The 115,343-nt window shown below is 30.2% G+C and carries 109 protein-coding genes, 8 tRNA genes and 2 pseudogenes (2 of these 119 running past the window's edge); 12 read left to right on the forward strand and 107 right to left on the reverse strand.

The window, feature by feature from the left end; translation table 11 throughout:
• Together AXF11_RS04475 and AXF11_RS04480 are read right to left on the reverse strand one after the other, a co-directional pair.
• Positions 1 to 12: the 5' portion of a type B 50S ribosomal protein L31 gene (locus AXF11_RS04475; protein ID WP_068155324.1), read on the reverse strand. It extends 231 nt beyond the left edge of the window; 12 of the gene's 243 nt are visible here — the first part of the coding sequence; its start codon is at positions 10 to 12; its stop codon lies beyond the left edge, outside the window.
• A 355-nt stretch (positions 13 to 367) separates the two neighbouring features.
• Complete coding sequence (locus AXF11_RS04480; RefSeq protein WP_068155326.1) at positions 368 to 805, reverse strand: Dps family protein; 438 nt, start codon at positions 803 to 805, stop codon at positions 368 to 370.
• Positions 806 to 992: 187 nt separating this feature from the next.
• Between AXF11_RS04480 and AXF11_RS04485 the strand changes: the two genes are divergently transcribed.
• From AXF11_RS04485 to AXF11_RS04495, 3 genes are all read left to right on the forward strand, one after another.
• A complete protein-coding gene (locus tag AXF11_RS04485; protein WP_068155328.1) occupies positions 993 to 1,817 on the forward strand; it encodes an undecaprenyl-diphosphate phosphatase in 825 nt (274 codons plus the stop codon).
• 3 nt (positions 1,818 to 1,820) lie between these two features.
• The gene (locus AXF11_RS04490) at positions 1,821 to 3,329 is read left to right on the forward strand and encodes a coproporphyrinogen III oxidase (RefSeq protein ID WP_068155330.1); all 1,509 of its coding nucleotides are present in this window, start codon (positions 1,821 to 1,823) and stop codon (positions 3,327 to 3,329) included.
• Between the two features lie 142 nt (positions 3,330 to 3,471).
• Positions 3,472 to 4,683: an IS256 family transposase gene (locus AXF11_RS04495; RefSeq protein WP_068153993.1), complete on the forward strand. Its 1,212-nt coding sequence runs from the start codon at positions 3,472 to 3,474 to the stop codon at positions 4,681 to 4,683.
• A gap of 356 nt (positions 4,684 to 5,039) precedes the next feature.
• Here AXF11_RS04495 and AXF11_RS04500 read toward each other — a convergent pair whose 3' ends face one another.
• Positions 5,040 to 5,450 carry a hypothetical protein gene (locus AXF11_RS04500; protein WP_068155332.1) on the reverse strand — a complete coding sequence of 137 codons (411 nt, stop codon included), beginning with the start codon at positions 5,448 to 5,450 and terminating at the stop codon, positions 5,040 to 5,042.
• A 5-nt stretch (positions 5,451 to 5,455) separates the two neighbouring features.
• On the reverse strand, positions 5,456 to 6,340 hold the full coding sequence (locus tag AXF11_RS04505) for a hypothetical protein (RefSeq protein ID WP_197416849.1): 885 nt from the start codon (positions 6,338 to 6,340) through the stop codon (positions 5,456 to 5,458).
• 159 nt (positions 6,341 to 6,499) lie between these two features.
• On the opposite strand from AXF11_RS04505, the gene relB reads away from it, so the two are divergent.
• Both relB and AXF11_RS04515 read left to right on the forward strand, forming a co-directional pair.
• Entirely contained in the window at positions 6,500 to 6,715 is a 216-nt protein-coding gene (gene relB / locus AXF11_RS04510; protein ID WP_006806162.1) for a type II toxin-antitoxin system RelB family antitoxin, read from the forward strand.
• On the forward strand, positions 6,700 to 6,972 hold the full coding sequence (locus AXF11_RS04515) for a type II toxin-antitoxin system RelE family toxin (RefSeq protein WP_068155336.1): 273 nt from the start codon (positions 6,700 to 6,702) through the stop codon (positions 6,970 to 6,972). Before relB ends, AXF11_RS04515 begins: the two co-directional genes overlap by 16 nt.
• 132 nt (positions 6,973 to 7,104) lie before the next feature.
• Here AXF11_RS04515 and AXF11_RS04520 read toward each other — a convergent pair whose 3' ends face one another.
• The 14 genes from AXF11_RS04520 to AXF11_RS10835 form a co-directional block, all read right to left on the reverse strand.
• Positions 7,105 to 8,031 (reverse strand): replication initiation protein, encoded by a 927-nt coding sequence (locus tag AXF11_RS04520; protein ID WP_068155338.1) that lies wholly within the window; start codon positions 8,029 to 8,031, stop codon positions 7,105 to 7,107.
• Positions 8,032 to 8,592: 561 nt separating this feature from the next.
• Complete coding sequence (locus tag AXF11_RS04525; protein ID WP_068155340.1) at positions 8,593 to 9,294, reverse strand: hypothetical protein; 702 nt, start codon at positions 9,292 to 9,294, stop codon at positions 8,593 to 8,595.
• 302 nt (positions 9,295 to 9,596) lie between these two features.
• On the reverse strand, positions 9,597 to 10,490 hold the full coding sequence (locus tag AXF11_RS04530) for a hypothetical protein (RefSeq protein WP_068155341.1): 894 nt from the start codon (positions 10,488 to 10,490) through the stop codon (positions 9,597 to 9,599).
• Between the two features lie 14 nt (positions 10,491 to 10,504).
• Positions 10,505 to 14,575 carry a hemagglutinin repeat-containing protein gene (locus AXF11_RS04535; RefSeq protein ID WP_068155343.1) on the reverse strand — a complete coding sequence of 1,357 codons (4,071 nt, stop codon included), beginning with the start codon at positions 14,573 to 14,575 and terminating at the stop codon, positions 10,505 to 10,507.
• A gap of 36 nt (positions 14,576 to 14,611) precedes the next feature.
• Positions 14,612 to 15,232, reverse strand: a complete 621-nt coding sequence (locus tag AXF11_RS04540) for a hypothetical protein (RefSeq protein ID WP_068155345.1) — start codon at positions 15,230 to 15,232, stop codon at positions 14,612 to 14,614.
• Between the two features lie 206 nt (positions 15,233 to 15,438).
• Positions 15,439 to 16,029, reverse strand: a complete 591-nt coding sequence (locus tag AXF11_RS04545) for a hypothetical protein (RefSeq protein WP_156440382.1) — start codon at positions 16,027 to 16,029, stop codon at positions 15,439 to 15,441.
• 1 nt (position 16,030) lies between these two features.
• Positions 16,031 to 16,297, reverse strand: coding sequence for a hypothetical protein (locus AXF11_RS04550; protein WP_068155349.1), 267 nt, complete (start codon positions 16,295 to 16,297; stop codon positions 16,031 to 16,033).
• Positions 16,298 to 16,335: 38 nt separating this feature from the next.
• A complete protein-coding gene (locus tag AXF11_RS04555) occupies positions 16,336 to 16,839 on the reverse strand; it encodes a hypothetical protein (protein WP_068155351.1) in 504 nt (167 codons plus the stop codon).
• Positions 16,840 to 16,895: 56 nt separating this feature from the next.
• Positions 16,896 to 17,171, reverse strand: coding sequence for a hypothetical protein (locus AXF11_RS04560; protein WP_156440383.1), 276 nt, complete (start codon positions 17,169 to 17,171; stop codon positions 16,896 to 16,898).
• Positions 17,172 to 17,236: 65 nt separating this feature from the next.
• Positions 17,237 to 18,820: a hemagglutinin repeat-containing protein gene (locus AXF11_RS04565; protein WP_068155355.1), complete on the reverse strand. Its 1,584-nt coding sequence runs from the start codon at positions 18,818 to 18,820 to the stop codon at positions 17,237 to 17,239.
• Between the two features lie 5 nt (positions 18,821 to 18,825).
• The gene (locus tag AXF11_RS04570; protein ID WP_068155357.1) at positions 18,826 to 19,344 is read right to left on the reverse strand and encodes a POTRA domain-containing protein; all 519 of its coding nucleotides are present in this window, start codon (positions 19,342 to 19,344) and stop codon (positions 18,826 to 18,828) included.
• Positions 19,345 to 19,757: 413 nt separating this feature from the next.
• Entirely contained in the window at positions 19,758 to 20,300 is a 543-nt protein-coding gene (locus AXF11_RS04575) for an OmpA family protein (protein ID WP_068155359.1), read from the reverse strand.
• 176 nt (positions 20,301 to 20,476) lie between these two features.
• Positions 20,477 to 22,189, reverse strand: a complete 1,713-nt coding sequence (locus AXF11_RS04580) for a proline--tRNA ligase (RefSeq protein ID WP_068155360.1) — start codon at positions 22,187 to 22,189, stop codon at positions 20,477 to 20,479.
• A gap of 92 nt (positions 22,190 to 22,281) precedes the next feature.
• Positions 22,282 to 22,872, reverse strand: coding sequence for a lysozyme inhibitor LprI family protein (locus AXF11_RS10835; protein WP_231724769.1), 591 nt, complete (start codon positions 22,870 to 22,872; stop codon positions 22,282 to 22,284).
• A gap of 159 nt (positions 22,873 to 23,031) precedes the next feature.
• On the opposite strand from AXF11_RS10835, the gene AXF11_RS04590 reads away from it, so the two are divergent.
• On the forward strand, positions 23,032 to 23,523 hold the full coding sequence (locus AXF11_RS04590) for a DUF441 domain-containing protein (protein WP_068155363.1): 492 nt from the start codon (positions 23,032 to 23,034) through the stop codon (positions 23,521 to 23,523).
• Between the two features lie 65 nt (positions 23,524 to 23,588).
• Here AXF11_RS04590 and AXF11_RS04595 read toward each other — a convergent pair whose 3' ends face one another.
• The 30 genes from AXF11_RS04595 to AXF11_RS04740 form a co-directional block, all read right to left on the reverse strand.
• On the reverse strand, positions 23,589 to 23,897 hold the full coding sequence (locus AXF11_RS04595) for a hypothetical protein (protein ID WP_068155366.1): 309 nt from the start codon (positions 23,895 to 23,897) through the stop codon (positions 23,589 to 23,591).
• Between the two features lie 15 nt (positions 23,898 to 23,912).
• Positions 23,913 to 24,125, reverse strand: a complete 213-nt coding sequence (locus AXF11_RS04600; protein WP_068155367.1) for a hypothetical protein — start codon at positions 24,123 to 24,125, stop codon at positions 23,913 to 23,915.
• Positions 24,126 to 24,149: 24 nt separating this feature from the next.
• Positions 24,150 to 25,148, reverse strand: coding sequence for a DHH family phosphoesterase (locus AXF11_RS04605; RefSeq protein ID WP_068155369.1), 999 nt, complete (start codon positions 25,146 to 25,148; stop codon positions 24,150 to 24,152).
• A gap of 15 nt (positions 25,149 to 25,163) precedes the next feature.
• A complete protein-coding gene (locus AXF11_RS04610) occupies positions 25,164 to 25,907 on the reverse strand; it encodes an SPOR domain-containing protein (RefSeq protein WP_068155371.1) in 744 nt (247 codons plus the stop codon).
• Between the two features lie 124 nt (positions 25,908 to 26,031).
• A complete protein-coding gene (locus AXF11_RS04615; RefSeq protein ID WP_068155373.1) occupies positions 26,032 to 26,697 on the reverse strand; it encodes a 5'-methylthioadenosine/adenosylhomocysteine nucleosidase in 666 nt (221 codons plus the stop codon).
• Positions 26,698 to 26,717: 20 nt separating this feature from the next.
• Positions 26,718 to 27,644 (reverse strand): D-alanine--D-alanine ligase, encoded by a 927-nt coding sequence (locus AXF11_RS04620; RefSeq protein WP_068155374.1) that lies wholly within the window; start codon positions 27,642 to 27,644, stop codon positions 26,718 to 26,720.
• 135 nt (positions 27,645 to 27,779) lie between these two features.
• Positions 27,780 to 28,718: an Hsp33 family molecular chaperone HslO gene (locus AXF11_RS04625; RefSeq protein WP_068158243.1), complete on the reverse strand. Its 939-nt coding sequence runs from the start codon at positions 28,716 to 28,718 to the stop codon at positions 27,780 to 27,782.
• A gap of 193 nt (positions 28,719 to 28,911) precedes the next feature.
• Complete coding sequence (gene lysS, locus AXF11_RS04630) at positions 28,912 to 30,405, reverse strand: lysine--tRNA ligase (protein ID WP_068155377.1); 1,494 nt, start codon at positions 30,403 to 30,405, stop codon at positions 28,912 to 28,914.
• A 39-nt stretch (positions 30,406 to 30,444) separates the two neighbouring features.
• Positions 30,445 to 30,816, reverse strand: coding sequence for a DUF1934 family protein (locus AXF11_RS04635; protein WP_068155379.1), 372 nt, complete (start codon positions 30,814 to 30,816; stop codon positions 30,445 to 30,447).
• Positions 30,817 to 30,837: 21 nt separating this feature from the next.
• On the reverse strand, positions 30,838 to 31,263 hold the full coding sequence (locus AXF11_RS04640; protein WP_068155381.1) for a hypothetical protein: 426 nt from the start codon (positions 31,261 to 31,263) through the stop codon (positions 30,838 to 30,840).
• Between the two features lie 11 nt (positions 31,264 to 31,274).
• Complete coding sequence (locus AXF11_RS04645) at positions 31,275 to 31,745, reverse strand: 23S rRNA (pseudouridine(1915)-N(3))-methyltransferase RlmH (RefSeq protein ID WP_068155383.1); 471 nt, start codon at positions 31,743 to 31,745, stop codon at positions 31,275 to 31,277.
• A gap of 23 nt (positions 31,746 to 31,768) precedes the next feature.
• Entirely contained in the window at positions 31,769 to 33,808 is a 2,040-nt protein-coding gene (mutL, locus tag AXF11_RS04650) for a DNA mismatch repair endonuclease MutL (protein WP_068155385.1), read from the reverse strand.
• Positions 33,809 to 33,886: 78 nt separating this feature from the next.
• Positions 33,887 to 34,864 (reverse strand): diphosphomevalonate decarboxylase, encoded by a 978-nt coding sequence (gene mvaD / locus AXF11_RS04655; RefSeq protein ID WP_068155387.1) that lies wholly within the window; start codon positions 34,862 to 34,864, stop codon positions 33,887 to 33,889.
• A 50-nt stretch (positions 34,865 to 34,914) separates the two neighbouring features.
• The gene (gene mvk / locus AXF11_RS04660; protein WP_197416850.1) at positions 34,915 to 35,799 is read right to left on the reverse strand and encodes a mevalonate kinase; all 885 of its coding nucleotides are present in this window, start codon (positions 35,797 to 35,799) and stop codon (positions 34,915 to 34,917) included.
• A gap of 165 nt (positions 35,800 to 35,964) precedes the next feature.
• Positions 35,965 to 36,462 carry a hypothetical protein gene (locus AXF11_RS04665; protein ID WP_231724770.1) on the reverse strand — a complete coding sequence of 166 codons (498 nt, stop codon included), beginning with the start codon at positions 36,460 to 36,462 and terminating at the stop codon, positions 35,965 to 35,967.
• A 28-nt stretch (positions 36,463 to 36,490) separates the two neighbouring features.
• Entirely contained in the window at positions 36,491 to 38,608 is a 2,118-nt protein-coding gene (locus AXF11_RS04670; protein ID WP_068155394.1) for a penicillin-binding transpeptidase domain-containing protein, read from the reverse strand.
• 26 nt (positions 38,609 to 38,634) lie between these two features.
• Positions 38,635 to 40,068: an Asp-tRNA(Asn)/Glu-tRNA(Gln) amidotransferase subunit GatB gene (gene gatB / locus AXF11_RS04675; RefSeq protein WP_068155395.1), complete on the reverse strand. Its 1,434-nt coding sequence runs from the start codon at positions 40,066 to 40,068 to the stop codon at positions 38,635 to 38,637.
• Between the two features lie 64 nt (positions 40,069 to 40,132).
• Entirely contained in the window at positions 40,133 to 41,596 is a 1,464-nt protein-coding gene (gene gatA, locus AXF11_RS04680) for an Asp-tRNA(Asn)/Glu-tRNA(Gln) amidotransferase subunit GatA (RefSeq protein ID WP_068155397.1), read from the reverse strand.
• A 61-nt stretch (positions 41,597 to 41,657) separates the two neighbouring features.
• The gene (gatC, locus tag AXF11_RS04685; protein ID WP_068155399.1) at positions 41,658 to 41,957 is read right to left on the reverse strand and encodes an Asp-tRNA(Asn)/Glu-tRNA(Gln) amidotransferase subunit GatC; all 300 of its coding nucleotides are present in this window, start codon (positions 41,955 to 41,957) and stop codon (positions 41,658 to 41,660) included.
• A gap of 16 nt (positions 41,958 to 41,973) precedes the next feature.
• Positions 41,974 to 42,537 (reverse strand): zeta toxin family protein, encoded by a 564-nt coding sequence (locus tag AXF11_RS04690; protein WP_068155401.1) that lies wholly within the window; start codon positions 42,535 to 42,537, stop codon positions 41,974 to 41,976.
• Between the two features lie 2 nt (positions 42,538 to 42,539).
• Positions 42,540 to 42,740: a hypothetical protein gene (locus AXF11_RS04695; protein WP_068155403.1), complete on the reverse strand. Its 201-nt coding sequence runs from the start codon at positions 42,738 to 42,740 to the stop codon at positions 42,540 to 42,542.
• Entirely contained in the window at positions 42,737 to 43,357 is a 621-nt protein-coding gene (locus tag AXF11_RS04700) for an ACP phosphodiesterase (RefSeq protein ID WP_068155405.1), read from the reverse strand. The genes AXF11_RS04695 and AXF11_RS04700 overlap by 4 nt, the downstream gene beginning before the upstream one ends.
• Before the next feature lie 36 nt (positions 43,358 to 43,393).
• On the reverse strand, positions 43,394 to 44,026 hold the full coding sequence (locus AXF11_RS04705; RefSeq protein WP_068155408.1) for an HAD-IB family phosphatase: 633 nt from the start codon (positions 44,024 to 44,026) through the stop codon (positions 43,394 to 43,396).
• 9 nt (positions 44,027 to 44,035) lie between these two features.
• Positions 44,036 to 44,722 carry a pseudouridine synthase gene (locus tag AXF11_RS04710; protein ID WP_068155410.1) on the reverse strand — a complete coding sequence of 229 codons (687 nt, stop codon included), beginning with the start codon at positions 44,720 to 44,722 and terminating at the stop codon, positions 44,036 to 44,038.
• 84 nt (positions 44,723 to 44,806) lie between these two features.
• The gene (scpB, locus tag AXF11_RS04715; protein ID WP_231724771.1) at positions 44,807 to 45,451 is read right to left on the reverse strand and encodes an SMC-Scp complex subunit ScpB; all 645 of its coding nucleotides are present in this window, start codon (positions 45,449 to 45,451) and stop codon (positions 44,807 to 44,809) included.
• 92 nt (positions 45,452 to 45,543) lie between these two features.
• Positions 45,544 to 46,590: a rod shape-determining protein gene (locus AXF11_RS04720; RefSeq protein WP_068155412.1), complete on the reverse strand. Its 1,047-nt coding sequence runs from the start codon at positions 46,588 to 46,590 to the stop codon at positions 45,544 to 45,546.
• A gap of 245 nt (positions 46,591 to 46,835) precedes the next feature.
• Positions 46,836 to 49,322, reverse strand: a complete 2,487-nt coding sequence (locus AXF11_RS04725) for an FtsK/SpoIIIE family DNA translocase (protein WP_068155414.1) — start codon at positions 49,320 to 49,322, stop codon at positions 46,836 to 46,838.
• A gap of 536 nt (positions 49,323 to 49,858) precedes the next feature.
• Positions 49,859 to 50,236 carry a DUF1304 domain-containing protein gene (locus AXF11_RS04730; protein ID WP_068155416.1) on the reverse strand — a complete coding sequence of 126 codons (378 nt, stop codon included), beginning with the start codon at positions 50,234 to 50,236 and terminating at the stop codon, positions 49,859 to 49,861.
• Positions 50,237 to 50,300: 64 nt separating this feature from the next.
• On the reverse strand, positions 50,301 to 51,074 hold the full coding sequence (gene map / locus AXF11_RS04735; RefSeq protein ID WP_068155418.1) for a type I methionyl aminopeptidase: 774 nt from the start codon (positions 51,072 to 51,074) through the stop codon (positions 50,301 to 50,303).
• 43 nt (positions 51,075 to 51,117) lie between these two features.
• Complete coding sequence (locus AXF11_RS04740) at positions 51,118 to 51,750, reverse strand: adenylate kinase (protein WP_068155420.1); 633 nt, start codon at positions 51,748 to 51,750, stop codon at positions 51,118 to 51,120.
• 166 nt (positions 51,751 to 51,916) lie between these two features.
• Between AXF11_RS04740 and AXF11_RS04745 the strand changes: the two genes are divergently transcribed.
• The 4 genes from AXF11_RS04745 (at position 51,917) to fucO (ending at position 56,122) form a co-directional block, all read left to right on the forward strand.
• Complete coding sequence (locus AXF11_RS04745) at positions 51,917 to 52,885, forward strand: type I phosphomannose isomerase catalytic subunit (protein WP_068155422.1); 969 nt, start codon at positions 51,917 to 51,919, stop codon at positions 52,883 to 52,885.
• 53 nt (positions 52,886 to 52,938) lie between these two features.
• Complete coding sequence (locus tag AXF11_RS04750; protein WP_068155424.1) at positions 52,939 to 54,144, forward strand: MalY/PatB family protein; 1,206 nt, start codon at positions 52,939 to 52,941, stop codon at positions 54,142 to 54,144.
• 192 nt (positions 54,145 to 54,336) lie between these two features.
• Positions 54,337 to 54,846, forward strand: a complete 510-nt coding sequence (msrA, locus tag AXF11_RS04755) for a peptide-methionine (S)-S-oxide reductase MsrA (protein ID WP_068155427.1) — start codon at positions 54,337 to 54,339, stop codon at positions 54,844 to 54,846.
• 127 nt (positions 54,847 to 54,973) lie between these two features.
• Positions 54,974 to 56,122, forward strand: a complete 1,149-nt coding sequence (gene fucO / locus AXF11_RS04760) for a lactaldehyde reductase (protein WP_068155429.1) — start codon at positions 54,974 to 54,976, stop codon at positions 56,120 to 56,122.
• Between the two features lie 88 nt (positions 56,123 to 56,210).
• Here fucO and AXF11_RS04765 read toward each other — a convergent pair whose 3' ends face one another.
• The gene (locus AXF11_RS04765) at positions 56,211 to 56,789 is read right to left on the reverse strand and encodes a biotin transporter BioY (RefSeq protein ID WP_068155431.1); all 579 of its coding nucleotides are present in this window, start codon (positions 56,787 to 56,789) and stop codon (positions 56,211 to 56,213) included.
• A gap of 69 nt (positions 56,790 to 56,858) precedes the next feature.
• Complete coding sequence (locus AXF11_RS04770; RefSeq protein WP_068158249.1) at positions 56,859 to 59,828, reverse strand: autotransporter domain-containing protein; 2,970 nt, start codon at positions 59,826 to 59,828, stop codon at positions 56,859 to 56,861.
• A 474-nt stretch (positions 59,829 to 60,302) separates the two neighbouring features.
• Between AXF11_RS04770 and mnmA the strand changes: the two genes are divergently transcribed.
• Positions 60,303 to 61,403: a tRNA 2-thiouridine(34) synthase MnmA gene (gene mnmA, locus AXF11_RS04775; protein ID WP_068155433.1), complete on the forward strand. Its 1,101-nt coding sequence runs from the start codon at positions 60,303 to 60,305 to the stop codon at positions 61,401 to 61,403.
• Positions 61,404 to 61,552: 149 nt separating this feature from the next.
• Here the strand turns inward: mnmA and AXF11_RS04780 are convergent, their stop codons facing one another.
• The 5 genes from AXF11_RS04780 to AXF11_RS04800 form a co-directional block, all read right to left on the reverse strand.
• On the reverse strand, positions 61,553 to 62,323 hold the full coding sequence (locus tag AXF11_RS04780; RefSeq protein ID WP_068155435.1) for a type III pantothenate kinase: 771 nt from the start codon (positions 62,321 to 62,323) through the stop codon (positions 61,553 to 61,555).
• Positions 62,324 to 62,353: 30 nt separating this feature from the next.
• Positions 62,354 to 63,961 carry an OPT/YSL family transporter gene (locus tag AXF11_RS04785; RefSeq protein WP_068155437.1) on the reverse strand — a complete coding sequence of 536 codons (1,608 nt, stop codon included), beginning with the start codon at positions 63,959 to 63,961 and terminating at the stop codon, positions 62,354 to 62,356.
• Positions 63,962 to 64,003: 42 nt separating this feature from the next.
• A complete protein-coding gene (locus AXF11_RS04790; RefSeq protein WP_068155439.1) occupies positions 64,004 to 64,813 on the reverse strand; it encodes a Cof-type HAD-IIB family hydrolase in 810 nt (269 codons plus the stop codon).
• A 129-nt stretch (positions 64,814 to 64,942) separates the two neighbouring features.
• On the reverse strand, positions 64,943 to 65,305 hold the full coding sequence (locus AXF11_RS04795) for a response regulator (RefSeq protein ID WP_068155442.1): 363 nt from the start codon (positions 65,303 to 65,305) through the stop codon (positions 64,943 to 64,945).
• 53 nt (positions 65,306 to 65,358) lie between these two features.
• A complete protein-coding gene (locus tag AXF11_RS04800; protein WP_068155443.1) occupies positions 65,359 to 66,165 on the reverse strand; it encodes a Cof-type HAD-IIB family hydrolase in 807 nt (268 codons plus the stop codon).
• Positions 66,166 to 66,892: 727 nt separating this feature from the next.
• Here AXF11_RS04800 and spoVG point away from each other — a divergent pair.
• The gene (gene spoVG, locus AXF11_RS04805) at positions 66,893 to 67,174 is read left to right on the forward strand and encodes a septation regulator SpoVG (RefSeq protein WP_068155445.1); all 282 of its coding nucleotides are present in this window, start codon (positions 66,893 to 66,895) and stop codon (positions 67,172 to 67,174) included.
• A 255-nt stretch (positions 67,175 to 67,429) separates the two neighbouring features.
• Here the strand turns inward: spoVG and AXF11_RS04810 are convergent, their stop codons facing one another.
• The 52 genes and pseudogenes from AXF11_RS04810 to AXF11_RS05065 all read right to left on the reverse strand — a co-directional run.
• Positions 67,430 to 68,116 (reverse strand): YwaF family protein, encoded by a 687-nt coding sequence (locus AXF11_RS04810; protein ID WP_068158252.1) that lies wholly within the window; start codon positions 68,114 to 68,116, stop codon positions 67,430 to 67,432.
• A gap of 44 nt (positions 68,117 to 68,160) precedes the next feature.
• On the reverse strand, positions 68,161 to 69,369 hold the full coding sequence (locus AXF11_RS04815) for an MFS transporter (RefSeq protein WP_068155447.1): 1,209 nt from the start codon (positions 69,367 to 69,369) through the stop codon (positions 68,161 to 68,163).
• 107 nt (positions 69,370 to 69,476) lie between these two features.
• Positions 69,477 to 69,553: transfer RNA gene (locus AXF11_RS04820), tRNA-Arg, on the reverse strand.
• 23 nt (positions 69,554 to 69,576) lie between these two features.
• Positions 69,577 to 69,671: transfer RNA gene (locus AXF11_RS04825), tRNA-Ser, on the reverse strand.
• A gap of 13 nt (positions 69,672 to 69,684) precedes the next feature.
• A tRNA-Ser gene (locus AXF11_RS04830) sits at positions 69,685 to 69,771 on the reverse strand.
• A gap of 336 nt (positions 69,772 to 70,107) precedes the next feature.
• The gene (locus AXF11_RS04835) at positions 70,108 to 70,467 is read right to left on the reverse strand and encodes a YbaB/EbfC family nucleoid-associated protein (protein WP_068155449.1); all 360 of its coding nucleotides are present in this window, start codon (positions 70,465 to 70,467) and stop codon (positions 70,108 to 70,110) included.
• A gap of 63 nt (positions 70,468 to 70,530) precedes the next feature.
• A tRNA-Tyr gene (locus AXF11_RS04840) sits at positions 70,531 to 70,615 on the reverse strand.
• Positions 70,616 to 70,635: 20 nt separating this feature from the next.
• Positions 70,636 to 70,711, reverse strand: a tRNA-Thr gene (locus AXF11_RS04845).
• Between the two features lie 6 nt (positions 70,712 to 70,717).
• Positions 70,718 to 70,794, reverse strand: a tRNA-Asp gene (locus AXF11_RS04850).
• A 6-nt stretch (positions 70,795 to 70,800) separates the two neighbouring features.
• Positions 70,801 to 70,876 (reverse strand) — tRNA-Val (locus AXF11_RS04855).
• Positions 70,877 to 70,887: 11 nt separating this feature from the next.
• Positions 70,888 to 70,962, reverse strand: a tRNA-Glu gene (locus AXF11_RS04860).
• Between the two features lie 198 nt (positions 70,963 to 71,160).
• The gene (rpmB, locus tag AXF11_RS04865) at positions 71,161 to 71,424 is read right to left on the reverse strand and encodes a 50S ribosomal protein L28 (protein ID WP_068155451.1); all 264 of its coding nucleotides are present in this window, start codon (positions 71,422 to 71,424) and stop codon (positions 71,161 to 71,163) included.
• Between the two features lie 172 nt (positions 71,425 to 71,596).
• Positions 71,597 to 71,986 (reverse strand): nucleoside triphosphate pyrophosphohydrolase family protein, encoded by a 390-nt coding sequence (locus tag AXF11_RS04870; RefSeq protein WP_068155453.1) that lies wholly within the window; start codon positions 71,984 to 71,986, stop codon positions 71,597 to 71,599.
• A gap of 17 nt (positions 71,987 to 72,003) precedes the next feature.
• Positions 72,004 to 72,573, reverse strand: a complete 570-nt coding sequence (locus AXF11_RS04875; protein WP_231724772.1) for a hypothetical protein — start codon at positions 72,571 to 72,573, stop codon at positions 72,004 to 72,006.
• A 107-nt stretch (positions 72,574 to 72,680) separates the two neighbouring features.
• Positions 72,681 to 73,439, reverse strand: a complete 759-nt coding sequence (locus AXF11_RS04880; protein WP_231724773.1) for a Bax inhibitor-1/YccA family protein — start codon at positions 73,437 to 73,439, stop codon at positions 72,681 to 72,683.
• A gap of 71 nt (positions 73,440 to 73,510) precedes the next feature.
• Positions 73,511 to 75,421, reverse strand: coding sequence for a threonine--tRNA ligase (thrS, locus tag AXF11_RS04885; RefSeq protein ID WP_068155459.1), 1,911 nt, complete (start codon positions 75,419 to 75,421; stop codon positions 73,511 to 73,513).
• An 81-nt stretch (positions 75,422 to 75,502) separates the two neighbouring features.
• Positions 75,503 to 75,964, reverse strand: coding sequence for a divergent PAP2 family protein (locus tag AXF11_RS04890; RefSeq protein ID WP_068155460.1), 462 nt, complete (start codon positions 75,962 to 75,964; stop codon positions 75,503 to 75,505).
• 14 nt (positions 75,965 to 75,978) lie between these two features.
• Positions 75,979 to 76,317 (reverse strand): ribosome assembly RNA-binding protein YhbY, encoded by a 339-nt coding sequence (gene yhbY, locus AXF11_RS04895; protein WP_068155462.1) that lies wholly within the window; start codon positions 76,315 to 76,317, stop codon positions 75,979 to 75,981.
• A gap of 34 nt (positions 76,318 to 76,351) precedes the next feature.
• Positions 76,352 to 78,238, reverse strand: coding sequence for a ribonuclease J (locus AXF11_RS04900; protein WP_068155464.1), 1,887 nt, complete (start codon positions 78,236 to 78,238; stop codon positions 76,352 to 76,354).
• Positions 78,239 to 78,281: 43 nt separating this feature from the next.
• Positions 78,282 to 80,237: a penicillin-binding protein 2 gene (gene mrdA / locus AXF11_RS04905; RefSeq protein WP_068155466.1), complete on the reverse strand. Its 1,956-nt coding sequence runs from the start codon at positions 80,235 to 80,237 to the stop codon at positions 78,282 to 78,284.
• A 53-nt stretch (positions 80,238 to 80,290) separates the two neighbouring features.
• Positions 80,291 to 80,644 (reverse strand): ribosome silencing factor, encoded by a 354-nt coding sequence (gene rsfS / locus AXF11_RS04910; RefSeq protein ID WP_068155468.1) that lies wholly within the window; start codon positions 80,642 to 80,644, stop codon positions 80,291 to 80,293.
• 40 nt (positions 80,645 to 80,684) lie between these two features.
• Complete coding sequence (locus AXF11_RS04915) at positions 80,685 to 81,395, reverse strand: RsmE family RNA methyltransferase (RefSeq protein WP_068155471.1); 711 nt, start codon at positions 81,393 to 81,395, stop codon at positions 80,685 to 80,687.
• Between the two features lie 18 nt (positions 81,396 to 81,413).
• Complete coding sequence (gene ruvB, locus AXF11_RS04920) at positions 81,414 to 82,418, reverse strand: Holliday junction branch migration DNA helicase RuvB (protein ID WP_068155473.1); 1,005 nt, start codon at positions 82,416 to 82,418, stop codon at positions 81,414 to 81,416.
• Between the two features lie 21 nt (positions 82,419 to 82,439).
• A complete protein-coding gene (locus AXF11_RS04925) occupies positions 82,440 to 83,063 on the reverse strand; it encodes a DUF445 domain-containing protein (protein WP_068155475.1) in 624 nt (207 codons plus the stop codon).
• Between the two features lie 173 nt (positions 83,064 to 83,236).
• A complete protein-coding gene (locus tag AXF11_RS04930) occupies positions 83,237 to 83,659 on the reverse strand; it encodes a flavodoxin domain-containing protein (RefSeq protein WP_068155477.1) in 423 nt (140 codons plus the stop codon).
• 10 nt (positions 83,660 to 83,669) lie between these two features.
• A complete protein-coding gene (locus AXF11_RS04935; RefSeq protein WP_068155479.1) occupies positions 83,670 to 84,872 on the reverse strand; it encodes an acetate/propionate family kinase in 1,203 nt (400 codons plus the stop codon).
• Between the two features lie 33 nt (positions 84,873 to 84,905).
• Positions 84,906 to 85,913 (reverse strand): phosphate acetyltransferase, encoded by a 1,008-nt coding sequence (gene pta / locus AXF11_RS04940; RefSeq protein ID WP_068155481.1) that lies wholly within the window; start codon positions 85,911 to 85,913, stop codon positions 84,906 to 84,908.
• 53 nt (positions 85,914 to 85,966) lie between these two features.
• Positions 85,967 to 86,815: a signal recognition particle-docking protein FtsY gene (ftsY, locus tag AXF11_RS04945; protein WP_068155483.1), complete on the reverse strand. Its 849-nt coding sequence runs from the start codon at positions 86,813 to 86,815 to the stop codon at positions 85,967 to 85,969.
• Between the two features lie 128 nt (positions 86,816 to 86,943).
• Positions 86,944 to 87,144, reverse strand: a complete 201-nt coding sequence (locus AXF11_RS10840; protein WP_068155485.1) for a hypothetical protein — start codon at positions 87,142 to 87,144, stop codon at positions 86,944 to 86,946.
• Positions 87,144 to 87,929, reverse strand: coding sequence for a tRNA (adenosine(37)-N6)-threonylcarbamoyltransferase complex dimerization subunit type 1 TsaB (gene tsaB / locus AXF11_RS04955; RefSeq protein ID WP_068155487.1), 786 nt, complete (start codon positions 87,927 to 87,929; stop codon positions 87,144 to 87,146). The genes AXF11_RS10840 and tsaB overlap by 1 nt, the downstream gene beginning before the upstream one ends.
• Before the next feature lie 82 nt (positions 87,930 to 88,011).
• The gene (gene tsaE / locus AXF11_RS04960) at positions 88,012 to 88,467 is read right to left on the reverse strand and encodes a tRNA (adenosine(37)-N6)-threonylcarbamoyltransferase complex ATPase subunit type 1 TsaE (protein ID WP_068155489.1); all 456 of its coding nucleotides are present in this window, start codon (positions 88,465 to 88,467) and stop codon (positions 88,012 to 88,014) included.
• 9 nt (positions 88,468 to 88,476) lie between these two features.
• Positions 88,477 to 88,929, reverse strand: coding sequence for a D-glycero-beta-D-manno-heptose 1-phosphate adenylyltransferase (rfaE2, locus tag AXF11_RS04965; RefSeq protein WP_068158255.1), 453 nt, complete (start codon positions 88,927 to 88,929; stop codon positions 88,477 to 88,479).
• 231 nt (positions 88,930 to 89,160) lie between these two features.
• Positions 89,161 to 90,288, reverse strand: a complete 1,128-nt coding sequence (locus AXF11_RS04970; protein WP_068155491.1) for an OmpA family protein — start codon at positions 90,286 to 90,288, stop codon at positions 89,161 to 89,163.
• Between the two features lie 395 nt (positions 90,289 to 90,683).
• The gene (gene glyS / locus AXF11_RS04975) at positions 90,684 to 92,714 is read right to left on the reverse strand and encodes a glycine--tRNA ligase subunit beta (protein WP_068158258.1); all 2,031 of its coding nucleotides are present in this window, start codon (positions 92,712 to 92,714) and stop codon (positions 90,684 to 90,686) included.
• A gap of 5 nt (positions 92,715 to 92,719) precedes the next feature.
• Complete coding sequence (glyQ, locus tag AXF11_RS04980; protein WP_068155494.1) at positions 92,720 to 93,601, reverse strand: glycine--tRNA ligase subunit alpha; 882 nt, start codon at positions 93,599 to 93,601, stop codon at positions 92,720 to 92,722.
• Positions 93,602 to 94,336: a hypothetical protein gene (locus AXF11_RS04985; protein ID WP_068155496.1), complete on the reverse strand. Its 735-nt coding sequence runs from the start codon at positions 94,334 to 94,336 to the stop codon at positions 93,602 to 93,604.
• 1 nt (position 94,337) lies between these two features.
• Entirely contained in the window at positions 94,338 to 94,805 is a 468-nt protein-coding gene (gene lspA, locus AXF11_RS04990) for a signal peptidase II (protein ID WP_068155498.1), read from the reverse strand.
• A 3-nt stretch (positions 94,806 to 94,808) separates the two neighbouring features.
• Positions 94,809 to 97,610 (reverse strand): isoleucine--tRNA ligase, encoded by a 2,802-nt coding sequence (ileS, locus tag AXF11_RS04995; RefSeq protein ID WP_068155500.1) that lies wholly within the window; start codon positions 97,608 to 97,610, stop codon positions 94,809 to 94,811.
• Between the two features lie 208 nt (positions 97,611 to 97,818).
• On the reverse strand, positions 97,819 to 99,378 hold the full coding sequence (locus AXF11_RS05000) for an L-lactate permease (protein ID WP_068155503.1): 1,560 nt from the start codon (positions 99,376 to 99,378) through the stop codon (positions 97,819 to 97,821).
• Positions 99,379 to 99,763: 385 nt separating this feature from the next.
• The gene (locus AXF11_RS05005; protein WP_197416851.1) at positions 99,764 to 101,959 is read right to left on the reverse strand and encodes a Tex family protein; all 2,196 of its coding nucleotides are present in this window, start codon (positions 101,957 to 101,959) and stop codon (positions 99,764 to 99,766) included.
• A 9-nt stretch (positions 101,960 to 101,968) separates the two neighbouring features.
• Positions 101,969 to 102,253, reverse strand: a complete 285-nt coding sequence (locus AXF11_RS05010; protein ID WP_197416852.1) for an SsrA-binding protein — start codon at positions 102,251 to 102,253, stop codon at positions 101,969 to 101,971.
• 80 nt (positions 102,254 to 102,333) lie between these two features.
• Positions 102,334 to 103,581 (reverse strand): RNA-guided endonuclease InsQ/TnpB family protein, encoded by a 1,248-nt coding sequence (locus AXF11_RS05015; protein ID WP_068155507.1) that lies wholly within the window; start codon positions 103,579 to 103,581, stop codon positions 102,334 to 102,336.
• A gap of 582 nt (positions 103,582 to 104,163) precedes the next feature.
• Positions 104,164 to 104,325: pseudogene (locus tag AXF11_RS05020) on the reverse strand (SsrA-binding protein); the annotation flags it as partial.
• Positions 104,326 to 104,337: 12 nt separating this feature from the next.
• Positions 104,338 to 104,883 (reverse strand): hypothetical protein, encoded by a 546-nt coding sequence (locus AXF11_RS05025; RefSeq protein ID WP_068155509.1) that lies wholly within the window; start codon positions 104,881 to 104,883, stop codon positions 104,338 to 104,340.
• A gap of 147 nt (positions 104,884 to 105,030) precedes the next feature.
• Positions 105,031 to 107,328 (reverse strand): ribonuclease R, encoded by a 2,298-nt coding sequence (gene rnr, locus AXF11_RS05030; protein WP_068155511.1) that lies wholly within the window; start codon positions 107,326 to 107,328, stop codon positions 105,031 to 105,033.
• 87 nt (positions 107,329 to 107,415) lie between these two features.
• Positions 107,416 to 107,946 carry a GerMN domain-containing protein gene (locus AXF11_RS05035; protein WP_068155513.1) on the reverse strand — a complete coding sequence of 177 codons (531 nt, stop codon included), beginning with the start codon at positions 107,944 to 107,946 and terminating at the stop codon, positions 107,416 to 107,418.
• Positions 107,947 to 107,974: 28 nt separating this feature from the next.
• Complete coding sequence (locus AXF11_RS05040) at positions 107,975 to 109,141, reverse strand: N-acetylmuramoyl-L-alanine amidase (protein ID WP_068155515.1); 1,167 nt, start codon at positions 109,139 to 109,141, stop codon at positions 107,975 to 107,977.
• A 33-nt stretch (positions 109,142 to 109,174) separates the two neighbouring features.
• A complete protein-coding gene (gene yajC / locus AXF11_RS05045; RefSeq protein WP_068155517.1) occupies positions 109,175 to 109,438 on the reverse strand; it encodes a preprotein translocase subunit YajC in 264 nt (87 codons plus the stop codon).
• Positions 109,439 to 109,583: 145 nt separating this feature from the next.
• Positions 109,584 to 113,275, reverse strand: a pseudogene (locus AXF11_RS11075) (LptA/OstA family protein).
• 75 nt (positions 113,276 to 113,350) lie between these two features.
• Positions 113,351 to 113,839, reverse strand: coding sequence for a MarR family winged helix-turn-helix transcriptional regulator (locus tag AXF11_RS05055; RefSeq protein WP_231724777.1), 489 nt, complete (start codon positions 113,837 to 113,839; stop codon positions 113,351 to 113,353).
• Positions 113,840 to 113,853: 14 nt separating this feature from the next.
• On the reverse strand, positions 113,854 to 115,284 hold the full coding sequence (gene cysS / locus AXF11_RS05060; RefSeq protein ID WP_068155521.1) for a cysteine--tRNA ligase: 1,431 nt from the start codon (positions 115,282 to 115,284) through the stop codon (positions 113,854 to 113,856).
• Between the two features lie 14 nt (positions 115,285 to 115,298).
• Positions 115,299 to 115,343 carry the 3' portion of an AI-2E family transporter gene (locus tag AXF11_RS05065; protein ID WP_068155522.1) on the reverse strand. Its footprint extends 1,068 nt past the window's final position, so only the last 45 of its 1,113 coding nucleotides appear in the window; its start codon lies off the right edge, out of view — the gene reads right to left on this strand; the stop codon is at positions 115,299 to 115,301.

Raw genomic sequence — 115,343 nt, forward strand, 5'->3', positions numbered from 1 at the left:
TTTTTTTGCCATTATTTATTTTTCTCCTTTCTATGTATAACTATGATTATTTATTTTTATCATTCACATTATAATAACATATTTCTCTATGTTTTTCAAGATTTGGAAATTGATTTTTTTATTAAAGTCATGATTTTTTTATATTCCAAATAAAAAACAGAGTGAAAATTTTAAGAACGGATTTTTAATTTTAATTTATTTTCAATTACAAAATATTATTTTACTTACCATCTAAATATTTTACTCTACCAATAACAAAATAAAATTTAATATTTTTGAAAAAAAGAGAAAATCGATAAAAGATTTTCTCTAAAAAAATATATTAATAGATATTTTATAATTTTGTAAAATTTATTTTGTTAAAAAACTATTTCAAATAAGCATTCAACATCCATAAATCTTTTTCGTATGTACTGATATATTCATCAACTAATGCAGATGTACCGTAATCATTTTCTTCATCAGCGACTACTTTTACTTCTTTTACTAATTTTAACATTGCTTCAAATTCTTTTATTACATCAGCAATTGCATCAGAAATAGAAATTTCTTTATTTTCAGCTTCTTTGATAGTAGAAACTGCTAAGTAGTCTTTTAATGTTCCTAAAGGACGACCACCGATTGCTAAAATTCTTTCAGCAACATCATCAATTTGTGTATTTAATCCATCATAATATTCTTCTAATTTTGCGTGAACAGAAAAGAATCCTGAACCAACTATATTCCAATGATAATTTTGAACTTTTCTGTATAACACATTTAAATTTGCTAAATAAAGATTTAATTTTTCAACTGTTTTTGACATTTTTATCACTCCTCAAAAATTTATATCATATATATTTTTGTACTTATTACAAATTTATTTTACCACTTTTCAAGAAATTTGTCAACCCTTTTTTTCCTAATTTTTAGATTTATTTTTAAAGTTGTAAAACTACCAAAAAAATGTTACAATTTTACATAATAAAAAATTTTTTTAGAAAGGAAATGATATGATTTTTAGCATTATAAAAGTCTTTATATTAAGTCTTGTTGAAGGACTTACTGAATTCGTACCTGTTAGCAGTACTGGGCATATGATAATTGTCGATCAGTTTTTGAAACTATCTAATAATAAAGTATTTGTTGACGCTTTTGAAATAATAATTCAGCTGGGAGCGATTCTATCAGTTGTTGTTTACTATTGGAAAAAAATATTTCCATTTGCGAAAGGTCACGCAAAACAAGAAAGTATGGATATTATTACAATGTGGATAAAAATTGTAATTGCTGTTATTCCTGCCACAATTTTGGGATTGAAATTTAACAAGGTTATTAAAGAAAAATTTTTTAATCCAGTAACTGTTTCAATAATGCTTGTTTTTTATGGAATTTTACTTATTTGGATTGAAACAAGAAAGAAAAAAGAAGAAAAAATAAAATCAATTAAAGAAATGACAATTCCAGTTGCACTTGGAGTTGGGCTTTTTCAATGCCTTGCGATGATTCCGGGAACTTCTCGTTCTGCTGCGACAATAATTGGTGGGGTTTTATTAGGACTAAATAGAGTTTTAGCTACAGAATTTTCATTCTTTTTAGCAATACCGACAATGTTTGGAGCAACTTTGTTAGAAATAGTTAAGATTGGACATGTTCTTACAATGGAAGAATGGTTTTTAATTGGACTTGGATTTGTATTATCGTTTATTTTTGCTTATGCCGTTATAAAGGTATTTATGGACTATATCAAAAAGCATGATTTTAAAGTATTTGGCTATTACCGAATTATTTTAGGAATTATTATTTTAGTTTTATTTTTCACAGGAGTGATAAAATAAAAAATGATTATTTCAAATATTAAAGTAAATAAAAATAAACTGGAAGAATTTGTGAGAGTTCTTTTACCCGAAGAATATGATATTTTAAAAAAAAATTCCAAAAAAAATATTTATTTTGAAATTTTTGAAAATCTAGAAAAAATTGATGTTATAGCTATTTTGACAGAAGAAAAGAATTATAAGAATGACAAAAATTCTGAAATAAAAATTGAAATTTGTGAAAATTTCAAAATTAAAAATATTAAAGAAAAAAATATATTAAAAAAGATTACTTTTTCTTATGAAAAAATTTGTGACAAATATTTTGACCAAGCGGAAGTTATGCTAAAAACTGCTCTTTTTAAAATTTTTGAAAAAGAAGAAAATTTTAAATGGGGCACATTAATCGGTGTCAGACCTACAAAAATTGTTGGAAGATTTTTAAAAATGGGACTTTCTTATGAAAAAATTTTAGAAATTTTGAGAGATATTTATTTAGTCAGCGATGAAAAAAGAAAGTTACTAATAAATATTGTAAAAAAACAGCAGAAATATTTCGACAAAGATACAATCGGAATTTATATTGGAATTGCCTTTTGTCCGACAAAATGCACTTACTGTTCATTTCCAGCGTATCTTCTAAAAGGAAAATATGCCGCTAGATACGACGAATATGTTAAAGATATTTACAGAGAAACTAAAGAGATTGGAAAACTTACACAAGAATTGAATTTAAAAATAAACACAATTTACATTGGTGGTGGCACTCCTTCAATTTTATCAGCCGATGAAATAAAAAAATTGCTTGATACAATAAAAGAAAACTACGATCTGAGCTATTTGAAAGAATTTACTTTTGAAGCTGGAAGAATTGACACCTTGAACCAAAAAAAACTTCAAGTTATAAAACAAGGTGGTGTGAATAAAATTAGCATTAATCCACAATCGTTTAATGAAAAGACGCTAAAACTCGTAAACAGATACCATGATAGAAAACAATTTGACAAAGTCTATAAATTAGCTAAAGAAATGGGACTTTCAATTAATATGGACTTGATTTTAGGACTTCCGAAAGAAACAACTCAAGATATTTTATATACCTTGAACGAAGTCGCAAAATACGACGTGGAAAATTTGACAATTCATAATTTAGCGATAAAAAATGCGAGTAAACTTAACAAAGAAAATTATGAACACCGCAACATTCTGGATTACGAAGCTATTTTTGAAAAAATTGATAAAATTACTAAAAATAAGGAACTTACGCCTTACTATATGTATCGTCAGAAAAATAGCTTCCAGTGGGGTGAAAATTTAGGATATTCCTTAAAAAATTATGAATCCATTTACAACATTGAAATGATTGAAGAAAATAAAACGATTATTGGAATTGGAGCTGGAGCGATTACAAAATTAATTTGGACAAATACAAATACTAAAAGAGATAACATAAAAAGGCTTGTCAATCCAAAAGATCCTCTTGTATGGATGAATGAGCTAAAAACACGGCTTAAAATAAAAAAGAAAAAATAAGAGAAATTTTTTTAATTGATTATAAATAAGAGAAATAATAAATTTTTTATGTGAATCATAGAAATGGGTGTGTAAAAATTTTTGTGTAAACCTCTAAATAATATATGGTAAAATAACTGTATAATATTTGGAGGTTTTTGTTATGACTAAAAAGAAAATTGACAACGAAATTTTTAAAACACTGATTGAGGATTACAATATTAAAGATACTAATGATATTAAGGATATGCTTAAGGATTTGCTTTCGGGTACTATCCAAACCATGCTTGAAGCTGAAATTGAGCATGAACTGGGGTATGCTAAACATTCTATGAAAGATAAGACTACTTCTAATGCTAGAAATGGACATTCCAAGAAAACTGTTAGAAGTGAGTATGGCAATCTTGATTTAGATATTCCTAGAGATAGAAATGCTGAGTTTGAGCCTCAAATCATCCCTAAATATCAAAGAGAAATTACTGGCATTGAAGGACAGATTCTTTCTCTTTATGCTAAAGGAATGAGCAATAGAGATATCGAGGACCATCTCAATAATCTTTATGGAATTGATGTTTCGCCATCTATGATCAGTAAAATTACAGATAAAATTATACCTGAAATTAGGGAATGGCAGTCTAGACAGCTTGAGGATGTATACCCAATAGTTTTTATGGATGCTATCCATTACAGCGTAAGAAAAGATGGAGTTGTTGTTAAAAAGGCGGTATATTTAGCTATAGGAATAGATAAGGAAGGGCGAAAGGAGGTCTTAGGATTTTGGATAGGAGAAAATGAATCAAGCAAGTACTGGCTAAATGTTTTAAATGAATTAAAAAACAGAGGAGTTCAGGATATACTAATTATGTCTGTTGATAATTTAAAAGGGTTCAGCGAAGCAATATCTTCGGTGTTCCCTAAGACAGAAATTCAAAAATGTGTGGTTCATCAAATTAGAAACAGCATAAGATACATATCTTACAAAGATGTAAGGGAATTTACATCAGACTTAAAAGAAATGTACAATGCACCAACACTGGAACAGGCAGAGTTTAAACTGGATGAACTAGAAGAAAAATGGGGTAAAAAGTATATGGCAGTAATTAATTCCTGGAGAAGTAACTGGAATGAGTTGACAACATACTTTAAATATGATACAAAGATAAGAAAGCTGATATATACGACAAACCCGATAGAAAGCTTAAACAGACAATTAAGAAAGTATACGAAGACAAAATCACTTTATCCGACAGATGAAGCATTGATGAAGTCAGTATATTTAAGTTTAAAGGAAGCAACAAGGAAATGGACTGGAAGAATACCGGGCTGGGGAGAAATATATTCTCAGTTAAGTATTTATTTTGAAGGAAGGATTTAAAAACAGGATGATAAAAATACCATCCTGTACCATATATTATATTTTGAGTTTACACAAAATTCTGGACACTCTCTTTTTGGAAAGATAAATAAAAAAAGGGAGTGTCCATTTATAATTTTAGGAATTTATATAAAAAATTTGTGCTCCCGAAGAATTTAAAAACAGGATGATAAAAATACCATCCTGTACCATAATTATATTTTGAGTTTACATAAAATTTTGGACTATCCCTTTTTTTATACTAAACCCCATTTGAATAACGAATATATTATAAATCTTTTTAGCAGATTAAACCTAATATTTATTTTCAAATAATTAAAACAAATATTCACTTTTTAAATGGGAAATAGTATTACTTATATTTTTTCAAACTTATTTTCATCTTCATAATATCTGCTTGCACTTTTTCTTTTATCATTTTCAACATCAAGAAGATAATAAATTCTTTTATCTTTATCATGCCAATAAATTTTTCTAACAGTTGCTTTTTTATCAGGATATTTAATTAATTTAACTTTATCACCTATATCAAATTTTGGTTTACTTGTCAGTTCATATCCTTCTCTTTTTATTCTCATTTTTTCATTGGTTGTTAATAATTCTACTAGTATGTATTCTTCATTCTCATCATCTCTTACACACTTTAATATTGTAGAAGTTGGATCTCCGTATGCTTTTTTTGTACTCTCAAAATCATAATATTTTAATCTTGATTCCATATAAGAACCCTTTAAAACACCATAAGTTCCTAAATAATTTTGTTTCATTTATTTCACTCCTTTTCATAGGGAACAAATCCCTCAAATTTTCTATCATAATATTTATCTGGGACTTTATTTAAAAATAATTTTTCAACTTTACCTAATGAACTTGAATCAGGTCTAAAATGTCCACTGGCATTATCCACTTTGATTATTTTCTCACCTTGAATAGTTACAATTCCAGCACCTTGTACTTTAGGTTCAAAACCTCCTATTAGAGTTGGGTGAGGCAATCCTTTTCCTGCTTCAACACCAGAAACCTGTCCAATTGCGCGATTTCCAATTATAATATTATTATTGGCATCTACAACATACATGTATAATCCGTTTAACGAACCTTTTTTCCCACCTGTTCCTAAATAATTTGTATTATTTATATAATTTGTTATATTCTGTGCTGTTGGATTCTTCACATATCCAGTTTCATTTGGTCTAAAAGTATATCTTCCCTTATCTAATTCATGCATTTCAGGAACAACACTGTATAATTTAGATGAACTAGAAGATATGAGTTCTTTCCTTTTATTTCCAGTTTCAATATAAGGAGTCTTATACTTAGTATTAAAATTCCACTCATTACCTCTACCTAATGTATAATTACCCTCAGAATTTTTTACTGCTGTTCTTGGAATTTCTGGTTTAAATTTCCAATTTGATTTTTCAGAATTTAATGTGTAACTTTTTTCCCCTGTAGATCTATGTGAATTATTTAAACTGCTATGAGTCCTATTATTAATATTTCCTATAGATTCAGATCCTTCTTCAAGAACTGTCGCTCCTTTTCTTGTAGCTCTACTCTCTGTGGTTGTTGTTCGTGTAACAGGATTCTTGGGTTTAAAAGTGTTAATAACTGCTCCTGCACCCTTAGATGCACCTTTTCTTATTCCAGAAGCCAAATATGATCCTCCAAGATAACCTGCCATTGTTCCTAAAATTTTAGCTCCGGATTCTTTTTTGATAATGACAAATGAATTTGAGGTAAAAAATTATTGACAAAAATTTAAAAAGTAGTATAATGGTATTACCAAAAAAATAAAATATAAGGAGTGAGTATTATGGCTTCTATAAGTTTAAAAGTGTCTGATATGGAAAAAAAATTTTTGCAAAGTATGGCACAATTTGAAGGTGTTACATTGTCAGAGTTAATAAAATCAAAAGTGTTTGACTCATTGGAAGATGAATATGATGCCAAAATAGCAGATTTAAGATTATCAGAATATGAAAGCTATTTGAAAAATGGAGGAGAAGTTTTAAAATGGGAAGAACTGTAAAATATAAAATAATCCCAACTCCACATTTCGTAAAAGATTTTAGCAAACTAGATGAATTTGTAAAAAAGAGAATAAAAATTTATTTAGAAAATATTGCAAAAGATCCACGCAGTAAAGGAAAAATATTGAAAGCAAATAGAAAAGGACAATGGAGATACAGAATAGGAAATTACAGAGTTATTGTAAATATTCAAGATGAAAATTTAGTAGTGTTAGCATTAGAAGTAGGGCATAGAAAAAATATTTATAATAGTTGATACTGAGGCTGTTTTATAAAGTTAGTTTTATAAAATAGCCTTTTTTGTTATTGATTTATAATATTAAAAAGTACCAAAGTAATAAAAAATTGTAATCTAAATAAATGCAAGTATTTAACATTTTTGAACTTTTTATATCACATATTTTCTAAACCAGTTCTCAAAATGTTCCATACTGTTAAAAGCAAACTCCTGCTCATAAAAGTCATCAACATTCTGAATTTTAACCACTACCATTCCATTCTTTTGTTCATTTATTGACTTTATTGTCAAAGTGTTAAACATTCCAGTTACTCCGTCCATCATTCTGACTTTTCTGTGAATGAAAAAGTCGGCAGGTGTTTTAATTTCTTTTTTCTCTTCCTTAATTTCTCTGGACTGTGGTTCTTCTTTCAGAAATGTAAAAATGAAGCCTGACACGGCAGGACGTCCTCTTCCTTTTGTGTTATACGTTTTCTGAATTTTTAATCCATACTTTTCTTTAAGCTCCTTTTGTATTGGCTTTAAGACTTTTACATCAATATCACACATTCGATAATTTACAGGAATGTCCATTAACCTTTTGAACTCATCTAAATTAACGCTCCAAAAGCCTGTACTTCTAAACTGCTTCATTCTTCTGTAAAACTCTTTGGTGTAACTTGACTTTAATCTGACAAACTCTTCCAGTTCAAATCTTGTCCAATTGCCAGGTTCAAACTCATTTAGTAAAAATTTAAACCTTTCACTTACTGCAATTGTCAAATTTTGTGTTTTTGTATTTATTACAAATTCCTGAAAAAGAGCAAACTGAATTATAAGCTCTTCTGATTGAAAAGTGTAATTTAATGCAAGCAGCTTTTTATTAACATTCATTATTGTTTTTGAAAATTCTTTTATTGTCATATTTTTTTCAAGCCTTATAAGTTTTTTTAACTCATTAAATGAAAAATTTAAAATTTTAGTTCCATTATCCCTTACTTTATGAAGAATTGTCATTAATAAATTTAATTCTTCAGCTGTAAATTTTCTAAGTTCCTGATTATTAAAATCATTTTTATATTTTACAATTTCATTCATTTGACATCATCTCCAATCATAGCCATTATATCATATAAAATATATTTTAACAACTATATTTAAAGTCGGTGTTTTTATTGTTCAGAAATACTCCCCAAAAGTTGTCTTTATTTTCCCAAAAAGTTGTTTTTTAACACATTCAGCTCCTTTATTTATCGCTGTTTGCGAGTACCTAAAAAGGTATTATAAAAGATATATATAAAATAGGTATAATAAAAAGGAACTAATTTAATAAATTAAACAAATATTTTTATAAAATTTATTGGGTAAAAAGTTGTTTTAAAAATTCAAATTATATGTAATATAAAAAAAATAACCGCTGTCTTTTACAACAACGATTATTTAAAAATTTTTCTAGTCTTTTACATTTCGCACTGGATTTTCAGATAATTTTTGGTTTTCAATTTTTTTATCAAGTATTTTCTGATTATCTTTTTGTACAACATCAACTACTGGCTGTGGTTGATGTATCGTAACCTAATTTTTGTAAACATTTTTAAAAGCATTTACAATTTATATAAGTCCTTAAGTATATTCCAGAATTCTCAAAATAAGAATTTTTTAAAACAATAAGTATATTTTTATCTTTTTGTTCTTTTTCAGCAATATATCTTCTATAAGTTTGTTAGCCATTAATCCAGCTTCTTGATAGTCTATTCCTTGGACAAAATTGTAGGAGTTATTAAAAATTAATACATACTCTTTTTTATTTGAAAAATTGATATTTTTATCTATTCTTTTTATAAATTCGTCTGCTAATTCATTTTGTTTTAAATCCATAATAAAAATATTTTTATTTTCTTCTAATTTAAATATTTTATCTTCATTTGACATATCGTCTCTTATAATCTTGCTATTAAAAATTTTTGTCATATTATCAAATACAAGATAAATTTCCAAATTTAATTTATTGCTCCACCATTGCATAAGTGCTATTAAGTATTGATAGCTAATCCCCCTATCTATTTCACTCATAATTAATTTTGAATTATCGTAAATTATTACAACATTTGCTTCTTTGTCTCCAAATAATTTTTTTACTATATGTTCAGATTCCATAGCAGCATCTCTAAAAGAATACCAATCATACCCGTATAAATGTTTATAATCATATATAATATCAATTTCATCCATTATTGCTATACAAAAATCATTTATATTTTTTATTTTTTCACTATCTAATTCTATAACCCATTTACCTTCTAAATTTTTATACAATTTTTTTTGTTGTTCCTGATTTATTATGGTTAAACTACTCCCCATTATTGCTACCCTTCTTTCTTTGTTACTTAGTATTTATTTGTTCAGGTTTAATTTCTTTAAAAGTCTTATAATGATCATCTGTATAATATGTATTATCTCACAACATTTGTCCAAGATTTTGGGTACACTCCAATATCCTATTGTCGCTCCGGTATTTATTCCCATACTTGAACTATTTGAGCTATAATTATTATGCAATTCTACAGTTTCTGAAGTAGCAACTTATTGAAAAATTTTAAATAAAGCTGCTACTTTACTAAATATTTTTTTACTTCATAGATGGAAATTTTGAGACTTTATTATCATTTTTTTATTACTGAAATTGTATTCAAAATCGCCGCTTTTATATTCAAATTATCCTCCCCTTTTAATTGCTCTTCCAAATCAGGCAACGCTTCAAAAAGCCCTTTTATTCCCAAAAATCTAATTAAATTTGCTTTATCATATATATTATTCGTCAATTTTATATATTTTAAAATAATAGGCACTATTATTCTATCTTTTTCCGTCATATGAATTAATTCATAAACTGTTTTTAAATTATAATTTACATTTTTCAATTCTTCCAACATTTGATCTTCAAATTCCATTTCGGTATCATAATTTCTTTTAGCAGAAATTTTTTTACCATTTATTACTACAAGATCTAATTTTTGTTCCACAATTTCTCTTCTCTCAAACATTATTTCTATAAATTTTAAAACTTCTTCTTCAAAAAGTTTCTTTGAGATATAATAAACACCTTTTCTGTTTTTAAATTCTTTATCACTTTCCCATGTAATTTCAATTTTGTTTCCTGTTACAGAAAAAAAAACTCTTGGATATATTTCTCCACTCGCTTGAGGTAATTGATGATTGTATGCCCACTCGTACAAAAGCCAAAATTCCGTGCTATCTAAATTAAACGCTACATCTTTATAAAGTTCATTAGCTTTCTTTACTAATTCGATTGCAGTATCTTTTCTGTCCTTTTTTATTTTCAATTCTTTATCTGGAAAAGGCTCATTTAAGATTTTATCCAGTTTATCTTTAAGTAAATATGCTGTGAAATATATATCTCCCAATTTATCATATTTATATTTTTCATTTTTTAATTCACATAAATCTTTCCCATCTACATAAAATTTCAAAATATAACTTTCATACGAAATCTCTGGGAAGTATTCAAAATCAAAATAAAATTTTATATTTTTCATTTTTAAACTCTCCTTTAATGCCATTTATTATATTGTGCTTTTGTTATAACACCATCTTTTAGCATTTGTTTTAATACATCTGGTGGAACTTGTTGACTTTTTATTTGTTTATCCGTTAGTTCATACGCGTGCCATTCATTATTAGTGCCAGTTGGTTGAAATTTTATCATTTTCCCTTTATATATAGCAAACCTCTGTTTTTTGGTCGCCGAATTATAAGAATGATTTTTTAATAAATCATTACCTGTTTTAATATCAGGAATTGAATCGGGACTTGCATTTGGAGGCATTTTAGGTCCTTTATGTTTTGGGGATGGTTTATATTCTCCATTAAAGTGCCCTCTTCTTACAATCATTTCTGTTGAAGGTTTAGAAGAATTCCCTTTATTTTTAATTTTAGCTTCTTTAGCCTGTTTTTCAAATTTAGTAACTTCATCTGACTTCAATGCTATTTTTGAACCATCTGATAATACTACTCCTTGAGTAACTCTTTCTCCATTAGTAACTTTGCTTATTTTTCCTGTTTTTCTTGTTGAAGTTATAACTTTTATTACTCTTTTTAATTTTTTCTTATTTTTTATTATTTTATCTGCTACTTTTATTATTTTACCTGTTGCTTTTACTCCTTTAACTGTTGCTTTTGCACCTGGAATTATTCCCATCACTCTTGAAAATAGGTCAATTTTTTCACCAGTTACTAAATCTCTCCCCGTTATTCCTTCAGCTATACCTTTTGCTGTTCCAACATAAGGTACGGAATCTAGAAGAGTACTTGTAATTTCTTTTCCTTTTCCATTTCCCACATTTTCTCCAAAATCAATTCCAGAATAGTCAATCCCATCAGATTTATGAATTATTAACTTGTCAGCATCATCTTTATATTTTTCTTGGAAATATTCATTAGTTGCTCTTCCTGTACTTTCAAGTCCTTTTTCTTCAGTTCCTGTTTCTATTTGTCTTCCTTCAACTCCATTTATAATATGGCTTCCTTCTTCTGCAATTACTCCAATAAGTCCTGTTTTTGTTTGATTTTCCTCAGCATTTTCATTGATAAATATTGTTTTTTCACCTGTTTTTTTATTTATATAAGCTGTTCCAGCCTTTGGTTTTCCATTTTCATCAATTAATTGACTAGCATGTTCAGGTGTTGTAAAAATTACTCTTACATTTTTATATCCCAAATCAGAGTAAGCCTCTTCAAAGGCACTTGCTATTTCTTTTCTTGTTTGTGCAACTTTCAATCTCTCTCCAGCAATATTATTGACTGTTTCAGAAAGTCTAGTTTCTCTCAACTGTCCAAAGAAATTTCTGTTGTCATCTCCTGGGTCATGAATTGAATTATCAAGTGCCTTTGTAACATCCTTTATTTCATCTTTAGCCTTATTCAAATCTTCTTTCAACTTACCAGGATTAGTAGCATACTCAATAGTCTGGCTCTCAATATTAACATTCGTAGAATGATGTTCATCTTTTGTAACTTCATTAGCTTTTGTAATATCCCTATTTATTGGACTTCCAGAAGCTTCTCCTATTTCTACATTTCCAACTACCGTATTTCTAGTTACTCCCTGTTTATCTCTATCATCTTGATTAAATCCAATATTTGTAACTCTAGGAGATTTTCCTAATGAAGTCCCTACTGAAATTCCTGTTGTTGTCATTGTATCGTAGTTTTGAATATCATGCCCAACATACTTATCAACTTTAAATGTAGTACCATTTTCACTCTGTTTTCCAATAATAGCTCCAGTATTTTCAACTGTTCCAACATGAAGATTACTTCCCTCTCCAACAATAAAGCTGCTTTGATTATCTACAAATGCTCTACTTCCGCTTGTTCTGCTTCCATTTACATTTAAAGAACTAGGAACTCCATTTGCACTTATTCCTACACTTGCTCCGCTTGATCTTCCAGTTGTCGTGCTTGTGTTCTGTCTGCTTTCTACAACCAGCTTGCCGATATTACCTGTAACTTTTCCGCCTTCCTGGTTAAATCCTGAAAGTGTCATTGTACCAGTATTATTGTGAACTTCATTTACATTTTGAAAATTACCATTTTGATAAATAGTTTCAGTTGTATTCAAATTACTTCTATTTGCAGAAACACTTCCACCATTTCCAGTAATCTGTGTTCCGTAGCCATATCCAATTGTCGCTCCCGTACTTATTCCAAAGTTTGAACTTCTTGAACTGCTGCTGTTATGAAGTTCCACTGCTTCCTTCCGAATATTTTTAACATTGTTGTAGATAAATGTTCCGCCTTGTGCCTGTGTCCCCTGATAAGTTATGTTGTTTACATTGTTGTAGGTAATGCTAGAATTTTCATTCATTGGTTTCATTGTCGTAACTACAGCACTTTCATTGTGGGAGTTGTTACTGTTTTTAGAAGTAGAATATCCTGCATTTACTCCAATATTTGCATAAAAGTTATTGTTTGCACTCGCATTTCTTACTTCACTTTGACTTAAATTTCCTGTGTGATAAGCCTGTCTTGTCCCTTGATTCCCTGCAAGTCCTGAAACCATTCCAGTTCCTGCATTTACTCCAGCTACAAGTCCACCTATCGTATCTCCTCTTCTAACTTGCTTTACAGCTCCAGCTGCTTGTTCCACTCTATCTTTTATTGGACTATTTATTCCAATTGACACACCAAAATTACTGCTTCTTGAAGTAGTTTTTACATCTCTTGTATCAATTCTTGCACCATATTTTACATCACCATTATTAATCTGAATATTTCCATACTCAAAATTTGTTGCCGTAATTTCTGCTCCGTTATTTAGCACACTTCCATCGCCAATTCTTAAATTTGATTTGGCATTTATCGTATCTTTTTCATCATAGGTGCTGCTTGACTTTCCATAATTTAATGAAGCCGTTCCGTGACTAATTCCTGCACTAAATCCTCTGGATGTATTTTTTTCATAAAAACTATTATGTAATTCTCTCGAATCTGTTGTCAATTTTCCGCCAACAAAGGTATTTTCACCTAAATCAATGTTACTTCCGATTCCTGTCAAGTTTCCTTCGATTCTTGCTCCACTAAGCTGTAAATTTCCTGCAACATTTTCTTCCTGATGAGATTTTATGTATGTACTGCTTTTAGAAACCGTATTCTTACTTGTCTGTTTTGACTCCAAGTCGTAACTGTTTACAGCGGATTCTACATTCACTTTCCCAATTTTCAGACCTTGTGTATCTCCGCCAATAAATGCTGAGCCTGTAAGGTTTAAATCTCCTATTCTTCCTGAAGTAGAATTTGCAGTTACTTCTCCGCCTAAATGTTCTGTTGCACCATATTTTGTGTAATTATTGCTGCCCTTGCCGAATTTATCTTCACCGCTTAAAGATAATGCCGATACATTGAATTTATTTACATCAAGTTCAAGATGATTTGTGTTTAGAATTCCTCCTGTTGACTCATAGCTGTTACCCTTAATAAAAGTTAATCCATTTGAAGAAATTTGCCCAATTGAGCCTATTTCTTCATGCCAGCTTCTGTCAAACTCGCCATTATTGAATCCTACTTTTCTTTTGGTTGTATTGTTGATTACATTTCCATTTTCAGAAATTAAACCTACAACTTCATTTCCCTTTATTTTTCCGCCGATATTTTCAATATTTCCAACTGAACTTATGAAAGTTCTATCTCCTGAAATTTCAGAAAGAAGATTTGTTGTAGTCTCATTTCTCACAGTATTTGCCTCAACATAGGTAACTCCACCATTACCCCATTTTGTACCATCGTTTACAAAGTCCTTAGTCTTGACATATGTTCCATTTATTCCACCAATTCTATTTCTAGTGTCATCGCTTATGCTTTCCCTAGTTCTGCTTGACAAGTAAATTTGCGGTGTCAAAACACTGACTCCATTCACTTCCTTTGAAACATACCAGATAATATCTTCATTTAAGGCATTTATCTGATCCTGAGTCAATGCCTGACCGACAACAAGACCAAGCCTTGCCTTTTCATCAGCTGCATTATCCATCATTGACTGAATCAATTCCTGATTAGATTTTCCGTTCAAAAAGCTTGTTCCAAGCTTTTCATTTAAAGCTCTTGTTAGCAATTGATTGTACAAAATTTTAGGTACACTTAATTTTTTAAGATATTGATTTTATAAATTTTCAATAAGATAATCATATATCTCATGTGCTTCTTCTTGTAATTCTTGTTCATAATACGCATAGTAATGTTCTGAAATTTTTTTCATTTTGTAAGTGTATTTTCCGTCAATTATAAATGTAGAAACTCCTTTATAGGTATTTAAAAGTTTATATTCATAAGTATTTAGAAGTTTATAATTTTCTTGTTTTTTTGCACTATTGTACAATTCTTCAAACGCTATTCTTTCATCTTTTGAATCAGTTATTGAAAAAAAACCTATATTTTTTTCTTTATCATATAAATAATAACCATCACTTATTTTCTTCAATATAAAATTTTTAGGTAAAGTAACAGTAAAAACTTCATTATTACCTTTGACTTTAATTTTTATTAATTCTCTTTTCTTTATGGATTCAAAATAATTTTTAACTTTTAAAGGGTTATTTTTTGTAAAAATATTTAATCCATCTACATCTTTTTCTGTTCTATCACGAGTACAACCATATTCAGCACAATAATAAGTCCCCATTGTCCCCAATAAATATGTTCCTGCCGCTGCTGTTGTTAATAAACAGGAATTTAAACAAAAAATGCTTATCAATATCAATAATATAAACTTTAACTTTTTCATATTAATTACCCACTCTTTCTCTCAACTTTTTTAACTGTTCATTTATATTTTGAGATTTTTCTCTATTTATTTCAGGTTTCAGCATATTTACACCTTCATCAAGATTTATATTCTTAGATATGGATTATTTCTTGGAACATTCATAAGTATTTGTCCTTTCTTTGTTTAATCAAATCTTCCTGTTTTTTAAAGGTATTATCATATTCTTACCATTCTTTAACTAACTCTTTTAAAAAATTCGTAATCTTTTTCTCATTTTCAGTGCTTGAGAGTATACCAAAAGTAAAATAAATATCCTTACCTATTCTATTTACATAATCTTTCTCAGAAGGATAAGATTTTGAAAAATAAATATGCTCTCCTATTTTATTTATATACTCATTTGTTCCATCTATTACTCCAGTCATTAAATTTTCATTTTTATCTAATCTAAATCCCAAAGGGAAGCCTGTTTTTTTTTCTTTATCATATAGATAATAATTAATCATATATCCATATCTTCCAAATATATCATCACTATCATGATTGTACTTCATTAATGTCATGTTTTCCGGCAATAATATTTTCCGTCCTTCAATCTCTACATATTCTTTTTTTCTTTGCAATATTTCTTTTAAGTAATTTTCATACTCCTTTTTATCAAGAACTATATAAATTCCTTGTGGATCTTTTTTAGTTGCCTTAGGCATTCCAGTCATCATACATCCATGATCCGCACAGAAACTTGCAAGGGTAAAACAAGAATTTAAACAAATCATTGATAATAGTATCAATAATACAAACTTCAAATTTTTCATATTATTCACCTATCCTTTTTCTTAAATGTTCTAAATAATCATTGATATTTAATTGTTTATTATCCTCAATCTTTTGCTTATTTGGAGCAAAAATCTCTAATTCCTTAATATCATAACTGTTATTTCGTGGAAAATCGGATTTCATTTCTTCTATCAAGATATTATTTCTGAATTCTATCAAATCTTCAGGTTTAACCATAGGAATATTTATCAATCTATCTTTCACAACTGTTTCAAATTCAACTTGATAATCTTTTTGTTTATTCACTAAATTTTCATATTGTTTTTCAAATCCTTTTTTTACATTTAAATTTTTTTCATTAATCCATTTTTGATATAATTCTTTTTTTCTTTTTCTACTTCACGCAACTTATCACTGTATTCAAAAGATTCTGGGAAATATAGTCTATGAGGACTTAATTCTTCTGCTGTTTTCTTTCTTAACTCATTCATAACTTCTTTTTGAGCCTGTTCTTCTGTCATGTTAGTCTTGCTATTTTCAATTTTTTCTTTAATTTTTTTGTTTATATATTTATTTAAATCATTTTCATTTTTTATATTCTTAATACTCCTTTGAGTTACTACAGTTTTTTTTATTTCATCATCTGTGAATGTTAATATCTCACCGTTATGATTATTTGATTTATTTTTATTATTTTTATTGAAAAAACTAGGTAATAATAATGTTGTATCTCTTTCTATTGTTGCCAATGCAGAAATATTTTTAAATTTATCTTGAATAAATGTTCTTTGATGATTTTCTATTCCTCCCATATTTACGTGTTTTTTTTCAGAAATTGTTCCTTTCACACCTAAAAAATATCCATCTTCACTTGTAATTCCATCTGTAAAATTTGAAGCAGAACCTAAATTTTTATAATCAGCAATGCTACCTTGTTCATAAAAATTTTGTCAGCTCTTGGGCTTCCAGTATGATCCAAAGAAATATTAGAAAAATCCATATCTCCATTTTTGATTGACAAATTAACTCCACCTTCAAAATAAAGGTTACCTTGACTATACTGTCTAACATGATACTGTTGATTTGGATTATTTGTTCTAATTAAAGTATTGTATCCTTTTGCAATTCCTGTTGAAATATTCCCTTTCCCATTAAACAACTTACCAAATATACTTTCCACTCCATCCCAGACACGTCCCATTGTTGGATTATAAGTTAATGTTATTTCAAATTTTTCTCTATTTTTTATTGCATCCTGAGATCTATATTGATTGCATTAGCAGCTCCTCTTTCAAGTTCTTCGGCCATTCCATTTCCAAACAAGTCCTTTTGATTTTCACTAATAGGAAGATCATCTAATCTTTCAATTTTAGTCATAGACTCTACAGAGTTCCCTCTTCCTCTTATTGTAATTCCATCAACTTTATTTTCAGTAAAGGCTTTTAAAATAAATTCTCCAACTGCACCATATTGTCCAGATGTAGGAATTAGCCCATATTCTTCATTGTACAATTTAGTATCAATAAAATCCTCAACTTGTCTTATAGTCTTAAATGTTGCTGCTCTAAATGTATCTTCATTACTTTTTCCAGCAACAAATTGTGGAATAAATGAAATTTTATCAGTAAAATTACCAATAGTTGCTACATTTTCTGAAATTATCTGATTTCCTTTCCCCCATCCTTTTCTTTCATCGTTGTAATCTATTCCGATTCTTTTTACTTCTACATCTCTTGTCTTTTCATCAGATTTGGATATATCACGATTTACAGCAACTGTGCCCTGATTAGTAACTATTGTTCCATTTCCAATGGTTGCTCTGCTTACTTTTTCCACTTCGCTTCCTGCAAATCCTGCTCCACCATCATTTTCATAACGTTCTACAACATAGTTATTATCTTTGTTACCCTTTTGTTTATTTATTATGTCTCTTCTTGTGATATTTGCATTTGCATCCAGTGCCAAGAAATTGTCCTTGCTTACAATGTCATGTGTTTCAATTTCATTAGCTTTCACAATAAGATTTCCTTTATCAATTCCATTTTCCTCATTTGAAATTTTTGCTCCAGTTAATGTCAATTTATTTCCGACATCTACTCTTACACTATTTCTTCCAATTAATGAAGTCTGTTCATTTACCCAGTTCTTATCTCTTGTAGTGTAGTTTAAGCCTCCAACATAGGATTTATTTGCTCCTGTTACATTTCCGACACCTGTATTTATTCCTGTCTGTCTCATTTTTTCATAATCCTGTAAACTTTCAATTTCCAAATTATTTTTAACACCCACATTTAAATTATTTGCTGAAATATTTGCACCTTTTATTGTTCCGTTATCAATTTGAATATTCAAATTATTGGCTGCATCTATTTTTGCATTGTTATATGCATATCCCTCCATTTTCCCACGATTAATATTTCCTGAAATGGATAAATTTGGATCTAATATATTGTATTCTCCTGAAAGTTCATACGATGTATTTTTATTATTCATAGATGATTTAGAAGCCTTTATATCAAGATTTTTTGTTTGAATATTAATATCGTTATATGATTTTATATCAGCTCCTCTTATCCCAATTTTTTCAGTCCCTCTAATATTAATATTATTTCCTGCTGTAAGACTAGTTCTTTCAATCGTTCCTTCATTTCCTTCACTTGAAGTTCTGGCTATCGAAGCTTTAGCATAAAGTCCAGCCTTTCCACTTCCTTCTTTTGGTCCCGCAAACAAGTTATTAAGTCCATTTATTGCTTTTTCACTATCATGAAAAGCTCCTAAAAGATCATCTCCCTTAGCTAATTTTCTTATAGGCGAAATTAAGTCTTCCAAGTGTCCTAACCTTTCCAAACCTTTATAATAATCTTTAAAAGATTCAACAGTTTTAGATATGTAAAGTTATCCGTAGCAGTATCCAGATCTCTTATATTCAACACTTTCCCTCTGTTTTTAGGAAACATAAAAAATTCCTTATACTTGTCGAGTCCATTGCCAGAATTAATTCTGACATCTTCAATCTTCCCTGCGACAACTTTTAAGTTTAAAGTTCCTGTAGTCAAATCATTTTTATCTGAAACTGTCGCAATACTTGTAATATACCCTTTAGAAACTAATTTATTAGTAATTTCAACCAGAATATTTTGAATATCGCTGTTTCCCATTTCCAAATATTCATATTTTTTAAGTATGTTTTTCTTTTCTTTCTTAGAAAGTAGTTTGTCTTTATCTTCAATATCAATTTCATTTATCAAAAATTTTTTAGAATTTTTATCATCAAAGTTGCTATTTTTATCAATTTTTGGAACATCATTAAATCTAGTATTTTCAAATTCTTCTTGACTTTTTTGCTGCTCCATCCTGCTTCTTTCCTGCTCAAGCTGTCTTTGCTGAATATCTAAAATTTTAGTAGCATCATCAACAGGTGCTGAAAAATTAATAGTGGCTAGGAAAAAAATTAGTATTGTTATATATTTTTTATAATTTTAACCACCTTTTTATTAAAATTTCAAAAAAAATATTATTTAAAAGTATACTCCTCTATTGGTAAATTGTCAAGATTTTTTTCAAGACGACGGAATAAGGTAAATTGCAAGAGTATGACACTTTTTATAAAATGTTTTGAGAGCGTAAACTTCTTTGTGTAAATAAACTAGAGAATCCTTATATTACTGGACTTTCATATAACATTTACATAAACTACTGGACATTTTATAATAAAAAAATAAACTATTCTTAATTTTTATATTTAAGAGTAGTTTATTTTATTTTTTTAACTTTGATTTTCACTGATTTTTATTTCAATTCTTCTGTTTTTTGCTCTTCCATCTTCGCTGTCATTTGATGCAATAGGATTACTGTCCCCTTTTCCAACTGTTTCAACAATTCTTTCAGGCGCAAGTCCTAAAGCAATTAATCTTTCCTCAATACTTTCAGCTCTTCTAAGTGACAACTCTTTGTTATAACTTTTTGTCCCTTTTGAATCCGTATATCCAATAATTGAAATCTTTAAATTTTTATCTTCAATATATTTTTTTACTTTTTCTAATATTGAATTGTACTCATCTTTTATATTTGCACTATTGTAGTCAAAGTTTAGCTTATTTGTATCTAATACCAACAAATTTGCTTCATCTTTTTTTGCTTCAGTTACATACGATTCTTCTATATTTTCGGAATTTGTATTATCTACCTCGACAGCATCCGTTCTCATAGCATTATCTCTTAAATTTGAAGTTGTTATTTTTTTTGCAGTAGTTGGTGCCGAAACTAATAGCACAGATAACATCGCTGTTACTTTTGATTTTTTGTCCATTCTATCACCTTCTCTTCCCATTTATTTCAATTTTATTTTTATTAAATATTCACTGTTCTAATTATACTACATTTCTTTAAATTTTCATAGAATTTTTTTTGATTTTTTTTCAATTTCACATATTTAATAAGATAAATAATTTTTATTTTTTAGTATTTTCAAATATTTTAATAAATTTATTTTTCCAAAAACTCTTCAATAAATTTTAAAACTTCCTCGCTCTTAATTTCCATACTCTTACCAGTTGCTCTCTCTTTAATCTCTACAATTCCACTGGCTGCGCCTTTTCCAATCACTACTTTTAACGGAAAACCAATCAAGTCGGCATCTTTAAATTTAAAACCAGCTCTTTCGTTTCTATCGTCCAGTACAACTTCCACATTATTTTCTTTTAATTCATTGTAAATTTTTTCAGCAAATTTTACTTGCGTTTCATCTTTCATATTAGTAATAATCACATCTACAATATACGGTGCAATTGATTTTGGCCAGATAATTCCATATTCGTCATTTTTTTGCTCAATTACCGCTGACATCAGTCTCGAAACTCCGATTCCATAACATCCCATTAAAATAACTTGCTGCTTTCCATTTTCATCCAAAACTTTCGCATTTAATGCTTTTGAATACTTATCTCCCAATTTAAAAATGTGTCCAACTTCCATTCCACGAGCAATTTTTAGCACACCTTTTCCATCTGGCGAAATATCTCCCGCTCTAGCCGTCCTAATATCAGCAACCACATCATAATGCAAGTCTTCCAAATTAACATTAATAAAGTGATAATCCTTTTTATTTGCTCCTAACGCAAAATTTATCACATATTTTACTGTTTCATCAATAACAACTGTAAGTCCTTCTTTTCTCTCATAAGAGCCTGCAAATCCAGGGACCAATCCAAATTTTTCACATTCTTCTTCTGTCATCATTTCCAATTCCATCGAAGCATTCACTGCATTTTTCAATTTAATTTCATTTACATCCAAATCTCCACGAATAAGTGCCAACACATAATTTACCTTATGTTCCAACACTTCCTTCAACATAACCGCTTTAACAGTTTTTTCTTCTGGAATATTCAAAAATTCTGACAATTCCTTAATTGTCTTGGTATTAGGCGTTTCCACCAATTCTTTCGGTAATTTTTCTTCTGTACTTTCTTTCAATTCAATAATACTTGTAGCTTTTTCAACATTTGCAGCATAATCTGATGAATCACTATACAAAATATCATCTTCTCCATTTTCAGCAAGTACCATAAATTCATTTGAAGCATTCCCACCAATCGAACCAGAATCTGCATCAACCGCTCTAAATTTTAGTTCCATTCTTTCCAAAACTCTTGAATAAGCATTTTTCATATTCAAAAATTCCTCATCCAACGATTCTTTTGTTAAGTGGAAACTATAAGCATCTTTCATTAAAAATTCTCTACCTCTCATTAATCCAAATCGTGGACGCATTTCATCTCTAAATTTTGTTTGAATTTGATACAAATTTACAGGCAATTCCTTATACGAACCAATCATATTTCTCACAATATCAGTTACCACTTCCTCATGTGTAGGCCCCAACGCAAATTCTCTTTCATTTCTATCCTTCATTCTCATAAGTTCAGGACCATAAGCGAACCATCTTCCTGATTCTTCCCAAAGTGAAGCCGGTTGCAAAACTGGCATAAGTATTTCCTGCGCACCAGCTCTATCCATCTCTTCTCTAACAATTTTTTCAATTTTCTTCAAAACCTTATATCCCAATGGCAAATAACTGTAAACCCCTCTCGTCAGCTGTCTAATCATTGACGCTCTCAACATTAACTGATGACTCACTACTTCCGCTTCTTTTGGCGCTTCCTTATATGTTTTTAAAAATGCCTTTGATAATCTCATATTTTTTCCTTTCATTAATTTTTTAATATTTTTATTTATATACCTATTATACTAAAAAAGACTGCATATAGTCCAGTCTTTTTTGAATTTTACTATTTTAAATCATCGTACATCTTAGCCAGTTCAATTGTTCTATTTTTTATCAAATCTGCTATTGTGCCTGAATACAGTACGTTCGCTAAAGTTCCTCCTTCAGCTTCTTTCGCTGCTTCATTAGCTTTTACTTCTTTATTTTTTACCCAAGCTCTTTGAGTATTTTTCAATTTTTCTTTTTCACCATTAGGCAATCTTTCCATAAGTAGTTTATACACTTTATTTAACTCAACATCCCACGCTTTATAAAGTTCATCATTTGCATTTACCATCTCTGAAGTTACTCCTGAATCAAGTTTACTTTGTAATCTTTCTTCCACTTTTTTCATTTTTGCTTTTAGTTCTTTGGTATAATTTCCATTTGATGCCACATTAAAGCTGTTACTTTGATTCTTAGTTTCATTTCTACCTTTACTATAAGAACTTTCCTGACTTTGAGTTTCTTTTTCTTTTTCATTTTTAGATGCCTGAACTTCTGTAAAATTTCCCGAATCCACCTTTGAAATTCTTTCTGTCTTATTTTCTTTACTTCCCTTAGAGCAACTAAGAGCAAAAATTAATACAACTAGAGAAATTACTAGTTTTTTCATTTTAACCAACTCCTTTTTTTGTCTTAATATAGTATATCTTATTTTTTTCAAAAAATCAATTGTTTAAAAAAAAATTAAAATTAAAAATTTTTTAGTTGAGAAAACTAGTTTTTCGTGCTATACTTTAAAGAAAAGAATTTTTGGAGAGGAGAATTTATTTTGGAAAGTTATATATTTTTAATCTTAATTTTATTAGTTGGAACTGTAAAATTTAATAAATCTATCGTTTATGCAACCATTTTTGTTATTCTTTTAAAAATTTTATTCGATATTTCAAAATTTTATAATTTCAAATTTTTAGACATTGAAAAATTTATTACACAATTTAGGAAAAATGGTATTAACTGGGGAGTTTTAGTCATTACAGTTGCAATTTTAATTCCGATTGCCACTGGAGAAATTAGATTTTATCACTTATTTAACGCTTTCAAATCTCCAATTGGATGGATTACCATTTTTAGTGGAATTTTGGTATCGATTTTATCTGCAAAAGGGGTGTCATTACTCTCAAATCAGCCAGAAATTACAGTAACTTTGATTGCTGGAACTGTAATTGGAGTTGTCTTTTTGCGCGGAATTGCAGCTGGACCTGTCATTGCAAGCGGAATCACATTTTGTATATTAAAAATTGTATCATTATTTTTTAAATAAAAAAATAGAAAAAAGGAACTGCTCCTAATATAAAATTAGAAGTAATTCCTAAAAATTCTATTTTTTTAATTTTTATATTTCAAAACTTTACTTGAAACAATTTTCCCATCTTCGGTTACCTTTACTTGATAATATGCGTTTTCTCCATATAAAATCACTTTCCAGTCGCTAAAACCTTTTTTATAAATTCCTACATCTTGTGGTTTTATTTCTTCTCCAAATTTATTTTTTATTTCTAAAATACTATTTTCTACTACTGTATCTCTTGATACAACCGCTGAATCAGGAACCGTTCTCACTCCAACATAAGAACAGCTCACTATTAACCCAAAACACGCTATTATTATCTGTTTTTTCAAATTATTTTTTCTCATATCACTTTTCCTATTTTATCTGTTTATTACTTCAATATTTATTTCAAAATTTAATTTTGTCTTTTCTTCGTCCAAATACTTAAACTCAATTTTTTTTAGTACTGCATTCGGATTCTTATTTAAAATATCGTTAATATTTTGATTCATTTCTTCTATTTTCTCAAAATGATTTACTAATTCCTCATTTGTAAAACCTTTCATTTTCAAATAGTTGAACATATCAAACATAAGTTTTTACCTCTTTTTTATTTTTTACAAAACTTCAAATTTTTCATACACTTTTTTTAAAATTTCGTCAAAAGTCAATTTAGTTTTAAATCCTGCCGCTTTTATATGACCACCGCCGCCAAAATTTTGCGCCAATTCATTTACATTGTATTTTTCATTTGCACGAAAACTTCCTTTTATCGTACCATCTGATTCTTCTCTTGCAAAAAGTGAAATTTCCATACCTTCTATTTTTAAAAGCATTTCTGCTATTCCATCAGTGTCATCCTTCTCAATTCCCAACTCTTTCATTTTTTTGTGTGTCAAATAATAATACGCAAAATCGTAGTTATGATCAATTTTTTTGTTTTTATAAACTTCACCGAAAAAATCTATTTTTTTCTCGCTGACAGCAAAAATTATATTAGCAATTTTATGATTATCTGCTCCCGCTCTAATTAATTTGGAACAGACAAAAAATGTGTGTTCAGTAACATTATCGTGCCTGAAATTTCCCGTGTCATTAATTATCCCAAGATACAAATACGTCGAAATTCTTTCATCTAATTCAATATCAAATATTTCTAAAAACTGATACAGAAGCTCAGCTGTACTGCAAATATCTTCGATATAATTAAAATCTGCGTGTTCTGTATTACTTATGTGATGATCAATATTTATTGAAATTTTGCTTTGTTTTTTTATTTCCAAAGATTTTTGATAACGCTCTTCATTTGCGCAATCAAGACTTATAAATAAATCATTTTTTTTATTTTTCAAGTCATTTTTTTGAAAGAATTTTTCATAACTTAAAATAAGTTTTGTATCCTCAAAATGACGCATATATTTTGGTAATTCATCATCTACTACAATTTGAATATTTTTTTTTTCGTCAAATTTTTTTATTATAAAATAAAATGCTAAAAGTGAGCCTAATGCATCTCCATCTGGATTTATGTGAGCTGTCAACACAATATTTTTTGAATTTTTTATTTTTTTTATAATTTCTTTTGGCGTAATATTCCCTCTAAAAATTTTTTTCATCATTCACCTTCTTTTTTATTTTCCACCTCTTATCATATAACCACCACCATATCTGGATTTAACAGTATTTTGCATAGAATTTAATTTTGCTGGGTCATTTGTCATATTTGACATTACAACATATGCTTTTCTCCCGTTTACAACTGTCTTTTTATAATAAAAATTTCCTCCTAATTTTTTTACTATACTTTTGGCGGTTGCTTCTGTTTTTACAGATGCCACTTGAATGTATTTTTTAGGACCTTTTTCAGCTTCTTTCTTAGCTTTTTGCTGTGCTGCTAGAGCTTTTGCCTTTTGCGCTTTTTCTCTTTCAATCTTTGCGGCTTCTTCTTTTTCTTTTTGTTTTCGTTTTTCTAATTCTTGTTGTGCTTTTTTTTGCTGCTCCTTGATTTCCTGCTGCGCTTTTTTGATATCTTCATTTTTTTTCTCAGTTTGATTCTTCTCAGCTTGATTTTTCTCATTCTGATCTTTCTGAATATCTTTTAAATTTATATTTTTTGTTTTATTTTCATCTGTCTTTAATTCATTTATAACATTTTGATTGTTGTCTTCAATGTTTTTTTCTGGCAATGTTAAATTATTTTTGTAGTCTTTTGATTTGTAAAAATCTTTTGTTCTAAGTTTTACATCTTTCTTTATTTCATTAGTTGTAGCTTCTTTAGTTTTTTTAAAGTTGATAGTAACCACTACTAGACAAATAATAATTATTAAAATTACCACACTTCTCAAAATTTTATACGGATTTAATCGATAACTCATATTTTTCCCCTTTCCTTAAAATAGTAAAAAATATTTTAATATAATCCCATAATTAATAATTAATTGTGTAAATAAAATCTTCTTAAAATCAATAATTTTTTATAAAAATTTCATGTAATATTTTTTATATTATTTCTTTTAAAATCTCTTTTGAATTTTTTGCCGCCAATTTTACAAAACTGTTATATTCCATATCCGATTCATCAGTAAGGCTGTCCGAAATAGAGCGAATTATTAAAAATTTAACATTTAGACGGCTACAAACCTGTGCGACAGCGCCACTTTCCATATCTACACAAAGCGCCGAAAAATCCTTACCCAGTTTTATTTTCACGTCTTTCTTACTAATAAACTGATCTCCAGTCAAAATTCTTCCCAAAATAACTTTATGACTTATATTTTGAACTTTTTCCAAAAGATTTTTATCCGATTCAAAAGCCCACTGTTTCATCTGTGGAATCTGCCCTATTTTATAGCCAAACGCTGTAGCATCGACATCGTGATAAACAACATCAACTCCCGCAACAACATCTCCCACTTTTAAACTTTCATTTAATGAACCAGCAACACCAGAAAAAATAACAGTTTTAACATCAAAGTTTTCTATTAATAGCGTCGTCGTAATCGCAGCATTCACTTTTCCAATTCCTGACTGAACAAAAACGACTTCTTTCTCATTAAATTTTCCACGAAAGAAAGAAATTCCCTTTATCAGTTCCTCCTTTACATCTTTAATTTCTTTTTTTATTTCTGTTGCTTCTTCATCGACAGCTCCTATAATCCCAATCATTTTCAACTCCTTTTTTTATTTTATCTCTCCACATTAATTGAAGAATTTATAAGTAAATCTAGTGTCTGTTCATAGTTATAACCCAGAGATGCTGTACTCTTAGGTAGTAAACTTGCAGCTGTCATTCCAGGTAATGTATTTACTTCCATAAAATATGGCGTGTCTTCATTTACCACCATAAAGTCTATTCTTGAAAACCCTTCGCATTTTAGTCCATAATAGCTATCTTTTGCAAATCTATTTATTTCACTTTGAACTTTTTCGCTAAATTCATAGACGTATTCTTTTGCTCCACCTTTTGCATATTTAGATTCAAAGTCAAAGTAATCTCCTGCAAGCGCTTCTATTCTTATAGTTGGAAAAACTTTCCCATCAATTACCGGCACACTTATTTCAACTCCCGTCAAAACTTCTTCAATTAAAGCTTCCTTATCCATACTAAATACTAAATCAAGACCTTTGTCAAGTTCTTTTTGATTAGAAACAAAACTTACTCCAATACTTGAACCTCCGCTATTTGGTTTTACGACAACTTCATCTCCTAATTTTTCTTTTATTTCATCGAAATTCGCAGTTTCTCCACGACGCACGCTTATCCATTTTGCAATTCTAACTCCGTATCCTGCGACAATTCTTTTAGAAAATTCCTTGTCCATACAAACTGCACTTGACATCACGCCAGGTCCACTGTATGCCACTCCAAGACTTTGTAAAATAGCCTGTATCCTTCCATCTTCCCCGAAAACTCCATGAAGTGCAATATAAGCAAAATCAAGATTCAAATCTTTTACTTTTTCAAAAACTTCATTTTCCTTGTCAATTACAATATCAAACACTTCATATTTGTCCCTATTCAAATTTGCTACAATCTCACTTCCAGTTTTCAACGAGATTTCTCTTTCTGTTGAAACTCCACCTCTTATTACTCCTACTCTTATTTTACCCATTTTTACATCCTTTCTTTTTTTATTTGATATTCATATTTGAATTTTTTCAAACATAAATTTACAATTAATTTTTTTATCTTTGAAAAAAACTCTATTTTCAAATTTAAAAAATCACATTTTTTCAGTTATTTTAACTTAAAACTCTCCTTCAAAATCTTTTTTTTCAAATTGATGTTTTTCCCCACAAAAATGACATTCCACTTCAATTTTTCCCTGCTCTTTTAAGATTTCATCAATTTGCTCTTTTCCCAAAGTAATTAAACCCTTAAAAAATGTATCTCTTGAACAGTTACATTTATACTCAATTTCACTTTTTTCCAAAATTTCAAAATTCTCAACATATTTCTTTTTATGATTTCCATCAACATCTTCAGTTTCTTCAAACACCGAAATATCTTCATATAAAAGTTCAACTATTCTCTCAAGACTAAATCCTCCGTTTAATAACTCTGTGATACTTCTGATTTGCTTCAATTTATCTTCCAGTTTATCTATAAAAGTATCTTCTACACCAGGAAGAAGCTGGATTAAATAACCTCCTGCACGATTTACAGTTCCATCTTCGTTAAGTTTTACTCCAAGCGCAACAACGGATTTTATTTGCTCTGAATGTAAAAAATAACTTGCGACAATGTCCGCTATATCTTGATTTTTTAGCGCAACCATTCCTGAAAACGGCACTTTTAGTCCAATATCTTTTCTAACTTGCATTATTCCATCGCCAATAAGCTTTATTCTCCCTTTTTCATCTCTTACAAAATTTCCATCTTTGTCTACAAGTTTAGCATTTGAAGTATTTCCAACATATCCTTTTACATAGCCTTTCATATTCGCAGTTGCAACCATTTTTCCATAGGCACCATCGCCACTTATTTCCAACGAAATAAGCCCATCTGCCACTTTCAAATCCTTTCCCATCATAGCTGCGGCAGTAAGGAGTTTTCCAAAATTAACCGTTGCAATCGCATCCAGTCTGTGTATATTTTGTGCTTCTTTCACAACTTGTGTAGTATCACAGACAAAAAATCTGGCACATTTACTCGTCCCTCTTATCAATTCTGATTTTTTTACCATTTTTCCCACTTTCTATCTTTCTATTATTAGCTATATTTAAATTTTCACTTTATGTGTAAATTATACAATATTTTTTTACATTTTCAAAACTATTTTTACTAGAAAAATAAAATAAAATAAAAAAATCTCACTATCTAAAATTAGCGTAGTGAGAAAAAATTTTATTAAATAATATTTTTTAAAACTAAATAATTTATAAATCAATGTCTTCTTTTCTAAGAGTTGGAAATAAAATGACATCTCTTATTGAAGCAGAATTTGTCTGTAACATAACAAGTCTATCTATTCCAATTCCAAGTCCTCCTGCAGGTGGCATTCCATATTCCAGTGCTCTTATGTAGTCTAAATCCATTCCCTGAGCTTCGTCATCTCCTGCTTCTTTTAATTTAACCTGTTCTTCAAATCTTTCCTTTTGATCTTGAGGGTCGTTTAATTCTGAATACGCATTTGCAAACTCTCTTCCTGAAATAAATAGCTCAAATCTATCCACCCACTCAGTTTCACCTTTTTGATTTTTTGAAAGCGGTGAAATTTCTTTTGGATATTCTGTTACAAATGTTGGGTTAATCAACGTTTCTTCCACTTTTTCTTCAAAGAATAAATTCAAAATCCCAAATTTTGTATAAGTTTTATCTTTTTCTAAAGGAATTTCGAATTCTTTCGCTTTTTCTATGGCTTCTTCGTCGTCTGAAATACTGTCAAAATCAAATCCAGTTTTCTCTTTGACAATTTCTTTCATTGTAACCCTTCTCCAAGGTTTTGCCATATTAATTGTCTTATCTTCATATTCAATGTCATATTTTCCGTGAAGCTCTAAAGTTAGATTTGAAATTAAGTCTTCTGTCAAATCCATCATATCGTTAAAATCAGCGTAAGCTTGATAAAGTTCCATCATTGTAAACTCTGGATTATGTTTTACAGAAATTCCTTCATTTCTAAAACTTCTGTTTATTTCAAACACTTTTTCAAATCCACCGACTAATAATCTTTTTAAATAAAGTTCTGGTGCAATTCTTAAAAATAACTCCATATCAAGAGCATTGTGATGTGTTACAAATGGTCTTGCAGTCGCTCCCCCAGCAATTGGATGCATCATCGGAGTTTCAACTTCAGTAAAACCTTTTTTCTCCAAATAATTTCTGAAAAATCGTATCACTTGAAATCTTTTTTTCATAGTTTCCATAACTTCCCTGTTCATTACCAGATCAACATATCTTTGTCTGTAACGAGTTTCCACATTAGTCAGTCCGTGAAATTTTTCTGGAAGTGGTCTTACATTTTTTGATAGCACTTCAAAAGATTTTACTCTTAATGTCAATTCTCCTGTTTTAGTTCTAAAAAGTGTCCCTTCAATTCCAAGAAAATCTCCAAGTCCCAATTTTTTATAAATTTCGTATTGTTCTTCTCCCACTTCTTCTTTTTTCACATAATACTGAATTTGTCCAGTTGGATCTTGCAACTTTCCAAATCCATTTTTCCCCATTCTTCTAAATCCTACAATTCTTCCCGCTGTTTTAAATACTTTGTCGTATGTTTCATCGTATTTATTAATTTCGGCAATGTCGTTTTCTTTGTCGTAAGTTCTTCCATAAGGCTCAATTCCCATCTCTTTTAATTCTGCCACTTTTTTTAATTTTTCTTTTATTATACCATTGTCATTTGGCGTTTGATTTTTTTGATTACTCATCACTTTTCCTTTCTTTATTTTGATTTTTTTATTTTTCTTTTATTTTCTCATAAAATAAATATTTAATTTTATGTTGTTTATTACAATGTCATTATCCATTATATCATATTCTAACGTCATTTTGTCATTTTCTTTTTCAAAATTTTTTGTAAAAATTTTATATTTTGTATGAAATTGCTTTGTCATATAAATAAATGGTGTATGTTTACTGACTTTAAATACTTGCTTTGAATTGATTTCTCCACGGCGGTAAATCTCAACAAAATCATTGTAGTCAACGATTTTACACCTTCCATATTCATCGCTGTAATGATACTCTTTCTTTTCGTCCAAATCTATTACTTTCGTAAGTTCAAATACTTTCTCGTAATCTTGTAAAAATTTGTCCAAACTTTTTATTTTTATTTTCATAATTTTCCCTTTTTAAATTTTTTATTTTTCATCCAAAAATTCATCCAAAAATTCATCCAAATCTTCGTCAATTTCTTCGTCATCGTCTTCTTCCTCTAAAAATTCATTTTCGTCGTCATCGAGTACTCCAAAATCACTCTCATCAATTTTTTCTTCAAAATCATCGCCTTTGTCATATTCTCCGAAATCTTCATTCCAATACATATAATCCTTATCAGAACCATAATATTCGTTGTCCCAAATCTCTAAAATTCGCTCCTGCTCATCTTCATCCAAATCTTTTATTTCTTCTTCGATACTGTCATACAAAAAAACTCTTTTATCCCCATTTTCATCATCACATACTAAATATTCCTTGCCATCGGTATTGACATTAGCAATACAAGTAAAACTTTCCAATTCATCTTCTTCGTTGTATCTCTCAAATTCTTCACCAGCTGAATACATAATTTCCTCCACTATTTATGATATTTAATATTATTATTTATCGAAATCCATCTATATATTTGTTCAACTAATATAAGTCGCATCAATTGATGCGGAAATGTAAAATTAGAAAATGCTAACCTAAAATCGACAATCTCTCTAAGTTTGTCAGCAACTCCATTTGAGCCGCCGATTATAAAATTAATTTCACTGTTTGTAAGCAAAATTTTTTCTATCTTTTCTGCCATCTCCACAGATGTCATCATCTTTCCAGATAAATCCAGCAAAATGCTGTATGAATAATTTTTTTTAGTAATTGTACCTATTATTCTCTGTGTTTCAATATCTACGGCATTTTTTACCCCTTTGTTGTCATCTTCTTCAGTTAATTCGATTATATCCAATTTTACATATTTTGACAACCTTTTTAAAAATTCTTCTATCCCATCTTTTATATACTTTTCTTTAACTTTCCCCACACACACTACATTAATTCTTACCATATTTTCTCCTCATTGTCAATTATTTATTTTCTTCTCCCAAACATTTTATCCAAATCGTTCTTAGTAAGTTTTACAATAATTGGTCTGCCATGCGGACAAGTGTACTTTCCAACTTCATGGATTCTTCTCACCATATTTTGCATCTCATCAAAAGATAATTTTTGTCCTGCCTTTACAGCTCCTCTACAGGACATTGAAATAATAATCTTTTCCCTCAAATCCTTTATTTCAACTTCATTTTTCAAATCGCTCAACAATTTTTCAAAGACATTTTCTGCGCTGTCTCTAAAATCAAAAATCGGTACCGCCCGAATTAAAATCTCATTTTCATAAAATTCGTCAATTTCAAACCCAAAATTGTTAAAAATTTCAATATTTTCAAATATAATCTCTTTTTCAATTTGAGTAACTTCCATCTTTTTAGGAATCAAAAGCTGAATTGAGTCAATTTTTTTCCCATAAAACTTCTCCTTTAACTCCTCGTACAAAATTCTTTCGTGAATGATGTGCTGGTCGTAGATTTCAAGCTCATTGTCTTTTTTAACCAAAATATAAGTGTCAAAAATCTGTCCTAAAACATCATATTCCACTTGCAATCCAACTTTTTTTTCAAATGTTCCAACTTTATAATTAGAATTTCCCCCTTGATTTATTTCCAGAATTTCATCATTTTTATAAGGAACTTCACCTTTTACTTTTTCTGTTTTTTCACTTTCAAAATTTTTGCTACTAAAAATTTTATCTTCATCTTTTTTATAAAACTCAGTTAAATTAGAATTTTTATTTTGACCTTTATTAAAAATTCTTTCTGGTTCTAGTTTAGACATATTTTTAAACTTATTATTTTCTTTAGTTTCATTATTTTTTCTATCATCTTGAGAAAAATTTTTCAATTCTTTATTTTCTTCATTTCTTTTATCGTCTTTTTTTTCTTTATTTTTTTCTTCACTTTCAATTTTCCCATCAAAAGTCTCAAGACTTAAAAATTTATTCTCTTCAACTGTTGGCACTTCACTTGCAAACAAATCATTTTTTGTACTATTTTTTTCATTCAAATTTATATTTTTTTTAATCAAATCAATATTCGGTTGCCAATTTTCTCTGTCAGCGTAATAAAAAAAGTCATCAATCGCTGATTTTATTTCACTATAAACAATTTTATCATTGGAAAATTTAACTATTTTTTTGGACGGATGGACGTTGACATCAATTTCTTTTGGGTCGGTGTTATAAAAAATTATGGCAAAAGGATATTTCCCTTTCATAAGTTTTGTGTAATATCCATCTATTATCGCTCTTTCAATTGTAAGTGATTTTACATATCTGTTATTTACAAAAGTAAATAAAAAATCTTTTGTACTTCTCAAAATTTCCACATTTCCTAAATATCCGTACTCAAATTTTTTTAAATTTCTTAAAACCGACTTTCCAAACAATTCCAAAATCGTATTTTCCATCCCTTTTCCGCTTGTCCTGATAGAATTCTTCCCGTCCAAATCCAGTGAAAAAGCGACACTACTATTTGCCAGAGCCTCTCTTAGAACGATTTCCCTAATTTTAGAATATTCCGTGGAAGCCTTTCGTAAAAATTTTTTTCTCGCAGGGGTGTTGTAAAATAAATCTCGCACTTCCACTTCTGTCCCAACATTTTTTGAGACTTCTTCAAATTTTCTCACAACTCCACCGTAACTTGAAATTTTATATCCTACCAGACTTTCCTTTGTTCTCGTCAAAATCGTAAGTTTTGAAACAGCGGCAATTGAAGAAAGCGCTTCTCCACGAAAACCGTAAGTATTTAAATTAAACACATCTTCCTTTTTCTCAATTTTAGAAGTGGCGTGTCGCTCCACCGATAAAAGTGTGTCCTCTTTATCCATTCCGATACCGTTGTCGCTAATTTTGACATCTACCCCCGACTTAAAAACTTCAATTTTAATCATCGTAGCTTTTGCATCTAAAGAATTTTCAACCATCTCCTTAATCATCGAAGCTGGATTTTCCACAACTTCCCCTGCTGCAATAACGTTAGACACACTTTCGTCCAAAATTTTTATAATTCCCAAAAAAATTTCCCCTTTCTTTTTTTACTTTTTAATTTTTTTATTTGAAGAATAGCGGTTCTCCTTTTTTATTTTATAATACTACAATTCAACAGTTTTACTCACAATCACTTCATATTTTTTAGAAAATATCCTTGCCAATCTCTCCAAATCTTCTTCCAAGCAAAGCACCTTCACATTTGGTCCCGCATCCATCGTAAAATAACATTTTTCGCTATCCTTATCTCTTAAATTTTTTACAAATTCCATAGCTTTATAAGTTTGAGGTAAAAAATATGAAAATGGCGGATTTGCAGTTTCAGTTGTCTTATGCATTCTTAACGCATTTTCTTCCGCTAATTTTCCAACTTTTTCAAAATCATTATCTTGCAAATATTTTTTCATATTTTTAAAATCAATTTCCGACTGCTTTATCCACTCTTCAAAATATGTCGAGGTTTTTAAGCAACGTTCCATTCCATCCCGACTAGATACTTCCTTTTTACTTTTGCTCAAAACTAAGACAATCATCGCCAATTTTAAATCCGTATTTATCTTGTAAATTTTTCCACTGTCCTTGTCCCAAGCGGCAACAGGTCCAAAAAAACTTCTGGCAGAAGACCCTGAACCATACTTAGAAATTTGTGCCAATTGTTCCTGCGACAAATTTTTTTTGAATAACTTGTTACAGGCTTTGATTACCGCTGATAATCCGCTTGAACTTGATGAAAGGCCCGCAGCTGTTGGCATATTATTTGTCGTTTTAATTTTAACTTTTTTATTTTTTTCATTTTCTTGCGTTCTAAACAAATCCACTACTTTGCTAATTTTTTCTGTATGAATTTTATCTTGCAGCTCGCTGTTTAAAAAAAATAAATCTCTAATTCCAGAAAATTTTTCTCCATTTTTTTCGACTTCTTTTTTTATTTCCATGTCATCTATAAACCCAATTTCCGTTTCCGTATACAAATCTTTCAAAGTTAAAGAAATACTGCTTGTGGCAGGTATCATTTTTTTTGCGTCTTTTTTTCCCCAGTATTTTATAATCGCTATATTTGCGTACGACTTCACCTTTTCCATCTTAATTTTTCTCCATCTCAAATTTTTTTATTTTTCCAACATTTCTATTTTTAAATTTTTTCTATCCAAATATTTACCGCTCCACTCTCAATCAAAATTTTTTTTACATTTTTTACAATTTTTTGCGACTTACAAAGTGCGATAACACAGCCTCCTAGTCCTCCGCCAGAAATTTTTGCTCCACTTGCTCCATTTTCCAACGCTTTTTTTACAAATATTTCTGTTTTTTCAATCGTAACACCTATTTTTTTTAATTCGTCATTCGCATTTGTCATTATTTGTCCGATTTTTTTTACTTTTTCAGTTTCAAATTTATTTTTTATCAAACTTTCAAATCTTTCGGTTAATTCTCCCAGCTTTTTTAATGGCTCTTTTGCAATATCTCCCAATTTTCTCACCTTTTCCACAGCTTCTTTTGTGTTCCCATAAATTCCCGAATCCGCAATGACAAGATACGCTCCTAAATTTATTTCGATATAGGAAAAACCTTTGTTTTTTATAAATTTTATAGGCTTTTCGCTAAGGCAGGTCTTTGCGTCGAGTCCGCTTGGATTTTGATGTGCCGTAATTTCGGCAATGTTTGCCAGTTTTTCCAATAAATCATCTTTAATTTCTCTATCAAAGTAATTAAACACCGCCCGAATTGCTGCAATGCTCACTGCTGCTGACGAACCCATTCCCCTTTTTGGCGGAATTTTTGACTTTATATTGTATTTTATTTTTGCTTTTTCTTTTTTCAAATATTTTAGTGCCGTAAAAATTGCAACCGAAAGTGTGTCATTTTTATTACATAAAAAGTTTGTCCTACTTTCCAAAATCTTACATTCTATCTCAATTTTTTTTAACGGAATTGCTATTGCGGGATAGCCATAGACAACGGAATGCTCTCCTAATAATATAATTTTACTGTGTGCTTTTCCAATACCTTTTTTCATTCTCATCCCTTTTCAAAAAAATATTTTTTTATCCAAATTTACTTATTTTTATTATAATATATTTATTTTATTTTAGCAAATAAAAATAGGTCAATAACAATTACTATTAACCTATTTATAATCAAAATTTCCAAATTTAAATTATAATTTTTTTATTTTTAAAATTTATAATTTAGATTTTATATTTTTTAAAAGCATTTTTACAAAATTTGCTTTTGTATCCGATCCGCCCTCAAGATTCACATTTCCTTCGATTTCTTCTGGCGAATTATAAACATTGTAAGTCCAGTTGTTTTTAGCTGCAATATTTCTCAAATTTGAATTTTCTGTTCTTGCAATTTCTGTAACTATAATTTGTCCTGAAAATCTATTTTTTTCGAATAATTTTAGTGCTCCTAAAACTGCGCTTTCTTCATTTTTTTCGATTATAAATTCTATTTTTGAAGCATTTTTTAAATTTGAATAAATTTTTTGAGAAAGGTCACCGCCTTTTTTCCAGCCAAAAAGTTTATCAGCTAATTTCCCACGACTTACTGAAGTTATTAAGTATGCAGCGCTGTAATCATCATTTCTAACTACGATTACTCCTTTATCTATCGCTGAAAACGATAACACTCCAAAAATTACAAATAACATAAAAATTAATTTTTTCAATAATCTCACCTCACAAAATTTTTTATTTTTAATAATTTTACTGAAAAACTATACTAATATTTGTTTTCCCATCAATTTTTTCTCCAGCTTTTGGATACTGTTCCACGACTTTCCCACTTCCTGAAACTTTAAAATTTGGATACTTGCTCTGAGGATAAATTGAATAAAAATCTCTTAGGACAACTCCTGTCAAATCCGGCATAATATTTTTAGAAAATCCTTCTTTAATTCCACTTAAATCTTTTTTCTTTTCTTCAGTTACAACTTCCTTTACTGAAGGTTCTTTTGTTACTTCTCCATTTGGATTGATACGCTTATAAGCAATCAATTCTGTTAATACTTTTTTTACCGAAGGCAATGCGACTGAAGCCCCGTAATATTTTCCACCTTTGGGCTCATTTATCGTAATAAGTATCGCATATTTAGGATGATCTGTCGGAAAAAACGCAAAAAACGAACTGAAATAACGACCTTTTTGATAACCACCTTTACCAGATTTCTGTGCCGTTCCAGTTTTACCTCCAATACGGTATCCTTCTATTTTAGCTTCCATTCCTGTTCCGCGGCTGACAACTGCTTCCATATAACTTCTGTTCAATTTTGAAACTTCATCGCTAAAAACTTTTCTTAACACTGTAGGAAGATTTTTTTTGACGATGTTTCCACCATCATCTTCAATTCTATCAACTATATAAGGCTTCATAAGCTTTCCATTGTTTATTACTGTATTAAGCGCCATTATCATCTGAATCTGAGTCATAGCGATACCTTGTCCAAATGCTATATTTGCTTTTTTTACTTCTGTCAAATCTTTTAATTTTAAAAGCTCTTTTGTCATTTCAGCATAAGTATCAATTCCCGTTTTTGAACCGAGTCCTACACTTGCTAAATAGTTATAAAATGTATTTTTGTCCAATTTCTGAGAAATTTTTACCATTGCGACATTTCCTGAGTGAGCTATTGTGTCCGCCAAAGTTAAATTTCCTGTAGTTGTACTGTCATGATCACTTATAATTCTGTCTTTTACTTTAATCGAACCGCTTGATTCTATTCTGGTGTCAGCATTTATTTTTTTTGACTGCAATCCCATTGCCATCGTTACAGGTTTAAAAATTGATCCTGGTTCAAAAAAGTCTGTAATCGTTCTATTTTTTATTTTTGAGTGATCGCTAGATTTCGGATACGACGACATTGCGAGTATTTTACCGGTTTCCACTTCCATTAAAATTCCCATTGTAGAAGTCGCATCATATTCATAAAATGTTCTGTTAAGTTCTCTGTCCAGCATATCCTGAATTTTGTTATCAATGGTTAAAACTATGTTATTACCGTCTTTTGCTGGTTTGGATTCACCTTTATTTTTTATACTTGACATATTTAAAAATACTTTTGGTATTCTCAAAGACGCTTTAATAACTCCCATTTCTCCAGAAAGCTCTTTATCATAATATTTTTCAATTCCATAGATACCTTTATTTTCATTGTTCACAAATCCTACTGTTTCCTGAAAAGGCTCAATATTTTCATATTTTCTCGTGTATACTGTTTCAAACGTAATTCCTAAAAATGGATTTGTCTTTCTTTGAGATTTATCTTTCCCTTTGTTGTTTTCCTTAGTTTGTTTATCAGCAACTTCTATTTCCTGCTCAATAGCATGTCTTGCGTCTTCCTCTATTTTGTAATCCAATTTTAAATATTTTTTATTATAGTTTTTCTTAATTTCATAGGTATCTCTCGCTTTGTCAGTATCCAAAGGTTCTATATACCTTTTGAGCATCTCTAGCAACTTATCAATATTTTCATTTTTAATTACCGAAGGATCCAAAATTACTACATATTGCTCATTGTCGTACGCCAATAATTGTCCATCATCAGTTGAAATTTTCCCTCTTTTAGCTTTTATATAATTTTCTGAAGAATACTGTTTTTCACCTTCTGCTCTATATTTATCTCCGTTTAATATCTGTAAATTAAATAAATTACCAATTAGTACGAAAGTATAAATAAGAAGAGCAAAACAGAGCATTATTACTCTTACATACCACTTGTTCCACATACTTTCGGAATTACTTTTTTTATTTTTTCCATTTTTTCTATTTTCTAAATTTAATTTTGCTCTGTTTACAATATTATTTTTTTTATTCGAATCTTTCATTTCTCTCCTAAATTACCTCAAAAAGATTAACTTAATTTATCTAAAATCATTTTGTTTATCATTTGTGGATTAGCTTTTCCACGAGATAACTTCATAGCTTGTCCCATAAGATATTTTATTGCATTATCTTTTCCATTTTTGTAATCTTCAACAGACTGTGGATTTTCTGATAAAACTTGATCCACAATTTTTTCAATTTCGCTGTCATCTGTTATTTGAACCAATCCTTTTTCTTTTACAATAACTTCTGGATCTTTATCTTCTGTCAATAAAATTTCAAATACATCTTTTGCTATTTTTGAACTAATTGTTTTATTTTTGATTAATTTAATCAATTTTCCTAGATTTTTCGGAGTTACGTTAAATTCTGAAATTAAAATATTTCTCTCTTTCAAAACTCTCAAAATTTCTGTAAGTACCCAGTTTGCCGCAAGTCTAGGCTCTTTCGTATCGTTTACAACTTCCTCGTAATATTCAGCTAACTCTTGCTCTGAAGAAAGTGTCGCAGCTTCCATTTCATGCAATTTATATTCATTCACAAATCTTTTCGCCTTTTCATCAGCAAATTCAGGCATTTGTCCTTTTACTCTTTCAAGTCTTTCATCTGAAATAATCACTTTTGGCAAATCAGGCTCTGGGAAATATCTGTAATCCATAGCTTCTTCCTTACTTCTCATAGTTTTAGTAACCGCATTTTCTTCATCCCAAAGTCTTGTTTCCTGCACGACTCTTCCACCATTTTCAATCACTTCTATTTGTCTATTCGTTTCATATTCAATCGCTTTCATAACCGCTTTGAATGAGTTCAAATTCTTAGTTTCCGTTCTAGTCCCTAATTCTTTTTCACCTTTTTTTCTGACAGAAACATTTGCATCACATCTAAGCGATCCCAATTCCATACTTACATCACTAACTTTAGTATATTTCAATCTATCTTTCAATGTATTCAAGTACGCATAAGCCTCTTCAGCGTTTTTAATTTCTGGCTTAGAAATAATCTCGATTAACGGCACAGATGCTCTGTTGTAATTTAACAGTGTTTCAGAAGTCGTATGAATACTTTTCGCCGTATCTTCTTCTATTTGAATCCGTTCAATTCCAACACTTGCCTCTTTTCCACTATTTGTCGTAATTTTCAAGACTCCATTTTCAGCATAAGGTTTAAAAAACTGTGTAATTTGGTAATTTTTTGGTGAATCTGGATAAAAATAATTCTTTCTGTCAAACTGACTTTCCCTATTTATCTCACATCCCAATGCAAGTGCCGCTTTTATTGCATAATCAAGCACTTTTTCATTAAGTTTTGGCAGTGCTCCCGGCTGACCTGTACAAACTGGACACACCGATGTATTTGGATGTTTGTTATCATAATCGGCATCGCACGAACACCATACTTTTGTTTTTGTTTTTAATTGACAGTGAACTTCAAGTCCGATGACTGTTTCATATTCTATACTCATTTTTTAAATTTTTCCTTTCTTAAAATTACTTTCTTCTATCTAAAACTACTAAACTAAGTCAAATTTACAACTCAGGATATTCAATTTTCCCACGAACACCTTCAAATTTATGAGAAATATTAAACAATAAATCTTCACTAAAATAATTTCCGATTAACTGAATTCCAACAGGAAGTCCATCTACAAATCCAGCAGGTACTGAAATTGCAGGAAGACCCGCCATATTTATTGATACGGTAAAAATATCTCCCAAATACATCTGGACTGGATCAGTAATTTTTTCACCTTTTTTAAATGCTATAGTTGGAGAAACTGGTGTTAATAAAACATCAACTTCCTTCAACGCTTTTGAAAAATCATCCCTTATAAGTCTTCTCACTTGAGAAGCCTTTTTGTAATAAGCATCATAAAATCCAGAACTCAATACATAATTTCCAATCATTATTCTACGCTTAACTTCATCTCCAAAACCTTCTGTTCGTGATTTTACATACATTTCCTCAATATTTTCATCACTTTGTCGCACTCCATATCTCACTCCATCGTATCTTGACAAATTTGAAGCCGCCTCAGCCGATGAAATAATGTAATAAGTCGAAATCGCATATTTTGAATATGGAAGTGATACTTCTTTAATTTTGGCTCCCAATTCCTTCAATTTTTCCACCGAATCCATTATTACTTTTTTAATATTTTCATCTAATCCTTCTGCAAAATATTCTTTCGGAATTCCAATTTTCAAGCCTTTCAAGTCATTATTCAAAGTTTCCAAATAGTTAGGAACTTCCACATTTACACTTGTCGCATCTTTTTCATCATATCCTGCAATTATTTGCAAAAGTCTAGCCAAATCTTCAGTTGATTTTGCCAAAGCTCCAATTTGATCAAGCGAAGATCCAAACGCCATAAGTCCATATCGTGAAACCCTTCCATAAGTCGGCTTAATCCCAACAGTTCCAGTCAAACAAGCAGGTTGTCTAATACTTCCACCTGTATCCGAACCAAGTGCAATCGGTGCTTGTCCCGCTGCAACCATCGCTGCCGATCCTCCACTACTTCCACCAGGCACTCTTGTTAAATCCCAAGGATTAGAAACCGATTTTATCGATGAATTCTCATTTGAAGACCCCATCGCAAACTCATCCATATTAGCTTTCCCAATTATCGGTGTTCCGGCTTTTTTCAATTTTTCCACAACTGTCGCATCATAAACTCCCACATAATTTCTAAGAATTTTCGATGCAGCCGTAGTCAAATCTCCTTTTGATACAATATTATCCTTCAAAGCCACAGGCACTCCAAACAACAACTCATTATCATAATTTTTTCTACCTTTTTCATTATTTTCAGAATCATATTTTTTTGCCTCATCTAAAACCTTTTCATGAAACACATTAGAAAATGCTCCTATTTTTTCTTCAGTTTTCTCAATTCTATCCAAAAAAGATTTTGTCACTTCTTCAGAAGTAATTTTTTTATTTTTTATCATTTCAGCCAGTTCTGTCGCTGTTTTTTTGTATAAATTCATTTTTATTTTTTACCTTTCTACAATAAATACTTTTATATAATTATTTCATTTTCTTTTTTTATTAATTATCTGCATTTTCTCCCACAACTTTAGGAACTATTACGAATTCATCATCACCATTTGGCGCATTAGACAAAATTTCTTTTTTAATCTTTGCATCTTTCACTTCATCTTTTCTAAGCGCATCTTTTAAATCCAAGACATTGAACAAAGGTTCGATATTACTTGTATCAATTCCATTTAATTCTTCCATATAATCAAATATTTTATTCAAATCCACTCTAAATTTTTCAATTTCACTTTCCGAAAATTCCAACTTTGAAAGTGCTGCTATTTTCAGTACATCTTCTTTACTTAACATTCGCTATTTTCCTCCTTTAAAAAATATTTTTAGCCCAATCGGGTAACTCATCAGATTGTTTTATTATTTTTTTATTTATAATTTTTAAAATCATTTTATACTCTTTTGTATTATCATAAACTGTAACATTATCAAATTTATTTAAAACTTTCGATAAATTTTCCAAAGATTCATTATATCTTTTTTCAACAATTTTATCAGGAATATCATGTCCGCCTCTTAAAACTCTATTTTTTATTCTTTCTTTTGCAATATCTATGCTATTTATTCCTACATAAAACAAATGAAGTTTATAATTTTTGCTTTTTAATTTATCAATTAATTTTAATATTGTTTTTCCAGTTAATGTAGTTTCCTCATTAAAAGAAAGTCCTTTTTCAATATATTCATTTCTCAATTTAATTGCTATTTTTGCTGATTTTATTTGATCAGATTCATTTTTCCAATTTCCAATTTTTTTAACTATTTCATCAGTATTTATTCTAAAAGTTCCTTTAATGTCCTCAGCAATTATACTAAACAAAGTAGATTTTCCTGCTCCATTTACTCCTGCAAACAAATAAAAATTTCTATCTTCCATCACTAATATATCCCTTTTTCAATCGCTTCTTTTTGCTTTCTCTGCATAACCAAATCCTGCAATTCAATATAAAAATCAATATCTTTCTTATTTTCTGTTCTTTCTAGCAATGTATTAAAATCTTTATAACTTATCATTTCTATCAATTTTTTCAATTCCATATTTTCAATATCTTGATTTGGAAATAATTCTTTTAATTTCATAGTTTCTCACTTCCCTCAAAATTTTCCATAATTTTTCTCTTCACAAACAAAAACTCCCTTAACGATTTCTCCTCAAATTCTACATAATTCCTTCTCAGTTCACAAACCGCATTTCTAAGAATTTCCCCTTTTCTCACTCTTTTCGACATTCCGAAAAAAACTTTCTCCAAAAAATCCAAATTTTTATATCTTACTAGGACTTTTTCTCTCTTCAGCCAGTCAAAAAAACTTTTAAAATCACTCGGAAAAAATTTATCATATTTTTCGACACTTTGAATTATTTTTCGCTCAACTTTTTCCACATTTCCAAAATCAGAATTATCATTAAAAATTTTCTCAAAATTTTTGCACAAAAAATGGTCAACATACATATCCGACACAATCCCTTTAAAAATTCCAAATTCTTTTTGTAAAAGTTCATTCAAAAAATTTTTTTCCCTATCAGAAATCTTATCAATTAATCTGTGAAGAACTATTCCACTTTTTAAATTTTTTTGCAAATCAATTTTTTCAATTTTTCCTTTGTAAAAATCTCCAGTAAAATTTCCATAAAGTGTATTTTTATTTGTTTTTTTATCTATTTCAAGCGATATAACGGAATGTGCTAAATAGTTCATTTTGACTCCTACTTTTTTTTAGTGTAAAACTTAATTTTAAAAAATTTTTAGGATTTCAGAAAAACTCTCAAATTCTCTAAAATTAATTCCATTTTCACTGCAAAACTTCACAGCTCTCGTTCCTTTTCTCACCAAGACAAAGTCAGCCACTTCCATCGCTCTGTAGTCTGAAGGACCATCTCCTACATAAATTACTTCGTAACCTTGCTTTTTAAATTTTTCTACCGCTTCTTTCTTATCCACCCCATAAATTTTTTCTTTGTCTAAAAAAGGATTTTCCACTGTAATTTTATTCCCATCAAATTTTAAATCGTTTGAAATTACTTTTTCATTAGGTAAATCTATTCCGTAGCCTAAAAGAGAACCTTGCACATTAAGTCTTGAACCAGCGCTAACAATTCTAAACTCGAGTCCACTTTTCACAAAATCTTTAAAACTTTCATCTATCGTAACTTTTTTTTGTAATGTTTTAATATACTCGTCTTTTGTGATGTTTAGTGAACTTAGTCCTTCTTTTATAAACTGTCTTATTGTTACTTTTCCAGCTTTGTATCTTTTTCGTAAATCCTTTTTAAACTCCGGATTGTGAGTTTCCAGCAAAACATCAGTAGAATCTTCATTACTTATTGTCCTATCAAAATCTATTAAAAAAATTCTTTTTTTACTCATCAATTTCTCCTATAGTCCTTTTAAATATTTTATTTCATCTTCAGTTAAAGCTCGGTATTCTCCAACTCCCAAGTGTCCCAACGTAAGTTCTCCCACTTTTACTCTTTTTAGTGCATCAACCGTATATCCCAAAGTTTCAAACATTTTTCTTATTTGTCTGTTTCTTCCTTCAAAAATGGCAATTCTAATCTCTTTCTTGTCAAGTTTTTTTACTTTAGCGGGAGCAGTTCTTCTCCCATCGATTACCACTCCATGTTGCAGTGCTTCAATATCTTTTTCTTCAATATCTCTATTTATTTTTGCAATGTAACTTTTATACAATTTTTTCCCTGGGTGCATAACGTGATTATAGACATCACCATCATTGCTTATAATGATAAGCCCTTCTGTCATAAAATCCAGTCTTCCATATGTAAAAAGTCTTGCACGTGATTTTATAAAATCTATCGCCAGTTTTCTACCAAATTTATCCTCATTTGAACAAAGTACTCTTTTTGGCTTATTTAAAATATAATATTCGTATTTTGTGTTTAATCTTACTCTTTCTCCATCAATTTTCACAACATCTTCAGGCTTTACATCCATTCCAATTATAGCTTCGTGTTTATTTACGCTTACTCTTCCCTCGTTTATCAATTCATCAGCTTTTCTTCTGGAACAAAATCCCGTCTCCGCTATAAATTTATTTAATCTCATTACTTTTTTTACCCCTTTATATTTTCTTATTAATTTTTTCAAATTTAAAATTTTAATAATTTAACTTTATTTTTTATTTTTTGTCTATTTTTCAACTATTTCATTCAATTTTTCAGTTTTTTCCGAAGATTCTTCTTTTTTTATTTCGTTGTTAGTTTCATTATTTTTTTCTTCATCACTGTAAAGTAATTTTATTTGTTCAAATTGTTTGTATCCTGGGAGTTCTTTCTTTCCATAAATGTTTAAATAGCTGTAAAATTCCTCACTCACTTCGTACAAATTTGGTGTTCCCATTGCTTTTTTCTTCCCTGAAATATAGATTAATTTTTTTTCTAGTAAAGTAGTCAGACTTTTTTCAGCACCAACTCCTCTTATTTGTTCTATTTCTAATTTTGTAACAGGACCTTTATATGCGATGATTGCCAATGTTTCCATCGCTGATTTGGACAGTTTCTTTAACTTTACTTCGGGATTAAAAAAATTTTTTATGTCAAGTCCAAATAATGGATTTGACACCAAATAAACGACATCATTTTCGATTTTTAGATTTATTCCAGTATCTTTTCTTTTTTCTTTCAGATTTAACAAGAGCTTTTTCATTTCCTGTTTTTCTATATCATAAAATGAAGCAAGGCTGTCAATTTTTAAAATTTCTTTTGACAGAAATATAATTGCTTCTAACTTTTCTTCTATTTTGAAATATTTACTTTGAGTGTTTTCATTTTCCACATTTTCACATCCAAATTTTATTTTCTCAAATATTAAAATTATTAGGGATTGCCTTTTTTAATGTTTTTTAAGACAGTCCCTTTTCATATTTTTTAATATTCAACTACTGGTGAAATGATTATATTTTTATACTCATTAAAATCATCTAACACTTTTGCGATACCATTTATAACAGCGTGAATTGCATCATCGCCAACAGTTACTTTTAATTTTAATTCTTCTTCTATTCTTTCTTTTAAAAGTCTGATTGTAGCTCCTCCACCAGATAAGAAAATTCCTGTTTCATAAATATCAGCTGCCACTTCTGGTTCAATTTCTTCAATTGTCATTCTAATTTCATCAATTATCATATCAATATGTCTTTCAATTGCCTTTTCGATTTCAGATGCTTTAATTCTCATACTTTTTGGAAGCCCAACTCCCAATTCTCGACCTCTTATTTCATACTCTTTATCTGGGTCATCTTGACTTATTGTATTTATTTTTAGTTCTTCGGCTGTTTTTTCGCCAATTAGTAAGTTGTGTTCATCTTTTACAAATTCCGCTATATCATCATTCAAGTGATCACCTGCAACTTTTATAGATCTTGAAAGTGCTGACCCTCCTGACACGATGAACGCAATCTCAGTAGTACCTCCACCTATATCGACTATAAGATGCCCTTTGGGCTCAAATAAGTCAATTCCAACTCCGATTGCAGCTGCAACGGGCTCTTCAATTAAATAGACATCCTTTGCACCCGCATCTTTTACAACTTCCACAACTGCTCTTCTCTCAACCTGTGTTACACCACTTGGTACACAAATAATGACCCTTGCGTGATTAAATTTATCCTTTTTTAATTTACTTAAAAATTCCTCTATCATTTTTTCTGTTACTTCATAATTAGAAATGACTCCGTTTTTTAACGGTCTTATTATTTCTGTGTGTTTTGCAGTTCTTCCGATTATTTCTTTAGCTTTTGATCCAATAAACTCCACATCTTCTGTTTTTATATTAATTGCTACATAAGTTGGCTCATCTATTCGAATCCCTTCTCCTTTTACATAGACAACAGTATTTGCTGTTCCCAAATCAATCGCTACATCACGCATTGATTTCGGTGAAATACTAGTTTTAAAAAAATCTAAAAATTTCATCTAATTTCTCCTTTTCACAATATTTTTTAATTATTTCAAATAAAACAATAGAAGATTTTTATCTCTTGTTTTCAATTTTATACTTACATTGTATTTTACCATTTTTTTCAAATAATCTCAATTACCATTACAAAAATTTTAAATATTTTTTTAATTCCATAATTTTTTTACAGCTCTCGCACTTAAAACTAAAAATATCATAGTGTTAGCCAAAAAATCAAATTATTTTTACAGAAAATTTTTCATCATTCCAAATCTTCGCTTGATATTTGTCCATCGTCACCAATTACTCCATTATCTTTTAACTGGTTATAAATTCTTGAAGCTCTGTTGAATCCCACTTTTAATTTTCTCTGGAGCATTGCAATTGACACCTTCTGTTCTTCTCTTATCACTTTTACTGCATTGTCAAAAAATGGATCTAAATCATTTTCTTCTTCTTCATTTTCTTCCAAAATTTCATTTTGGTAGTGAACTTTTTTACTTCTTTTCAACGTATCTGTCAAATTTTTAACTTCTTCATCCGAAATATAAGCTCCTTGTATTCTCTCTAATTTAGACGAACCATTTGCAAGTAAAAGCATATCTCCTTGTCCTAATAACTTTTCGGCTCCTGATGTATCAAGAATCGTTCTGGAATCAACTTGAGAACGAAGTGCAAAGGAAATTCTACTTGGAAGATTTGCCTTTATCATTCCCGTAATTACATCTGTTGACGGTCTTTGAGTTGCAACTACCAGGTGGATTCCAACCGCTCTTGCTTTTTGCGCAATTCTTGCGATAGACTCTTCTACGCTATTTGAGGCAACCATCATCAAGTCTGCAAGTTCATCAATAATTATTACAATGTACGGCATTCTTTCAACAAAATTTAAAGAATTGTAGCTTACAATATTTCTAACTCCATTTTCCATAAGTTTTTTGTATCTGTTTTCCATTTCATTTACTGCCCATTTCAGTGCGATTGCCGCTTTCTGTGGGTCAATTATAACGGGAACAAGTAAATGCGGAATTTCGTTATATGGCATAAGTTCCACCATTTTGGGATCAATCATTATAAATTTTACTTCTTTGTCCGATTTTTTTGAAATCAAAGTTGAAATTATTGTATTTACTGCAACCGATTTTCCCGAACCAGTTTGCCCTGCAATAAGCAAATGGGGCATTTTTACAATATCTATAAATTTATCTCTTCCTACAATATTTTTCCCTAAAATTACTTTTAGCTCACCCTTGTCAAGTTCCTTATTTTTTATAATGTTGGCAAAATGAACATTTTCTTTGATTTTATTCGGAGTTTCAATTCCAATGGTATTTTTTCCTGGAATTGGTGCTTCTATTCTGATACTTTCTGCCGCCAGATTCATTGCAATGTCATCAGCTAAATTAGTCACCTTGCTCACTTTTATCCCCTTTGGAATCACAATTTCATATCTTGTTATTGTCGGTCCATATTCATAGTTTACGACTTTTGCATCAACTCCAAACTCTTTTAAAACGCTTTCCAAATGACTTACATTATCTCGTATGCTTTTTTCAATTTTTCTTTTTGTGTCAAAATCCATCGATTTTGATTTAAAAATTTTTTCAATTGATTTTTTTATAACTTCATCATATCCTTGATTTTTTTCAAGTAAATTATTGGCTTCTTTCAATTTCTCTTCCAATTTTTTTTCTTTTTCAATAACTTCCTTGTTTTCAAAAGCTGAAAGTTTAGGAAACTGCTGAAAACTCAAGTCTTCTTCCAATTCTTTTTTCACTTTTTTATTTGTAAATGGTGATAAAATTTCTAATTTCATTTTTTTTGGCGGATTATCTTTATTACTGCTATCTTGTTCTTTTTTTTCATTTTCAGTATTAGATTTTTTTATTTCACTTTTAAGGTTATTTTCAACAATTGATTTTTTTGTATTGTTATTTTCTTTGATTTCTTTATCTTGATTTTCTTTTTTTTCTAAAATTTCCATCCATTCTTTTTCTTTTTCTTTTAATTCTTCATCAGAATATACTTGTGTCTTTTGTAAAAAATTTTCTTTCGGTTTTTTTGCAATTTCAAAACTTAATTTTTCATTTCTTGAACTTATAATTTTTTCTTTTAACATCTGTTTCTGATATTCTTTGTAATTTGTCTTTTTCAACTTTTCAGCATATTTTTTTGCTGCCAATTTTCTTTTTTTCTCTTTAAATTCATCGCTTCTTGAATATTTAATCCACTCTTTTGCATATTCATACCAAAATTCCATCAAATCCTTAAAAATAAAAAAAACGGACAAAAGTGTCAAAATTATAAGTGCTATTCCCATTCCAGATGAAGAGATTATTTGATAAAATGGCATACTGATTATTCCACCCAAAACTCCTCCACTCTGTTTGTTAAATCCGTAACTTAAAAGTTCTCTTCCTGCTTCAATAAATGTTTTACTAAGTGGAGTTCCACCCAAAACAGAATTTCTAATCAAAATCACTGATAAACACAAGAAACACCCGATAAAAGCAGTTATTTTCCCACGTGTAACATTCATTTTTTCGTAAAAAAATATTAAAATCCCATAAACAATCGCCGAAATTACCAAAAACCAAGTCATTTTTCCAAAAAATAGTAAAACGAGCGAGAACAAAGTTTCATTTGAATTTTTAGTTGAAACATCAGTTGTATCAGCAATCAAAAGCAACAGCATTATCAATCCAACTGCAAACCATATAACACCTTCTATTTTTCTCTTTTTATTCATTTTTTATTCTCCTTTCTTCCAGTTTTTCATATCAATACAGCAATTTAAATTTTATATAAAATTTACATTTAAACAATTTATTATACAATATTTTTTCAATTTTGTCATTTTTTATCTAATTTTCTCAATTACAATCTTTCATAATATTTATTTTTGATTACAAAATATTACTCTGTTTAATAATATTTTCTATTTTTTTCATAAGAGAAAAGAGCCGCTATTTCCCCTTATAATCACGATACTTTTTATATACTAGTAAAATTTGACCCGTTGGAACATTTATCTGTACCGACAAAACCGTTTGAACGTAAGTAAGTTTTCTATCAGTACATAAAAATGTCGTAGACTTAGCCAGGGTGCAGGAGTATGGCAATGATACCTGCTTAAAAGAGGAAATAGAAAGATTTCACTAAAAAAATAAACAAATAAATTTCCATAATAAAAAATAGAGTTTAAAATTTTATAAAATAAAAAATGCACTTTTTATGTTAAATATTTTAACATTTTTATGCATTTATTATTTAAAATTTTATTTTTTATGAAATTAATAGTGGTAATAATAAAGCTATTAATGCTAAAATTGCTGGAACTCCCTGTAACATAAATATTCTTTTTGAGACTGTCACTGAGCCGTAAAACGCTGCGCATATGATACAAACAATAAAAAATACTGCGATTTGAACTTGATATTCAGTTGCGTCAACCAAGCTCCAAATTAGTCCAGAAGCTAGAAAGCCATTGTATAATCCTTGGTTTTCAAGCATTTTTTTCACTCTCTCATCTCTCAAAAATTCAAAATCTAAATCGAATGTCTTTTGCATTGTCTTGCTTTCAGTTTTGTACATTTCGAGAAATAAAATATAAAAATGCTCCAGCGCCACTAAAAGTATTAAAAATTTTGCTAATATACTCAAAATTATAAATTTTCCTTTCTAAAATAATATAATATTTTTTTTACTGTTTATAAACCTTCAATAGTCAGTCTTTTAAACTTAAGATAACAGGTTTTCCATCAATAATAGCAAGACTGTGTTCGTATTGAGCAGATCTTTTTTTATCTCTTGTAACAGCTGTCCACATATCAGATAATATTTTTATTTTGTGAGTTCCTACATTTACCATAGGTTCCACTGTAATTACCATGCCATTTTCAATTTTTGCACCGGTTCCAGCCCGTCCATAATTTGGAACCATTGGATCCTCATGCATCTCTTTTCCAACTCCGTGTCCCGCAAAATCTCTGACTAAAGAAAATCCATATTTTTCGACATATTCTTGAATTGCAGCTCCTATATCCCCTATTCTGTTTCCAGCTTTTGCTGTTTCAATCCCAATTTCACGAGCTTTTTTAGTAACTTCCATCAATTTTTTAGAAGTTTCGTCAATTTCTCCAACAGCGTAAGTGGTTGCCGCATCTCCAAAATATCCGTCCAAAACTGTAACAGTATCAACTGTCAAAATATCTCCTTCTTTTAAAATCTTATCCTTGCTTGGAATTCCGTGAACGACTACTTCATTTACAGAAATGCAAGTCGCAGCTGGATATGGCGGATATGGTCTTCCTATGTCATATCCCTTTGTTCCAGGAATTGCACCTTGACTTCTTATGTAATCTTCTGCAATTTTATCCAATTCATAAGTGCTGACTCCAGCTTTTACATATTTTGGCAAAACATCTTCCAAAAGTCTTGCAATTATTTCATTAGCTTTTTTTATTTTTTTTATTTCTTCTAATGTTTTGTAAATAATCATTTTAATTCTTCTTTCTTTTTTCTGTCTTTATTTTTTCTCTTTTTTATTTTTCTAAAATTTCAATGATAGCTTTTGTAATTTCTTCCATTTTTTCCTTGTGTCCACCAACACTGTAAACTTTATTTTGAGCTTTGTAAAAATCTAAAACTGGCGCTGTCTGCTGTTTATAAACTTTTAGTCTGTTTCTAACTGTTTCTTCATTGTCATCTGGTCTTTGCACCAAATCTTCTGGATTTTCATCAACTGGTGGATTATATTTTATATGATAAATTTTCCCTGTTTTTTTCGACACTCTTCTTCCAGTTATTCTTTCGATAATTTCTTCATCACTCACTCGAAGTTCTATAACTTTATCAATTTTTTTCCCAAGTCTATCCAAAATTTTGTCTAATTCCTGTGCCTGCGCCACAGTTCTTGGAAATCCATCTAAAATAAATCCATCTTCACAGTCTTTCTCAGTAAGTCTTTTTTCCACAAGTCCGTCTACAATTTCATCTGAAACTAATTTTCCTTGATCCATAAGCTTTTTAGCTTTAAGTCCAAGTGGAGTTTCGTTGGCGATTGCCGCTCTTAAAATATCTCCAGTTGAAATTTGAGGTATTCCGTATTTTTTAACCAGTTGTTTTGCCTGAGTACCTTTTCCAGCACCTGGCGCTCCAAATAATACTATATTCATCTTTCTTTCCTTTCTTTGATTTCATTTAATTAAATTTTATAATAATATAATAACATTTTACAAAATTTTTTTCAATGGCGACATAACAAAAATTTTCAATTGTTTTTTTCCCATATAAATGTTATTATTAAAATACAAGAATATTTAAAAAGAAGGAGATGTTTTTATGCTGTATCCATTAAAATTTAAAAAAGTTTTTATTGAAAAAATTTGGGGTGGGAGAAATTTAGAAAAAAAACTAGATATTAAACTTCCAAAAGACAAGAATATTGGAGAATCTTGGGAAATTTCCGCTCATCCAAATGGCATGGGGGTCGTTTCAAATGGAAAATTGAAAGGCAAAACTCTGAAAGAAATTTATTCTGAATATAAAGACAAGTTAGTTGGAAAAAAGGTTTTTGAAAAATATCCGAATAGATTTCCACTTCTTATAAAATTTTTGGATGTAAACGATAGACTTTCCATTCAAGTTCATCCAAATGACGAAGTAGCAATGAAAAAACACAACGAATTTGGGAAAAGTGAGTCTTGGTACATCGTTTACGCAAGTGACGACGCTACTTTGATTTTAGGAACGAAACCTGATGTCACAAAGGAAAAATTTTTAGAAAAAGTTAAAAATAATGATTTTAGTAACTTATTTGAAGAAAAAGCTGTTAAAACTGGAGATTTTATTGATATAACTCCTGGAACTGTCCACGCAAGTTTAAAAGGAAGTGTCATTTTTGCAGAAATCCAGCAAAGTTCCGATGTTACTTACAGAATTTACGACTTTGACAGAATTGACAAAAATGGGAAAAAAAGAGAATTGCACTTAGATGATGCTGCCGAAGTGATTGATTTTGGAAAAAAGGTCGAAATTAAACACACCCTTTTTAAAGACGGGGAAACTAAAAAAAATATAATAAAAAAAGAATTTTACTCAATCGACAAAATAAAAATTTCAAATTCTTATAATGACCACTGCTCCGAAAGTATGATAATTTATACTGTTTTGGATGGAAGCGGAAAAATTTTTTGGAATAAAAATGAAGTTTTGGAATTAAAAAAGGGAGAAAATATTTTAATTCCAGTAAATTTAAAAGTAAAACTTGAAGGAAATTTTGAAATTTTGAGAACGGTAATCGAACAATAAAATAAATTAAAAAAAAATTTAATAACAAAAAAATTTACTGAAAGGAAGATTTTATGAAATACAACTTTGACGAAATTATTGACAGAAAAAATAATCACTCCGTAAAATATTGTGAAATTGATAAAAAATTTGGAGTTGACAAAAATAGCGACATTATTCCGCTTTGGATTGCCGATATGGACTTTAGAACAGCAAAACCAATAATTGATGCCATTCAAAAAAAAGCTGAACACGGGATTTTTGGATATGTCTACCGTCCCGATGAATATTTTGAGTCATTTATTAACTGGCAAAAGAGAAGATATAACTGGGAGCCGAAAAAAGAACTTGTAAGTTTTAGTATCGGTGTCGTGCCGACGCTTGGCTCTCTTGTTCAAATTTTTTCAAAACCAAATGACAAGATTTTGATTCAAACTCCAGTTTATTCAGAATTTTACGACATCAGCGAAGACAACAAAAGAATTGTAATCGAAAATCGTTTTATAGAAAAAGACGGAAAATATTCGCTAGATTTAGCTGATTTGGAAAATAAATTAAAAGAAAAGCCAAAATTTCTTATTTTTTGCAATCCTCACAATCCTTTGGGAAAAGTTTGGACTTATGACGAATTAAAAGCGATTGGTGATCTGTGTATAAAATACGGTGTCACTGTTATTTCAGATGAAATTCACTCAGATTTGACTTTGTGGAACAACAAACACATTCCGATGGCGAGTGTTTCTGAAGAAATACGAAAAAACACAATCACTTGTACTTCGACTGGAAAAGCGTTTAATGTAGCTGGACTGCAATGTGCAACAATTGTTTTCAACAACCTTAAAACAAAAGAAAAATTTTACCGATTTTGGAAAGATTTAGAAATTCATAGAAACAACCCTTTTAATTTAGTTGCCACAATGGCCGCCTATTCCGATGAAGGTGAAGAATATTTAAACCAATTAATTGAATACTTACAAAACAATATTTTATTTTTAAATGATTTTTTCAAAAAGCATATCCCAGAAATTAATCCAAATGTGCCACAAGCAACTTACTTAGTTTGGCTGGATTGCAGAACATTATGCAAAAAATTTGGATTCAATCAAGAAGAACTGGAAGAATTTATGTTAAAAGAAGCAAAACTGGGACTAAATCCTGGAAGAAGCTTTCAAAAAGGACTTGAAGGCTTTATGAGATTAAATACAGCTTGTCCTCGAAGTGTACTAGAAAAAGCTTTAAACCAATTAAAAATAGCAATTGAAAATTTCAAACATAAATAAAATTAATTTTTAATATTAAAAATATACCTAAATTTGAATAGAATAATAATAACGTCGATATATAGAATATTTAATGCACATTAGGATTACCTTCTCATAAAAATAAAAGATTATAATAACCTTTTTCTATTTAACTATTTATATAATATACAAATATTAAATAAAAAAATCAAAGGAGGTGTATCTTTAAATATGGAAAAAGAAATTTATTTAGCTGGAGGATGTTTCTGGGGAGTACAGGAATTCTTTAAAAAAGCTCCCGGTGTTTTAAAGACAACCGTTGGCTATGCAAATGGACAGACTTTGGAAACTAACTATGACATTTTAAAAATGACTGACCACGTTGAAACAGTTTATGTAAAATATGATTCTGGTAAAGTTTCGCTTGAGCAATTACTCACTTATTATTTTTCGATAATAGATCCTACGAGCTTGAACAGACAAGGATATGATGAAGGTCGCCAATACAGAACGGGAATTTATTACAAAGATCCTGATGATTTAAAAATTATTACAAAAAAAATTGAAGAAGAACAAAAAAAATATTCCACAGATATAAAAGTTGAAGTAAAAAAATTAAATCACTACATCTTAGCTGAAGATTACCATCAAAATTATTTGGAAAAACATCCTGAAATAGATTGTCATATCGATTTAGAAAATGCTATAAAGATTTTTGAAAAAGAAGGCGAAAAATATTAAAAGAAACTTAATTTTTTTAAGTTTCTTTTTTAGTATATTTTTATCTTGACAATGAAGTTTTTTGAGCTACAATTATATTAGAGAAAAATAATCAAATATTTTTTTAAAAAAAGGAAGTGAGCTTGTTATGGCAAACCGTATCATTTTAAATGAAGTATCATATCACGGATTTGGAGCAATTGAATCTATTCCAGATGAAGTGGAAAAAAATAAATTCAAAAAGGCTTTTATTTGTACAGATCCTGGATTAATTAAGGCTGGAGCAGCTAAAAAAATTACTGATGTACTTGATAAAGCTAATTTGGGATATGTAGTATTTTCTGATGTTCAGCAAAATCCTACAATTGAAAATGTAAAAGCTGGAGTTGAAAAATTTAAAGAAAGTGGTGCAGATTATATTATTGCAATCGGTGGAGGTTCTGCTATGGACTGTGCCAAAGCTGTGGCAATTATTATAAATAATCCTGAATTTTCTGATGTACGAAGTCTTGAAGGAGTCGCAGATACAAAAAATAAATGCGTTCCAATAATCGCAGTTGCAACTACAGCTGGAACAGCTGCCGAAGTTACAATAAATTATGTAATAACAGATGCCCAAAAAAATAGAAAATTTGTCTGCGTTGACCCACACGATATGCCAATAGTTGCGATAGTTGATCCAGGAATGATGATGACTATGCCAAAAGAATTGACAGCTGCGACTGGACTTGACGCACTAACTCACGCAATCGAGGGATTTACAACAAAAGCAGCTTGGGAAATGACCGACATGTTTCATTTAAAATCAATTGAATTAATAGCAAAATATTTGAGAAAAGCTGTAGAAAATGACAAAGAAGCTAAAGAAAAAATGGCTCTTGCTTCATACTTAGCAGGAATGGGATTTTCAAATGTGGGACTTGGGATCGTACACTCAATGGCTCATCCGCTAGGCGCATTTTATGGAACTCCGCACGGTGTCGCAAACGCAATAATTTTACCAACTGTAATGGAATATAACGCTGAATATACAGGGGAAAAATTTAGAGAAATAGCAAAGGCTTTTGGAATAAAACATACTAGAAGAATGGCTCCTGAAGAATACAGAAAAGCAGCAGTAGACGCTGTAAAACAATTGGCACGCGATGTAAATATCCCTGAAAATTTAAAAGGAATAATGGATATAAAAGATTTAGATTTTATTGCAGAATCAGCTTTAAATGATGTTTGTACTGGTGGAAATCCACGAGATACAAATTTGGAAGAAATAAAAGAACTTTATAAAAAATTATTGTAATTTATTAAAAAATCTCCTAATAACTTTCTTCAAAGGAGATTTTTTATTTAACTCTTATCATTTTAACAAATAAAACAATTTAGTTCATTTAATTCTTATCTTTTCCAATAAATTTCCACAATGTTGGAAGTAAAAGTGTAGTTGTAGTTGATTTTATCGCATCACCAGGAAGGAAAGGTCGTACACCAACCATAAATGCATTTTTACCAGGCATAAATAATGACAATACCAATGATCCCAATGTCAAAATAATAGCACTTGAAAGTAACAGTGATAAAAATGTTTTCACATAAGATTTTGTAATACCTCTGTCAGATAAATATCCTAAAACTATTGTAGATACAATATATCCTAAAATATATCCTCCTGTTGGTGAAAACAATGAACCCGCTTTAAATCCTGCAAAAATAGGAGCACCTAAGCTACCTGCCGCAACATATGAAAGTATAGTTGCTGTTCCTAATTTTCTCCCGTATAACAACGCCATTAATGTTACTCCAAATGTTCCAAGTGAAATTGGCACAGGAGTATTAGGAAGCGGAATTATAACTTGAGACATTATTGATAAAAATGTAACTCCACCTAACACTAAAAGAATATTTTTTAAAGTTTCTTTTTCTTTTGTTTCAATTTTTATAATGTTACTAATTAAAGTATTCTGTTTCATAAAAAGCCTCCACTATTTTCATTTTATAGTATTATAACATCCGTTATATGAAAAGTCAATAAACCTATTTTAGAAGTTTACTCTCACTCCTGTTGTAAATACATTATTATGTCCCTTTCCTTTTTTACCGCTGTCAACTGAACCATCATAATTTGTATACCATCCAAAGTTTTTATTTACTTCTGTCAATGCTCCGACTCCTACCCAAGTTTTATTTTTAGCCAGACCTATTCCTTTTACTTTGAACTTGGCGTTAGATAGTCCTGTATAACTAGCGTCAAAACTTAAATCTTCGTTGTTAAAGGCAGTCTGGTGAGTTACGTAACCTTGGAATGTAGATTTGCTTCCACTTTTCCAATCGACTGATTTTCCAACTCTTAGTCCAACCAATCCTGAAGTCTGAGCATATGTTTTTTTATCCGCTTTTAGACCAAATTGGCTGTTGTCTTCTGAGAAAGAACCACGGATTACTGTATCGTGAGAAAGTCCAACAAACGGTGTTATAACAAAATCCCCTTTTTTATTTTTAAAGTCATAGCCTGTTTCTAAATACCCTGAAACCACTTTGTCATTGTGATTAATTTTAGCTCTTGAAAAATCAGTCGGACTTAAAATAATATCCCTTTCAACATCACTATCAACAAATCCAATTCCTGCACGACCTTGTAAATATAACGGATTTGTTTTATTACCTAATCTTCCATACAATGAAATACCAAAATTATTTGCATCAGATTTTCCACCATATCTGTTAAATTTGACATTTGCTTTAGAATAGGATAGTGCAGTTCCTAAAATCAAATTGTCACCAAATTGTTTATCAACTCCAACTTGACCACCGTAAACTTTAGTTTTTCCTTCAGCGTAACCATCCTGTTTTAATTTTCCATTTGCTCCAAGTCCTGTTATCCAAAGTCCAAAGTTATCTCCGACATTGTCAAGAGTACCAAGCATTACAAGACGATTTGACAAGTCTTTATTGACTGTCTGTGATTGATGGAAAGTTAGCGCTTGAGCAGAGGCATAAATTTGCCCAGATAAACTGTCTAGCACTGCTGCACTTGTTGCGCTTCTTGTTGAAAGAGACTGCAATACCGCTGCTTTTTTCTCAAAATTTTCCACATTTTTGGTATTTCCATTTTCAACTTCTTCATCTAATTTTTGAAATGCTGTTTCTATATTTTCCGCTGTATTTTGCTGCATTTCATCAGAATTTTTGGAATTTTTTACATATGTTTCTACATTTTTACGACTAAGATTTGCTGTAACTTTATTTTCTTTTTTTTGAACGTCCACATTTACCAAATCTTTTTCATTCTCACCTTTTACGGTTCCTTCAATTTTTCCATCTGAAGTGATTACATCATTTGTAATACCTTTAGCTGTAACATATCTATCTTGTCCATTCTGATCTTTTGCTGCAACTTCTATCGCAACACCATTTAATTTGACATCACCATTTACGTGTAATGTTGAATTTGTATCTGTTTTAATTCTCGAATTTTCAAGTGAAATATATTTTCCAGCAAATGTCGTTCTACCACTATTTTCAACTGTTCCTGCATTTATTACGTCATTTTGAATCAGTGCATTTTGAGTAGCAAGTGTCGCTTGTGGTCTTACGTTAAGTGAAGAAGTATAAACTCCGTTTATTTGAACTTTTCCTGCGTTTACTGTTGTATTTCCTGTAAATGTACTGTTTCCTGACAAAATCAATATTCCAGCTCCATTTTTGATCAAACCTGCATCTCCTGAAATATTATTTGAAAATGTGTAAGTCCCGCTTGGTATATCGACTGTAACATTGTCATCCAGTGCAAGTGCTTTACTAAATTTAGCAGGTCCATTTAGAGCTTTGTCAATATTTATAAGCCCCCAACCGTAAGTTGAATCCACTCCAGGTTCACCTATATCCGTTGCTGTTGACAAAATAGTCTGTCTTATAAGACTTCCGTCCATCCAAGGATATTTTTCTTTAATTAGTGCCGCTGTACCTGAAACAACTGGTGCCGCATAAGAAGACCCTGAACCGACATATCTTTGACCTTTTATTTCAAAAATTTGATCTCCCACAACTGTAACTGTCCAGTTTTTTGCAACTCCCGCTGGAGTCAATGCAGTAAGATTATCCCAAGAAGTATCTCCCAAATCAGAAACTTTTTTAGAAGTTAAGGAAACTACATTTATCCAACCTTTTTGCAGTGTATTATCGAAATAAGGTAAACTTGACTCAAGTGAAGGATTTTTATCTAATGAATTATTTCCCGCTGCCCATATAAATAGAGCTCCTTTGTTATTTACAGCATCTTTATAGAATGCCAAAATATCATTTCCTACCTGGTTACCATAATAGTTGGCTGCAGTTGAAGATGAACTAAATTTAGTAACATCACTGTCCACTCCAAAAGACTGATTATAAATTTTTACTCCAGCATTGTCCAACGCTTGGTACATACTAAGACTGATTTCTGGATATGTTTTTCCTTCGTTATTTTGTTTTGCGGCATCAATCGCATAAAGTTCAACATTTTTTGCCACCCCTTCTTTTACTCCTCCTAAAAATGAGGCAACGACAACTCCATGATCATCATTTCGTTTAGGCGACGCTGTAAATCCTGGAACTGTCAATTTGTGAAGTCTACTTCCAAATTTTGTAGATAAATCAGATGCTAAAGAGGAATTTTCAAATCCCACATCTATGATTCCAACTTTTACATTACTTCCTTTATAAGTCGTGTCTGAGTGACTGTGCTGATTATCTTTGTCATAACTTACCGAAGAATCATTCCAAGCAATTGGACCCACTGAAGGCACTGTTGGCGTCGTTGTTTGTGATGGACCACTTGTTGGCGGAATTGACGGTTTTACTACTGGATTTGAAGGCGCAACTGGCGTAGAAGAACCTGTTGTGCTTCCACCACCGCCACCTCCTCCTCCACAACTGACAATAGAAAAGGCAAGTATTGCTGCTATTGCGTACTTCGTAAAATTAGATTTTCTCTTAAAATCTTTTTTTGGATATTTAAAATCTTTACCCATGATTAACTTCACCTCTATATTTATTTTTTTATCAAAATCATATTTCCCACATTTTATTTTACCATATTTTTTGGGGAAATTCCACAACAATAAAGCAAAAATTTTCTTTAAATTACGCCTCCTTTTCAAATAAATTTTTTTACTTTTATTAAAAAATATTAAAACAAAACTTTTTATGAAAAATATTTTTTATATAACAATGAAGGTCGAATTATCGAAGCATTTTTCTATGCCAACAAAATAGTTTGAACGAAAAAGAGTTTTTGACAATATACAAAAACACAGTAATTTAACTTAAATACGAAGTTATAGCAATATTCCACTTGTCTAAAAAAATGATTAAATTAAAGAAACATTGAATTAAACAAAAAAATGATCAGTGTTATGTATAAATTTCAAAATAATTGACAAATAAAATACTTAATGTTATTATTTGCATATAAAAATAAAAACAGAAAGTGAGAAAAAATATATATGAAAAAGAAAAGAGTTGTTTTAGGAATGTCAGGTGGAGTGGATTCTTCTGTTGCGGCAATTTTATTAAAAGAACAAGGTTATGAAGTCATCGGAGTTTTTATGAAGAATTGGGAAGAAAAAGACGAAAATGGGGTTTGTATGGCTGAAGAAGATTACAAAGATGTGATTGCTGTGGCGGAACAACTAGGGATCCCGTATTATTCAGTAAATTTTGTAAAAGAATACTGGGATAAAGTATTTACTTATTTTTTGAACGAATATAAAAGAGGAAGAACTCCTAATCCTGATGTGATGTGCAACAAAGAAATTAAATTTAGAGCATTTTTGGATTATGCGATGAAAATTGGAGCAGATTATGTGGCGACAGGACATTACGCCAGAATAATTCACGAAAAAGATGAAAATGGCAAAATTAAGTCAACTATGCTTCGTGGAGTTGATGACAACAAAGATCAGACATATTTTTTGTGTCAACTAAATCAGGAGCAATTAGAAAAAGTACTATTTCCAATTGGGGATTATGAAAAACCAAAAATTAGGGAAATTGCACAAAGATATAATTTAGCAACTGCGAAAAAAAAGGACAGTACAGGAATTTGCTTTATTGGAGAAAGAAATTTTAATGAATTTTTGTCTAAATACTTACCTGCAAAAGATGGAGAAATTGTAAATATTCAAGGAAAAGTTTTGGGAAGACATCATGGCCTTATGTATTACACAATTGGTCAAAGAAAGGGAATTGGAATTGGAAATACGAAAGACGGAACTGGAGAACCTTGGTTTGTTGTGGATAAAGATTTGGAAAAAAATCAGTTAATTGTTACACAAGGCGATAATTCACTTCTCTATTCAAAAGGAATGATTGCGACGGATTTCAATTTTATCAATCCTTACGACATTTCGTTTCCACTAAAATGTACGGTAAAATTCAGATACAGACAAGCTGATACAAAAGCGACAATTAATAAATTGGATGGCGAAAAATACGAAGTGATTTTTGATTCTCCACAAAAAGCGGTGACATTGGGACAAATTGTGGTTGCCTACAATGGCGAAGAATGTTTAGGTGGAGGAGTTATTGATAAAATTATAAAATAAGGGGATTATATCCCCCCTATTTTTTATTCAAAATCTTTTTTTTACTCTTAAATTTAATTGAATTAAAAATTATTTATCAAATCAAAAAAATAAAAATTTTCAACTTTTAACTATTTTATTTTAATTCAAAAAATTTTTAAACAAAAAAATTAATCTTTATTTAGTCTATAAAACTCAAAAATTCCTTTAGCACCTAAATTTTCTATATATTCATCTATTGTTTCAACATATTCAGAAATTTTTTTACCTTGTCCACCTGTCGCTATCACACAAGCGTTCGAAAAATCTTTTTTGTACTGAAAAATAAGTTCTTTTATTGCTCCAACATTTCCAAAAAATATTCCCGCATTAATTTGCTCCGTTGTATTTGTGCCAAGTGCTGAATTTGACTTTTCAAATGAAACTTTTGGCAATTTTGCCGTATTTGTGAATAGTGCATTTATTGAAAGCGTAACACCAGGTAAGATACAGCCACCACAGTAAACTGAGTCTTTTATCACATCAAAAGTAGTTGCTGTACCAAAGTCAATTACAATAAATTCATTTTTTTTATAAGTTTTTTTTAGAGCCAAAATATCGCAAATCCTGTCAGCTCCCAATCCACGCTCAAAATTCTCTGAAAAAATAATTTCATTTTTTGTATTTTCTAGCGAAATAAATTTGGGTTTAAGCTTAAAATATTTTTTTCCAAGATAGTAAAAAATTTCATTTATATGTGGCACAACTGAAGAAACAATAATACTTTGAGTTCTATAAATATCTATTTTACTATTTTCAGATAATGTCTTCAATACAGCAAAAAAAGTGTCTTCCGTATAAGTTAAATTTGTAGGAATTCTAAAAGACGCCAAAATTTCCCCTTCATTGCTGTAAAAAATTGGAACAATGTGTGTATTTCCAATGTCAAATCCTAAAATCATATTTAATCACCTCTCGTCATGTTTTAATTTTTAGCGAAATAACAGAAAATAATATGCAATTAGTGAAATTATGACTCCAATAATTGCTTCACCTGACATCAATCCGTTTGAAAACATCATAAATTTTTGTGAAAATTTAGTAGAAATTTTTCCAAAGATTAAATTTAGAAGTCCACCTAAAAATACTGGTAAAGTCAAATAAAATGGGACATAAATTCCTATTCCAAAAGTTAGCACGGGAAAATTTAGAATATAAAGTGCAAAACCGATTAAAAGTCCTGTAAAGAAAAACTGAATAAACGGAATTCCATTTATAATTGAAGCGACGATTGAAGCTTGAAGCACTATTAATTCTGAATTTTCTTTAGGACCAATATTTTTATAAATATTAAAAAATACGAAAAATAGCCAGGTTATGACAACTGAACTCACGATAGCTCCTATAAGTTCTCCTAAAAATTGCTCTTTCGGATTAGTTTTTACTTTATAACCCGATTTAAAGTCATTTAAAATATCTCCGGCAAGTCCACAAGCTACTGCGACGATACATGCTAAAAAAAATAATAAAAGTGTTGAAAAATTTGTGGAAAAAGCAAAGTTTAAAAATTTTAATTTTCCTAAAAAAGAAATTATTAAAATTGTGATAATTGCATAAATTTCCATCGGATTTACACCCGTTTTTCCAGTTGAATATCCAGCAATTACCGTACATAAAATACAAATTACTAAAAGAACAAATGCTAAGAAAACTGGCAATTTGTAAATAAAAGTAATTAGTAACACTGTTATTACAAAATAGATAAATAATTTTTTTGAAAATATAGAAGTGCTTTTTTTCTCTTTTTTAAATTTAGAAAAAATCAATTTTACAATTACTCCAAATCCAATTCCGACAACAATTCCCATTCCAAAACTGTTTTTTATAAGATCAAAATCTTTTACATTTTTGGAAATTGCCAAAGGCTGTGCTATAAAATGAACTAAAGCTCCTCCCAAAAACCAGATAAAAGTGTTTAAAAATCCTAAAATATAGCCAATTCCAACCAATAATGGAGAGACATAAAAACTTAAAAATCCATTTTTTGTAGAAATTAGCGTTGGAATAATTGGAGATTTTCCTTTAGTAAAGTTAACATCTCTCAAAATGGAAACAACTGTGCTAAATAGGACTCCCAATCCAACAAAAAGTCCATCTTTTTTGGTGTTATCCGAATTTACCAAATTATAAGCCGCTTCTCCAATTGGAAATTCAAGCTTCTCTTCTTCAATCATCTTTTTTCTAAAAATAAAAGAAAGAACACAACCTAACACGGAACCAAGTAAAATCGTCACAAAAAGCAAAATTTTATTGATATTTTCAAGTTTTCCACCTAAAATCAAATATCCCGGCATCGTAAATGCGACTCCTCCAGCTACCATGGACCCTGCGCTCATAATTGTATGAGTAACAGTAATTTCCTTACTATCAGTCTTCTTTAAAAAATTTAGTGCTGTAATGGAAATCAGCGTTACCATCACCGTTGGCAAAGGCAAGGCACCAAATTTTAAGACAGTATAAAATGAACTAGCAGAAATAAGTACAGCTCCAATGACACCAATTATTATAGAAGCTGGTGTAATTTTTATTTTTTCTATCATAAAATTATTTTTCCCCTTTCTCAAAATTAGTAATCAATTTATTTATTTTAAAAATAACTCCTGTAATTTTAGTGCTTCTCCATCTTCCATATTTTTTCCTACATACTCAAAATCATTTGGTAGCAAATTTCTTAATCTATCAATGGCATTTCCCATCGCATAGCCTTTTCCAACCATCGTAAGCAACTCAAAATCGTTTTCTCCATCACCAAAAGCCACTGCTTCTTCCAACTTTATATTTTCTTTTTCAAGAAGAAATTTTGCCGCAAGTCCTTTATTTGCTCCTTTTGACATAATTTCCATACAGTTGTCCGCAACAAATATTACATTTACACCTTTCGTCACTTTCAAAATCTCCTTTTCCAATTTTAAAAGTTCGTTGTGATCACCGATATAAAAGATTTTTAAAATATCTAATTTTTTAAATTCTGTTTCTGGAAGTTCCTTAAAATTTACTTTTACTTGATTAGTTATTCTGTCAAAGACATCCTGTGCCGTCCCTTTTGTTATAATCCAGTCATTTCCAGAAAAAATGTTAAGGTGAGATTTTTTAGCAATATTTCTGTAATCCAAATTAAATATTGCATCAGAATCCTCTTTATTTAATCCTTTTTCATAAATTAATTTCCCTTCTCCATCAAAAATTCTTGCACCATTTGCAGCAATTACAGGAATTTTTATGTCAAGCTGTTCTGTCACGTACCCAATTTGCTCATAGCTTCTTCCAGATGCGATATAAAATTTGATCCCTCTTTCCATTATTTTTTTTATTGTATCAATAGTAACAGGTGAAATATAATGTCCTTTTCCTATTAATGTTCCGTCTAAATCACTAATAACTGCTTTATACACTTTTTGTCTCCTTTTACGAATTTTTATAAAAATCTCTTTAACTTAATAAACTCATTTATAGCTTCTAAAATCTTACCGTATGTGAAAAATTCTTCCTGATTTTTTTTAACTTATTCAGTGAATTCAATTTTACAAGAATAATTTTGAAAATGCATCTACAAATTCTTCATCAGTAAATGGTTTTGGTAAAAATGATTTTGCTCCCGCTTCACGTCCCATTTTTTGATAATTTGGAAACATTACCATCGTACTGCAAATCATTATTTTTGCGTTTTTATCATAATTTGAAATTTCTTTTGTGGCTGCAAGTCCGTGCATATTTGGCATATTAATATCCATTGTTACAACTGTCGGTTTTATTTTTTTATACATTCTCAAAGCTTCCAGTCCGTCATTTGCTTCGTATACCTCGTATCCCATTTCCTCTAATATATCTTTTATATCTTCTCTAATATAAGGTGTGTCATCGACAACTAATGCTAATTTTTTCATAATAATTTCCTTTCTAAAAATAATTTTTTTTACAATTTTTTCACTTCAAAAAACTACAAATCAAATATTTCTCGCACTTTTTTAGCCATTCCATCATTTTCATTACTTTCGATAATTTCTATATCAGAAAGTTTTTCCAGCAGCCTATAAATAGAATTTTTCATTGCAAAGCCAAGTCCTGTTTGCGTAATTAAATCATAATCGTTAACTCCATCTCCAAAAGATACCGCATCTTTTAATGTAAGTTCGTCCTTTTTCAGTAAAAAATCAGCCGCAATGGCTTTATTACAAGTTTTTGAAAAAATCTCCAAACTTCTTTCATTTACAAAAACGACGTTTGTTTCGTTATTTGTAACTCTTTTTACTTCTTTTTCCAATTCTAGCAATTTTTTGTGTTCACCTAAAAAGAATATTTTTGAAAAATTTTTTTTGCTAAAATATCCAAAGGAAATTTGTTCCGGGTACAATTTTCGCTCTGGTTTCTGCGCATAAAAATAATCATGTGCATCTTCTGTCACGTACCAGTTACTGTCTGAATATCCATTTAAAATAATATCATTTCCAAATGATTTATAATCTATGGCAAGCAATTTTTCGACATATTTTCTTTCAAGATTATTCACATAAATTTCAACTCCAGATTCATCCAAAATTCTTGCTCCATTTGATGTAATTAATGGAATTTTTAGTCCGATTTCTTCCATAACTTCCTTTGCACCAAGATAACTTCTCCCAGTTGCAATGTAAAACTTTATTCCTTTTTTCAAAAGTAGTTTAATAGTTTCTTTCGTGTACGGACTAGCCTTGTGCTTTTCATTCAAAAGTGTTCCATCCAAATCGCTGACAACAGCTTTGTACATAATATAACCTCCTTCGCTAATTTTAGCATATTATAAAAAAAAGTCAAAATTTTTATTTTTTTCGAGACAGAGTAAAATAGTTAGGGGTAAATAAAAAATCTTATTTTAAGTTTTTCATTCAATCCAGAAAGTTACTAAAATTTTTTTTCTTTTTTAAGCAGAAGTGCTCATCGCCGCACCCCTGCACCCCGGCAAGGCTCAAGACATTTTTATGCACTGCCAAAAAACTCGCTTACGGCGGGGCAGTTTTGTCAGCACATAAAAATGCTCCGACGGTTTAAATTTTACTATTATACAAAAGGTGTCGTGATTTTTTTGGAGTAAAGACGATTGTTTGAGCACGTCTAGTGCGAGTTTCGGCTTTGCTTCAAAAAAATGCTTAGACGAGCGTGGGGATTATAAGGGGAAATGGCGGTCCTTTCCCCTTATGTAAAAAAATAAAAAAATAATATTAAACAAAATAACATCTTGTAATCAAGAATAACTTAAAAAATTTGAAATTAAAAAATCTGCCCCTAAAATTTTTAAACCATCTTTTTTTCGATGGTGTAAAAATTTTAGAAATAGAAAAAAATTGTTATTTTATGAATTTCGTGAATTGAATAAAAAACTTAAAATAGAAGTTTTTATTTACTTGATATATAAAAAATATCGAAGAATTCTCTTGTTTTTTATGATAAATGAGGTATAATTATATTGAAAAAATAACAGAAAAGGAGAAAAAATTATGAAAGTAACAGATGTTCGTATTAGAATAGGAAAAAAGCCCGAAGATGCTAATGATAGATTAAAGGCACATGTGGACATTACTTTTGAAGATAGCTTTGTTATTCATGGTTTAAAAATAATTGATGGTCAAAATGGTTTATTTATTGCAATGCCATCTAGAAAAATGCCCAATGGGGAATTTAAAGATATAGTTCATCCTATAACTCCTGAATTGCGACAAGAAATAACAAAAGTTATACTTGATAAGTTCAATGAAGAAAGTAATAAAATAGAAGAATAGTTTTTTAACTATTTCTTGCAAAAATTCTCCAACTCTTACAAGTGGGAGATAAGTGCTTTTTTCTTGGTATTTTTTAGAAAATATGATATATTCAATCTAATAACAATCTTTGAACTGCCCAGAAATCTTGATAAATAATATGCAGCATATACTTTTTAAGAATCTGCATTTTTAAATTGGAACAGTTCATTTACACCATATTTTTTTTAATTTTACAAATATATGGTGTATTTTTTTTAATTCTTAGTTACAAATTTAATCAAACTTGCTTTTTATTTTTATTTTTGAAAAAAAATAAAGTAAAACCTCCAGTAGTATCATTACAGTAATCAATCCCACTCTATACACCCAAAAAGGTTTTACAAATCCAAATAATTTAGGTGCAATATATTCTCGTAAAAACATCGCATTCACATCTTTAAACAAATAATTATAAAATACAGCGTACAAAAATATCCCTAATAAAGTTATTATAGATTGAAAAAGACCTTTCTTTGTCGGAGTCCCATTTAAATATTTGGCACCAAAAACTGCAGCAAAAACAATTAGAGCATGCATTATCATAAAGATATAAACATAATAATTGTTATAATAATTTGTAATACCAGGCAAAATCAATGCTAAAACAGGACCAAAAGATAAATAATAAACGACATTATACAAGTATTCCGTTCTAAAAATGAGATAAAAAGCAGCAAAAATCGCAACAAAGTTACAAAGATGAACAAGCATTACATTATAAATCGGTTCATTTTGATAAATCACCCGATAGACAGAATCAACTACTTTAAAGAATAACAAAAAATATCCCAAAAAAAGTGAATATTTTTTTAAATCAAGTCTTTTAAAAATTTTTGGAATAAAAAGCAGCAAAGTGCAGAATAATGCTGAAACAATAAATGTTTCTATATGAATTGGACTAAAATAACTAAAATTATACATAAATTCCCTCTCTTTTTGCAATTTTTTTAATTTTACCATAAATTTTAGTTTTTTTCTATTTTTTCTTTATCAAATTTATTTAATAAAATAAGCAAAAATACAACTCCCATCACGACAATATTTGTAATAAAAGGTAAAAATTCACTCATTTTTAGTAAATGTCCCGACAAAAGTGAACCTATTGCATTTCCAAGCGATCCTACAGCAGACGCCACTCCTAAAATTTTCCCCTGATTTTCTTTATACCTTTTAGCAATAATTGTATTTCCTAGTGATCTTACCATTTCGTAAGTCATTGTATAAATTGCCATTATAATATACGGAACTACTCCTGATTTTATTTTTAACAAAATTACTGTCATAAGCGCTATTCCAATTAAAATCATAAATTTATAAATATTTTTTTCTTTAATTTTTAAAACTAATTTTTCCAGCAAAAATGCCGTTCCAAAAAAGGCACTAAGCGAGGAACACATAACAAAAGTTCCTATCGTATTTGAAGAGACTTTTTCATTAAATCTCAAAAAATAGTTAAGTGCATTTGCATATGAATAAATCCCTATTCCAGAAAGCAAAATTATAAGGCAAAAATATTTTGAATAATTGTCCAATTCTTTTATATATTTAAAAGTTGCAAACGGATTTAATTTTTTTCTGTCCATTTTTTCCACTTTATCTTGTTTATTAACAATTTCTTTCATAAGAAATAATATAACAATTGAAACTATGCTTCCACATATAAATTGCAATGCAAACGAATAACTGGGATTGATGTCAGCCACCATTCCTCCGATCTTTTGTCCAATTGCACCACCGATTACAGTAGCAGAACTAACCTTCGCGATATTTTTAGCTTTGTCACTGCTTTTTGACAATTGACTTACATATCCAAAAGCAATTGCATAAGTTCCTCCAGATGCAAATCCTGAAACAACTCTTGCAACAAATACAAAAGGCAATTGCGTAACAAATCCAAAAAATAATTGCGACGTCCCATAAATAACCGGCATAAAAACAAATAACTTTTTCATCCCAATGTGATCCGCAATAGCACCTAAATACGGCGATGAAATAAACATAGCTACACTCATAAATGCCAGAAGTTCCCCTGAAACACTTTTTTCCCATCCTCTCATTTCAATAAGTGCAGGAGTTCCTGGATGACCAAGATTATAGACAATAATACATAAAAACATCATTACTATCATTTTATTAATATTCTTTTTCTTTTCTAATTCAACTTCTTTTTCCATTTATTCCTCCCTTAATTTTTTTCAAAAAAAAATCAATAAAAATTATTTATTGACTTTTCATTTCTAATATTTCAATTTACTAACTTATCAATTTTATATTTTTTAAATGGCGCACCTAACAGGAGTCGAACCCACAACCTTCTGATCCGTAGTCAGACGCTCTATCCAGTTGAGCTACAGGTGCAAAAAAACTACTTTAAAAAAAAATGGCGGAGAAGGAGGGATTTGAACCCTCGATCCAAGTTTTAGCCCGGATACTCCCTTAGCAGGGGAGCGCATTCGGCCAGCTCTGCCACTTCTCCAAAATCATATTTATGGCGGGTGAACTGGGATTCGAACCCAGACATCTTGCGATTTCGCCGGTTTTCAAGACCGGTCCCTTAGCCGTTCGGACATCCACCCACACGTTACATGTGTCATTTTATCATATTTTATTGAACTTGTCAAACATTTTTTAACTTTTAGATAATGTAAAAATTTTAGCGACAAATTTTAATTTCAATATTTTTTAACTTATTCTTGACTACAAGATGTTATTCTGTTTAATATTATTTTTTGTAAAATTAAAAAGAAACTGTTTCATAGAATTATTTCTTATAAGACAGTTCTTCTTCATTTTCAATATTTTTAAAATTTACTAGTCTGATATTCTTCCAAATTCATCAGTGGGTAAATTATCCACTGACATAATAAACTCTCCTTTAATTTAAAAATATATTTTATGTAAACAATTTTTTATTAAAATAATCCTGGAATGCTTACACCACCTGTAACAACTTCCATTTCCTTTTCAGCCATTTCTTCAGCTTTATCTAAAATTTCATTTACTGCATTTATAATTAAATCTGAAACAATTGTCGAATCATTTTCTTCAACAGCGTCCTTTAAAACATCCAAAGAAATTGATAAATCAACTATTTTTTTTTGACCATTGGCTTTAACAGTGATTCCCCCACCAGCTACAGAACTTTCTACAAATTTATCTTTCAATCCGTCTTGGATTTTCAACATTTCTTGTTGCATCACTTGAGCTTGTTTTATAATATCTTGTTGGCTTCCTCCTGATTTATTTCCTGCTCCTTTTATTTTTCTAACCATAATTAATATTTCCTCCTACGAAATTATATGATTTCAACATTTAATAATCTTTATAAAAAAAAATGGTGGAGAGAGAAGGATTCGAACCTTCGAAGGCTGAGCCGGCAGATTTACAGTCTGATCCCTTTGGCCACTCGGGAACCTCTCCACAACATTATTAATTTTTTATGGTGCCGCTTGTCGGACTCGAACCAACCACCTACTGATTACAAGTCAGTTGCTCTACCAGATGAGCTAAAGCGGCATAAAATGGCGGAAGTGACGAGATTTGAACTCGCGACATCTTGCGTGACAGGCAAGCACTCTAACCAGCTGAGCTACACCTCCATAAAATGGTGGTCACAATTGGGCTCGAACCAATGACCCCCTGCTTGTAAGGCAGGTGCTCTCCCAACTGAGCTATGCGACCATTAACTTGGATGGTACGGTCTAGGGGAGTCGAACCCCTGTTGCCAGGATGAAAACCTGGAGTCCTAACCACTAGACGAAGACCGCACGTTTTGTAAAAAAACATTTTCTTACAGACGAAAAAAATTATATCATATATTCTTTGCATTGTCAACACTTTATTTTACAATTTTTATATAACTTTTCAACTTTTTTATATTTTATAAAGTAATTTAAATTTTTTGTTAAACCAATAAAATATGAATCTAATTTTTTTATAAAGCAAAAAAGTAAGTTACCGATAACTTACTTTACTGAAAATAATGCTTTTTGAATTTTAGGACTTAATGTTTTAATGTTTTTTAATAATATTTTTTTTACTTGTTCAACATTTTTCCCTTTTAGTGTTTTCATAGCTTTTGTACAAACTTTTACTCTTACTTCACTTCCGTTAATATTTAAAAGCATTGTTTGTAAATTTGGTTTCCATATTCTTTTTGTAGCTTTGTGAGAGTGGCTTACTCTATTTCCGTGGCTAACTTCTTTTCCAAAAACTTCACATCTTCTCATTGTTTTTCAACCCTACTAAAACTAGTAGCTCCTTTCTTATTTTTCTATAGTTTTCACTATTTATAATATTTAATTTATTAACTAATTTTATTTTTTAGTTAAAATTCTTCACATATCGGCTTACATTTTACCATATTTCATAAAATTTTACAAGTCTTTTCCACACTGTCAATTACTTTTTTTCAAAAAATTGTTTTAAATTTGGTGGAAAATAATTTGGGCCTTTTATCACCTTTCCATCTTTTCGATAAATTGGATTTCCATCTTCGTCCAATTTACTAAGATTACTTCGGTGAATTTCTTCGAAGACATCGTCGATTACATCCTGCATACCATGCTCTATAATTGTGCCGCAAAGAATGTAGAGCATATCTCCTAATGCATCTGCCACTTCCACTACGTCTCCATTTTGAGCTGCTTCCAAATACTCTTCATTTTCTTCTTGCATTAAGTTAAATCTTAATTTTTCTAATCCATCTTCTAATTTCCCAATCGGCTTACTAGAATTTCCCAATTTATAAATTCTATGAAACTCTTCGACACACTCTATTTTTCTTTTCATTCATTTTCCTTTCATTCTTATATCAAAATCATTGTGCTTATTATGAGTAAAATTAATATTTTTACAATATCTGTATACAGAACTACTGCTACATAAAACGTTATTTTTTCTAAAAATTCAGTTTCTTTATTTTCTAAAATTTTTATTTCTATCATTTTTTTTATTTTTCGCAAATCAAAAATTATTAAAATTATTGCTAAAAATAGCGATACCAATAACAATATTATAGGCAATACCCCTATATTTCTCTGAAATAAAAGCTTTATTTCAGAAGAAAAAATTGATAAATTTAAACCTGTCAAAAGCGAATAAATTACAAAACTTGATTTTATAATTTTTTTACTTTTATTGATTATCATTTTGTACAAAAAAAATGTTAAAAAAATTTCTAGAATAATTACTGCAATAAATAAAATTGATTTTATATCTGAAATCTTTTTTATTCTAAAAATATACATAATTTTGTACATTTCAGTTTCTAAATTTAACATCTGCGATAGCAAAACTGAAATAATTATTCCACAAAGCACCCAAATTTTGCTATTTATAATCTCATCATCAATAAATTTTCTTACATCTTTATCCAATTTATTATCCTGCAAATTCTTCTCACTTTCTAAAAAAAGTAAAATTGCTTTAAAGTTAGAAAACTTCCAACTTTAAAGCACTTTTTGTATCAATATTTTTTTGATTTTTACTTTCTTCTTCCCAATATTCTTAAAATGTAAAGGAATAAATTTATAAAATCTAAATATAAACTTAGAGCTCCCACGATTTCAATTTTATCAAGAACTTCAGTATCACCTTGCACAGCATGATTAACTATATTATTTTTTATTCTGTTTATGTCAACGGCAATAAAAATAACAAATACGATTACTCCAAGAATTGTTGTAAACCAAACTATACCATCACTTTGTAAAAATATATTTACTATACTTGCCAAAATAATTGTAATTAATCCCACTGTTGCGATGCTACCAAATTTTGTCAAATCTTCATTTGTAACATAACCATACACACCCAAAATCAAAAATAGCAATGCTGTAATAGAAAATGCTGTAATCACGATATTTAAATCAGCTGCAAAAAGGACTGAAAAACTTATCCCTGTGAGTATTGAATATACAACAAACATCAATTTCAAAACACTTGACGACACTTTATAAATTAAAAATGTGAATGCCAAAACTGTTACTAATTCTAATATTACTGATATTTTTACTAAAGCTGAAAACATTTCATAAGAAAACATTCCAGCATAAGCTGCATTTATTACAAAAAATCCTGCAATTCCAGATAATACCAATCCGAAAACCATCCACAACACACTTCCTCGAACTTTTGAAGCAACTAATTTGTTTAAATCTCCATAAGTCGCCATTTTAGGAAATTTTTCTTCGTTTTTGTATTCCTGTTCTAAAAAGTCATTGTTTTCATCATAATTACTCATAAAAATCACCTCTATTTTTATTTATTTAGTAACTTTTTAAATTACAATCTAAAATAATTTTTTGCATAAAATTATTTTTTAAACGGAACTTTTGATTCTTTTGTCAAAATATTTACAATTTCATTAACCGATATATTTTTACTGTCCTGCGAACCAAATCTTCTAACATTTACTTCGTTATTTTCAACTTCATTTTTACCAATTATTAATTGAACTGGTATTTTTTGTTCTCCGTTTGCTTCTCTGATTTTGTATCCAATTTTTTCAGCTCTTGTGTCAATTTCCACTCTTATTCCAGCATTTTGTAATTTTTCAAACACTTCATTTGCAAATGGCACCTGCTCATCAGAAATTGTAAGAATTCTCACTTGTGTCGGTGCAAGCCAGAATGGAAAAGCCCCTGCATAATGTTCGATTAAAATTCCAAGGAATCTTTCTAAACTTCCGTACATCGCACGGTGAATCATTACTGGTTCATGTTTTTCTCCGTCCGCACCGATATAACTCATTTCAAATCTTTGAGGCAAGTTGAAGTCAAGTTGAATTGTTCCACATTGCCAAATTCTTCCGATTGAATCTTTCATCTTAAAGTCAATTTTTGGACCGTAAAATGCTCCATCTCCAGGATTTAACTTGTAATCAATTCCTTTGTGTTCCAAAGCTGATTTTAAATTAGCTTCTGCCATTTCCCAAATTTCATCTGAACCAATTGCTTTATCTGGTTTTGTCGATAATTCAATATGATATTCAAATCCGAATAAAGTGTAGAATTTATCGTATAAATCAATAATTTCAATAATTTGTTCCTCAATTTGTTCTTTAGTACAGAAAACGTGTGCATCATCCTGAGTAAATGCTCTAACTCTCATAAGTCCATGCAAAGCTCCACTAAATTCGTGTCTGTGAACAAGTCCCATTTCTCCATATTTTAATGGCAAATCTTTGTATGAATGCAAGTTATTTTTATATGCTATTATTGAACCCGGACAGTTCATTGGTTTAATTGCATAAATTTTTTCATCAATTGTCGATGTATACATATTTTCTCTGTAATTAAACCAGTGTCCAGAAATTTCCCAAAGTTCTCTATCCAGCATAATTGGAGTTTTTATTTCCTGATAACCTCTTTTTTTATGCTCAACTCTCCACATTTCTTGAAGTTTGTTAAAAATTTCCACACCTTTTGGCATAAAAAATGGAAAACCAGGTCCGTGTTCATCTACAAAAAATAAGTCAAGCTGCTTTCCTAACTTTCTATGATCTCTTTTTTCAGCTTCTTCCATCATCTTTAAATAATCATCCAGCTCTTTTTTTGTTGCAAAAGCCACTCCGTAAATTCTTTGAAGCATCTTGTTATTTGAATCTCCACGCCAGTAGGCCCCAGCTGTTGACATAAGTTTGAACGCTTTTAAATAACCAGTCGATGGGATATGTGTTCCACGACAAAGATCCACAAATTCTCCCTGCTTATAAATGCTGACTTTATCCACTCCTAAATCGTCTATTATTTCAACTTTGTAAGTTTCACCTTTTTCGGCAAAGAATTTTTTAGCGTCATCCGCGCTCATTTCACTTCTTTCAAACGGATAATTTTCTTTTACTATCTTTTTCATTTCATTTTCTATTTTTTCCAAATCTTCTTCAGTAAAAGGTTTTTCAGGATCAAAATCATAGAAAAATCCATTTTCTACAACAGGTCCTATTGCAACTTTTGTATTGGGAAAAAGTCTTTGCACAGCTTGAGCCATTATATGAGCTGCACTATGTCTAATTATTTCTATTCCCTCTTCACTTGTATTTGTTATAAGCTGTATATTTCCTGACTTTTCAATTATGTATGAAGGATCTACTTGGGTTCCATCAATCATAGCTCCTACAGTTGCCTTACCTAAGCTAGAACCTATCGTTTTTGCAAATTCCACTACTGTCATTGGTTTTTCTAGGTGTCTTTTGCTACCATCAGGTAATATCATTTCTATCATTATTTCATCCACTCCTTCATTCTTTATTTTTTTTGTTATTGTTCATTATAATACAATTGAAAAATTTTTTCAACTTAAAATTTATCCCAAAATATATCTTTTGAATAAAAAACTCAACATTATTCCCAAAACAGTTCCCCAAAATACTTCTAGCGGAGTATGTCCCAAAAGTTCTTTAAATTTTTCGTTTATTATTTCTATTCCTTCTCTGTGTTCTATCGCTTCTATCAGTGTATTTAATGCTTTTGCATGTTTTCCTGCTTGGCGTCTAACTCCAGTCGCATCATACAAGACAATTCCTGCAAACACCATCGAAATTGCAAATTCTATGGAAGCAGCGCCTTTTATTAAAAATACTCCTGTTGCAAGTGAAACAACTGTCGAAGCGTGAGAACTTGGCATTCCACCTGTTTGAATTAACCTTCCCCATTGTGGTCTTCTTCCCTTAAATACGGGAAAAAATACTTTGTAAAACTGCGCCGAAAAACAAGATATTGCTGCAACATCCAAAAGTCTATTTCCAAATAATATTCCTACACTCATTTACTCTTCCTTTTCTAATTTTTGTTTTTTTTCTTTTTAAACTCATTCAATTCAGGTGTAATCACTGCATCCTTTGTACTCTTAGGTTTAAAAAATATAAGCACATTTCCAATTTTATCCACAAAAATCGATTTTGTATTTTTTGCAATTTCATTTACTAATTCTATGTCAAATTTTACTGCTGAATTTTGTAATATTTTTACTTTTATTAATTCTCTTTTTTTTACAACTTCGGCAATGCTTTTTAGGACATTCTCATCCATTCCCTCTTTCCCTATTCTTACAACAGGAGTAAGACCATGTGCCAATTTTCTCAAAAAAGCTCTTTCTTTACTTGAAAGTTGTTGTGCCATTCTTTTTAGTTACTCTACGTAACATCCTCCTTTTTTAGTTATCCATAATTATTGGTAAAATTATTGGATCTCTATCAGTTGCTCTAATTAAGAAATCCCCAATTTTTACTCTAATTCTCTGTTTTATCTTTCCAATTTCTTTTACCTTTTCACTTTCCAAAACACAAAGTTCTTTTTTCACTAATTCTTTTGTTTTAGAAAGTAAGCTTTCAGCGTCTTTATTGTATACAAATCCCCTTGTAACAAGTTCCACATTTTTATTAAAAGTTCCATTTTTGTATTTTAAAATAGAAATAATTACTATTCCATCGTCCGCTAAATTCTGTCTGTCTTTTAAAACGGCATTTCCTACGTCGCCTATTCCAAATCCATCAATGAATGTTGCTCCACTTGGCACTCTTCCAACTTGTCTAAAATTACTTCTGGAAAGTTCAAATTTTGCTCCATTTTCAGCTAAAAGTACATTTTTTCCTTCAACTCCCACAGCAACTGCAAGTTCTTTATGTTTTTTAATCATTGCATATTCCCCATGGACTGGCAAGAAAAATTTTGGTTTTACAAGATTTATCATAAGTTTCTGCTCTTCTTGGCAGCCGTGCCCCGATACGTGAATACCAATTCCTTTTTCAAATACAACACTAGCATCCCGTTTCATCAATTGATTGATATTTTTTGTTGCAGCTTTCTCATTTCCTGGAATAGGTGTCGCCGAAATCACAACTGTATCTCCTTGTCTTAACGTTATATATTTATGAGTTCCATTTGCGATTCTTGAAAGTGCCGCAAGTGGCTCTCCCTGAGTTCCAGTACATAAAATTAGCACTTTATCTGCTGGATGTGTTTCCACTTTTTCAATATCTATCATTATATCTTTCGGAAGTTTTAAATATCCTAACTCTGAACAAATTTCAAATATTTTAATCATACTTCTTCCATCAATCGCAATCTTTCTTCCATGAGAATGAGCAATATTTACAATCTGTTGCAATCTATGAACGTGTGATGCAAATGCCGCAAGTATAATTCTTCCTTTTGCTTTTGAAAATTCATCTTTCAAGCTTTCCCCAACAGTTCTCTCAGATGGTGTGAATCCAGGAATTTGTGCATTTGTACTATCCGACAAAAGTAAATCTACCCCTTCTTCTCCAAGTTGCGCAAGTCTTCCGAAATCAAATCCTTCTCCGTCGACAGGCGTCAAATCCACTTTAAAATCTCCCGAGTGCAAGATCGTCGCAGCCGGCGTTTTTATGCAAATAGCATAGCAATCAGCAATACTGTGCGTAACGCTTATAAATTCCACTGTAAAATATTTTGAAATTTTTAAAATATTTCTTCCAGTTATAACTTTTTCTTTTGGAAGTTTTGCATCTTTTTTCTCAAATTTTGCTTTTGCAAGTGCCAAAGTCAATTTTCCACCATACATCGGTATATTTTCCGTTCCCAATTTTTGATAAAAATATGGCACTGCTCCAATATGATCTTCGTGTCCGTGTGTCAAAAGTAATCCTTTAATTTTATTCTTATTTGCTTCTAAATACGCAAAATCAGGTATTATGACATCTATTCCCAAATGTTCGTCTTCTGGGAATGTAAGTCCCGCATCTACTACGATTATTTCGTCTTTATATTGAAACGCTGTCATATTTTTCCCGACTTCTTCCAATCCCCCCAATGGAATTACATACATTTTTTCATCTCTTGTTTCATCTTTAAAATTTTTTTTGTCAACATGTCTATTTCTATTGTTTGCAAGCGGAACATATCTAGTTTCGTTTTTTTCATCTAAATGTCTTCTATTTGTGTTTTTTCTTCTGAATCTTTTTAAATTGGATTTTATTTTATTTGTATCCTCTTTTTTTGAAAAGTATCTTTTTATTGTTGAATTTGAATTTCCTGCTTCTCTTTTTTCTCTATCTGACATTTAGCAAACACCTCCTTACTTTATTTTTTTATTTCAATTATCTTTAGCTTTTTTTGTTGTTTTTATTCCCCTGATTTTTGCCATCTTGTTTTTTATCATTTTTATTTTCAGGTTTTACTTTTAAAACATATTTTTCTCTGTATTTATTTATAAATACTTTTGCCATTTCTCCAGATGCGACTCCACCGTATCCTCCACCTTCTACAATAGATACAAATACAATTTGTGGTTTATCTGACGGAAAATATCCTGCCATCCATGAGTGATTATCTCCAAATCCTGAATTTTGTGCTGTACCTGTTTTCGCTGAAACAGGATATCCATTTATTCTAAGCAGTTTTGCAGTTCCGCCTGAACCTATTACTGGAAGTCTTAACGCATTTTGTAACAATTTTATTGTTTTTTGACTCACATTTAATTTTCTTGAAATCTTTGGCTGATTCACTTCAACTTTTCCATTATAAGTGACAAATCTATCCACAACAGTCGGTTTTAACTGCACTCCATTATTTGCAATTGTCTGATAAACTGAGGCAATTTGTATTGGTGTAACAAGTACATACCCTTGTCCTATTGACATATTGATCAAATCCCCTGGAAGCCATTTTTTATCCTGTTTTTTCTTAAATCTTTTCTTTTTCCATTCAGGGCTCGGTAGTGTTCCAACTAATTCCCCAGGTATATCAATTCCTGTTTTTTGACCAATTCCATATTCTTTGGCATATTTGTCAATATTTTTTATTCCAGCTTTTTGAGAGAATACATAATAATATGTATTTACTGATTCTTCAATGGATTTGGCAAAATTAGTTATACCGTGTCCACCTTTGTGCGCATCCCTAAATATTGAACGTCCAACTCTGTACTGTCCTGTTGAATTTACCGTTGCATATGGTGAAATTCCTGATTCCAATATTCCTGTACCAGTTACCGCCTTAAATGTTGATCCCGGTGGATATAATCCTGCAATTCCTTTGTTTACAAGCGGTTTTGATTTTGAATTAATCAAAGCATTCCACTGATCTCCTGGAATTCTTGAACTCATCAAATTTAGACTTATTTCAGGATTACTCACGAAAGTGATAATTTTCCCAGTTTTTGCTTCCATTGCAATAAATACACCGCTTCTTCCATTAAATGCGGCAGTCATAGCCTTTTGCAAGTCCAAATCAATTGACAAATAGACATTTTTTCCAGCGACACTTTCATTTGTGGAAATTTGTCTTATGATATTTCCTTTTGCATCGACTTCGATATTCTCTTTTCCGTCTTGTCCTTTCATCTCTTTGTCATATGAACGTTCAACACCTTTTTTACCAATTAAATCACTATTTTGATAACCTTTATCCTTTAATTCATTATACTCTTTTTCACTTATTGGTTTTACATACCCTATGACGTGAGATGCTATCGTATCTTCGGGATAAAATCGCTTATTGTATTCCACGATGTCAATTCTGTCACTATCCAATTTTTCAATGGCTTTTAGTGCAACAGTTTTATCCAGATCCTCGATAACCAATATTTTTTTATCCGTTCCAAATCTTTGCTCTTTAAAAAATTTGTCAATTATATCATCTATGCTCGTTCCTGTAACTTCATTAATTTTTTTTATATCGAGCATTGTTTCTTCCAAGTCTTTTGCTTTTTTCTTTTTCTCACTTGAAAGTCTATCATGAATTTGCTCAGGATTCATATTTTTCATTTCTTTTAATATTTTTACATCATTTGGATCAATTGATTTTGTATCAATGTGAATCAATTGATAGCCTGTCATATTTTTGGCAAGTAAGCGTCCTTCTCTGTCATATATTTCACCACGGTTTGCTTTTATCACATTCATTCTGATTCTATTTTGAAGCGCTCTTTCTTCATATTTGGAAGCTTCTAAAATTTGTAAAATAAATAATTTTGAAATTAATATTAAAAATCCCAATCCTACAAGGGAAATAAAGGCTATAAACCTCGGGTTCTTTTCTTCTTTATCTAATTCTCTCATAATCTTTTCCCCCTTCTCCGCTTTGTATTGCTTTATACGTTATAAAATAAATATTATTCATTATTTTGTCTATTTTCTTCCTTTACACCACTATAAAATTCATCCAGCTTGTAATAGTCTCTGGCATCTTGACTGAATATACTGACAATCACATCTCCTGCATCAATCAAAACCCAGTTAGCTTCTTCCAAACCTTCCACACTTTTAACTGCATCCAAACTTTTTTTCACATCTGTCGTAATAGCTTCAATATTTCGATTTGAACTTCCAGTACAAAGTATCGAATAATCGAAAAATGGTGATTTCCCACGCATATCATACACTTTTATGTCTTTTGCCTTTTTTTCCTCCATAATGCCAATTATTTTTTGAATTTCTGAATTAAATTCATTTTTTTCTTCTGCCATTTCTTTTTTCCTTTCCGATTTTTTATTATATTTAATTTTTTTATTTTAATTTTAAATTTGAAATTACCCCTGCAACTACAATTGCAGCTGTTTCCGCTCGCAAAATTCTAGCTCCAAGACTTATCTCACAAGCATTTTTTCCTTTTAAAAATAACACTTCATCTTCAGTAATCCCGCCTTCTGGTCCAATTATACACAAAATATTTTTATCTGTTTCGTTTACTAAATCCAAAATTGACTTTGAATTTTTACTATTTTCATAAGCAAATATTATCTTGTCATATTTCTTGTAATCAATTTCACAAATTTTTTTTATTTCTGAAATTTCTGGAAATTTTACACCTCTACATTGTTTCAGTGCTTCCCTGACAACTATTTCCCACTTTTCTTTTTTTTCATTAATTTTTACGACAACTCTTTTTGTCTTTAACGGAATTATTTTATTAACGCCAATTTCAGTCAATTTTTGTATTGCTAAATTCATCTTATCGTTTTTTAAAATTCCTATCGCCATATCGACATTTACACCAAGTGAATAATTATCTTTTATTTTTTTTATTATTTCCAAAATAACTTCCCTTTTAGAAATACTCAAAATTTTTGTCAAATATTCAAATTCTCCGTCAATAGCTCTCACTTCGTCATTTATTTGAAGCCTATAAACATTTTGAATGTGCCCACAGTCCAATTTATTGTCAATAATAATTTTATTCTCACTAATGTTTTTCTTTTCCGCTATCACTGTCAACAACAGCTTTTCACCTCATTTTTATTTTTCTATTATTTTTTTTATTCCCAGATGTCTGTAACCAGCTTCAGTTACAACTCTTCCACGGGGTGTTCGCTTTATAAATCCTATTTTAATCAGATATGGCTCATAAACTTCTTCAATTGTCCGCTTATCCTCACCCAGTAAAAGCGACAATGTTTCTATCCCAACAGGCCCTCCGTTATAGACGTCAATTATTGAGCTTAAAATTTTTCTATCGAGTTCATCAAGTCCCGTTTCATCAACTCCCAAAAGTTTTAAAATCCCATTTACACTTTTTTTGTCAAGTATTCCGTTTCCTTCGACAAGTGCATAGTCTCTTGCCCTTTTCAAAAGTCTATTTGCAATTCTAGGTGTACCACGGCTTCTCTTGGAAATTTCACTTATTCCGTCCTCGTCATATGAAATACTCAAAATATCGGCTCCTCTGCGAACAATTTCTTCCAATTCTTCCAATTTATAAAATTCCATTTTATGTGTTACTCCAAATCTGTCCCGAAGTGGTGTACTTAACTGCCCGGCTTTAGTTGTCGCACCAATCAATGTAAATTTTGGTAGTTCAATTCTAATACTTCTAGCTGACGGTCCTTTTCCAATTAAAATGTCAATTTCATTGTCTTCCATCGCAGGGTACAAAATTTCTTCCACCGAAGTGTTTAATCTATGAATTTCATCAATAAATAAAATGTCATTTTCCTCAAGAGAAGTCAAAATTGCCGCTAAATCTCCAGATTTTTCCAAAACTGGCCCAGTTGTAATTTTTAAATTCACTCCCATTTCGGTTGCAATCACTCCTGCAAGTGTTGTTTTTCCAAGTCCTGGAGGTCCGTATAACAAAATGTGATCCACGGTTTCATTTCGCATTTTTGCCGCTTTTATAAAAATATTCATTTTTTTTTTCAAATCTTCTTGACCGATATATTCTTTAAAAGTTTTTGGCCTAAGTGACTTTTGAATATTGTCCTCTCCCAGTTCATCGGATGCCAATACTCTTTCTTTTTCCATTTTTTCTCCCTCTTTCAAAACTTATATCGCTTTTAGCGCCAACATCAATAAAAATTGGAACACTGCGATAATTCCCCCAAGAACTCCACCTATTATTTCAATATGCTTTAGTTCACTTTTTGAAATTTTCAAAATAATTTCTTCTATTTCCTGTAAAGAAAAATTTTCCATTTTATCTAATATTATCTCATGAAAATTTATTTTCTCTTTTGCTATTTTTATAATTTCTTCGACAATTTCTTCTTTATTTTCCAAAATACTCTTTTTAAAATAAGATTTTATTTTTTGAATTACACTATCGTTTATAATCATTTTTAGTAACGGATTTTTATCCAAAATATTCTTTTGCAACTTTTCTCCGATAACTTTATCTAATAATCTATCAATAACTCCATCAGAAATATCCATTTCTTCTATTTTGTCCGCAATATCGTCCACCGAAATTAACTCTTTTTCCACTACATCAGCTATATTTAAAGATATTTCCGCTCTTCTTTTGGGAATTAGCCCCTGTATTTTAAAAAAGAGAAAATTCATCTCCTTATATGGTCTAAAAAGTAATTTTATAGCTAAATAATTAGTAAACCAACCTATAAGTGTTCCAACAAGTACCATAAGACAAAATTGCAATATCAAATTTCCCAATTTTCGCCTCCAAAAACTTAATTCTTTGAAATATTTTATATTTAATGGTATCACATTTCTTATTTAATATCAAGAATTATTAATTCTTAGGCAAAATAAAATATGTTTGAAAAGAAAAAAATTTTTACTTATTTAATCAAGGGGGGAAAAAATCCCCTCTTTTTTTATTTTCACTACAATACTATTTTTCTTCCATACTCTTTACATTTTTCAATTTTTTCATCATCATCAACTGCCAAGTGATTTATAAGCCCTTCTCCTACAACTGAAAAATTTTCGTTGGTTAATTGTTCCACCCAATTTTCCATAAAAACTCCAGTTCCCCAATCGTAAGAACCAAAAAGTCCAACTGTTTTATTAAAAATTTTATCTTTATTGGATTCAATAAATTCAACTATTTCTGGCGCTATTTCTTCCGCTCCTGCAGCAGGTGAACCAAATGCTAAAAAGTCAGCGTTTAACGCACTTTCATCAGCTTCTTCCACATTTATCACTTTCACATCCGCTCCCGCATCTTTCGCACCTTGCGCAATATTTTTGGCCATTTCTTCAGTATTTCCTGTCGCCGAATAATAAATTATATTTAAACTTGCCATTTTTTCCCACCTAACTTTCTCTTGTAAGTCTATAAGTATCTCTCGCTATCATTATTTCTTCAGCTGTTTCAATTTTATAGACTTTTACCTTAGAATTTTTCGTTGTAATTTCCACATTTCCTGGAATCCATTCATTTATTTTTCCCTCATCTAATTCAATTCCCAGATATGTGATATCCCGGCAGATGTCTCTTCTAGCATAAAAAGCATTTTCTCCAATTCCACCTGTAAACGCTATTGCGTCAAGCCCATTCATTGCAGCAGCATAAGCTCCAATGTAAGATTTTATTTTGTAGCAAAACATATTGTATGCAAGTTCTGCTTTTTCATTTCCTTTTTCCATCTCAGAAGCTAAATCCCTAAAATCCGAACTAGGTCCAAAAATTCCCTTTATTCCAGATTGTTTATTCATTCTCGTATTCATTTCCTTTGGTGATAAGCCTCTTTTTTCCATTATATAAACAACTGCCGATGGATCCACATCTCCAGTTCTAGTCCCCATCATAACTCCTGCAAGCGGTGTAAGTCCCATTGAAGTATCCACAACCTTTCCATTTTTTACAGCTGTTATACTAGCTCCATTTCCAAGGTGGCAAACTATTATTTTGGAATCTTTTTTTCCAAGCATTTGAGATGCAATTTCACTCACATATCTGTGCGAAGTCCCGTGTGCCCCATATTTTCTGACTTTTAATTCTTCATAATCTTCGTACGGAAAGGCGTACATATAAGCTTCAGGTTTCATTGTCTGATGAAATGAAGTGTCAAATACCACGACATTTTTTTTATCTGGAAGTAGTTCCATCATAACTCTCACTCCCATTGCCGCAGCTGGATTATGAAGTGGCGCGAGCTCTCCAAGTTCTTCAACTAATGAAATAACTTTTTCGTCGACCAAAGCCGAATCTTTAAAATAAGCTCCTCCTTGCACAACTCTGTGCCCTATCGCATCTATTTCATCAACACTTTTAATAACTCCCATATTGTCGTCCTGAAGAAGTTTTAATACGGCATCTATTGCCATTTTATGATCGTCCATAGGTTCTGGCTTTTCAGTTATTTTTATATCTTTTATCAAATTTTTGTAACTGATCATGGGATTTGCAATTCCTATCCTCTCACACAACCCTTTTGCAATTGATTTTTCATCTGTCATATCAATTAATTCAAACTTTAACGACGAGCTTCCACTATTTATAACTAATATTTTCATTTATTCCCTCCAAAAATTTTCTATTTTTTATTACTATTTTTCATCAGATTCAACAGCTGTGATTGCCACAACTTCAACTATATCTTCCACACTACAACCTCTCGATAAATCATGAACAGGTCTAGCTAATCCTTGAATTAACGGTCCCAACGCTTTTGCTCCTGAAAATCTCTGAGTCAACTTGTACCCAATATTTCCTGCGTTTAAATCAGGGAAAACTAGTACATTGGCATTTCCTGCTACTTTTGAGTTTGGTGCTTTTAGTTTTGCCACTTCTGGAACGATTGCCGCATCCAGCTGCATCTCTCCGTCAAATTCAAAATCAACATTCTTTGTCTTTAAAATTTCAATTGCTTCTCTAACTTTTCTAACCGATTCTCCATCCGCACTTCCTTTTGTCGAATAAGACAAAAATGCCACTTTTGGCTCTTTTATTCCCGCTGTAACTCTAGCCTTTTCAACTGCTGACACAGCTATATCCGCAAGTTGCAACGCCGTTGGATTTGGAATAACTGCCGCATCAGTAAAAATAAGTGTTCCACCTGCTCCAAAATCTGAATTAGTTATCATAACAAACGAGCTTGAAATTGTTTTTAGCCCTTCTTTTGGTCCAATTACTAAAATTGCTGCTCTTAAAACGTGAGCTGTTGGAGAAATCGAACCTGCGACCATTCCATCAACTCTTCCTTGTTTTACAAGCATTGCCGCAAAAAATCTAGGATCAGATAACATTGTAGCTTTTGCCGCTTCAAAAGTCATCCCCTTTTTTTCTCTTCTCTTTCTCAAGATTTCTGACATTTGGTCAATGGTTGCACAGTTATTAGGATCATAAAAAATTGCTCCATCTAATTTTACTCCCAATTTTTCAGCTGCTTTTTTTACTTTTTCTTCATTTCCCACAAGTGCAACTTTTGCAAGCCCTTCATTTATAACTTTTTCAGCTGCTTTTAAGACTCTTGGGTCCTCCACTTCTGGTAAAATAATTGTTTTTTGCAATGTTTTAGCTTTAGCTTTCAAACTTTCCACTAAACTTTTAGGCATCTTTTTCAACTCCATTTCTTTTATTTATTTTTTATTTTTATATTTTTTTAAAATTAATCAGAAAAAATCGCTTCCACAAATTCCTTGGAATCAAATTTTCTAAGATCTTCTATTCCTTCCCCAACTCCGATAAACTTAATCGGTTTTTTTAACTCATTAGTTATTGGAAAAATAATTCCACCTTTTGCAGTTCCGTCAAACTTAGTCAAAATTATACCTGTCAAGTCAACAATTTCATTGAAAATTTTTGCCTGTTCAAGCCCATTCTGTCCAGTCGTGCTGTCAATTACAAGAAGTGTTTCAAATTTATCATTTCCAGACTTCTCTTTTATAATTTTATTAATTTTTTCAAGTTCTTTCATCAAATCTCTTTTGTTGTGAAGTCTTCCCGCAGTATCTAATATCGCCACATCAAAATTTCGATTTTTAGCCATTTTTACCGTATCAAATACGACAGCCGCAGGATCACTTCCGTGAGATTGTTTTACGACTTCAACACCAGTCCTTTTTCCCCATTCCTCAATCTGTTCAATTGCAGCCGCTCTAAATGTATCCCCAGCTCCAATTATAACCTTTTTCCCTTCATCTTTCAACTTTTTCGCAATTTTTCCAATCGAAGTCGTCTTCCCAACTCCGTTTACTCCAACTACTAAAATAATATTAAGTCTCCCATTCTGAATATCAAGTTTCGTATTTTCTTCGGTGTTGTAGACCAATTTACTTTTCAGTAGTTCTTTCAATTCTTCATAGACATCCTGCGACGCTTTCAGCCTCTTTTTGGCAACTTGTTTTTCCAAATCTGCCACAATTTCCATCGTCATATCCATTCCAATATCAGACTGAATCAAAAGCTCTTCCAACTCTTCATACAGCTCGTCATCAATCGTTTTACCCAAAAACATCTCTTTTAACTTTGAAAAAAATCCTTTTTTAGGTGTGGCAAGTCTATCTTTCAGAGGTTTTAACTTCGGTTTTTTCTTAGTTTTTTCAATTTTTTCTTCTTCTTTTTCATCAGATTTTTTTTCACTTTTTATTTTTTCTTTTTTTCAGGAATTTCATCGCTATTTTTTATTTTTTCTTCTTTTTCGTTTTTTAATTCTCTATCTTTTTTATCTTCTTTATTTTCTTCACTTTCTTTATTTTTTTCAACTTTTTCAATTTCTTTAGTTTCTTCAATCTCTTCTTCTTTTTTTTTCTTTTTTCCAAATTTAAAAAAATTTTTTAAAGCCATTATTTTTTATCCCTTTCCGCCTGTGATTTTTCCAAATAATTCGGTCTTAAATCAAAAATATCAGTTTTTTTATCTTCAAGTTTTCCAGAAATCATCATTTGAACAAAAGTTGCCACATCAATTTTCAAATTTTTATCTTCAAATAAATGGACACTTTGCCCCAAGTTTTCTTTTATCTTTTCTTTATAATTAAAAATCGCATCCCCGATCATATAAATTTCATTATTTTTATTTTCTTGTCTATCTTCTTTATCTTGTTTACTTTCTTTATTTTTATCTTCTTTTTCATTTTTTTTATTATTAATTTCCAAGATTACATCATCTAATTTAGCAACTTTATAATCTTCTACTAATTCAAGTTTATTTTCAAAAACTTTATAAGCCGCAAAATAAACTTTTTCCTTTCTCGAATCAATCAAAGCATAAATTTTTTTATTAAAAAAATTATCACAAGTTGCGCAAATATTAAAAAATGCCTGATAACCTAGCGCATCAAGTTCATTCACTTCATAAAATGTAACATCATCTCTTCCAAAAAAAATTCCTTTTACAACCGAAATCGCTATTCTCACACCTGTAAAAGAGCCAGGTCCAATCGACACAACCACATTTTTTATATCAGTTAATTTTTTTCCAGTCCACTTTAAAAGGCAGTCAATTTGCTCCAAAATGGTTGTAGAATGTGATTTTGCAACTTCAATATGAATTTTCCCCAAAACTTTATCATTTTCATAAAGCGCAAGACCAGCCAATTTAGTGGTCGTAGTTATTGCAAAAGTTATCATAATTTCCCTTTCTTTATTTATTTTTTTATTTCTCTTATTTTTTTGTTTTTTCTTCTATTTCTTTTTTCTAATCGTTCTTTTTTCATTCTCCCAATTTTTCTAAATAATCTATTTTTTCTCCATTTTCAAATTTATAGACCGAAATTTCTCTCGTATTTTCAGAGTGGTGATTAATTTCAATAAAAATCGTATCTTGCGGCATTTCAGATAAAATTTTATCCGCCCATTCGACAATTACGACGCTCTCTTCATCTCCGATAAAATCTTCAAATCCAATCTCATAAATCTCTTCAGGATTGCTAATTCTATACACATCAAAATGACTAATTTTTTTCCTTCCACTCTCATATTCGATGACATAAGTAAATGTCGGACTTTTTACATTCTCTGTGACGCCAAAACATTCACAAATTTTTTTTGTAAAAGTCGTCTTCCCCGCTCCCAAATCTCCAATTAGTCCAACACATCCGCCATTTTCTAACTTTTTTGCTAAATTTCGTGCCAAATTATTTATTTCATCAAAATTCATTATTTTCATATTTTAATCTCACTTTTTATAAACTTCAATTATTTTATTAATTATATCCGTCGTAGAAATATTATCCACAAAAGATAAAATTTTAACTTCTCCACCATTTTTTTCCACAGTCTTTGTTTCCGGCAAATCTTCCTTTCTGTAATCTCCACCTTTCACGTGAATATCCGGCTTCAAAATACCAAGAAGTTTTTCAGGCGTCTTCTCATCAAAAATAACCGCAAAATCCACAAATTTTGTCCCCAAAAGCACAAACGCTCTATTTTTTTCGTCGTTAATCGGTCTTTTGTCGCCTTTATTGACTTTGACGGAAGAGTTGCTGTTGACACCCACAACCAAAACATCTCCTAGACTCCTAGCTTCTTCCAAATAAGTCAGATGACCTATGTGCAAAATGTCAAACACTCCGTTTGTAAAAACTACTCTTTTCCCCTCTCTTTTCAGTTCGATTATTTTTTCTTTCATTTTTTCTACAGTTAATAAATTTTCTCTAAAATTATTCTTCAATTTTTTCTCCTGAACAATACATAATTATAATAAATTATATCACATTTTTTACAAAAAAAGAAAATATTTAATCATTTTTTTCTCATATTTTTTATTATACAAAAAAGAGGCTTTTCACCTCTTTTAGACTATAACTTCATGATTATAAAATTTGAGAACTATATAAAATAGTTCCCAAATTATTAATTATTATTGGTTAATGAATTTAACGTTTTTGAAGTCTACGTTTTGGAAGAACAATTCAACTCTTCTGTTATTGTATCTTCCTTGTTGTGTATCGTTAGTATCCATTGGGTTAGTTTCACCTTGTCCAGTGATTGTTCCATAAGAAATTGAATTTTTAAGTCCATATTCTCTTAACAATCTTGCTACGTTTTGTGCTCTTGCAACTGATAATTTTTGGTTGTAAGCATTTGAACCAGTTGAATCTGTATGTCCAACGAAGTCAATTGTACCACCATCAGCGAATTGATTAATTACGTCAGCAATTTTTCTCAAGTCGTTTTGTTCATTTTCGTTTGGTACTCTTCCATCAACTTTAAATCCTCTGATTACACATTTTTTATCATCAACTGAGCAGCTAAATGGTAACACAGCATTTCCTCTAGTATCAATATTTTTATCTGGTTCTGCAGGTACTGGAGTTGGCACAGGTACTTCTACTGTTTGAGTTATGATTTTAGGTGATCTGTCATTTTTCAATTGACCAATTCTATATCCTAATCTTACTCCAACTGTGTCAGCATGATCTCTGTATTTATTTTCATAACCTACAGTTTTATCATTTACTTTAAAGTTAGATCTTTCATATAAAGCTTCTAATGAAACTGGTCCAAATTCAGTACCAATTCCTGCGGCTGTATATAATCCACCTTTAATATCCATTCCAACTTTTCTTGCTTCTTTTGCTTCTTTAGCAAAATTGTAACCTGCTCTACCTAATACATATAAAGCATCGTTTCCACCGTTAGTTGTAATTAAGTTAAATTTACCTAAAGCATAAACTGGTACATCTCTACCAATTTTTTTGGCATTAGCATAAGCACCATTTGTATCAGTTCTTTTTGGTTTTAATTTTCCTGAATTATTAGAGAATTTATATTCTGAACCTAATCCCCATTCAAATTCACCTTGGTTATCTACGATGTATTCAACACCTGCAGTTGCACCATTTTTCAATTTAAAATCAGAATGTTGCCAATTGTCAGCTCCTGATTTATATTTTCTGTAGAAATCATATCCACCTTTTACTTGGAATTCAGACGCTACAGCATTTAAAGCTAATAAAGCTGTTCCTAAAATAACTAATTTTTTCATTTTAATTTCCTCCTGAATCTTCTATTTGTTATTACTGCTGTATTGTACTATAGCCACAAGGTTATATTACAAAACATTGTGATATTCAAATTACTTTACTGTTTATTATAAAACTAAAACTTAATTAATTTCTAAAAACAATTTATGTAATTTGAAATTATTATTCCAACTTCCTTTGAAAATTATACAACATTTGATAAAAAAAATCAAGTCTTTTTGCTTATTTTCAAAATAAAGTTGAATTCAAACTAAATCCTAATTTACGTTTAAATACTACCATTTTTTTTCAAAAAAGTCAACACCTAAAATTTTATTTATCTATAATTTAACTGTGAAAATTATTCGATAATCCTATATTGACCAGCAATTCAACTATTAAAAATTTTTTTGAAATTTTATATATTTATCATTTTATCGATTGATTTTTCCAATTTTTTTAATGTTGAAATTCTATTATTTTTTATTTTTTCATTTTCCACATTTATCACAACATTGTCAAAATAGTTATTAATAACATTAGCACTATTTAATAAAGTACCCACATAATTTAAAAATTCTCCATTTTCCAATAATTCCAATTTATTCCCTAAATTTAACATTTCTTTTTCTTCTTCTTTTTCAAATAAATTCTCAGAAACACTAAGTTCACCTTTACTGTCTTTAACTATATTTTTTACCCTTTTTAAAAGATTTATCAACGTTTCAAAATTTTCTGTTTTAGATAGCTCCAAAAGTACAGAAAGTCTATCATCTAATTTAACAATGTTATTCTCAAGATTTATTTCATAAGAAATAAGTTCCTTTGAATATTTTTCACCTAGAACATTTGTGATTCTTTGTTTAAACAATTCTATTACATCTGAAACTACATTTTTTCCAAGCACTTTTTTATCACTTGAAAAAATTTCAAACGCTTTTTCAATTAATTTTTGGTAATCAAGCTCCAATTTAGAATTTAATGCCACTTGAATAATCCCTTGAACTGCACGTCTTAAAGCATACGGGTCTTTTGAACTTGTCGGTTTTAATCCCACCGAATAACAACCTACCACAGTGTCAATTTTATCAGCAATTCCAGCCAATGCTCCTTCAATTGTCGTAGGAAGTTTGTCATTTTGGTATCTCGGTAAATAATGCTCAAAAATTCCAAGTGCCACTTCTTTATTTTCACCTTGTCTTTCAGCATAAACTGATCCCATAAATCCTTGTAATTTTGTAAATTCTTTTTCTGCAATTACATTTGACACCAAGTCCGCCTTTGAAAGTTCCACTGTTCTTAAGATATTTTTCTTTTTCGCTCCATATCCCAATTCATCTGCCAAATATTCAGCGATTTTTTTACTTCTTTGCATTTTTTCATAAATTGTTCCCATATCTTTTTGAAATGTAACTTCTTTTAATTTTTCCACATTATCTGCAAATTTATTTTTTAAATCTTCGTCAAAAAAGAATTTTGCATCGGCAAGTCTTGGCTCGATAACTTTTTCATTACCTTTTTTCACAACTTCTGAATATTCTGGTGCATTTCTGATTACAATAAATTTATTAGTCAATCTTCCATTTGCATCTTTCACTGGAAAATATCTTTGGTGAGTTTCCATTGTAATCGTTATAATATCTTCTGGAAGAGCCAAATAATCGTGGTTAAACTCACCTTTTATTGCAAAAGGATATTCCACTAAATTCACAACTTCTTCCAATAAATAATTATTGATAATCGCAACATCACCATCATTTTCGCAATTTTCTTTTATACTTTTCAAAATTTCCGCTTTTCTCTCAGCTTTTCTAGCAATTACGCTATTTTCTCTCAATTTTGAGACATATTCGTCAGGATTTGAAATTTCCACATCTTGCGGTGCAAAATATCTCATTCCACGCGTTTTATTTCCACCTTTTAATCCTTCAAACTCAAAAGGCAATACTTCAGTCCCAAGCAAAGTTACAAACCATTTTATCGGTCTTGCAAATCTAAATGTTCTGTCTGACCATTTCATTGATTTTTCAAACTCGATTTTTTTAATAACATTCGACAATATTTCTGGTAACACTTCTTTTGTAGGCTTTCCAGCAATAAATTTTTCAATTGAAATATATTTTCCTTTTTCATTTTCAATAATTTTTACATCACTAGGTGTGGCTTTCTGTGATTTTATAAACCCTTCTCCAGCTTTTGTCAATGCTCCATCTTTATAAGCGATTTCCACTGACGGTCCAACACTTTTTTTGTCCAAATCTGTCTGTTTTTCAGCAATATCTTTTACAATAATCGCCACTCTTCTAGGCGTACTAAAAGACTCTATTTCTGAAAACGCAATTCTTTCTTCTTTTAACTCTTTTTCCGCAATTTTTTTCAAATTACTCTCTGCCTCGTCTACATATCTCGAAGGCAATTCTTCTAATCCTATTTCAAAAAGAAAATTCAATTTATTCACTCCTTTCCTTCTTTTTTTAACAATGGATATCCCAATTCTTTTCTTGCTGCCACAAATTGTTCAGCACATTTTTTGGCTAGGTCTCTTACTCTTAAAATGTAAGACATTCTTTCGGTTGTACTGATTGCACCTCTTGCATCAAGGTTGTTGAATGTGTGTGAACATTTTAGTACATAGTCGTAAGCTGGTAATACCAAGTTGTGAGCTAAGCAGTTTAATGCTTCTTTTTCATACATATCAAATAACTGAAAGTGCATTGGCACATCGGCTACTTCAAAGCTGTATTTCGACATTTCGTACTCGAATTGATATCTTCTTTCTCCATATTTTACACCCTTTGTCCACTCTAAATCTTTTACATCATCTTTATTTTGTAAATAAAGTGCAATTCTTTCAAGTCCGTAAGTCAATTCCGATGGAACAATTTCAACTTCTAATCCTCCAACTTGTTGGAAATAAGTAAATTGAGTTACTTCCATTCCGTCTAACCATACTTCCCATCCAAGTCCCCAAGCACCTAACGTAGGACTTTCCCAGTTATCCTCTACAAATCTTATATCATGCTCTTTTGGATTAATCCCCAGTGCAACCAGACTTTCTAAATACAATTCTTGTATATTTTCTGGTGATGGTTTCATTATTACTTGAAATTGGTGATGCTGGTAAACTCTATTTGGATTTTCTCCATATCTTCCATCTTTTGGTCTTCTTGATGGCTCAACATACGCAATATTCCAAGGTTCTGGTCCCAATGACATAAGAAATGTATCAGGGTTAAAAGTCCCCGCTCCAGTTTCCACATCATAAGGATTCCCAATTACACAACCTTTTTCTCCCCAAAATTTTTGAAGAGTTAATATAATTTCCTGAAAAGTCATTTACCTTTGTCCTTTCTCTTGATTTCTTTTTTTTAAAAGTTTTCTTAAATATATTATTCTTAAAATTAATATTAAAATAGCAAAATATTTTATTATTTCATAACCTATTATACCAATTCCCTTATCTGAAAATGGTATAAAGTAATCATCAATTATTTTGTAAAATGTAGATTTTTCCTTTTTTTCTCCATATTTTCTTATAATTTTTTCTGGATTTTTCAGATTAAGATTTTTTACTTTCAGTTTTTCTTTTGCCTGTTCTTCTGTCAAATGAAACAACTGATTTTGCGAATTTATTATAAAATAACCAGAATTTTTATTATATTCAATTTTATTCTTTTCAACTTCTTTTTCTTCTAATAAAGAAACTAATTTCTCTTTAGCCCTTAAATTTTCTAATACAGCTTCATCAAAATCATAAATATAACCAACCCAGCTATCTTTTATTTTATTTAAATTTTTTAAATATCCTTTATTTCCTAAAGAAAAACTTACTTCAGGAACAGTCGCATTATAATCAATTGTAAGTAAATAACTTCCTATTTTCAATTCTGTATTTTCTTTAATTGGAAACCAGATATAGAAAAAATTAATAGTAAAAACCAATATAAATCCGCAAATAATTAGTTCTGCTAATACCCTATTCTTAGAAAAATAAATAATAGTCAAAAATATAGCAAATATTAATGCTACAAGAAAAATAAGAGAAAATCCATAAACAGCAGCAAAAATCATACTATTTACCTTTTTTCATTTTATATTTTCTCACTAAATAATCTATCACAATAATATATATCCCAATATGGACATACATATCCGCAACATTAAATACAAAATTCCAAATCCCGCGAAAATCTATCATATCTATGACAAAATTTCTGGCAACTCTGTCAATCATATTCCCCAGTGCTCCAGCTGCTATAATTGAAATTCCGACTTTTGTCCACTTTGTATAATCTTTAAAATTTTTATATTCACTAAATATTATAAAAATAATCAAAAGCGTACTAAATATCGTAACTAGGTTTATTTTACCCTGTGCCAGTCCGAAAATCATACCGTGATTTTCAACATAAGTAATATGTAAAAAATTTTTTATAATTGGTATTGAAAACCCCACTTGACCTTTTGCAGCTTGATAAATCATATACTTTGTAACCTGATCAAACAAAGTTAAAACCAATATTATCATTCCATAATTCATAAATTAATTTTTACCTTCCAATTCAGTAAGCACTTTCGCACATCTTGGATCCACATCTGGATATTTAGGATTAGTTCCCACTTCTTCACTATATTTCCAACATCTTTCACATTTTTTACCTAATGCTTTTGTTACACCAATAGAAATTCCTTCAATTTCAGATTTTTCCAACTCATCTTCTACAAATTTAGTTTGCGATACAATAAATAAATCTGAAACTTCGCCTTCTGTATAATCTTTTAAAAATGAATATTCTTCGTTTTTAACATTCAGTAAAAGTCTGGCATCAAGCGAATGTCCAATAAGTCCACTTTGTCTTTGTGCTTCCAATTTTTTATTTACTTCTTTTTTCAAATGGTAGATCTTTTCCCATTTTTTTGCAAGTTCTTCGTTTCTATATTTTTTATTTGGCTCAATCCACGAAGATAAATGTACACTTTCTTCCTCTTTTAGCGCCGCAGGAATTCTTTCCCAAATTTCTTCAGCTGTAAACGACAACACTGGGGAAATAATTCTTACCAACACTTTTAAAACTTCAGTCAACACAGTTTGAGCACTTCTTCTTGCAAGTGATTTAGGTCCTTCACAGTAAAGTCTGTCTTTCACTATGTCAAGATAAAATGATGACATTTCAATCGAGCAGAAATATGTAATTTCTTGGAATAAGTTGTAAAATTCGTATTTATCATAGTACTCTGTTGTCTTCTCTTTCAACTCTTCCAATTTGTGCATTGCCCATTTATCAATTTCAAACATGTCGTCGTAATCCACTTTTTCAGTTTTGTAGTCAAAATCATTTAAGTTACCCATCAAAAATCTTGCTGTATTTCTAATTCTTCTGTAAGCGTCCGACATTTGCTGCAAAATATTTTCTGAAATTCTCACATCTTCTCTGTAATCCACTGAAGATACCCAAAGTCTTAAAATATCCGCTCCATATTTTTCTACAATATCTTTTGGAAGAATTGTATTTCCAAGCGATTTGGACATTTTACGTCCAAGTCCATCCATTACAAATCCGTGTGTCAAAATTCTTTTGTACGGCGCATCTTTTGTACTCGCAATCGAAGTTAAAAGTGAAGACTGGAACCATCCTCTGTGCTGATCGCTTCCTTCTAAGTATAAATCCGCTGGTCTAGGTAAATTTCTAGGAATTAATACACCTCTATGAGATACTCCTGAATCAAACCAAACGTCCATTATACTTCTCTCTTTTCTAATTTTTGTATCTTTTAAGTTCAATTTTTCCAATAGTTCGTCACCGATAATTTCGTTGGCATCATATTTCCACCAAATGTCTGTTCCTTCTTTTTTCACCAGCTCGATAACTCTATCCATAATTTCCGAATCGTAAATCACTTCATTTGTTTCAGTGTTATAGAATAATGGAATCGGTACTCCCCAAACTCTCTGTCTTGAAATTGTCCAGTCCGGTCTAGTTTCAAGCATCGCATTAATTCTATTTTTCCCCCATTCAGGTACAAATTCTACATTTTTTAGTGCATTTAGCGCATTTTGTCTGATATCGCTTTCATCGACGCTTATAAACCACTGCTCTGTCGCTCTGAAAATAACTGGCTTTTTACTTCTCCAGTCGTGTGGATATGAGTGAACGAAAGTCGTGTGATATAATATATGTCCACTTTCAGTCAAGTCCTCCACAATCGCTTTACTTGCTTTTGCGTAAAACATTCCTTCGTATTTTCCAGCTTCCTTTGTCATATGCCCCTTATCATCTACTGGCGACAAAATTCCAATGTTATATTTTAATGAATAATTGTAGTCGTCTGCCCCGTGTCCAGGCGCTGTATGAACTGCTCCAGTACCTGCATCTATTGTTACATAATCAGCATTCATTACCAATCCTTTTCTATCTAAAAACGGATGCTTGTAGTGAGTGTACTCCAATTCTGTCCCTTTAAATTCTTTTAATAATTCATACGACAAGTCCAATGTTTTAAACACATCTTCAGCTAATTCTTTTGCAACAATCAAATTTCCTTTTTCAGTTTTGTACAACCCGTAATCAAATTCAGGATGCAAAAATACCCCCAAGTTTGCTGGTAATGTCCAAGGTGTTGTTGTCCAAATTAAGATGTTTGCTTTGTCCACACCTAATTTATCAGCTAAATCTTTTTCTCCTTCAAATTTCACATAAATTGAGTGTGAAGTTATATCTTTATATTCAATTTCTGCCTCTGCAAGTGCAGTTTCAGTGGTAGGCGACCAGTACACTGGTTTTAACCCTTTATAAATGTATCCATTTTCATAAATTTCTTTAAATACTTTTAGTTGTTCTGCTTCGAATTCAGGTTTCAAAGTAACATAAGGATTGTTCCAATCCCCAAAAATTCCAAGCCTTACAAACTCTTTTTTTTGTTTTTCCACCCATTTTAGTGCATACTTTTTACATTCTTGTCTTATTTGAAGAGGGGTCATCGCTCTTGCTTTTTCTCCCATTTCTTCCATTATTTTCCATTCAATCGGAAGACCGTGAGTATCCCATCCTGGAATATATGGAGCATTGTACCCTCTCATTCTTTTGTATTTTAAAATAATATCTTTTAACACTTTATTTAAGGCGTGCCCAATATGAATATCCCCATTTGCATATGGCGGTCCATCGTGCAGTACAAAAAATGGATGCCCTTCTTTTAATGATTTTTCGTAAATGTTTGATTTTGTCCAATCTCTTAAAGTCAATGGTTCTTTTTGTGCTAAGTTAGCTTTCATCTTAAAACTTGTTTTTGGCAGATTTAACGTTTTAGCATAATCTACTTTTTCAGTATTTTGATTTTCTGACATTACTTCCTCCTATTTTTTTCTTTTAATTTACTATTTTTTATGTCTTTTATTATATCACAATTTTATATATTTTTAAATAACTCTAGCCTGAATATCCTTAAATATACAAAATAAGGAGATACTAAAATTTCACCAACTTTAGTATTCTCCTTTTCTTTAACTGTTGCATTTACTTTTTCTAAACTTCATAATTTTTAGTTTTAAATTTTTAATGAAGCATTCCTGCTCCAATGAATGTTAAAATACCTAAAACAGCTGCATAAGCTATTGAATATTTGACAGTAAATTTAAGCATATCTCCTTCTTTACCCATTAATCCAACTGTTGAAGCGGCAATTGCAATATTTTGTGGAGAAATCATCTTTCCTCCTGTCGCTCCACCTGTACCAGCGGCAATATACAACGCTTTTAACGCATCATTTCCTCCTAATTTTACTTGAACTCCTCCGAATAACAAGTTAGAAGCTAAGTCACTTCCTGTTACAAATGTACCGATTGTTCCTAGGAATGGCGAAATAAATGGGAAGAATTTACCTGTTGCAGCAAATCCTTTTGCTATACTTCCTATCATTCCACTATGTTTCATAACTACTGACAACGCCACAATTCCCATAATTACTATAACTGAAGGTAATTTACTAAGAATCGTTTCTTTCAAAGTTTCAGCCATAACTTTTGGTTTTACTCCTTGAATAAATCCTGCAATAACTGTTGCTACAAATAGTGGCGCAGCTGGTGCTAAAATCCATTTGAATGTTACCCTCGGATCTCCGCCGTCTTTAAACCAAGCAGCTTCATGTCCAAAAGCAAAGTTAAATTGTGTTGTTGTAGGTTCTAGTGCTTTATGAACAGCTTCTACAACTGGACTTGTTCCAATGATTAAAATTATCATCAAAATATATGGAATCCAAGCCATAAACGCATCTTTTCCAGTAACAGCCTGACCTTTGTTATTAGCTTGTGCATTTTTATCTTCTTTAATAAAGATTTTAGTTGCTACTATCATCAAAATCATTGCAAATAAACTTGATAAAATTGTCGGTAATTCTGCACCCATTGTTTTTGCAATAAATGGTTGTGTTAAGTAACCAATAATTGATGCGATAACCACAGGTAAAATTCCTCTTCCAAAAGCTGCGTTTTTTCCACCATCAATTTCTTTATTAGCCATTATTACTAAAATAAATGGTATAATACATGTCAATACTAACAATAATAATGATGTGTAAAATGCTGTTTCCCCTGGATTCAAATTAAAGTTTGTAATCATTGTTGTTACAGGTAATCCAACTGTCCCAAATGCTGTTGGTGTTGAGTTTGCAATAAGACAAATTAATGCTGCATTTAATGGAGTAAATCCTAATGAAACCATGATTGCTGCTGGAATTGCAACTGCTGTCCCATATCCTGCAATACCTTCTATAAATCCACCAAATCCCCAAGCTAATATCAATGCTTGAGCTCTTTTATCCGTTGAAATGCTTCCTAACATTGATTTGATTGTTTCAATTTTACCAGTTTTTACTGATAAATCGTAAGCAAATAGCGCTGCAAATACTACAAATCCGATAGGCATCCACGCTGTCGCAAATCCTTCAATAATTGAAGCGAAAACCCCTTGAATCGGCATTCTCCACCCTGGCATAACAAAATTTAAAATAATTGCCACTACTAAACTGGCATACGCACTAAACATTGCTGATTTCTTTAAAAATGTCAGCAATATCAAAAATACAACTACTGGCACTAATCCAACTAAAAATTCCATTCCTGAACCTTCCTTCTCTTTATATTTTTTAAAAAAAGTTTAAAAAGAAAAATTCTTTTAAAAATTAAAACATTTAAAACATTTTATTTTTTAAAATCAATTTAGTTTTTTAAAAATTCTTTAATTTTTTAGGTTATATTTTATCAGATTTGTTTGACAACGATTACTTTTTTAATATAATAGTCTTTTGAAAAAATGACTTAGCTATTTGATATAAATAAAATCACAAGTTTCTAAACATTTCTAATTTAAATAATATTTATGACTTTTTAATAACCCAAATTTCTCACTTATATATTATCAAATTTTTCAAAAAAGTACAAATATTTTTTAAAAAAATTTGTTTTTACGATATTTGCACTTTTTTAATATTTTTTAAATTTTATTATAATCCTTTTCTCGTAAGCCCCACTCTTCCACGTTCTTTATCCAGTGACAATATTTTAACTTTAATAATCTGCCCCACCGACAGCTCTTTTGTCGCATCTTTTACAAATTTATCAGAAATTTCAGAAATATGAAGCAGTGCATCCCCTTTTAGCCCAATATCCACAAAAGCCCCAAATTTCGCCACATTTCTTACGGTTCCTTCGAGAACCATTCCCTCTTGCAAATCATCCATCTTCAAAATATCCGATCTCAAAAGAGGTTTTTCAAATTCATCACGCGGATCTCTTCTATCCTTTAAAAGAGCCTCATATACATCTTTTGCCGTTTCATTCCCAAATTCATTTTCAGATATAATTTTTTTCAAATCAACATTTTTCAATTTTTGTCTAACTTCTTTCAAATTATCCTTCAAATCACTAGCTTTACATCCAGCCTCTTTTAAAATAGTTTCAGCAACGTGATACGACTCAGGGTGAATAATCGTATTATCCAGAGGATTTTCACTACTAGGCACAACGACAAATCCAGCCATCTGCTCAAAAGCCTTTGCTCCCAAGCCTTTTACTTTCGTAAGCTCTTTTCTGTCCTTAAAATCTCCATTTTCGTGCCTATAATCCACAAGATTTTTAGCTACATTTTTCTTAATTCCAGATACAAAACTAAGTAATGCCCACGAAGCTGTATTAATATTGACTCCAACATTATTTACAACATGCTCAATCGTCTGTTCCAAAGTTTCATTCAGTTTTTTTTGATTCACATCGTGCTGATACATTCCGACTCCAATTGATTTTGGATCAATCTTCACAAGCTCAGCCATCGGATCCTGAATTCTTCTAGCAATCGAAATCGCTCCTCTAGCCGTTACATCCAAATCTGGAAACTCTTCAATCGCAATTTTTGAAGCTGAATAAACTGAAGCTCCTGCTTCACTTACAATCAAATATGACACAGGTTTTGATGCTTCCTTTATAACATCTGCCACAAAACTTTCAGTTTCACGAGAAGCGGTTCCATTCCCAATTGCAATGATATCAACATCGTATTTTTTAATGTAGTCCAAGATTTTTTTCTTTGCGGTTGCAAGCTGCTTTGAATTGTGCATTTCTTCAACAAGGAAAAGCACATCATTTGTTTCATAAAATCCATCTTTGTTAATAATTACTAATTTACAACCTGTTCTGTAACCAGGATCAAGGCCCATCAATGTTTTTTTAGTTAAAGGTGGCTGCAATAGTAATTTTTCCAAATTTTCAGAAAAAATATTAATCGCTTCTTCCTCAGCTTTTTCAGTATAAATATTTCTCACTTCGTTTTTTATCGACGGATAAGCCAATCTATCCAGCGAATCTTTTATAACTTCGCTCAAAAATTCAACTAAATTTTTATTTTCAAAAGTATTCAAAATAAAGTCCATTATAAATTTTTCAGTTTTTTCGTCAATTTCAATGTCAACTTTCAATATTTTTTCTTTTTCACCACGATTTATCGCCAAAATTCTATTAGAAGCCGCTTTTTTAATAAGCTCCGAATATTCATAGTAATCTTGATAAACCCCTTTTTCATCATTTTCTTTGTTTTTTTCTACAACTTTTGAAGTCAAAATTCCAAATTCTGAAATTTTGTTTCTCAAAAATTCCCTTATTTTCACATCCTCCGAAATATTTTGAGCAATGATTAAATGCACTCCATTAATCGCATCTTCAACCGATACAACTTCTTCACTCAAATATTTTTCTGCTTCTTTTTGTAACTCTTCAAAAGTAGTTGTCGAAAGCAATGCAAATTCTGTCAAAGGCTCTAGCCCTTGCTCTTTCGCAATATCTGCCTTTGTTTTTTTCTTTTTCTTGTAAGGCAAATAAAGGTCTTCCACTTCCTGAAGTTTTGTTGCACAAGTTATGCTGTTTTTAAGCTTGTCAGTCAATTTCCCCTGCTCTTCTATAAGTCTTAAAACTTCTTCTTTTCTCTTTTCCAAATTTCTGTAATAAGTAACTTTCTCAATTACATCTCTAATTTGCTCCTCGTCCAAATTTCCCGTAACTTCTTTTCTATAACGAGCAATAAACGGCACAGTCGACCCTTCGTCAAAAAGTTTTATTGTCTTTTCCACTTGTGACTCATTAAAATTTAGTTCATTTGCCACATTTTTTAAAATATCCACAACAATCTCCTTTATATTTTTCAATTTCATTTTATAAAATTATCTCAAAAAATCTTTTTGAATTTTTTTCAAATTTCTATCTATATCTTTTCTTTTCAAAGTTTCCCTTTTATCGTGAAGTTTTTTCCCTTTTGCAAGTGCAATTTCCACCTTTACTAACCTTTTTTTTGTATAAACTGAAAGTGGTACAATTGTGTAACCTTGTTCTTTAATCTTGGATTCCCATTTATTGATTTCTCTTCGACTCAAAAGTAATTTTCTCACTCTTGACTCTGGCACATTGTTAATATTTCCAAATTCGTAAGGTGTTATGTGCATATTCATTCTGAACCTCCCATTTCTTACGTCATGGGGTTCTAAAATCTTTAAAAATATTCAAAAATTTTCTAAGAAGTTTGATAGCTTTACACTACCCTTATTCTTTTAGGCGTGTTCAGCTCACCTCTATTGTATAGGACGCTTAAGTCCACAACTTTACTTTTTCTTAATATGTTTAATGCTCCATTACAATCTGCATTTATGAGTTTACCTTTTTTTGTTTGATATAGTCCTCTTTTTATCCTTTTTCCACTGAATACATATTCTTGTAGATTTTCTTTATCATATATTGGAATTTCATCTCCATCAAAGAAACTTGCTTTTGATGTATAACTTTCTTCTTGTAGTTTAAATTCTATTCCATATAGTTTACATAGATATATTAATTTATCTCTTAATTTTCTATATGGTATATTTACAAAATTTTGATTATTTATACTTCCTATATTTGAATTTCTTTGAAAGTCCTCATTATATCCTAGAACTAGTTTTCCTATATCATTATTAAGACAATAATTTATTATTATTCTTGCTGCTTTTGAAAGATAATCTTCTATGCGATTATTTCGCCTTCTAGCTATTCTCTTTTGCCTTAATGTTGTGCATTCAGTCTTTTGTTTATCTTTTATACTTTGTAATTTTGCATTTATCTTATTATAGTATTGATTAATAGATTTTAATTTTCTACCGTCTATTAGGAATGAAGCTCCAGCATTAGTTACACAAGTACAAAGATTATCTATACCTAAATCTATTCCTAGTCCATTTTCTTTATTTAATTCCCTTTGAACTTCTTCTACTTCATAAGTATATTGAATTTCAAAGTACCTAGAATGTTGTTTAGGTATTATTCTAATCTCCTTTATCTTCTTGTCTTTTAATATTGGCGGTAGTTTTATTGCGATTTCCTCATGTGTCTTTCTAAATGAATTTGAATAAGGAACTATCAGAATATCATCTTTTAATCTAACAAATCCTATAACAAGAGTTGTAAAACCATCCTTAGCAAGATATTTAGGTAATTTTATTTTTTTAATATCATATTGACCATTTTTAGCAAGTTTTAAAAGTCCAAAAAATGATTTAAAACTTCCGTCTGCTTCTTTTAGAATTTGTTGAGCCATATTAGAATTTAACTTCTTATAGTTCTCACTATTTTTAAGCATTTTATAGTTTTCATTATAACTTAAATACTTTTTCTTATTAAAATAGTATTGTCTAACATTATATATAGCTTCATTAGTTAAGTTCTTGGCTATATGAGATAAATATTTTAAATTTCTAAACTCCTTTTTACTAAGATGTTTTACCTGTTGTTTTAATGTTAAATACATATATAATCACCTCCTTTTCATCAGAGATATTATACTATATATTCTACATTTTAACTATCAAAAAGTAATATTTTTTATTTATTTTTAAATATTTTTAAAGTTTTTAAAACCCCACAACAGTGGGAAGCGTCGTTCACATAAGTGCGCTACTACTTATGCAGTTCTCTTATGAACTTCTTGTTATCTCTAACAAGCACAGACTATATCTTATCCATATCCTATTTCAAGGACTTAGGCGAAACCACTTCCAATACCAATCGCTTGTATTGTACTCCCCTCACGAGGGATAGTCGTTGAACTTTCCTTTTCAGGCTTAGCTGCTGATTGTCTATTATCATAATACTTAGGTTTTAACCTTATACCATCTAGTATATTTTTTCTGATTTCTCCACTATCACACTTGTACCATATTTTAACGAAGATACTATGTTGTAGTTATACTAGCTTTAAGAGTTCCCAGCAATTCAGTTTCTTTGTTGCACAGTTCTTTCTGTGTCTACATACAAGTTTCCCTATATGCTTACTAAAATTCTCAAACAATTCATCTCACGACTAAAAGTCGCGAGTGTTCTTGCATTATTTAATAAAAACTTCATTTCTTATAATTCTTACGAAACTCTCTTTTATACTTATCTTACCAGCTTTTACAGATTTTACTTCTGTTCCCACAAGCTCGATTCCAGCCTCCAATTTTTCCTCTATAAAATAGTCATGATACGCTTTTTTATTTTTTGCTAAAATCATATCTTCCCCCTTTTATTGACTTGCTATTCCAAGTGAAAATAGTTTTATTAAATCTTTATTTTCATTTGCGTTAAGTAGCCATTTATCTCCATCTTTTACATAATTTATTTTAAAATTTTCATTCACAAAATTTACTTTATTTTCTTTAAATTTTTGTGCAAAGAAACTTTTTGTAAATTTTATTATTTCTTGTCTTGCTTGTTCATCCGTCATTTGTTTACTTTCAATAAATTTTGCTTTATCTTTTATTTGAATGTAGTACTCTGGCATAACACTCGTAATATTAGGATAATTTACTTTAAGGTCCATTTGAGCTTTATCACCATTTACTTCAACTTTTTTTATTTTATATTTTATTCTTTTAAATCCTTCCTCAATGATTGAAAACTCCTCTTCGCTAAGATTTGAGCTCATTTTTTTTACTTTGTTGTAATCACCGGTTTTCATAATTTTCATAGTGTCATCAAAATTTTTTTCGATTTTTTGCTCCTCTTTATTTCCACAGCTTATAAGCATAAAAAAACAAAAACTTATTAAAATTAATATTTTTCTTTTCATAAAAACTCCTCACATAATAAATTTACATTAATTTAGGACAATGTATGATCCTTTTTAAATACTATTTTATAATTTTTTACAATTTTTAAAAAAATTAGCTTAAAATTTAAAAATGAAGTTACTAAATAATTCTTTTTATTTTCATTTTCAATTTGTTTCGCTTTTTTCTTCTTCAAACGGAATAACTTCAATTTCCATCTTTTCGTAACTTGCACTCACAACGCTCACTTTTAATGTATTTCCCATCGTAAAGCTCTCATTTGTCCTTTTATTTATAATTTTAAAATTTTCTTCATCGTAAATAAAATTATCCCGTGAACTTGTAATATTATAAACAACTTCTATATGATTTTCAAGTTCCATAAATATTTTATTTTTATTCATTCCACTAAGTCTAGCTATAAATGTTTCACCAATTTTATCTTGCATATATTCAATTAATTTAATTTTTACACTATCTTCTTCCAATTTATCGGCAATTCGTTCGGTTTTGGAAATATTACTTGCTATCGCCTCAAAATCAGATAAATATTTTGTTTTTTCCCTCTCATTTATAAATCTTTCAATCGAACGCCCAAGCATCCTGTGGACAACTAAATCTGAATATCGTCTAATTGGCGAAGTAAAATGCAAATAATATTTAGAAGCCAGGCCAAAATGCCCAAGATTTTTATTTGCATATCTTGCCCGCTGCATAGCCCGTAAAATTAACTTGTGAATCAAATATCCTTCTGGTAGTCCCGTTGTTTTATTTATAATATTTTGAAATTTTCCAGGATGAATTTCATCCATATTTTTTAGTGAATATCCAAATTTTATAAGCGTTTCATTTAACGCTTGAATTTTAGCCTTGTCTGGATCTTCGTGAACCCTGTAAATCGCTGGAGTTTCTTCCCAAAATAATTTTTCTGCCACAGTTTCATTTGCAATTACCATAAAATCTTCAATTAACTTTTCAGCTTCCCCACGAGAACGAAGCTTAATATCTTTTACAAATTTATTTTCATCCAGCACAACTTTTATTTCTGGCAGTTCAAAATCAATACTTCCTCTTCTCTTTTTATTCGCACGAATTATTTTAGAAAGTTCCAACATATTTTTTAGCATTTCTGAAATTTTTTCATATGTTTCAAAAACCTTTTTATTTTCAAAAAATATTTCTTTTTTTTCTTCAGACAAATTCTCATTCTTTTCGTTTTTTTCGATTTTTTCATCTTTTTGATAATCAAAAATTTTATTCACATCGTCGTAAGTCATTCGATATTTAGACTTTATAACTGATTTATAAAAATTATTTTTTATAACTTTTCCTTTTGAGTCGATTTCCATCTCAACCGAAAAAGTTAGTTTATCTTCGTTTGGATTAAGCGAACAAAGATTGTTTGACAATTTTCTTGGAAGCATTGGAATCACTCTGTCCACAAGATAAATCGAATTTCCCCGCTTTAGTGCTTCACTGTCAAGTGCAGTATTTTCGCCAACATAATGAGAAACATCGGCAATACTTACAATAAGCTTGTATCTATCTTCTTTTTTTTCAACATACACGGCGTCATCCAAATCTTTTGCATCCACTCCATCAATCGTAATGATGTCAAGATTTCGCAAATCTTTTCTATTTGAAAGTTCATCTGTAAAATCTTCATCAATTTTATCTAGTTCTTTTAAAACTTCATTAGGAAACTTTTCTTCAATTCCTTCATTCAAAAGCAACGACGAAATTAAAACTTCTGTATCTTGCGGATTTCCCAAGACACTTACAATTTCTCCTTCTGGTTTTCGTGTATCATCTCCCCAAAAATCAATTTTTACAGCAACCAGATCTCCAGTTTTTGCGCCTTTTATAAATTTTTTTGGAATGTAGATGTCGCTTGTAGAATTTTTTGGACGAACAAAGCCAAAGCTCAAATTGTGCTCAAAAATCCCAACTATAATCTCTCTGTTTCTCTTAATTACATTTACAACTTCGCCCTCTCTTTTTTTAGAACTGCTACTTTCTTTCAAAATTCTCACCAAAACTGTATCACCGTTCATTGCGGTATTTAAGTACGCACCTGGAATAAAAACGCTATGTTCACCCAAAATGTCCAAAAATCCAAAATTCCCATTTCCAATAGAAATTTCTCCCCGCAAAAATCCTTCTTTTTCAGGCAAAGTGTATTTTCCATTTCTCTTCAAAAAAATTTCGCCCTTTTCTTCCCAGTGATTTAATAATGTTTTATAAATTTTTCTTTTTTTAGGACTCCACTCCAAAAGCTGTAAAATTTCCTGAAAATTAAATTCATAATCCTTTAACACTTTTTTTAAATATCTTAGCTCTTTTTCTTCCTTTTCTTCAATTTTTTTTATTTTTTCTTCCTCATGTTTTTTCAAATCTTTTTTATTTTCAAAACTTTTGTTTTTTTTATTTTTTTGATTCCTCTTTTTATATTTTTTTTCTCTCATAATCTCTCACCTTTTTTCTTGCTAAAAAAATTGTCCCAAAAAATTAATGAAACAAAAAATCATTAATTATTTTAGGACAACTATTTATCACCCGATATTTGTTTCTCCATCTATTTGAATTACAACACTTTGAATATTTGAAAAATTTTTCAAAATTGTATTCGACACCGCCTGAGAAAAACCATTAAATAATTCAGGATTTTTTTTCAAATTTAGAAACTCTCCATTTAACTTGACAACTGTTGTATTAACATTATTTATTCTCAAATTATAAGCGCTTCTAAATTTCATATTTTCATTAATAAAATCTGAATTTTTTATAATTTCATTAATAAAATCTCCTTCGACTAAATTCAACTGTCTAGGAATTGTCACTTCCTTTTCATTTACAGTCTTACTATTTCTATCATACACAAAAATAGTAATTGTCTGATAATTTTCTGCGTTATTTTGGATTCTCTCCTCTTCCGAACCTTTATCCACAGTAACTTCTATCGTGTCTTTGTGATCTTTATCATAAAAACTCGTAGCTACAACTCCAGCTGTTACCAACACAAGTATTATCACCCAACCATTTTTTCTAAAAAAACCTTTTTTTTTCTTAATTTCTTCTGCCATAATTTTCTCCAAATATTCGTAAACCTAATTATTTAAAATATTGTCTAATTCCATTAGCAATAGCTTGTGCTGCTCTTTCTTGACCTTCAGGTGTTAAATACTGTGATAAGTCACCGTAGTTATTCATAAATCCTAATTCCACCAAAATTGAAGGCGAATTACTTCCCCGAAGCACTGCAAAATTTGCTCCAAAAACTCCTCTTCTTCTAAGTCCAATAGTGTTTATAAGATTATCTAACACAGTTGTTGCAATAGCTTGACTTTTTTTCTGATTTGTTCTATAAAATATATCTTTTACGACTAAATCTGAAAATGGCGTATCTCCATAGCTTGAATCCACTCTATTTTCAATCTGTGCAACTCTTGCAGCATAACTTCCTTCATCTTTTTTACTAAAGTAAAATACTTCTGTTCCATTTGCCGATGAGCTTGAACCTGAATTTAAGTGAATACTTATAAAGAAATCTGCATTTGCATCATTTCCAATTTTAGCTCTTGTATCTAATGGTACAAAGAAATCTGAATCTCTTGTCATTATAACATTATAATCCCGTCTTAAATTGTTAGCCAATCTTGTTGCTACTTGTAATGCTATATCTTTTTCATTATATCCATTTCCTCTTGCACCTGAATCATGTCCACCATGTCCTGGATCTACAACAATAGTATATTTTTTATTTCCTGAAGTGGAATATCTTGGACCTGTCGATTGCTGTGGCTGTGTATAAGTACTTGTGTTATTATTTGGTCGTGAGTAACCTGATTGCTGTCTTGAACTTCCTATACTTGTAACTGTATTTGGTCCACGTGTTGTCGATACCGCAGGATTTCCATCTCCATTATTAAATGTTACTTCAACTTCTTTGTTTCTTGTAACTATTTGATATTTTGTCGATGGTTTTAAATAAAACATCAATGAAGTTGAAGAATTACTTTCATATACTTGAATTTTACTTATATACTGATCGTTTACAGAAGTAGTCTGTGGAATTCTTCCAGATTTTGAAGTATTCCAAAAACTTAAAACTAGAACATTGTCATTTCCAACTTTTGTAACAACTGTTCCCGGCATCATCTTTTTATTTTCTCTGAACACACCTTTAAATGTTCCATTACCGTAATTTATACTTTCTAAATTTTCTGCAAATATGACAGAACCTACTAAAAATAATAAAAATACTAATATTTTTTTCATTTTTCCTCCTTAAAACTTATCCTTTCTAAAAAATTATTTTTTTTCTACACTTGAAATAGATGTTTTCAAAACTGTTAATTTTGCATTTTTATCAACTTTGATTTCGACAGTTTCGCTTAAGACATTCGTAATTGTTCCTAAAATTCCTCCAGAAGTAATTACTTTATCCCCAACTTTAAAATTGTCAATCATTTCTTTTTGTTGTTGTTTTCTTTTTTTATTTGCAAGATATGTTGGTAAAAATATAAGTACCAATAAAATTATGTAAAATATTATTACAACAGTTGTGTTTTTCATTTTCGTTTTCTCCTTAATCTAAGATATTTTTAATTATACCACAAATTCTTATATGTTTCAATTTTATATTTTTTTGTTATACTTGATTATATATGATATCCCTAAAAAAAAAGAACTATTTTTATCAAATAATTCTTTTTTCTTATTATAACCCTGCTCCAAATTCTACACCTTTTCCAGAATAGTTGAATTGAATATTCTTTTCTGGGAACGGTGTTATTCCAAATTTCAATGAAATAACTGGATAATAACCTAACTTTTTGTTATTTGGTTTGTCCCATTTCATTCCTGCACCTATTTCCCATTCGACGTTTTCGAAACTGTGGCTTAATGTTGCCATTCCCAGTGTTAATTTATTTACTTTTTTGGCATACCAGGAACTTTCATATATTTCTGGATCAGACGCTTTTGATGCTCCATTTTGAACATATTGTAATTTTCCACCGATCCACCACGGTTTATCTGGATCTTTTGAAAACATGTATTTTGATTCAAATTCATGTCTTCTAAAATCGAAAGTGCTGTTACGAGAAGGATCATTTCTATAAATTCTATCAGGTCTTTCCATTACAAATGCGTATCTGACAAAAAATTTCTCCAAATATCCCGCTTCAACTTTAAAACTTAGATCATTTATTTTGTCAAATCCTTTCATTCCACTTGGATTCGTTGCGTCAGAACCATCTATTTGCATATCCATACCTATTTGAAAGTATTTTTTTTGACTTCTCAAACTTTGTAATTTTTTATTAAAATCATTTAAACTAAATTTATTTTGACGATAATTTTCTTCTTCGACATAGCTTTTATATGCTTCTTCTTCTTCGCTACTTAAAAATAATCTATTGTCATCCTTTACTACAATTTTATCAACTATATTTTTATTTGTATCTTCAATAGAAAAATTTTGTGTATTTGAATCTTTTACTGTATTTGAATTTTGTATTTCATTTTCTAAATTTTTTGTATCAAGATTTCCCAAATCTATTTTTTCAGCTTCTTCTTTTTCAGCTTCTACATCCGCTAAATATCTTGGTTTTGCATCATTTTCATATCTATATAAAAAACCGATTGTCGTATAGTCATTTCCACGAATATATCTATCATCAGAAACATTTGTAGGCGTATTTTTTAAATCTCTATAAGTTTTTTTCCCAAATCCGAAATTTACTCTAAAATAATGATCCGATTCAAATTTCTTATCTTTCATTTTTTTTGTATCATACACAAATCCCAATCTGTGGTAATTCGTTTTTAATTTTAGTGCAGGAGAACCAAATGTTGCTGTATTTCCAAAAATATCATTTGCTTTTAATACTAAGTTTGAATATTCAAATCCCCATTCGTTAAAATTTATTCCAAAAGTTCTGTCTTTTAATGATTCTTTATATATTTTCTGATTCCATCCAAGACTCGTATTTAATGGAAACAACTTTTTGTTCTTTTCTGAAAATTTATATAAGAAATTATCTCCATTGTTTGACAAAAATCCATATTGAAATTCTCTGTTAAAATCTCTTTGAGATTTAAAATGTTTAAATTCGTATTCATCGTTACTTTCTAAATCAAAACTTACAAATCTCTTTCCAGCTATATCCGCTTTAAAATAATTTCTTACATATCTATTTTTTAACCAGTTATCCCGAAAATGTCTATCATTTCTTAAGTTTAAATTGTAGTTAAATGTAACATTTCCAATTTGATAAATAAAATTATTACCAAATCCTGTAGCATTTGTTGGAATTTCTACAATGTCGTATCCCCCATACATTGCACTGTCAGCATCTGTTCTTTGAACTGTAAATGTTGCATCATTTGTCACCTTTACATCATATTTGTTATTTTTTTTGTACGTGTTATCAAAAAGTGTCGTAAATAATCTTGTGTCCATTGTAAAAATATTCATTGAAGGTTTTTGTCTTATCGTATTTCCACTTGCATCAGTTGCAACTTCATATCCAGTTGTAGAATTTAGGTCTTCCACCTTTCTCCCTTTTCTAAACTTTGGAACTGCCACACTGTTGTAATCACGATTTTCAAATCCCACATTAAATCCGACAAATGAATCTTTTAGCGGCAAGTCAATTCTGTCATTTCCAACATTAAATTTTTGACTTCTATATTTTTCATAAATAATTTTTTTAGCTCTTCTAATTGTTTCATTATCTTCATAAACTTTATAAATTCTGCTCTCATCTTTCGTTGAGCTATTTAAAAATAAACTGTTGTAATTTTCATTATCTCTTGTATAATCATATTCGTATTCTTTTTTTTGTACGTCAACTTGTTTTACTTGTGCGCCAAAATACAAATTATTTGAAAAATTCTGATATCCAGTTCTCGGCTCATATCCAAAAAATTCATATTTTTTGAATGGATAATAATTTCCGAAAGTTAATCCCCATTCTTGCCTTTTGTCATAAGCTGTCTTTTGAACCCAGTGAATTGTCTTATCATCACTACGGTCTCTCATTCCAAGCAATTCTCCGTACTCATCTTTATTTGAATCCAAATAATCAAATTTTATTTTAGGTCCTCTAAAATTAAGACCATAACTTCTTTTTTTCTATAAGAATTCAAATCTCCGACATAACCGGGATTGATATCACGAAAATCCTCATTATCAACCGTGATTTCTACATCCTTATTCCCATTTGTGTATTTTATGCTTTTGTACAAATCAACATCGGTTCTTCTCGGATCAAGACTATCATCTTTCATAATTTTATCATTTATGTCAGTCAATGCCTTTAATGCCTTTTTATCTTGAGTCCAATAATATTTTACATTCAATTCCCCATTTTGTCCCAATTCCTGATTTATATTCGCATCCCAAAATCCAATGTGCTTATATTTATTCACAAACGCTGTATAATCATCTTTTAACTTCGACCCATCAACTGCGTACATCAAATTCGTCGTAATATTTTGATAATTAATGTTCCAGATTCCATATCCAGCATCATAAAATTTTCTGTCTTCCTTTGCTTTTTTCGGGACATTTTTAACTTTGTGATTCACACGAAAATCCCACTCTTCTTTATGATTTCCAATGGGAACAACAAATCTATTAACCAAAATATTTCCTGAATTATTTCCCCAAAATGAATAGTCATTGGAAAATTTTAGTGCCAATTTTTGTTTTGTACTTAACTCAAAATCGACAAATCCCTGTGCAAGCGGTCCTAAATCGTAGTCAAATCCCATTATTCCAAAAAGTCCCCTGTCGCTGTCCATCCCGACATATGGAAAAAGTGTTGCTCTTTGGCTTGCAGGTTTTAGTGAAGTTACATAATACGGTAATTTTAACCAAGTTTTTCCACCAGCAATAACTTTTATATCCCTTGCAATCGCTTTTCTATTTGGATAAATTTCAAGTTCACTAGCTTCAATTTTATAATTTGGTTTTTCATAAGGACTTGTTGTAAACCATCCATTTTTTACTGTTACTTTTTTATTTCCCTCACTCAAAGTTTCCTCGCCACCATATCTGAGCTTCATATTGGTATCATAACTTTCAGAGTTATAAATTTTGGCTAACTTTGTATCCATATCAAAAATGAGGTTATCAGCTTTGACTTTTTGTGAACCTTGATTAAATTCCACATCTCCCGAACCCATAATAATATTTTTATTTGGAAGTTTTTTTAAGTTGTCCGCTTTTATTTTTATATCTTTATATTTAACAGTAACGTTTCCTTGTGTATTTATTTCTTCGGTGTCTAAATTTATTTTTGAACTCTCTGTTTCTAATTCTACCATTTCTGCACGTAAATTTTCAAAAAATATAATATAAAATAGAAAAACAAACAGCACTTTATATTTTAGTCTTCTCATAATTTTTTCAACCTTTTTAAAGTTTTTATTTTTAATAAATTTTCTGTATTTTTAGAATTATTATATCACATTTTTTTAAATAATCCAAAAGTCAAATTCTTCAGAAACTTTATCATATTTTTTATCTTTTCCTAAAATTTCCACAAACTCTTTAAAAGATTTTTTTGTTCGCTCCAAATAAGTTTTATCTCCTATCAGCTCTTCAATTTTTTCAGTAATTCCATGCCAAGCTTCATAAATTTCATCAATTTCGCTTAACCCTTTTTCAGTTATTTTTGTAAAAGAGTTTTTCCCCATTTTTTCCCGCACGACATATCCTTTTGACACCAATTTATCCACAAATCTTGTAACTGTTGACGGAGCTATCGCAAGAGAAGATGAAATTTGGTTCACCGAAAGTCCATTTTTTTCTTCTTTTAATAGCATCATTAAAAAAGCGTGAGTCGGACAAATGTCTATTTTTTCAAATGCTTCTTCTGCAATCTTATTTATCATTCTAAACATTTTTGAAATTGTAAAATATAAATACTCGCTTATTTCTTTTTCAATTTTATTACTGTTCATCATATCACTCCTTTTCATTCTTTAAAATTATAACTTGTACTTCCATCTAGTGCATCTTTAATTTCTATTCCCAAATCTTTCAAATTATCTCTAATCTTGTCAGATAGTTTAAAATTTTTCTCAATTCTTGCGTCTTTTCTCACTTCCAAAAGTAAGTCAATCAATTTATCAGTTAATTCACTGCATTTCTCGCATTTTTTTTCGTTTTCCAATTTTATTCCGAGTACATTTTCAATTTTATTTTTTAGCGATTCATATGAACTTTTTATTTCACAAATAACATCTTTTCCGTTCTCAAATTTAGTAAGAAGTTTATTTGTATATTTAATTTGCTCAAAAATTGTAGCCAATGCTTGTGGCGTATTCATATCTTCATCCATCGCCAAAACAAATTTTTCGTCAAACTCTTTAATTTTTTCAAAAGAATTTTCATTTTCAGATAAACTTTCTTTCGTCAAATTTACTGCATCTTCAAATTTTTTCATCGCATTTACCATATTTTGCAAAGTTTTTTTTGTATCTTTTAGTGCTTCGAAAGAAAAATTAATCGGCTTTCTGTAATGAGTGCTCACCATAAAAAGTCTCACCACATTTCCAGAAAATTTTTCCAAAATTTCACGCAGTAAAAAAAAGTTTCCTTTTGATTTGGACATTTTATCGCCATTGATCTGAACAAAGCCGTTATGCAGCCAATAATTTGCAAAATTTCCGTGATAAGCGCAACTACTTTGAGCAATTTCATTTTCGTGATGTGGAAAAATCAAATCCTGTCCCCCACCGTGAATATCAAATGTATCTCCCAAATATTTTTGCGACATTGTACTGCACTCTATATGCCAACCAGGTCTTCCTTTTCCCCAAGGTGATTCATAAAACGGCTCATTTTCCTTTTTACTTTTCCAAAGGACAAAATCCAGTGGATTTTTTTTTATTTTAGAAATATCAATTCTAGCTCCTGCTTCCAGCTCATCAATTTTCTGATTGGACAATTTCCCATACTCAGAATACTTTTTCACCTCAAAGTAGACATCTCCATCTTTTTCATAAGCAAAACCATTATCTACCAATTTTTTTATAGTTTCTATTATTTCAGCAATATTCTCCGTAACTTTTGGTCTTTTCACCTCGCTCAAAATATTTAACTTTTTCACATCTTCAAAAAATCCATTTATATATTTTTTAGTAATTTCTTCGCACGGCAGTTTTTCTTCGTTAGATCTATTTATAATTTTATCGTCAATGTCCGTAAAATTTTGTACAAACTCAACTTCATAATTTTTATATTTAAAGTATCTAGCCAATACGTCGAAAACAACAATCGGACGAGCATTCCCCAAATGTATGTAATTATAAACAGTAGGTCCGCAGACGTACATTTTTACTTTATTTTCTTCAAGTGGTACAAATTTTTCCACTTTGTTTGACATTGTGTTGTAAAATTCCATCTTACCTCCTAAATCTAATTTTTCAAATCATTTTTTATTTCTTTTTTTAAATAATTTTC

This window comes from Leptotrichia sp. oral taxon 847 (genome assembly GCF_001553645.1).
Taxonomy (GTDB): domain Bacteria; phylum Fusobacteriota; class Fusobacteriia; order Fusobacteriales; family Leptotrichiaceae; genus Leptotrichia.

Excerpts from the sequence above, each read along its gene's own strand:
- AXF11_RS04480 (WP_068155326.1), bottom strand. The coding sequence starts at position 805 with ATGTCAAAAACAGTTGAAAAATTAAATCTTTATTTAGCAAATTTAAAT.
- AXF11_RS04485 (WP_068155328.1), top strand. The coding sequence starts at position 993 with ATGATTTTTAGCATTATAAAAGTCTTTATATTAAGTCTTGTTGAAGGA.
- AXF11_RS04490 (WP_068155330.1), top strand. The coding sequence starts at position 1,821 with ATGATTATTTCAAATATTAAAGTAAATAAAAATAAACTGGAAGAATTT.
- AXF11_RS04495 (WP_068153993.1), top strand. The coding sequence starts at position 3,472 with ATGACTAAAAAGAAAATTGACAACGAAATTTTTAAAACACTGATTGAG.
- AXF11_RS04500 (WP_068155332.1), bottom strand. The coding sequence starts at position 5,450 with ATGAAACAAAATTATTTAGGAACTTATGGTGTTTTAAAGGGTTCTTAT.
- relB (WP_006806162.1), top strand. The coding sequence starts at position 6,500 with ATGGCTTCTATAAGTTTAAAAGTGTCTGATATGGAAAAAAAATTTTTG.
- AXF11_RS04515 (WP_068155336.1), top strand. The coding sequence starts at position 6,700 with ATGGGAAGAACTGTAAAATATAAAATAATCCCAACTCCACATTTCGTA.
- AXF11_RS04520 (WP_068155338.1), bottom strand. The coding sequence starts at position 8,031 with ATGAATGAAATTGTAAAATATAAAAATGATTTTAATAATCAGGAACTT.
- AXF11_RS04525 (WP_068155340.1), bottom strand. The coding sequence starts at position 9,294 with ATGGGGAGTAGTTTAACCATAATAAATCAGGAACAACAAAAAAAATTG.
- AXF11_RS04530 (WP_068155341.1), bottom strand. The coding sequence starts at position 10,490 with ATGAAAAATATAAAATTTTATTTTGATTTTGAATACTTCCCAGAGATT.
- AXF11_RS04540 (WP_068155345.1), bottom strand. The coding sequence starts at position 15,232 with ATGAAAAAGTTAAAGTTTATATTATTGATATTGATAAGCATTTTTTGT.
- AXF11_RS04545 (WP_156440382.1), bottom strand. The coding sequence starts at position 16,029 with ATGAAAAATTTGAAGTTTGTATTATTGATACTATTATCAATGATTTGT.
- AXF11_RS04570 (WP_068155357.1), bottom strand. The coding sequence starts at position 19,344 with ATGGAGCAGCAAAAAAGTCAAGAAGAATTTGAAAATACTAGATTTAAT.
- AXF11_RS04575 (WP_068155359.1), bottom strand. The coding sequence starts at position 20,300 with ATGGACAAAAAATCAAAAGTAACAGCGATGTTATCTGTGCTATTAGTT.
- AXF11_RS04580 (WP_068155360.1), bottom strand. The coding sequence starts at position 22,189 with ATGAGATTATCAAAGGCATTTTTAAAAACATATAAGGAAGCGCCAAAA.
- AXF11_RS10835 (WP_231724769.1), bottom strand. The coding sequence starts at position 22,872 with ATGAAAAAACTAGTAATTTCTCTAGTTGTATTAATTTTTGCTCTTAGT.
- AXF11_RS04595 (WP_068155366.1), bottom strand. The coding sequence starts at position 23,897 with ATGAGAAAAAATAATTTGAAAAAACAGATAATAATAGCGTGTTTTGGG.
- AXF11_RS04600 (WP_068155367.1), bottom strand. The coding sequence starts at position 24,125 with ATGTTTGATATGTTCAACTATTTGAAAATGAAAGGTTTTACAAATGAG.
- AXF11_RS04605 (WP_068155369.1), bottom strand. The coding sequence starts at position 25,148 with ATGAAAAAAATTTTTAGAGGGAATATTACGCCAAAAGAAATTATAAAA.
- AXF11_RS04610 (WP_068155371.1), bottom strand. The coding sequence starts at position 25,907 with ATGAGTTATCGATTAAATCCGTATAAAATTTTGAGAAGTGTGGTAATT.
- AXF11_RS04615 (WP_068155373.1), bottom strand. The coding sequence starts at position 26,697 with ATGATTGGGATTATAGGAGCTGTCGATGAAGAAGCAACAGAAATAAAA.
- AXF11_RS04620 (WP_068155374.1), bottom strand. The coding sequence starts at position 27,644 with ATGGGTAAAATAAGAGTAGGAGTAATAAGAGGTGGAGTTTCAACAGAA.
- AXF11_RS04625 (WP_068158243.1), bottom strand. The coding sequence starts at position 28,718 with ATGGTAAAAAAATCAGAATTGATAAGAGGGACGAGTAAATGTGCCAGA.
- lysS (WP_068155377.1), bottom strand. The coding sequence starts at position 30,405 with ATGAGTAATCAAAAAAATCAAACGCCAAATGACAATGGTATAATAAAA.
- AXF11_RS04635 (WP_068155379.1), bottom strand. The coding sequence starts at position 30,816 with ATGAAAATAAAAATAAAAAGTTTGGACAAATTTTTACAAGATTACGAG.
- AXF11_RS04640 (WP_068155381.1), bottom strand. The coding sequence starts at position 31,263 with ATGTATTCAGCTGGTGAAGAATTTGAGAGATACAACGAAGAAGATGAA.
- AXF11_RS04645 (WP_068155383.1), bottom strand. The coding sequence starts at position 31,745 with ATGGTAAGAATTAATGTAGTGTGTGTGGGGAAAGTTAAAGAAAAGTAT.
- mvaD (WP_068155387.1), bottom strand. The coding sequence starts at position 34,864 with ATGGAAAAGGTGAAGTCGTACGCAAATATAGCGATTATAAAATACTGG.
- mvk (WP_197416850.1), bottom strand. The coding sequence starts at position 35,799 with ATGAAAAAAGGTATTGGAAAAGCACACAGTAAAATTATATTATTAGGA.
- AXF11_RS04670 (WP_068155394.1), bottom strand. The coding sequence starts at position 38,608 with ATGAAAGATTCGAATAAAAAAAATAATATTGTAAACAGAGCAAAATTA.
- gatB (WP_068155395.1), bottom strand. The coding sequence starts at position 40,068 with ATGAGTATAGAATATGAAACAGTCATCGGACTTGAAGTTCACTGTCAA.
- gatA (WP_068155397.1), bottom strand. The coding sequence starts at position 41,596 with ATGAATTTATACAAAAAAACAGCGACAGAACTGGCTGAAATGATAAAA.
- gatC (WP_068155399.1), bottom strand. The coding sequence starts at position 41,957 with ATGTTAAGTAAAGAAGATGTACTGAAAATAGCAGCACTTTCAAAGTTG.
- AXF11_RS04690 (WP_068155401.1), bottom strand. The coding sequence starts at position 42,537 with ATGGAAGATAGAAATTTTTATTTGTTTGCAGGAGTAAATGGAGCAGGA.
- AXF11_RS04695 (WP_068155403.1), bottom strand. The coding sequence starts at position 42,740 with ATGAAATTAAAAGAATTATTTCCAAATCAAGATATTGAAAATATGGAA.
- AXF11_RS04700 (WP_068155405.1), bottom strand. The coding sequence starts at position 43,357 with ATGAACTATTTAGCACATTCCGTTATATCGCTTGAAATAGATAAAAAA.
- AXF11_RS04705 (WP_068155408.1), bottom strand. The coding sequence starts at position 44,026 with ATGAGTAAAAAAAGAATTTTTTTAATAGATTTTGATAGGACAATAAGT.
- AXF11_RS04710 (WP_068155410.1), bottom strand. The coding sequence starts at position 44,722 with ATGAGATTAAATAAATTTATAGCGGAGACGGGATTTTGTTCCAGAAGA.
- AXF11_RS04720 (WP_068155412.1), bottom strand. The coding sequence starts at position 46,590 with ATGAAATTTTTAGATTTTTTTAAAACTAGTATTTCACCGAAATCAATG.
- AXF11_RS04725 (WP_068155414.1), bottom strand. The coding sequence starts at position 49,322 with ATGAATAAAAAGAGAAAAATAGAAGGTGTTATATGGTTTGCAGTTGGA.
- map (WP_068155418.1), bottom strand. The coding sequence starts at position 51,074 with ATGATTATTTACAAAACATTAGAAGAAATAAAAAAAATAAAAAAAGCT.
- AXF11_RS04740 (WP_068155420.1), bottom strand. The coding sequence starts at position 51,750 with ATGAATATAGTATTATTTGGAGCGCCAGGTGCTGGAAAAGGTACTCAG.
- AXF11_RS04745 (WP_068155422.1), top strand. The coding sequence starts at position 51,917 with ATGCTGTATCCATTAAAATTTAAAAAAGTTTTTATTGAAAAAATTTGG.
- AXF11_RS04750 (WP_068155424.1), top strand. The coding sequence starts at position 52,939 with ATGAAATACAACTTTGACGAAATTATTGACAGAAAAAATAATCACTCC.
- msrA (WP_068155427.1), top strand. The coding sequence starts at position 54,337 with ATGGAAAAAGAAATTTATTTAGCTGGAGGATGTTTCTGGGGAGTACAG.
- fucO (WP_068155429.1), top strand. The coding sequence starts at position 54,974 with ATGGCAAACCGTATCATTTTAAATGAAGTATCATATCACGGATTTGGA.
- AXF11_RS04765 (WP_068155431.1), bottom strand. The coding sequence starts at position 56,789 with ATGAAACAGAATACTTTAATTAGTAACATTATAAAAATTGAAACAAAA.
- AXF11_RS04770 (WP_068158249.1), bottom strand. The coding sequence starts at position 59,828 with ATGGGTAAAGATTTTAAATATCCAAAAAAAGATTTTAAGAGAAAATCT.
- mnmA (WP_068155433.1), top strand. The coding sequence starts at position 60,303 with ATGAAAAAGAAAAGAGTTGTTTTAGGAATGTCAGGTGGAGTGGATTCT.
- AXF11_RS04780 (WP_068155435.1), bottom strand. The coding sequence starts at position 62,323 with ATGATTTTAGGATTTGACATTGGAAATACACACATTGTTCCAATTTTT.
- AXF11_RS04785 (WP_068155437.1), bottom strand. The coding sequence starts at position 63,961 with ATGATAGAAAAAATAAAAATTACACCAGCTTCTATAATAATTGGTGTC.
- AXF11_RS04795 (WP_068155442.1), bottom strand. The coding sequence starts at position 65,305 with ATGAAAAAATTAGCATTAGTTGTCGATGACACACCTTATATTAGAGAA.
- AXF11_RS04800 (WP_068155443.1), bottom strand. The coding sequence starts at position 66,165 with ATGTACAAAGCTGTTGTCAGCGATTTGGATGGAACACTTTTGAATGAA.
- spoVG (WP_068155445.1), top strand. The coding sequence starts at position 66,893 with ATGAAAGTAACAGATGTTCGTATTAGAATAGGAAAAAAGCCCGAAGAT.
- AXF11_RS04810 (WP_068158252.1), bottom strand. The coding sequence starts at position 68,116 with ATGTATAATTTTAGTTATTTTAGTCCAATTCATATAGAAACATTTATT.
- AXF11_RS04815 (WP_068155447.1), bottom strand. The coding sequence starts at position 69,369 with ATGGAAAAAGAAGTTGAATTAGAAAAGAAAAAGAATATTAATAAAATG.
- AXF11_RS04835 (WP_068155449.1), bottom strand. The coding sequence starts at position 70,467 with ATGGTTAGAAAAATAAAAGGAGCAGGAAATAAATCAGGAGGAAGCCAA.
- rpmB (WP_068155451.1), bottom strand. The coding sequence starts at position 71,424 with ATGAGAAGATGTGAAGTTTTTGGAAAAGAAGTTAGCCACGGAAATAGA.
- AXF11_RS04870 (WP_068155453.1), bottom strand. The coding sequence starts at position 71,986 with ATGAAAAGAAAAATAGAGTGTGTCGAAGAGTTTCATAGAATTTATAAA.
- AXF11_RS04880 (WP_231724773.1), bottom strand. The coding sequence starts at position 73,439 with ATGAGTAATTATGATGAAAACAATGACTTTTTAGAACAGGAATACAAA.
- thrS (WP_068155459.1), bottom strand. The coding sequence starts at position 75,421 with ATGATAGAAATGATATTACCTGATGGTAGCAAAAGACACCTAGAAAAA.
- AXF11_RS04890 (WP_068155460.1), bottom strand. The coding sequence starts at position 75,964 with ATGAGTGTAGGAATATTATTTGGAAATAGACTTTTGGATGTTGCAGCA.
- yhbY (WP_068155462.1), bottom strand. The coding sequence starts at position 76,317 with ATGGCACAACAACTTTCAAGTAAAGAAAGAGCTTTTTTGAGAAAATTG.
- AXF11_RS04900 (WP_068155464.1), bottom strand. The coding sequence starts at position 78,238 with ATGTCAGATAGAGAAAAAAGAGAAGCAGGAAATTCAAATTCAACAATA.
- mrdA (WP_068155466.1), bottom strand. The coding sequence starts at position 80,237 with ATGAGAGAATTAGATAAAGAAGAAAAGAACCCGAGGTTTATAGCCTTT.
- rsfS (WP_068155468.1), bottom strand. The coding sequence starts at position 80,644 with ATGGCAGAAGAAAAAAATGAATTTAATTCAGAAATTCAAAAAATAATT.
- ruvB (WP_068155473.1), bottom strand. The coding sequence starts at position 82,418 with ATGGAAAAAGAAAGAGTATTGGCATCCGATGAACTGGGAGAGGACAAT.
- AXF11_RS04930 (WP_068155477.1), bottom strand. The coding sequence starts at position 83,659 with ATGGCAAGTTTAAATATAATTTATTATTCGGCGACAGGAAATACTGAA.
- AXF11_RS04935 (WP_068155479.1), bottom strand. The coding sequence starts at position 84,872 with ATGAAAATATTAGTTATAAATAGTGGAAGCTCGTCGTTAAAGTTTGAA.
- pta (WP_068155481.1), bottom strand. The coding sequence starts at position 85,913 with ATGCCTAAAAGTTTAGTGGAAAGTTTGAAAGCTAAAGCTAAAACATTG.
- ftsY (WP_068155483.1), bottom strand. The coding sequence starts at position 86,815 with ATGTTTTTGGGTAAAACGATTGATGACGAGCTGTATGAAGAGTTGGAA.
- AXF11_RS10840 (WP_068155485.1), bottom strand. The coding sequence starts at position 87,144 with ATGGCTTTAAAAAATTTTTTTAAATTTGGAAAAAAGAAAAAAAAAGAA.
- tsaB (WP_068155487.1), bottom strand. The coding sequence starts at position 87,929 with ATGATAACTTTTGCAATAACTACGACCACTAAATTGGCTGGTCTTGCG.
- tsaE (WP_068155489.1), bottom strand. The coding sequence starts at position 88,467 with ATGAAAATAATGAATTTTGATGAAATAAATAATTTGGCACGAAATTTA.
- rfaE2 (WP_068158255.1), bottom strand. The coding sequence starts at position 88,929 with ATGAAAGAAAAAATAATCGAACTGAAAAGAGAGGGGAAAAGAGTAGTT.
- AXF11_RS04970 (WP_068155491.1), bottom strand. The coding sequence starts at position 90,288 with ATGAAAAAATTAGTTATTTTAGGAACAGCTTTATTAGCTTTAAATGCT.
- glyQ (WP_068155494.1), bottom strand. The coding sequence starts at position 93,601 with ATGACTTTTCAGGAAATTATATTAACTCTTCAAAAATTTTGGGGAGAA.
- AXF11_RS04985 (WP_068155496.1), bottom strand. The coding sequence starts at position 94,336 with ATGATTTTTGCTGCTGTTTATGGATTTTCTCTTATTTTTCTTGTAGCA.
- lspA (WP_068155498.1), bottom strand. The coding sequence starts at position 94,805 with ATGAATTATGGAATGATAATATTGGTTTTAACTTTGTTTGATCAGGTT.
- ileS (WP_068155500.1), bottom strand. The coding sequence starts at position 97,610 with ATGTCAGAAAATCAAAATACTGAAAAAGTAGATTATGCTAAAACGTTA.
- AXF11_RS05000 (WP_068155503.1), bottom strand. The coding sequence starts at position 99,378 with ATGGAATTTTTAGTTGGATTAGTGCCAGTAGTTGTATTTTTGATATTG.
- AXF11_RS05005 (WP_197416851.1), bottom strand. The coding sequence starts at position 101,959 with ATGAAATTGAAAAATATAAAGGAGATTGTTGTGGATATTTTAAAAAAT.
- AXF11_RS05010 (WP_197416852.1), bottom strand. The coding sequence starts at position 102,253 with ATGAATATGCACATAACACCTTACGAATTTGGAAATATTAACAATGTG.
- AXF11_RS05015 (WP_068155507.1), bottom strand. The coding sequence starts at position 103,581 with ATGTATTTAACATTAAAACAACAGGTAAAACATCTTAGTAAAAAGGAG.
- AXF11_RS05025 (WP_068155509.1), bottom strand. The coding sequence starts at position 104,883 with ATGAAAAGAAAAATATTAATTTTAATAAGTTTTTGTTTTTTTATGCTT.
- rnr (WP_068155511.1), bottom strand. The coding sequence starts at position 107,328 with ATGAGAGAAAAAAAATATAAAAAGAGGAATCAAAAAAATAAAAAAAAC.
- AXF11_RS05035 (WP_068155513.1), bottom strand. The coding sequence starts at position 107,946 with ATGGCAGAAGAAATTAAGAAAAAAAAAGGTTTTTTTAGAAAAAATGGT.
- AXF11_RS05040 (WP_068155515.1), bottom strand. The coding sequence starts at position 109,141 with ATGAAAAAAATATTAGTATTTTTATTATTTTTAGTAGGTTCTGTCATA.
- yajC (WP_068155517.1), bottom strand. The coding sequence starts at position 109,438 with ATGAAAAACACAACTGTTGTAATAATATTTTACATAATTTTATTGGTA.
- AXF11_RS05055 (WP_231724777.1), bottom strand. The coding sequence starts at position 113,839 with ATGAACAGTAATAAAATTGAAAAAGAAATAAGCGAGTATTTATATTTT.
- cysS (WP_068155521.1), bottom strand. The coding sequence starts at position 115,284 with ATGGAATTTTACAACACAATGTCAAACAAAGTGGAAAAATTTGTACCA.